Origin of the sequence: Natribacillus halophilus (genome assembly GCF_900100185.1) — a bacterium.
Classification (GTDB): domain Bacteria; phylum Bacillota; class Bacilli; order Bacillales; family Marinococcaceae; genus Natribacillus; species Natribacillus halophilus.
In genome coordinates this window covers 57,672-173,014 of the sequence record NZ_FNEN01000001.1, presented here as the reverse complement: position 1 = coordinate 173,014, position 115,343 = coordinate 57,672, and the positions used below count along the sequence as shown (strand labels likewise).

The 115,343-nt window shown below is 49.2% G+C and carries 106 protein-coding genes, 2 pseudogenes and 1 riboswitch (2 of these 109 cut by a window edge); of the genes and pseudogenes, 87 read left to right on the top strand and 21 right to left on the bottom strand.

What is annotated here, in order from left to right; translation table 11 throughout:
- The 9 genes from spoIVA to hepT all read left to right on the top strand — a co-directional run.
- Positions 1–664 carry the 3' portion of a stage IV sporulation protein A gene (gene spoIVA, locus BLS58_RS00800; protein ID WP_090395652.1) on the top strand. It extends 818 nt beyond the left edge of the window, so 664 of the gene's 1,482 nt are visible here — the last part of the coding sequence; its start codon lies beyond the left edge, outside the window; it ends in the stop codon at positions 662–664.
- Between the two features lie 153 nt (positions 665–817).
- Positions 818–1,381 (top strand): GTP cyclohydrolase I FolE, encoded by a 564-nt coding sequence (folE, locus tag BLS58_RS00795; protein ID WP_090395651.1) that lies wholly within the window; start codon positions 818–820, stop codon positions 1,379–1,381.
- A gap of 78 nt (positions 1,382–1,459) precedes the next feature.
- A complete protein-coding gene (gene mtrB, locus BLS58_RS00790; protein WP_090395650.1) occupies positions 1,460–1,681 on the top strand; it encodes a trp RNA-binding attenuation protein MtrB in 222 nt (73 codons plus the stop codon).
- 33 nt (positions 1,682–1,714) lie between these two features.
- Positions 1,715–2,503 (top strand): heptaprenyl diphosphate synthase component 1, encoded by a 789-nt coding sequence (locus BLS58_RS00785; protein WP_143018847.1) that lies wholly within the window; start codon positions 1,715–1,717, stop codon positions 2,501–2,503.
- A gap of 30 nt (positions 2,504–2,533) precedes the next feature.
- On the top strand, positions 2,534–3,256 hold the full coding sequence (locus BLS58_RS00780) for a demethylmenaquinone methyltransferase (RefSeq protein ID WP_090395649.1): 723 nt from the start codon (positions 2,534–2,536) through the stop codon (positions 3,254–3,256).
- 1 nt (position 3,257) lies between these two features.
- The gene (locus tag BLS58_RS00775; protein ID WP_090395648.1) at positions 3,258–4,121 is read left to right on the top strand and encodes a UbiA-like polyprenyltransferase; all 864 of its coding nucleotides are present in this window, start codon (positions 3,258–3,260) and stop codon (positions 4,119–4,121) included.
- On the top strand, positions 4,118–4,714 hold the full coding sequence (locus BLS58_RS00770; protein WP_090395647.1) for a UbiX family flavin prenyltransferase: 597 nt from the start codon (positions 4,118–4,120) through the stop codon (positions 4,712–4,714). The genes BLS58_RS00775 and BLS58_RS00770 overlap by 4 nt, the downstream gene beginning before the upstream one ends.
- The gene (locus tag BLS58_RS00765; RefSeq protein WP_090395646.1) at positions 4,715–5,572 is read left to right on the top strand and encodes a menaquinone biosynthesis protein; all 858 of its coding nucleotides are present in this window, start codon (positions 4,715–4,717) and stop codon (positions 5,570–5,572) included.
- Between the two features lie 14 nt (positions 5,573–5,586).
- On the top strand, positions 5,587–6,558 hold the full coding sequence (gene hepT, locus BLS58_RS00760; protein WP_090395645.1) for a heptaprenyl diphosphate synthase component II: 972 nt from the start codon (positions 5,587–5,589) through the stop codon (positions 6,556–6,558).
- A 376-nt stretch (positions 6,559–6,934) separates the two neighbouring features.
- Here the strand turns inward: hepT and BLS58_RS00755 are convergent, their stop codons facing one another.
- Complete coding sequence (locus BLS58_RS00755) at positions 6,935–7,420, bottom strand: hypothetical protein (RefSeq protein WP_143018846.1); 486 nt, start codon at positions 7,418–7,420, stop codon at positions 6,935–6,937.
- Positions 7,421–7,641: 221 nt separating this feature from the next.
- Between BLS58_RS00755 and ndk the strand changes: the two genes are divergently transcribed.
- The 22 genes from ndk (at position 7,642) to BLS58_RS00645 (ending at position 28,318) form a co-directional block, all read left to right on the top strand.
- Positions 7,642–8,037, top strand: coding sequence for a nucleoside-diphosphate kinase (gene ndk / locus BLS58_RS00750; RefSeq protein ID WP_090395643.1), 396 nt, complete (start codon positions 7,642–7,644; stop codon positions 8,035–8,037).
- A 15-nt stretch (positions 8,038–8,052) separates the two neighbouring features.
- Positions 8,053–8,850, top strand: a complete 798-nt coding sequence (locus BLS58_RS00745; protein ID WP_090395642.1) for a CheR family methyltransferase — start codon at positions 8,053–8,055, stop codon at positions 8,848–8,850.
- Positions 8,851–9,110: 260 nt separating this feature from the next.
- Positions 9,111–10,283 carry a chorismate synthase gene (gene aroC, locus BLS58_RS00740; RefSeq protein ID WP_090395641.1) on the top strand — a complete coding sequence of 391 codons (1,173 nt, stop codon included), beginning with the start codon at positions 9,111–9,113 and terminating at the stop codon, positions 10,281–10,283.
- The gene (gene aroB, locus BLS58_RS00735; RefSeq protein WP_090395640.1) at positions 10,283–11,362 is read left to right on the top strand and encodes a 3-dehydroquinate synthase; all 1,080 of its coding nucleotides are present in this window, start codon (positions 10,283–10,285) and stop codon (positions 11,360–11,362) included. Before aroC ends, aroB begins: the two co-directional genes overlap by 1 nt.
- Positions 11,359–11,739, top strand: coding sequence for a chorismate mutase (gene aroH, locus BLS58_RS00730; protein ID WP_090395639.1), 381 nt, complete (start codon positions 11,359–11,361; stop codon positions 11,737–11,739). The genes aroB and aroH overlap by 4 nt, the downstream gene beginning before the upstream one ends.
- A 203-nt stretch (positions 11,740–11,942) precedes the next feature.
- Positions 11,943–13,445, top strand: coding sequence for an anthranilate synthase component I (gene trpE, locus BLS58_RS00725; protein ID WP_090395638.1), 1,503 nt, complete (start codon positions 11,943–11,945; stop codon positions 13,443–13,445).
- Entirely contained in the window at positions 13,442–14,467 is a 1,026-nt protein-coding gene (trpD, locus tag BLS58_RS00720) for an anthranilate phosphoribosyltransferase (protein ID WP_090395637.1), read from the top strand. Before trpE ends, trpD begins: the two co-directional genes overlap by 4 nt.
- The gene (gene trpC, locus BLS58_RS00715) at positions 14,460–15,224 is read left to right on the top strand and encodes an indole-3-glycerol phosphate synthase TrpC (protein WP_090395636.1); all 765 of its coding nucleotides are present in this window, start codon (positions 14,460–14,462) and stop codon (positions 15,222–15,224) included. Before trpD ends, trpC begins: the two co-directional genes overlap by 8 nt.
- A gap of 1 nt (position 15,225) precedes the next feature.
- Positions 15,226–15,876, top strand: coding sequence for a phosphoribosylanthranilate isomerase (locus BLS58_RS00710; protein ID WP_176764529.1), 651 nt, complete (start codon positions 15,226–15,228; stop codon positions 15,874–15,876).
- A complete protein-coding gene (gene trpB, locus BLS58_RS00705; RefSeq protein ID WP_090395634.1) occupies positions 15,857–17,059 on the top strand; it encodes a tryptophan synthase subunit beta in 1,203 nt (400 codons plus the stop codon). Before BLS58_RS00710 ends, trpB begins: the two co-directional genes overlap by 20 nt.
- Positions 17,046–17,846: a tryptophan synthase subunit alpha gene (gene trpA / locus BLS58_RS00700; RefSeq protein WP_090395633.1), complete on the top strand. Its 801-nt coding sequence runs from the start codon at positions 17,046–17,048 to the stop codon at positions 17,844–17,846. The genes trpB and trpA overlap by 14 nt, the downstream gene beginning before the upstream one ends.
- A gap of 40 nt (positions 17,847–17,886) precedes the next feature.
- Positions 17,887–18,984, top strand: a complete 1,098-nt coding sequence (gene hisC / locus BLS58_RS00695; RefSeq protein WP_090395916.1) for a histidinol-phosphate transaminase — start codon at positions 17,887–17,889, stop codon at positions 18,982–18,984.
- Between the two features lie 10 nt (positions 18,985–18,994).
- Positions 18,995–20,128, top strand: coding sequence for a prephenate dehydrogenase (locus BLS58_RS00690; RefSeq protein WP_090395632.1), 1,134 nt, complete (start codon positions 18,995–18,997; stop codon positions 20,126–20,128).
- Positions 20,129–20,141: 13 nt separating this feature from the next.
- Positions 20,142–21,440 (top strand): 3-phosphoshikimate 1-carboxyvinyltransferase, encoded by a 1,299-nt coding sequence (gene aroA / locus BLS58_RS00685; protein WP_425433655.1) that lies wholly within the window; start codon positions 20,142–20,144, stop codon positions 21,438–21,440.
- A 264-nt stretch (positions 21,441–21,704) separates the two neighbouring features.
- Positions 21,705–22,973: a tetratricopeptide repeat protein gene (locus BLS58_RS00680; protein ID WP_176764528.1), complete on the top strand. Its 1,269-nt coding sequence runs from the start codon at positions 21,705–21,707 to the stop codon at positions 22,971–22,973.
- 86 nt (positions 22,974–23,059) lie between these two features.
- Positions 23,060–23,530 (top strand): YpiF family protein, encoded by a 471-nt coding sequence (locus BLS58_RS00675; protein ID WP_090395630.1) that lies wholly within the window; start codon positions 23,060–23,062, stop codon positions 23,528–23,530.
- Between the two features lie 214 nt (positions 23,531–23,744).
- Entirely contained in the window at positions 23,745–24,245 is a 501-nt protein-coding gene (locus BLS58_RS00670) for a Rieske (2Fe-2S) protein (RefSeq protein ID WP_245723008.1), read from the top strand.
- Positions 24,246–24,259: 14 nt separating this feature from the next.
- Positions 24,260–24,931: a menaquinol-cytochrome c reductase cytochrome b subunit gene (qcrB, locus tag BLS58_RS00665; RefSeq protein WP_090395629.1), complete on the top strand. Its 672-nt coding sequence runs from the start codon at positions 24,260–24,262 to the stop codon at positions 24,929–24,931.
- A 91-nt stretch (positions 24,932–25,022) separates the two neighbouring features.
- On the top strand, positions 25,023–25,910 hold the full coding sequence (locus BLS58_RS00660; protein WP_090395628.1) for a menaquinol-cytochrome c reductase cytochrome b/c subunit: 888 nt from the start codon (positions 25,023–25,025) through the stop codon (positions 25,908–25,910).
- A 154-nt stretch (positions 25,911–26,064) separates the two neighbouring features.
- The gene (locus BLS58_RS00655) at positions 26,065–26,664 is read left to right on the top strand and encodes a DUF1405 domain-containing protein (RefSeq protein WP_342705317.1); all 600 of its coding nucleotides are present in this window, start codon (positions 26,065–26,067) and stop codon (positions 26,662–26,664) included.
- Positions 26,665–26,799: 135 nt separating this feature from the next.
- The gene (locus BLS58_RS00650) at positions 26,800–27,579 is read left to right on the top strand and encodes a sporulation protein YpjB (protein ID WP_090395627.1); all 780 of its coding nucleotides are present in this window, start codon (positions 26,800–26,802) and stop codon (positions 27,577–27,579) included.
- A gap of 64 nt (positions 27,580–27,643) precedes the next feature.
- Positions 27,644–28,318 carry a zinc metallopeptidase gene (locus tag BLS58_RS00645; RefSeq protein ID WP_090395912.1) on the top strand — a complete coding sequence of 225 codons (675 nt, stop codon included), beginning with the start codon at positions 27,644–27,646 and terminating at the stop codon, positions 28,316–28,318.
- Positions 28,319–28,475: 157 nt separating this feature from the next.
- Here BLS58_RS00645 and BLS58_RS00640 read toward each other — a convergent pair whose 3' ends face one another.
- Entirely contained in the window at positions 28,476–29,348 is an 873-nt protein-coding gene (locus tag BLS58_RS00640) for a YitT family protein (protein WP_281240982.1), read from the bottom strand.
- Between the two features lie 88 nt (positions 29,349–29,436).
- Here BLS58_RS00640 and BLS58_RS00635 point away from each other — a divergent pair, with 88 nt between their 5' ends.
- From BLS58_RS00635 to BLS58_RS00565, 15 genes are all read left to right on the top strand, one after another.
- Positions 29,437–29,790 carry a nucleotide pyrophosphohydrolase gene (locus BLS58_RS00635; RefSeq protein ID WP_090395625.1) on the top strand — a complete coding sequence of 118 codons (354 nt, stop codon included), beginning with the start codon at positions 29,437–29,439 and terminating at the stop codon, positions 29,788–29,790.
- Positions 29,783–30,574 (top strand): 4-hydroxy-tetrahydrodipicolinate reductase, encoded by a 792-nt coding sequence (gene dapB, locus BLS58_RS00630; RefSeq protein ID WP_245723007.1) that lies wholly within the window; start codon positions 29,783–29,785, stop codon positions 30,572–30,574. Before BLS58_RS00635 ends, dapB begins: the two co-directional genes overlap by 8 nt.
- Positions 30,575–30,578: 4 nt before the next feature.
- Positions 30,579–30,998 (top strand): methylglyoxal synthase, encoded by a 420-nt coding sequence (locus BLS58_RS00625; protein ID WP_090395623.1) that lies wholly within the window; start codon positions 30,579–30,581, stop codon positions 30,996–30,998.
- Between the two features lie 36 nt (positions 30,999–31,034).
- Positions 31,035–32,177, top strand: a complete 1,143-nt coding sequence (gene bshA / locus BLS58_RS00620) for an N-acetyl-alpha-D-glucosaminyl L-malate synthase BshA (RefSeq protein WP_090395622.1) — start codon at positions 31,035–31,037, stop codon at positions 32,175–32,177.
- Positions 32,155–33,291 (top strand): tRNA nucleotidyltransferase/poly(A) polymerase-related protein, encoded by a 1,137-nt coding sequence (locus BLS58_RS00615; RefSeq protein WP_090395621.1) that lies wholly within the window; start codon positions 32,155–32,157, stop codon positions 33,289–33,291. The genes bshA and BLS58_RS00615 overlap by 23 nt, the downstream gene beginning before the upstream one ends.
- Positions 33,288–34,253, top strand: coding sequence for a biotin--[acetyl-CoA-carboxylase] ligase (locus BLS58_RS00610; RefSeq protein ID WP_090395620.1), 966 nt, complete (start codon positions 33,288–33,290; stop codon positions 34,251–34,253). Before BLS58_RS00615 ends, BLS58_RS00610 begins: the two co-directional genes overlap by 4 nt.
- 18 nt (positions 34,254–34,271) lie before the next feature.
- Complete coding sequence (gene panC / locus BLS58_RS00605) at positions 34,272–35,123, top strand: pantoate--beta-alanine ligase (RefSeq protein WP_090395619.1); 852 nt, start codon at positions 34,272–34,274, stop codon at positions 35,121–35,123.
- A gap of 65 nt (positions 35,124–35,188) precedes the next feature.
- Positions 35,189–37,987 (top strand): ATP-dependent DNA helicase DinG, encoded by a 2,799-nt coding sequence (dinG, locus tag BLS58_RS00600; RefSeq protein ID WP_090395618.1) that lies wholly within the window; start codon positions 35,189–35,191, stop codon positions 37,985–37,987.
- Positions 37,984–39,285: an amidohydrolase gene (locus tag BLS58_RS00595; RefSeq protein ID WP_090395617.1), complete on the top strand. Its 1,302-nt coding sequence runs from the start codon at positions 37,984–37,986 to the stop codon at positions 39,283–39,285. Before dinG ends, BLS58_RS00595 begins: the two co-directional genes overlap by 4 nt.
- A 141-nt stretch (positions 39,286–39,426) precedes the next feature.
- The gene (locus BLS58_RS00590; protein WP_090395616.1) at positions 39,427–39,909 is read left to right on the top strand and encodes a hypothetical protein; all 483 of its coding nucleotides are present in this window, start codon (positions 39,427–39,429) and stop codon (positions 39,907–39,909) included.
- Between the two features lie 281 nt (positions 39,910–40,190).
- Positions 40,191–41,393 carry a pyridoxal phosphate-dependent aminotransferase gene (locus BLS58_RS00585; protein WP_090395615.1) on the top strand — a complete coding sequence of 401 codons (1,203 nt, stop codon included), beginning with the start codon at positions 40,191–40,193 and terminating at the stop codon, positions 41,391–41,393.
- A 1-nt stretch (position 41,394) separates the two neighbouring features.
- Positions 41,395–42,684, top strand: a complete 1,290-nt coding sequence (gene asnS / locus BLS58_RS00580) for an asparagine--tRNA ligase (protein ID WP_090395614.1) — start codon at positions 41,395–41,397, stop codon at positions 42,682–42,684.
- A gap of 40 nt (positions 42,685–42,724) precedes the next feature.
- Positions 42,725–43,429 carry a DnaD domain-containing protein gene (locus BLS58_RS00575; protein ID WP_090395613.1) on the top strand — a complete coding sequence of 235 codons (705 nt, stop codon included), beginning with the start codon at positions 42,725–42,727 and terminating at the stop codon, positions 43,427–43,429.
- 22 nt (positions 43,430–43,451) lie between these two features.
- Entirely contained in the window at positions 43,452–44,114 is a 663-nt protein-coding gene (gene nth, locus BLS58_RS00570) for an endonuclease III (protein WP_090395612.1), read from the top strand.
- Between the two features lie 31 nt (positions 44,115–44,145).
- Positions 44,146–47,508, top strand: coding sequence for a dynamin family protein (locus BLS58_RS00565; protein WP_090395611.1), 3,363 nt, complete (start codon positions 44,146–44,148; stop codon positions 47,506–47,508).
- A gap of 41 nt (positions 47,509–47,549) precedes the next feature.
- Here BLS58_RS00565 and BLS58_RS00560 read toward each other — a convergent pair whose 3' ends face one another.
- Positions 47,550–50,210, bottom strand: coding sequence for a transglycosylase domain-containing protein (locus BLS58_RS00560; RefSeq protein WP_176764525.1), 2,661 nt, complete (start codon positions 50,208–50,210; stop codon positions 47,550–47,552).
- Positions 50,211–50,278: 68 nt separating this feature from the next.
- Entirely contained in the window at positions 50,279–50,866 is a 588-nt protein-coding gene (gene recU / locus BLS58_RS00555; RefSeq protein ID WP_090395609.1) for a Holliday junction resolvase RecU, read from the bottom strand.
- 142 nt (positions 50,867–51,008) lie between these two features.
- Here recU and BLS58_RS00550 point away from each other — a divergent pair, with 142 nt between their 5' ends.
- The 3 genes from BLS58_RS00550 (at position 51,009) to BLS58_RS00540 (ending at position 52,251) form a co-directional block, all read left to right on the top strand.
- Positions 51,009–51,260, top strand: a complete 252-nt coding sequence (locus BLS58_RS00550) for a DUF370 domain-containing protein (protein ID WP_090395608.1) — start codon at positions 51,009–51,011, stop codon at positions 51,258–51,260.
- A gap of 115 nt (positions 51,261–51,375) precedes the next feature.
- Positions 51,376–51,864: a MerR family transcriptional regulator gene (locus tag BLS58_RS00545; protein ID WP_090395607.1), complete on the top strand. Its 489-nt coding sequence runs from the start codon at positions 51,376–51,378 to the stop codon at positions 51,862–51,864.
- Positions 51,865–51,894: 30 nt separating this feature from the next.
- The gene (locus tag BLS58_RS00540; protein WP_176764524.1) at positions 51,895–52,251 is read left to right on the top strand and encodes a DUF1798 family protein; all 357 of its coding nucleotides are present in this window, start codon (positions 51,895–51,897) and stop codon (positions 52,249–52,251) included.
- 32 nt (positions 52,252–52,283) lie between these two features.
- Here the strand turns inward: BLS58_RS00540 and BLS58_RS00535 are convergent, their stop codons facing one another.
- The 3 genes from BLS58_RS00535 to BLS58_RS17335 are packed head-to-tail and all read right to left on the bottom strand — an operon-like array spanning position 52,284 to position 54,477.
- Positions 52,284–53,954: an ABC1 kinase family protein gene (locus BLS58_RS00535; protein WP_090395605.1), complete on the bottom strand. Its 1,671-nt coding sequence runs from the start codon at positions 53,952–53,954 to the stop codon at positions 52,284–52,286.
- A 45-nt stretch (positions 53,955–53,999) separates the two neighbouring features.
- Positions 54,000–54,317: a phasin family protein gene (locus BLS58_RS00530; protein ID WP_090395604.1), complete on the bottom strand. Its 318-nt coding sequence runs from the start codon at positions 54,315–54,317 to the stop codon at positions 54,000–54,002.
- A gap of 16 nt (positions 54,318–54,333) precedes the next feature.
- Positions 54,334–54,477 carry a hypothetical protein gene (locus BLS58_RS17335; protein WP_176764523.1) on the bottom strand — a complete coding sequence of 48 codons (144 nt, stop codon included), beginning with the start codon at positions 54,475–54,477 and terminating at the stop codon, positions 54,334–54,336.
- A 357-nt stretch (positions 54,478–54,834) separates the two neighbouring features.
- On the opposite strand from BLS58_RS17335, the gene ilvA reads away from it, so the two are divergent.
- The 9 genes and pseudogenes from ilvA (at position 54,835) to BLS58_RS00485 (ending at position 62,876) form a co-directional block, all read left to right on the top strand.
- On the top strand, positions 54,835–56,082 hold the full coding sequence (gene ilvA / locus BLS58_RS00525) for a threonine ammonia-lyase IlvA (RefSeq protein WP_143018850.1): 1,248 nt from the start codon (positions 54,835–54,837) through the stop codon (positions 56,080–56,082).
- 12 nt (positions 56,083–56,094) lie between these two features.
- On the top strand, positions 56,095–56,850 hold the full coding sequence (locus BLS58_RS00520) for a DUF3891 family protein (RefSeq protein WP_090395602.1): 756 nt from the start codon (positions 56,095–56,097) through the stop codon (positions 56,848–56,850).
- A 515-nt stretch (positions 56,851–57,365) separates the two neighbouring features.
- On the top strand, positions 57,366–58,484 hold the full coding sequence (locus BLS58_RS00515; RefSeq protein ID WP_090395601.1) for an RNA-guided endonuclease InsQ/TnpB family protein: 1,119 nt from the start codon (positions 57,366–57,368) through the stop codon (positions 58,482–58,484).
- 208 nt (positions 58,485–58,692) lie between these two features.
- The gene (locus tag BLS58_RS00510; RefSeq protein ID WP_090395600.1) at positions 58,693–59,007 is read left to right on the top strand and encodes a thioredoxin family protein; all 315 of its coding nucleotides are present in this window, start codon (positions 58,693–58,695) and stop codon (positions 59,005–59,007) included.
- A 9-nt stretch (positions 59,008–59,016) separates the two neighbouring features.
- Positions 59,017–59,442 (top strand): TlpA family protein disulfide reductase, encoded by a 426-nt coding sequence (locus tag BLS58_RS00505; protein ID WP_090395599.1) that lies wholly within the window; start codon positions 59,017–59,019, stop codon positions 59,440–59,442.
- Between the two features lie 19 nt (positions 59,443–59,461).
- Positions 59,462–60,600: pseudogene (locus tag BLS58_RS00500) on the top strand (conserved virulence factor C family protein).
- Between the two features lie 2 nt (positions 60,601–60,602).
- Positions 60,603–60,812, top strand: coding sequence for a hypothetical protein (locus tag BLS58_RS00495; RefSeq protein WP_090395598.1), 210 nt, complete (start codon positions 60,603–60,605; stop codon positions 60,810–60,812).
- A gap of 62 nt (positions 60,813–60,874) precedes the next feature.
- The gene (locus BLS58_RS00490) at positions 60,875–61,354 is read left to right on the top strand and encodes a PH domain-containing protein (RefSeq protein WP_090395597.1); all 480 of its coding nucleotides are present in this window, start codon (positions 60,875–60,877) and stop codon (positions 61,352–61,354) included.
- Positions 61,347–62,876 carry a PH domain-containing protein gene (locus BLS58_RS00485; RefSeq protein WP_176764522.1) on the top strand — a complete coding sequence of 510 codons (1,530 nt, stop codon included), beginning with the start codon at positions 61,347–61,349 and terminating at the stop codon, positions 62,874–62,876. The genes BLS58_RS00490 and BLS58_RS00485 overlap by 8 nt, the downstream gene beginning before the upstream one ends.
- 16 nt (positions 62,877–62,892) lie before the next feature.
- On the opposite strand, the gene BLS58_RS00480 is transcribed toward BLS58_RS00485, so the two are convergent.
- The 4 genes from BLS58_RS00480 to BLS58_RS00465 form a co-directional block, all read right to left on the bottom strand.
- The gene (locus BLS58_RS00480) at positions 62,893–63,852 is read right to left on the bottom strand and encodes a DUF2777 family protein (RefSeq protein ID WP_090395595.1); all 960 of its coding nucleotides are present in this window, start codon (positions 63,850–63,852) and stop codon (positions 62,893–62,895) included.
- A 77-nt stretch (positions 63,853–63,929) separates the two neighbouring features.
- Positions 63,930–64,865 carry an MBL fold metallo-hydrolase gene (locus tag BLS58_RS00475; protein ID WP_245723006.1) on the bottom strand — a complete coding sequence of 312 codons (936 nt, stop codon included), beginning with the start codon at positions 64,863–64,865 and terminating at the stop codon, positions 63,930–63,932.
- 28 nt (positions 64,866–64,893) lie between these two features.
- Positions 64,894–65,799 carry a hypothetical protein gene (locus tag BLS58_RS00470; RefSeq protein ID WP_143018845.1) on the bottom strand — a complete coding sequence of 302 codons (906 nt, stop codon included), beginning with the start codon at positions 65,797–65,799 and terminating at the stop codon, positions 64,894–64,896.
- 20 nt (positions 65,800–65,819) lie between these two features.
- Entirely contained in the window at positions 65,820–66,884 is a 1,065-nt protein-coding gene (locus BLS58_RS00465) for a toxic anion resistance protein (protein WP_090395593.1), read from the bottom strand.
- A 238-nt stretch (positions 66,885–67,122) separates the two neighbouring features.
- On the opposite strand from BLS58_RS00465, the gene gltB reads away from it, so the two are divergent.
- The 3 genes and pseudogenes from gltB to BLS58_RS00450 form a co-directional block, all read left to right on the top strand.
- Positions 67,123–71,697 carry a glutamate synthase large subunit gene (gltB, locus tag BLS58_RS00460; RefSeq protein ID WP_090395592.1) on the top strand — a complete coding sequence of 1,525 codons (4,575 nt, stop codon included), beginning with the start codon at positions 67,123–67,125 and terminating at the stop codon, positions 71,695–71,697.
- Between the two features lie 27 nt (positions 71,698–71,724).
- Positions 71,725–73,212 carry a glutamate synthase subunit beta gene (locus BLS58_RS00455; protein WP_090395591.1) on the top strand — a complete coding sequence of 496 codons (1,488 nt, stop codon included), beginning with the start codon at positions 71,725–71,727 and terminating at the stop codon, positions 73,210–73,212.
- A 262-nt stretch (positions 73,213–73,474) separates the two neighbouring features.
- Positions 73,475–73,876 (top strand): annotated as a pseudogene (locus tag BLS58_RS00450) (DUF421 domain-containing protein); the annotation flags it as partial.
- Here BLS58_RS00450 and BLS58_RS00445 read toward each other — a convergent pair.
- Both BLS58_RS00445 and BLS58_RS00440 read right to left on the bottom strand, forming a co-directional pair.
- Entirely contained in the window at positions 73,873–74,544 is a 672-nt protein-coding gene (locus BLS58_RS00445) for a DUF421 domain-containing protein (RefSeq protein ID WP_090395589.1), read from the bottom strand. The pseudogene BLS58_RS00450 and the gene BLS58_RS00445 overlap by 4 nt on opposite strands.
- A 314-nt stretch (positions 74,545–74,858) precedes the next feature.
- Complete coding sequence (locus tag BLS58_RS00440) at positions 74,859–75,827, bottom strand: FUSC family protein (protein ID WP_176764521.1); 969 nt, start codon at positions 75,825–75,827, stop codon at positions 74,859–74,861.
- Between the two features lie 161 nt (positions 75,828–75,988).
- On the opposite strand from BLS58_RS00440, the gene kapB reads away from it, so the two are divergent.
- From kapB to BLS58_RS00420, 4 genes are all read left to right on the top strand, one after another.
- Complete coding sequence (kapB, locus tag BLS58_RS00435; protein WP_245723004.1) at positions 75,989–76,351, top strand: kinase-associated lipoprotein KapB; 363 nt, start codon at positions 75,989–75,991, stop codon at positions 76,349–76,351.
- Between the two features lie 217 nt (positions 76,352–76,568).
- The gene (locus BLS58_RS00430; RefSeq protein ID WP_090395586.1) at positions 76,569–77,603 is read left to right on the top strand and encodes a homoserine dehydrogenase; all 1,035 of its coding nucleotides are present in this window, start codon (positions 76,569–76,571) and stop codon (positions 77,601–77,603) included.
- Between the two features lie 72 nt (positions 77,604–77,675).
- The gene (locus BLS58_RS00425) at positions 77,676–79,106 is read left to right on the top strand and encodes an aldehyde dehydrogenase family protein (protein ID WP_245723003.1); all 1,431 of its coding nucleotides are present in this window, start codon (positions 77,676–77,678) and stop codon (positions 79,104–79,106) included.
- A gap of 42 nt (positions 79,107–79,148) precedes the next feature.
- Positions 79,149–80,321, top strand: a complete 1,173-nt coding sequence (locus BLS58_RS00420) for a M24 family metallopeptidase (protein ID WP_245723002.1) — start codon at positions 79,149–79,151, stop codon at positions 80,319–80,321.
- Here the strand turns inward: BLS58_RS00420 and yidD are convergent.
- Together yidD and dapA are read right to left on the bottom strand one after the other, a co-directional pair.
- Entirely contained in the window at positions 80,318–80,548 is a 231-nt protein-coding gene (gene yidD / locus BLS58_RS00415; RefSeq protein ID WP_090395585.1) for a membrane protein insertion efficiency factor YidD, read from the bottom strand. The two genes, BLS58_RS00420 and yidD, sit on opposite strands and share 4 nt — an antisense overlap.
- 145 nt (positions 80,549–80,693) lie before the next feature.
- A complete protein-coding gene (dapA, locus tag BLS58_RS00410) occupies positions 80,694–81,581 on the bottom strand; it encodes a 4-hydroxy-tetrahydrodipicolinate synthase (protein WP_090395584.1) in 888 nt (295 codons plus the stop codon).
- Between the two features lie 173 nt (positions 81,582–81,754).
- Positions 81,755–81,935, bottom strand: a riboswitch (Lysine riboswitch).
- Between the two features lie 157 nt (positions 81,936–82,092).
- Here dapA and BLS58_RS00405 point away from each other — a divergent pair.
- Positions 82,093–82,764, top strand: coding sequence for a YhcN/YlaJ family sporulation lipoprotein (locus BLS58_RS00405; RefSeq protein ID WP_176764520.1), 672 nt, complete (start codon positions 82,093–82,095; stop codon positions 82,762–82,764).
- Between the two features lie 2 nt (positions 82,765–82,766).
- Here BLS58_RS00405 and BLS58_RS00400 read toward each other — a convergent pair whose 3' ends face one another.
- Positions 82,767–83,642 carry a diacylglycerol/lipid kinase family protein gene (locus BLS58_RS00400; RefSeq protein ID WP_090395582.1) on the bottom strand — a complete coding sequence of 292 codons (876 nt, stop codon included), beginning with the start codon at positions 83,640–83,642 and terminating at the stop codon, positions 82,767–82,769.
- Between the two features lie 18 nt (positions 83,643–83,660).
- Positions 83,661–84,269, bottom strand: coding sequence for a lysophospholipid acyltransferase family protein (locus tag BLS58_RS00395; protein ID WP_090395581.1), 609 nt, complete (start codon positions 84,267–84,269; stop codon positions 83,661–83,663).
- A gap of 151 nt (positions 84,270–84,420) precedes the next feature.
- On the opposite strand from BLS58_RS00395, the gene BLS58_RS00390 reads away from it, so the two are divergent.
- Entirely contained in the window at positions 84,421–85,512 is a 1,092-nt protein-coding gene (locus BLS58_RS00390; RefSeq protein ID WP_090395580.1) for a class II aldolase/adducin family protein, read from the top strand.
- A 59-nt stretch (positions 85,513–85,571) separates the two neighbouring features.
- Positions 85,572–86,378, top strand: a complete 807-nt coding sequence (lgt, locus tag BLS58_RS00385) for a prolipoprotein diacylglyceryl transferase (RefSeq protein ID WP_090395579.1) — start codon at positions 85,572–85,574, stop codon at positions 86,376–86,378.
- Here lgt and BLS58_RS00380 read toward each other — a convergent pair.
- A complete protein-coding gene (locus BLS58_RS00380) occupies positions 86,375–86,923 on the bottom strand; it encodes a hypothetical protein (protein WP_090395578.1) in 549 nt (182 codons plus the stop codon). The genes lgt and BLS58_RS00380 overlap by 4 nt on opposite strands.
- A 293-nt stretch (positions 86,924–87,216) precedes the next feature.
- Between BLS58_RS00380 and BLS58_RS00375 the strand changes: the two genes are divergently transcribed.
- From BLS58_RS00375 to BLS58_RS00360, 4 genes are all read left to right on the top strand, one after another.
- A complete protein-coding gene (locus BLS58_RS00375; RefSeq protein ID WP_090395577.1) occupies positions 87,217–87,480 on the top strand; it encodes a hypothetical protein in 264 nt (87 codons plus the stop codon).
- Positions 87,481–87,497: 17 nt separating this feature from the next.
- A complete protein-coding gene (locus BLS58_RS00370; protein WP_245723001.1) occupies positions 87,498–87,887 on the top strand; it encodes a type II toxin-antitoxin system PemK/MazF family toxin in 390 nt (129 codons plus the stop codon).
- Positions 87,888–88,124: 237 nt separating this feature from the next.
- Positions 88,125–89,330, top strand: coding sequence for an alpha/beta hydrolase (locus BLS58_RS00365; RefSeq protein ID WP_090395575.1), 1,206 nt, complete (start codon positions 88,125–88,127; stop codon positions 89,328–89,330).
- Between the two features lie 200 nt (positions 89,331–89,530).
- Positions 89,531–90,175 carry a hypothetical protein gene (locus BLS58_RS00360; protein ID WP_090395574.1) on the top strand — a complete coding sequence of 215 codons (645 nt, stop codon included), beginning with the start codon at positions 89,531–89,533 and terminating at the stop codon, positions 90,173–90,175.
- 30 nt (positions 90,176–90,205) lie between these two features.
- On the opposite strand, the gene BLS58_RS00355 is transcribed toward BLS58_RS00360, so the two are convergent.
- Both BLS58_RS00355 and BLS58_RS00350 read right to left on the bottom strand, forming a co-directional pair.
- Entirely contained in the window at positions 90,206–91,543 is a 1,338-nt protein-coding gene (locus tag BLS58_RS00355; RefSeq protein WP_245723000.1) for a YjiH family protein, read from the bottom strand.
- Between the two features lie 24 nt (positions 91,544–91,567).
- Positions 91,568–92,365, bottom strand: a complete 798-nt coding sequence (locus BLS58_RS00350; RefSeq protein WP_090395573.1) for an HAD family hydrolase — start codon at positions 92,363–92,365, stop codon at positions 91,568–91,570.
- 328 nt (positions 92,366–92,693) lie between these two features.
- On the opposite strand from BLS58_RS00350, the gene BLS58_RS00345 reads away from it, so the two are divergent.
- From BLS58_RS00345 to BLS58_RS18290, 15 genes are all read left to right on the top strand, one after another.
- On the top strand, positions 92,694–95,528 hold the full coding sequence (locus BLS58_RS00345; RefSeq protein ID WP_090395572.1) for a 2-oxoglutarate dehydrogenase E1 component: 2,835 nt from the start codon (positions 92,694–92,696) through the stop codon (positions 95,526–95,528).
- Between the two features lies 1 nt (position 95,529).
- The gene (gene odhB, locus BLS58_RS00340; protein ID WP_090395571.1) at positions 95,530–96,825 is read left to right on the top strand and encodes a 2-oxoglutarate dehydrogenase complex dihydrolipoyllysine-residue succinyltransferase; all 1,296 of its coding nucleotides are present in this window, start codon (positions 95,530–95,532) and stop codon (positions 96,823–96,825) included.
- A 352-nt stretch (positions 96,826–97,177) separates the two neighbouring features.
- Complete coding sequence (locus BLS58_RS00335) at positions 97,178–97,591, top strand: hypothetical protein (RefSeq protein WP_090395570.1); 414 nt, start codon at positions 97,178–97,180, stop codon at positions 97,589–97,591.
- Between the two features lie 354 nt (positions 97,592–97,945).
- Positions 97,946–98,434: a hypothetical protein gene (locus tag BLS58_RS00330; RefSeq protein ID WP_090395569.1), complete on the top strand. Its 489-nt coding sequence runs from the start codon at positions 97,946–97,948 to the stop codon at positions 98,432–98,434.
- Positions 98,435–98,445: 11 nt separating this feature from the next.
- Positions 98,446–98,646: a DUF6501 family protein gene (locus BLS58_RS00325; protein ID WP_090395568.1), complete on the top strand. Its 201-nt coding sequence runs from the start codon at positions 98,446–98,448 to the stop codon at positions 98,644–98,646.
- 225 nt (positions 98,647–98,871) lie between these two features.
- Complete coding sequence (locus BLS58_RS00320) at positions 98,872–99,729, top strand: S1C family serine protease (protein ID WP_143018844.1); 858 nt, start codon at positions 98,872–98,874, stop codon at positions 99,727–99,729.
- Positions 99,730–99,841: 112 nt separating this feature from the next.
- Positions 99,842–103,315 carry a helicase-exonuclease AddAB subunit AddB gene (gene addB / locus BLS58_RS00315; RefSeq protein WP_090395566.1) on the top strand — a complete coding sequence of 1,158 codons (3,474 nt, stop codon included), beginning with the start codon at positions 99,842–99,844 and terminating at the stop codon, positions 103,313–103,315.
- Positions 103,312–107,082 carry a helicase-exonuclease AddAB subunit AddA gene (gene addA, locus BLS58_RS00310; RefSeq protein ID WP_245722999.1) on the top strand — a complete coding sequence of 1,257 codons (3,771 nt, stop codon included), beginning with the start codon at positions 103,312–103,314 and terminating at the stop codon, positions 107,080–107,082. The genes addB and addA overlap by 4 nt, the downstream gene beginning before the upstream one ends.
- Positions 107,083–107,104: 22 nt before the next feature.
- Entirely contained in the window at positions 107,105–108,304 is a 1,200-nt protein-coding gene (locus tag BLS58_RS00305) for an exonuclease SbcCD subunit D (RefSeq protein WP_090395565.1), read from the top strand.
- A complete protein-coding gene (locus BLS58_RS00300) occupies positions 108,301–111,705 on the top strand; it encodes an AAA family ATPase (protein ID WP_090395564.1) in 3,405 nt (1,134 codons plus the stop codon). The genes BLS58_RS00305 and BLS58_RS00300 overlap by 4 nt, the downstream gene beginning before the upstream one ends.
- 164 nt (positions 111,706–111,869) lie before the next feature.
- A complete protein-coding gene (locus tag BLS58_RS00295) occupies positions 111,870–112,325 on the top strand; it encodes an RNA polymerase sigma factor (RefSeq protein WP_090395563.1) in 456 nt (151 codons plus the stop codon).
- A gap of 14 nt (positions 112,326–112,339) precedes the next feature.
- Positions 112,340–113,533, top strand: coding sequence for a hypothetical protein (locus BLS58_RS00290; protein WP_090395562.1), 1,194 nt, complete (start codon positions 112,340–112,342; stop codon positions 113,531–113,533).
- Positions 113,534–113,552: 19 nt separating this feature from the next.
- Complete coding sequence (locus BLS58_RS18120) at positions 113,553–113,678, top strand: hypothetical protein (RefSeq protein WP_281240981.1); 126 nt, start codon at positions 113,553–113,555, stop codon at positions 113,676–113,678.
- Positions 113,679–114,066: 388 nt separating this feature from the next.
- Positions 114,067–114,249, top strand: a complete 183-nt coding sequence (locus tag BLS58_RS00285; RefSeq protein ID WP_090395561.1) for a hypothetical protein — start codon at positions 114,067–114,069, stop codon at positions 114,247–114,249.
- A gap of 1 nt (position 114,250) precedes the next feature.
- On the top strand, positions 114,251–114,484 hold the full coding sequence (locus BLS58_RS18290) for a type II toxin-antitoxin system RelE/ParE family toxin (RefSeq protein WP_090395560.1): 234 nt from the start codon (positions 114,251–114,253) through the stop codon (positions 114,482–114,484).
- 50 nt (positions 114,485–114,534) lie between these two features.
- Here the strand turns inward: BLS58_RS18290 and BLS58_RS00275 are convergent, their stop codons facing one another.
- A protein-coding gene (locus BLS58_RS00275; RefSeq protein WP_245722998.1) for an SDR family oxidoreductase crosses the window boundary here: on the bottom strand, positions 114,535–115,343 show its 3' portion. It continues 46 nt past the right edge of the window; only the last 809 of its 855 coding nucleotides appear in the window; the start codon falls outside the window, past its right edge; its stop codon occupies positions 114,535–114,537.

Here is a 115,343-nt window from a genome sequence, read left to right as displayed (position 1 = left end):
TAAAAGGCTTCGCGACGTTGATCGTGTCGTCGGCCACTTTAGCGAGGACTTCGAATTTATCGACTCCGCTTCCCTGGCCGGCATCGAAATGGGCTTAGGCGTCGCGGATATCGATCTGTACGCCCCCAATGATCTTTACGATCGCATTCTCAAAGAAGTCGTCGGTGTCGAGATCCGCGGAAAAGATCATCTTTTGCAGTTGATGCAGGAATTTTCCCATGCCAAAAGTGAATACGATCAAGTCTCCGATGCTTTAAAAATGGTGAAACAAACCGGATATGGCATCGCGGCGCCTGCTCTTCCCGATATGAGCCTGGATGAACCGGAAATCATCAAGCAAGGATCTCGCTTCGGCGTGCGCTTGCGGGCTGTGGCCCCTTCGATTCATATGATCAAAGTGGATGTGGAATCCGAATTCGCACCGATCATCGGTACGGAAAAGCAGAGCGAGGAACTCGTCCGCTACCTCATGCAAGACTTTGAAGATGATCCGCTTTCGATCTGGAATTCCGACATTTTTGGCAGGTCACTCAATTCCATCGTCAGAGAGGGCATCCAGGCAAAAATATCACTGATGCCGGAAAATGCCCGCTATAAATTAAAAGAAACGCTTGAACGTATTATAAATGAAGGGTCAGGCGGATTGATCGCGATTATCCTTTAGTGATGTACCTCCGTTCATCGGGGGTGCATTTTTTTTCTTTATCATCTTGCCCCTGTAAGTGTTATAATCAAGACAGTCGCAAGTGGATTGCTTTTACGCGGGGGCTGTGCTAAAATCTCTAGCGATTAAACATACATAATGGAGGACCCAACGTTGAATACATTTGACCATGATAAATTGGAAGCAGCGGTGCGGCAATTGTTGGAAGCAATCGGCGAGAATCCGGACCGCGAAGGCATTACAGAAACACCTGCGCGTGTGGCGCGTATGTATGAAGAAATTTTCAGCGGCCTGAATGACGAGCCGGAAGAACATTTGCGAACGATTTTCGGGGAGGAGCATGAAGAACTTGTCCTCGTAAAAGATATACCTTTTTACTCCATGTGTGAACATCACCTTTTACCTTTTTTTGGAAAGGCGCATATAGGCTATATCCCTAAAAACGGAAGGGTCACAGGGTTGAGCAAGCTTGCCCGTGCGGTGGAAACGGTGGCGCGCAGACCGCAACTGCAGGAAAGAATTACGTCTGAGGTCGCCAATGCCCTTGTGAAAACGCTCGAACCCCATGGGGTGATGGTGGTCGTGGAAGCTGAACATATGTGCATGACGATGCGCGGTATTAAAAAACCGGGAAGTACCACCGTGACTTCCGCGGTACGCGGCGCCCTGGAAAAGGATCCTGCTTCGCGTTCTGAAGTGTTGGCACTCATAAATTGAAGGATTTAGCTGAACAAAATAGGTCGGTCACCTTCCGGCCTCTGACATCTGATCTCCGGCAAAGGAGGTGTGTAACCCGTGCGGGAAAATGATTTTTTTGTTATCAAGGCACAGGAAGATGGCGTGAACGTTATCGGATTGACGAGAGGAAATACGACTCGTTTTCACCATACCGAAAAACTCGACAAAGGCGAAACGATGATCGCCCAGTTCACAGAACATACGTCTGCCGTCAAAGTGCGCGGCAAGGCGGTCATTCAAACAGCCCATGGTGAAATGAAAACGGAAGAAGAGTCCTGAATCTTGGCTCCAAAAGAACCTGGAGGAACAAATATGGAGAGTATGACGACAGAACAGCAACAGCTCAAATCGGTCATCTCTGAATTCAACGACCTTAGTCATCATTATTTTCTGAAGAGATATGGGATGAGTCCCCCGTGTGATGAAGACAAGACTTGTTTTTTATTGCACGCGATACAAACCGAAACGCTTGATGAACGAGCGAAACTGGAACGGGTGATATCCGCGATGCTCCTCGATGCCGCCCTTACCGTCCATCACCATATTTCCTTACATAGTGACCGGACGTCTGATGGCACATACGAACAATTAACGGTGCTCGCCGGCGATTTATACAGCAGTATGTACTATAAAAGACTGGCGGAACTGGCGGACATTCCCCTCATTCGTTTGTTCAGCGAGTCGACCCAGACGATGAACAACGCCAAGGTGCGTTTACATGCCGGTGACTGGCACACGGCTGCTGAATTGGAGCGATTAATCTCGGATATGGAGGCGACGTTGATCGCTGGTCTTGCCGATTTTTATCAGCAGCAGGCGATCCAGCAAATCGTTCCCTATTTTTTGGGGCTAAGGAAATTGAAGGAAATGTTACACTTACTGGAGCAAGGCACGGAAAGCTGGGGATCATCCCTGCTTGCGCCGCTCGTGTCGAGCAGGCCGACAGATAGATGCGCTGATGAAGAAAAGTATCTTTTAAAGAAACGTCTCCGGGAGACGGTTGTAAGCCAACAGACGAAACTGCGAGAAGCCTTGGCGAATTTCAACAGCACCATCCCCTCCTCCCTCGCGGACCGTGTTCAGACGGTTATCGACGCCTGAAAGGTGCGAAATATAAAAAGGTGAATCCAAATGAATAAAAGAAAAGAACAACACGTCCACGACGTATTTGAGTCGATTTCAGGCCGATATGATCGCATGAACGGTGTGATTAGCCTGAAGATGCACACCTTATGGAGAAAAGATATGATGAAACGCATCGATTTTCAGGCGAACGCAAATGTGCTCGACGTATGTGCGGGGACCGCTGACTGGACGATCGCGAGTGCCCAACATCTTCAAGGCGGAGAGGTGATCGGACTTGATTTCAGCGAGCGGATGCTGGAAGTAGGGCGGGAAAAAATCCGGAAGGCCGGCGTGAGCAATGCCCGTTTAATTCATGGAAATGCCGGCGAATTACCGTTTGCGGCCGAAACGTTTGATATCGTTACGATCGGGTTTGGCCTACGGAATGTCCCGGAGCCGCACTTGACGCTCAAAGAGATGAACCGTGTGCTTAAACCCGGGGGACAAGCCCTTTGTCTGGAGACGTCCCGACCTGATAACGTTTTCATCAAGCCTGTATACAGCGTCTATTTTCAACGCGTGATGCCCAAACTTGGGAAATGGTTCACGGGTACGGATAAATACGAATGGCTCAACGAATCGACTGTTCACTTTCCGAACAAGCAAAAGCTTGCCCGCTGGTTCGAGGATGCCGGATTTGAAGAGGTGAACTATTGCAGTTACGCTGCCGGGGCAGCGGCCGGGCATTGGGGATTTAAACCGATGCCCGTGAAAGAAGAGAGGGAATGATGTGATACGGAAAATCAGAATTATACTCGAAATGATCAAGTTTGAACATACGATTTTTGCGCTGCCGTTTGCCTTTTTAGGGATGATTCTCGGAAGCTTTGAAATCACGGGGCAATGGCCGACGTTTTCGCAATGGATCTGGGTGACGGTGGCCATGTTCGGGGCGAGAAGCGCGGCCATGAGCCTAAACCGTCTGATCGATGCAGAGATTGATAAACGTAATCCCCGCACCGCTGAGCGGGCGATACCGGCTGGACTTATTTCCTACCTTGAAATTATCCTCTTTATTTTCGTATCATTAGTGTTATTATTCACAGCCGCCTTTCAATTGAATATGCTTGCCGTTTATTTACTGCCGGTGGCGGTGTTCTTTCTCGTTATCTATTCCTATACGAAGAGGTTTACATGGCTGTGTCATTTCATTCTCGGGATGACGATTGCCATCGCGCCTATGGGAGGATGGGTCGCAGCAACGGGGGGCTTGCATCCGGAAGCCTTTTTGCTCTTTTTTGTCGTGATGTTCTGGACTGCAGGTTTTGATATTATTTACGCGAGCCAGGATGCCGATCATGATCAGGAAGTCGGCTTGTATTCCATACCTGCCCGTTTTGGTGTTAAACGCGCCCTGCAAGTAGCCAGAAGTAGTCATGTCGTGAGCATTGTCGCGCTTTTTTCGCTTTTTTTCGTATCCGAATTAGGCATCATTTATTTCATCGGAGCTTGTATATCAGCAGCGATCATGATCTATGAGCATTCACTCGTCTCCGCGAGTGATCTTTCGAATGTCAACGTTGCTTTTTTTACGATGAATGGGATTGTGAGCATGGTCATGCTCGCGTTCACGATTGGAGATTTTATGATATGACAGATAGACAGCTGATCTACACAGTGGCCATGACCGGAGCGAGTGGTGCGATTTACGGTGTTCGACTCGTGCAGGGCTTGTTAAAACGCGGGGTGAAAGTCCATTTCCTCATGTCCGGCGCTGCATGGCAAGTGTTTGAACAGGAGCTTGAGCTGGACACTTCGGACCAGGAGGCGTGTTTACACACCTTGTTTCCGGAAGGGGATTTGCATATTCATGGCTTGCAAAATTTTTCGGCTCCTGTCGCCAGCGGTTCTTACCGCACTGACGGGATGGTTGTTGTGCCTTGCTCCATGGGGACGTTATCAAAAATCGCAAACGGCAACTCCGGGAGTTTGCTGGAACGCAGCGCGGATGTAGCCCTCAAGGAAGGGCGACAACTGGTAATCGTTCCGCGTGAGACCCCGTTGCACAGCATTCACCTCCACAATATGAAAACGATGGCCGACGCGGGAGCCACAATTATACCGGCGATGCCCGGGTTTTATCATAGACCCGAAACCGTTGATGATCTCGTCGATTTTGTCGTGGGAAAAATTTTGGATCGCCTCGATGTCGATCATCAGCTCTTTACACGCTGGGGGGATGAGTAAATGGTACGTGTCGGCGAGATCCTGTATACGAATGTCCACCCTTTCTTTTTTTACATGGACCGGGAAGCATTAAGCGCCCACAGCCGTTTCATCCCCAGTATTCCCGCCCGGTTGAATGATGCGATGGCCAACGGGGAGATCGACGTCGGCGCGATTTCTTCGTTTGCTTACGGGAAACAATACGAGGATTTGATCCTGATGCCCAATTTGGCGGTTGCTTCCCATGGGCCGGTGGGGTCGATTTTCTTGTTTTCCAGGGCCCCCATCGAAGATTTGGATGGTAAAAGCATTGCACTTACGCATAGCTCAGCGACGTCCAGCCATCTTTTGAAGATTATCCTCAGGCGGTTTTACGGTCACAGAAACATCGATTATACCACGATGGCTCCCGTCTACCAGGATATGCTTGAGAACCATGATGCTTGCCTGTTGATCGGGGATGACGCGATCCAGGCGAATTGGCGCGAACATGAACAAATGTATGTTTATGATTTAGGAGAAAGATGGTATCATTTCACGAGGATGCCAATGACTTTCGCCGTATTCGCGATGAGAAAGCAATCCCTTGCCGAAGAACCTCAAGCTTTACAAGCGCTTCATGATGATTGGAAAAAGAGCGAGGAGCGCGCACGTGCGGACGGATATGAAGAGCTGGCCCACGCCGTTGTGGCTGATCACGGCGGAAACATTCCTTTTTGGCAAGACTATTTTAAGACATTGCAACATCAATTTACACGTGTTGAACAACGCGGCCTTCTTCATTTTTACCGATTGGCCCATGAAGAAGGGTACTTGCCGAATCATGTCGATCGTCTAAGTGTTTGGGATATTGGCATGGGCATTCACTCCATACATTGAAGGAGCCACCGGTCATGAAACTAATCGACCACTACATGTATTTACGCGGTGATATACATCGCATCGAAAAAGAGATGGAACAAGCGGTTTCCAAAGCCCATCCCGTTCTTCAGGAAGCGACGTTGCAGTTGCTTCAGGCAGGCGGAAAACGCATTCGGCCTGTTTTTACATTATTGAGTGCCAAATTCGGAAACTATGATACGCAAGCGCTTAAACACATCGGTGTGGCGCTGGAGTTCGTCCATATGGCATCCCTCGTTCATGACGATGTCATCGATAACTCGGATTTGCGTCGCGGCAAATTAACCGTTAAGGCAAAATGGGACAATCGCGTCGCCATGTACACGGGCGATTATATGTTCGGGAAAGCGATTGCCCGTGTCGCCAACTTTGAGGAAGTCGGCATTCACGAAACGATGGCGTGGGTGATGCATGAAATGGCCGTCGGTGAAATCGAACAAATTCGTTTACAATATGAATGGGAGCAGAACATCAGAACGTACTTGCGAAGAATCAGGCGTAAAACGGCGGTTTTAATCGCGGGCAGTTGTAAAATGGGCGCCCAGGTGGCCGGTGTATCCCCACAGGTGCAGAAGGGGCTTTATCAATTTGGCTATTACGTCGGACTGGCTTTTCAGATCACCGATGATATTCTGGATTTTACAAGCTCGGAAGAAGCGCTCGGAAAACCGGCCGGTGGCGATTTGTTACAGGGGAATATCACTCTCCCTGTCATTTATGCCATGGAAAAAGATTCCGCACTGAAAACGGAGCTGCTCCAGACCTTTGCCGAAAGTCTGCCCTCCCGGGAAAAAATGGCGCATTTACTGGAACAAATCAAGGAAAGCGGTGGAGTTGAATACGCCCGAGCGATTAATAATCGTTATTTAAACAAAGCGTATCAAACGCTGGAGACGTTACCGGATATTCCTGCGCGCCGCTCTCTATTTGAAATTGCCAACTATATTGGCGAACGCGACCATTAATGAGCATGAGGGAAACCCTTCATGCTCGATCTTTTTGTACTGGGGCAGAGCGGTGGGCAGGCTTTTTCGCCGTCACTGGATGATGGCGCCCTAACGTGGGATCGCGAAAGCGGTTAGGTCGTCAACGGAGAAGGATGGTACCCCTAACGTGGGATTGTGTAAGCGGTTAGGTCGTCAACGGAGTAGGACGGCGCCCTAACGTGGGATCGGCGGAAGCGGTTAGGTCGTCAACGGAGTATGATGGTGCCCTAACGTGGGAATGCGGAAGCGGTTAGGTCGTCAACGGAGTATGATGGTGCCCTAACGTGGGAATGCGAAAGCGGTTAGGTCGCCAACCTCGACTTAATATCCCAAATGCGTGGCCGTGCTAGTCTTTTTATAACGGCCACCAGATGGACCTAGAAGCGTTGCCACCGCCGGAACGAAAAGAGGCAGTAAAACGAACGAGTAAAAGAGTAAGCCGAGGACGACAAGCGTACTGATCTGTAGAAGGGTGAGCACGCCCGAGGCACCCGATTAAATTCGTGAAGATCAACTCGTTAAGCGCAGCGGTTCCAAAGTAGGTGGCTACCAGTGAAAACAAGACATAAAGCGGCATGATAAGCGAACGAAAGAGCACGCACAACGCGATAAGATCTTCCTGCAGCGATGACAACTGCCGTTCGATTTCATTCGCCTGTTGCCGGGAAACGCCTTCTTCGTCGTAGTAGGCGATGATCACTTCTTCACCGACAAAACCGTCATGCTCGCCGATCAATTGTTCAAATTGTTCCGTTGGGTAATCCGGAGGGACTTCAACCTGGCCTTCTTCACTGACCAATTGATCCATGTCCGGAGACAGTATGAATAGGATGATCGTCAAAAAAGCCCAAATGAGCGGATATAAAATTAGCTGCCTTACTCGTTAAACGGCTGCTCATGTTGTCACCTCGCTGGCATTTTCCATCCTCTGCCACCATATCATAGATGTCCGTGCCCACGCTTACTTGAGAACAGTCCCGGCGGGTATTTTCACAAACAGAGAAAGAGATGGTATACTAAGCTCGTGGACAGCTACAACTGACGAAAGAGGAGTGGAACAGGATGGAACAAACATTTGTCATGGTTAAGCCGGATGGTGTCAGGAAACAGTTAATCGGAGACATCGTTTCCCGGTTTGAAAGACGCGGGTATACATTGCGGGATGCAAAAGTGATGACCATTCCCCGTGACTTGGCGGAAGAACACTATGGTGAACATCGCGATAAACCTTTTTTCGGAGACCTCGTTCAATTTATTACGTCCGGACAAGTCTTCGCCATGGTTTGGGAAGGCGAAAATGTGGTTGAAAATGCCCGTACCATGATGGGGCCAACGAATCCAAAAGAGGCCGCCCCGGGCTCGATCCGCGGTGACTATGCGACGGATGTCGGCGAAAATATCATCCACGGATCTGACTCTCCGGAAAGCGCCGAACGGGAAATCGCTTTATTCTTCTAGAGCAGGGTGGTGCTCATGCAGGATGATTACAGTTTTTTCAAAACCGCGATCTTGCGACAAACAGGCATTGATTTATCCGCTTATAAAGAGCGGCAAATGAAGCGACGACTGGAAACGCTCTATAAACAGCACCATTTTTATTCTTTTCGCTCCTTTTTTCAAAGGGGCTTGCAAAACGATCCCGCCCTCTGGCAAGCGTTTTTTGATAAAATGACGATCAACGTTTCGGAGTTTTATCGAAACAAAAAGCGGTGGGAACGCTTCGAATTTGACATCCTTCCGCAGTTATTGGAAACGCGGGGAAAGCTGCAATTGTGGTCCGCCGCTTGTTCATCGGGTGAAGAAGCGTACACGGCTGCGATGATCACGAGTAAATATCGAGCGCTTACGGACGTCTCCATTTTGGCGACAGATATTGATAGAGAAGCTTTGCAGAGGGCGAAAGCCGGTCGCTATCAAGAGAAATCGGTACGCGAAGTCGTTCCTGCCGAGCGCAAACGCTGTTTCGACGAAGAAGGGAATCACTATCGGGTCAAACCGATGTTCAGGGATACGATCCGCTTCAAACGACATAATTTGTTGGCGGATCCTTACCCTCGTGAGCAAGATCTGATCATTTGCCGAAACGCCCTGATTTATTTTACCAATGCGGCGAAGGAACAGATTTATCATCGTTTAAACCAGTCGCTTAAGAGCGGCGGTTTTTTATTCGTCGGCAGCACGGAGCAACTTTTTTCGCCGGAAACCTACGGATTTGAACATGTCGGCAACTTTTTTTATCGTAAAAGGCATTCATCTTCACGATTGTGGTGACTTATGATAAAATTTACTGCATAAAAGCACTAAAGAAAACTTGGCTTATCGCCAAGCCTGGCGAAAGCCTTAGTTGCACTTATGCATGATAAGAAACCATCATGGCGGCTGAGCATACCGCCACCATCTATCATGAAAACAACTGATTTAGCGCAAAAAGTATAATCGTGACATATGTTGGTTATACTGATTGGTTTGCGCTGCTCCAATAATGGTTGTTTTCATACAAAAGTAACGCGCCTATAGACAGGGGGAACAACATGCGCTTTCTAACAGCTGGTGAATCTCATGGTCCCGGGCTAACGACGATTATCGAAGGGGTGCCCGCCCATCTTACGCTGTCACAAACGGATATCAATGATGAATTAAAACGTCGGCAAGGCGGATATGGCCGCGGCCGACGCATGAAAATCGAGAAAGATCTCGTCGAGATTATGAGCGGCGTTCGCCACGGAAAAACGACGGGGGCGCCCATTGCGCTCACGGTGACGAATGATGATTTTGTGCACTGGGCAAAGGTGATGGGCATCGATGCCCTCCACGCCGAAGATGAAAAACAAGTCCGAAACAAGACCATCTCCCGCCCGCGTCCCGGGCACGCCGATTTGAACGGTGCGATCAAGTACAATCATCGCGACATGCGCAATGTGCTCGAACGGTCGTCGGCCCGGGAGACGACGATGCGGGTAGCGGCCGGGAGCGTGGCAAAAAAACTGTTAAAATCGCTCGACATTACCGTCGGTGTTCACGTGCTCAATATCGGCGGGGTAGAAGCGGAAGCCGACTACGAAAATGTGCACGATTTAATCGAACGGGCGGAGGCCTCCGATGTCCGTTGTGTGGATTCGGCGGCCGGCGAAAAGATGAAAGTAGCCATCGATGAAGCGAAAAAGAACGGCGATTCCATCGGCGGCATCGTGCAGGTCGTCGTCGAAGGGGTTCCGATCGGTCTCGGCAGTCATGTTCATTATGATCGCAAGCTGGATGGAAAGCTGGCGGGAGCGGTGATGAGCATCAATGCCTTTAAAGGGGTCGAGGTGGGCATCGGCTTTGAGGCTGCGAACCTTCCCGGCAGCCAGGTTCATGATGAAATCGCCTGGGATGAAGAACAGGGATACCACCGGAAAAGCAATCGTCTCGGCGGCTTTGAAGGCGGGATGACCAACGGTATGCCTCTCAAGATCAACGGGGTTATGAAGCCGATTCCCACCCTGTATAAACCGCTGCAAAGCGTGGATATTGAGTCGAAAGAGGCGTTCTCCGCTTCCATCGAGCGTTCAGACAGTTGTGCGGTTCCGGCGGCCGCCGTCGTCTGTGAAAATGTGATCGCGTTTGAACTTGCGGACGCCATCGTGGATATGTTCGGCCATGACCGTTTCGATCGTATTCAGGAAGCGATTGCGCACCATCGTGCGGAAGCGAGGAACTTTTAATGCAAACCGTTGACGTAACGGCCCCTTCCCGTTCTTACACCATTACCATCGGGAGCCGTCTGCGGAAGAAGCCGTACGCTTATTTACCGACAGACTGGGCCCGGGGCAGCAATCGTCTGTTGATCCTAACCGATGAGCGTGTGGCTTCTTTGTATTTAGACGAAGTATACGCGGCCTACGCCGAGCAGTTGCCGGTCGATACGTATGTCCTACCCGCCGGCGAAGGCTCAAAATCGTTTTCGGGATATGAACAGGCTACGAGCGCCTGTCTTCGTGCCGGTCTTGATCGTGACAGCGCCATCGTAGCCCTTGGAGGTGGCGTGATGGGTGATTTGGCCGGATTCGCGGCGGCCACATATATGCGCGGTATTTCCTTTATTCAAATGCCGACAACCTTGCTCGCCCATGACAGCAGCGTCGGAGGGAAAACGGGGATTAACCATCCGGACGGCAAGAATATGATCGGGGCCTTTCACCAACCCGACGCCGTCCTTTACGATGTTGATATGCTTGACAGTTTACCTGCGGAGGAATGGTTGTGCGGGTTTGGGGAGGTGATCAAGCACGGGTATATCGCCGATTCCCGTGTGCTTGAAGAGGTCAGGCAAACCGGTCCTTTTACGATCAGCGACCAACTCCTCGCCGCTTCGATCGAGGTTAAAAAAGACATCGTCAACGAGGATGAACGCGAGCACGGCATCCGCGCCCATTTGAATTTTGGCCATACACTCGCGCACGCATTGGAAAAGACAGCCGGTTACGGCGTGCTGACACATGGGGAAGCAGTCGTCAACGGCATGGTGTTTGCCATGTACGTCGGCCGCCAACTTGGTTACGCCGGACCTGAACCACTGGAAGAATTGCAGTGGCTGCGTACATTCGGATATTCTTTTAAGCCGCTACGGCAAATGGACCCGACCCGCATCTTGCAGGGAATGAAAAAAGACAAGAAAACACGGTCCGGGACGATCCGTTATGTCATACTTGCCGAGGCTCAACAACCGATCATCGTTACGATATCCGATGAAGAATTATTATCGTTGCTGGAATCGTTCAAGAAGGAGATGGAGTTCACATGAGAGGCATTCGCGGAGCGACGACCGTTGATCGCAATGAAGCCGAACATATACGGGAGCGGACGAAAGAATTATTGACGGAAATGACTGAAAAAAACGAGGTTGACCCCGCTCAGGTCGTCCATATTTGGTTTACCGTGACCGACGATATCGATGCCGCCTTTCCCGCGAAAGCGACGCGCATGTTGCCGGGGGATTGGACGTATGTCCCGGTTATGTGCGCCCGGGAGATTCCGGTGCCGGACAGTTTGCCGCGCTGCATCCGCATCATGATGACCGTAAATACCGAGGCACGCCCCGAGACGATTCGGCATATTTTCAGGGAAGACGCGGTACAGCTTCGCACAGATTTAAGTGCTGTTGACAAAACAAGCCGGTGAGGCTTATGCTTAGAAGTAATTGAATATAAGCGTTTCATGAATTGAGTATAGTTGAGTTGAGTGGAGAAGAGTAAGGAGAGAAGAGCCGAGGCTACGTATGTATGTGACCTATCCACTCATCCCGATTTTGGGATGAGTTTTTATATGACGGGTCTTCCCGCTTATTCCCCACGCTTCTCATCAAGATGAGAGGTGAGCAAAGTATGATCACATCCTTTGATTTTTTTCGAAAAGAGGCGGAGCAGTATCGTCTCGTGCCGATTGTAAAGCGCATGTTCGCGGATACAACCACACCGATTGAGATTTTCAGGCAATTACAGACGGAGGCGGTTTGTTTGCTCGAGAGCAATGATACCTCTTCTCAGTGGTCGCGTTTTTCATTCATCGGCTTAAATGCGCCTTACCGGTTAAAAGAAACAGAGTCAGGCTTTGAGTTGGTGACATCCGCGGGAGAATCTCTTGTCAGCGCCTCTGATTTGCCTACCGTTTTCCAGGAAGCCTTTCAGGTGTTAAACCCTTCTCCGGCTTCTGAAAGTGGTGTTCCCTTTCCCGGCGGAGCGGTTGGCGTCCTTCCTTATGACGCGATTCGTCATCAGGAACAGCGGATCAACAAACCGAAAGAAGAGACGCTTGAACCGGTACATTTTCTGTTTTGTGAGACGATCATCGCTTTTGATCATGAACAGGCGACACTGACGGTCGTTCATTATAAGGATTGCGACGAGCAGGTGGTGGCGGACGCTTATCGTGAAGGGGTTGCGGATGTGGAAGCGCTCGTTGCCCGCATGCAAAAGAAGCGGGAGAATGACGCTTTTTCCGGCGAAATGTCGGAAAAAAAGGCGCCCTCTTTTAAAAACGTGACTTCCAATTACAGCCGTGAGCAGTTTCTTGCCGCTGTTGAGAAGATCAAAGCCTATATTGAGCAAGGGGATGTTTTTCAAGCCGTCCTTTCCCAGCGCTTCGAATGTGAGGTTCGGACATCGGCCTTTATGATCTATCGCGTCTTACGTCGTTTAAATCCATCTCCCTATATGTTTTTTCTTAGACTTGACGGAAAAGAGATTGTGGGGAGTTCGCCGGAACGTCTTGTGGAAGTGAAAGAAGGCCGAGTGGAGATTCATCCGATTGCCGGCACGAGAAAACGGAGTCAGGACCCTCATGAAGATGATAAGATCGCCGAAGAAATGCTCTCTTCTCCGAAGGAGCGGGCCGAACACCAAATGCTCGTGGATCTGGCGCGAAACGATGTCGGCCGAGTCGCGCGCTACGGGACAGTGCGAACGCCGGTTTTTATGGACGTCGGGAAATTTTCGCATGTGATGCATATCGTTTCCAAAGTTGCCGGCGAATTAACACCGGACATTCATCCGTGGGCGGCTTTACTGGCCGGGTTTCCGGCGGGTACGTTATCAGGAGCACCGAAAGTGCGGGCAATGGAGATTCTTCAGGAACTGGAGCCGACGAACCGGGGCATTTACGCGGGCGGGATCGGCTATATCGCCTATAACGGCCATATTGATTCTTGCATCGCGATTCGCACGATGGTCGTGGAGGATACAAAAGTCCGCGTCCAGGCCGGAGCCGGAATCGTCGCGGATTCCGTCCCGGAAGAGGAATATGAAGAGACGATCAATAAGGCATCCGCCCTTTTTAGCGCGATCGAAACTGCAGAAGAGATGAGCAAAGAGGAGATGAGTCAGAAATGATCAAAGACGTATTACAATCGCTTATTGAGGGGCACACCCTCTCGGAAGAAACCGCGGAAGCGGTGATGCATGAGCTTATGAACGGAGAAGCAGAGGAAAGCCAAATCGGCAGCTTGTTAACGCTCCTTCGCTATCGCGGAGAAACGGTCGCGGAATTAACGGGATTCGTGCGTGCGATGCGAGCGCATACCACGCCCGTCCCTCGCCCATCCCACCGAACATTGCTTGATACGTGCGGAACCGGCGGCGATCAGCTTTCCACTTTTAATATTTCAACAGCGGCGGCGATTGGTGTGAGTGCCTGCGGCATTGCCGTAGCCAAACATGGCAACCGCTTTGTTTCTTCGAACAGTGGCAGTGCTGATGTATTGGAACAATTGAACCTTCCCATTGACAAGAACCCGGCGGATTTAGATACGACGATTGCTGAACAGGGCCTGTTTTTTCTGTTCGCGCCGGTGTACAATAGCGCGATGAAACATGTGGCGAAAGCCCGCAAGGCATTAGGCTTTCGGTCGATATTCAACCTCCTCGGCCCATTGACGAACCCGGCACGCGCGGATGTTCAGGTTGTAGGAGTGTTCGATCGAAACTATGGAAAAATGATGGCCGAGGTACTACGACGCCTGGGCACGAAGCGAGCGCTGTTCGTTACCGGGGAAGAAGGCATTGACGAAATGACGATCACCGGGAAAACATATGTGACCGAGTTGGATGGGGACAGAATAAGTTCGTATACGATCGAACCGGAAATGTTCGGCATTCAGAGAGGATCGCTCCCGGACATACAAGCGACTTCAGTTGCCGAAAGCGCGACGATGATCCATAATATATTCTATAACCATGCCTCTGAAAGTGCGAAGCAAGTCTTTTTACTCAACATAGCGGCAGGTTTATATGTGAGCGATGAAGAAAAAAGCTGGACTGACGCTTATGAACGCGCGTACCATGCGTTGAAGGATGGTACGATTCTCGCGCATTTTCAACAACTGCAAAGAAAGGCCGGAAAAATTCATGCTTAGAGAGATCGTCGATCGCAAACAGGAAGACTTGAAATTTTTCCGACTCCCTCGTCGGGAAGAAATGGAACATCATTCATTGGAAAAAGCGCTTGCCTTCGCGGCGAATCATGACGGGATCGGTTTAATCGCGGAAGTTAAACGGGCGTCTCCGTCAAAAGGCCCGTTGGCTGAAAATCTCGATGTTGTCGCGAGGGCGAAAGCTTATGAGGCCGGTGGCGCCGATGCGATATCGGTGCTGACCGACGGTCCTTATTTTCAGGGGTCGATAACGGATTTGATCAACGTCAAACAAGCGGTAAACGTACCCGTCTTGCGAAAAGATTTTATCATTGATGATCGGCAAATCGAAGAGAGTGCACGCATCGGTGCCGATGCGGTATTGTTAATCGCGTCCATTCTCGATCCCGATCACCTGAAAGATATGGCGAAAATGGCACATGCGCTTGGATTGGAAACGCTCGTGGAAGTGCATACAGAAGAGGAAACTAATGCGTTGCTTGAAGTATATGAGCCTCCGTTGGTCGGGATAAATAACCGTGACTTGCAGACTTTTGCGACAGATATCAATCAGACGGTGACCATCTCCGAAACGATTCCGACCCAAAGTCTGATCGTGAGCGAGAGCGGGATCCACAGCGCCGATGATGTCGGCGTGATCGCCCGTGCAGGTGCCAAAGCGATGTTAATCGGGGAAAGACTTGTCGCAGACGAGGACCCTGAAACGACGATCCCGGATCTTAAGAAAGGAGCACGCTAGAGTGACAGACATAAAATTTTGCGGATTACAATCGGAAGAAGATGTGCAAAACGCCGTTGCGGCAGGCGCGAGCGCGCTCGGTTTCGTGTTTGCGGACAGCAAGCGCCAGGTAGCTCCTGAGGCTGTGAATGCGTGGCTCGAGAGCGTTTCGCTGCATGACCAGCAAACGGTAGCTGTATGCGTGAACCCGGACCACGCCGATGTAGCTGCCATCATCGACATCGCTCCATTGGATACGTTGCAATTTCACGGGGATGAACCCCCCCAGTTTTTAAAGGAAGTGAAAGCAAAGACAGGTAAAAGAGTCATTAAAGCTTTTCGGCATCAAAAAGGGACATTGGATCAGCTTTCCGCGTTTGCACCTGTCGTTGACGGCTTTCTCCTAGACGCGGGGACGAAAGCGCAAAGGGGAGGAACCGGCAGACGTTTTGACTGGAAGGCCGTTCCCATCTATGTGCATTTTGCGAGGCAACTGAACCGACCGCTTTGGATCGCGGGCGGTATCTCGCCGGACAATATAGCAGGGCTGCTCGCTCATCATCCTGACGGGATTGATATTGCCAGCGGAATCGAAAAGGAAAAACGAAAAGACGTGAACAAAATGGAAGCGATCGTAAAGCAGGTGAGTGCAGATGACCGTGTCTTATCCTGATGCCCGCGGCCGTTATGGGAAGTTCGGCGGGAAATATGTCCCCGAGACGGTCATGGCCGCCCTCGAAGAGTTGGAAGCCGGTTTTCAGGAGGCTATCGCCGATCCTGCTTTTATGACCTCTTTCCGAGACGTCCTCCGCGATTACGCGGGCAGACAAACGCCACTTACGTATGCAGAACGTCTCTCGCAGCATACGGGCGGTGCGAGCATCTATTTAAAAAGGGAAGACCTCTTGCATACCGGAGCGCATAAAATCAATAATGCCATCGGCCAGGCGCTCCTTGCCGTTCGGATGGGCAAGAAAAAAATTGTCGCGGAGACGGGCGCAGGCCAGCACGGTGTCGCCGCGGCCACCGCTGCTGCCAAATATGGGCTCGAATGCAAAATTTTTATGGGCGCCAAGGACATGGAAAGACAACGTCTGAATGTGTTTCGGATGGAACTGTTAGGCGCGGAGGTGATCCCCGCGGAAAGCGGGAGCCAGACGCTTAAGGACGCGACGAATGAAGCGATTCGCTACTGGGTGGCGAATGTCGAAGATACCGTCTATTTGATCGGTTCCGTCGTTGGTCCCCATCCCTATCCGCAGATGGTGCGGGAATTTCAGCGCGTCATCGGCGAAGAGGCGAAAGCGCAGATAGAAGAGTCACCTGCCGCTGTCGTCGCCTGTGTGGGCGGCGGGAGTAACGCGATCGGTATGTTCAGTGCGTTTCTTGAAGATGAAAACGTAAGCTTATACGGGGCAGAAGCAGCCGGGCGCGGACTGGATACGGAGGAACATGCCGCGAGTCTCACGAAAGGGATCCCCGGGGTGATTCACGGGGCCTTTACGTCTTTGCTCCAGGATGAGGCCGGGCAAATCACCGAACCTTATTCGATTTCGGCCGGACTGGATTATCCCGGCATCGGCCCGGAACATGCCCATTTGTCCGAAACCAAGCGCGTGACATACGAAGCGATTAGCGATGAAGAAGCGCTGCAGGCCCTCTCACTGCTAACAAAAACGGAAGGTATCCTCCCTGCGCTTGAAAGCGCGCACGCCCTTGCACTGGCGCTGCGTAAAGCCAAATGGATGTCCCCGGCAGATAAATTGCTCGTCTGTTTGTCAGGACGCGGCGATAAGGATGTAGAAACGATAAGACATGAATGGGACGGAGAGGGGAACGACGATGAACAGCGTTGAACAAGCCGCACGTGCCGCCGAAGATCAGTTGTTTATTCCCTATATGATGGCTGGAGACCCTTCATTCGACGCTTCTGTCGAAATTGCTCTGCAGCTTGAAGCAGCCGGTGCTCATATTCTGGAGCTGGGCGTTCCTTATACCGATCCTTTAGCTGACGGGCCGGTGATTCAGGAAGCGAGCCACCGGGCCCTGGACGAAGGCATGACCCTCACACAAACATTTTCACTCGTCGTCGCCATGCGCGAACGCGGCGTCACCATCCCGATCGTTCTTTTCTGCTATGTGAACCCGTTGCTTCGTTTCGGCATCGACGCCGGCGCTGAAGCTGCTGCCCGGGCCGGGGCAGACGGTTGGTTGATTCCGGATCTTCCGTTTGAAGAAAATGAAGACGTGCGCGCAAGTTGTCGCCGAAATGATCTGGCTTTGGTTTCCCTCGTCGCCCCCACATCCGAAAAACGGATTCAAAGCATTGCGAGCCAGGCGGAAGGTTTCCTCTATTGTGTTTCAAGCCTGGGCGTCACCGGTGTGAGGAATGCGTTTGCCGAAGGGATTGATTCCTTTTTGCAGGAAGCGAGGGCTTATAGTCAAGTGCCGCTCGCCATCGGCTTTGGCGTTTCCAGCAGCCAACAAGTAGAGGCGATACAAGCGCGAGGGTATGGAGCGATTGTGGGCAGTGCCATCGTGCGGGAAATCGGTAAGCGAAAAGAGGCCCTGCGCCATGAGCATTCACGGCCGCAAGCACTCGAGGACATCAAATCCTTTGTGGAAACGCTCGTTTCGTCATAAAATTGGGGGAGAAAGAAAAGGAGATTCGCGTTTTATGAAAATGAAAATGAAACCTGTCGTTAACCAACTCCGTCCGTATGAACCGGGAAAACCGATCGAAGATGTCAAAGCGGAGTACGGGCTGGATAAAGTGATAAAACTGGCTTCCAATGAAAATCCATATGGTTCTTCTCAAGCCGTGCAAAAACGGCTGACAGAGGCGAGTACGCCACAACTCTACCCGGATGGACACGCGAGCGTCTTGCGTCGGGCGGTCGCCAATCACCTGCAGGTGGAAGAGGGACAGCTGCTCTTCGGAGCCGGCTCTGACGAAGTGATTTTACTCCTCTGCCGGGCGATGCTGACGGAGGATACGAACACCGTGATGGCGACACCGACGTTTTCCCAGTATAAGCATAATGCCCTCATCGAAGGGGCTGAGATTATTGAAGTCCCGCTTAAAGACGGCTTTCATGACCTGCCGGCCATGGCCGAGGCTATCGATGAGAAAACGCGTATCGTCTGGGTGTGCAATCCCAATAATCCTTCCGGCACCTATAACAATGCCGACGATTTTTCCGCGTTTATGGAACGGGTACCAAGTGATGTCCTCGTCGTGAGCGATGAAGCCTATGCGGAATATGTAGAGGCGGACGATTATCCCGACACGCTCTCGCTGCTTAAGTCTTATGATAATTTATTTATTTTACGTACGTTTTCCAAAATGTATGGCCTTGCCGGTTTAAGGATTGGATACGGCGTCGGCGTAAAGGATTTCGTCTCCAAAGTCGAACCGCTCAGACCGCCGTTTAACACGACAACGCTCGCGCAAACAGCGGCTATCACCGCTCTTGAGACGCAAACATTCGTCGCTGATTGCCATCGCAACAATCTCCATGAAAAGAAGAAGCTCGAGAGTTTTTTTCGAGATCAGGACTGCTACTGTTATCCGAGCGAGACGAATTTTATCCTCGTGGATGTAGGCGTAAGCGGCGATGATGTTTTTCAGGCGCTCATTCGCCGGGGCATTATCGTTCGTTCCGGAGAAGCGCTCGGCTTTCCTCACTGTATTCGCATCTCGATTGGAACAGAAAACGAAAACGAACAACTCATGACCGCTTTTGCCGAGTGGAATGCGCATGGCAAAATGAAAGTATAGGTGAAACGATATGACGAAGCGCGCCTCCTCACATTCGCACGATCCTCCCAAAGTTATCATTATTGGCCTGGGCCTCATCGGCGGCTCAGTGGCCCTTGCCATTCGTGCTTCCCATCATGTACATATCATCGGCATCGATATACATGAGCCATCGTTACAGATGGCCAAATCGCTGGACATCATCGACGAGGGACATACATCGATATCAACGACCGTTCAGGACGCGGATCTCATCGTGATCGCCACCCCTGTCTCCAAAACGATGGAGCTGCTGGCGTCACTGGCGCGTCACCCGCTAAAAGTCGGCATGATGATTACGGATGTCGGAAGCACGAAGGAAACGGTTGTGACCGAAAGTGAGCGCTTGTTCAACGAGCACGAGGTCACATTTATCGGCGGGCACCCTATGGCGGGGTCGCACAAAAGCGGCGTACAGGGTTCGCGGCCCGATCTATTCGAAAATGCTTTCTATATTTTAACGCCGGGAAAAAATGTGGATACGTTTGCCGTGGAACGTTTGAAACGCTGGTTGATCGGCACGAATGCCCGTTTTATTGAATTGGAGGCCGAGCAGCATGATTTGCTTGCGGGTAGTGTCAGCCATCTTCCGCACATCGTGGCGGCGTCACTCGTGCACCAGTTAATCGATTTAAAGCAGCATCACCCTGTTCTAAGCGATCTGGCTGCCGGTGGATTCCGGGATATTACCCGCATCGCTTCAGCCAATCCCATCATGTGGCGTGACATTTTAGTGCACAACAAACATGTACTCATCCCGATGATGGAGCGTTGGCAAGCGGATATGCAAACGGTGCAAAACTTGATCGAAGAAGGCGACGATGACCGTTTGCAACAGTTTTTTTCGGAAGCCAAACGGCATCGGGATGAATTGCCGGCGAAAAAGAAAGGGGCGATTCCCGCTTTTTATGATTTATTCGTCGATGTCCCTGACCATCCGGGTGTGATTTCGGAAGTGACGGGTATTCTCGCCGACCATGACATCAGCATTACGAACATCCGCATTATGGAAACGCGCGAGGACATCATGGGCGTGCTCCGCTTGAGCTTTCGTAAGGAAGCGGACCGTCAACGGGGGCTCGATTGTCTGGAAGCCGAACAATTTAACACCTATATCAGTGAATAAGGGGAAGATTTGCATGGATACAGAAACGATGATTCCCTCGGAACCGTTGCGTGGAAATATAACCGTACCCGGAGATAAATCCATTTCCCATCGCGCGGTTATGTTCGGGGCGATGGCCCATGGCCGGACGACGGTGGACGGTTTTTTGGACGGAGAAGACTGTAGGCAAACGATCAAATGTTTTCAAAACATGGGTGTCCACATTCAGCATGACCGGGAACAGGGGAAGGTCACGATCGAAAGCAGAGGACTGGAAGGGCTTCATGTCCCGTCACAATGGTTGGATGTTGGTAATTCCGGAACGACGATACGTCTTATGTTGGGGATTTTGGCAGGGCGCCCGTTCTTTTCGGTCATCGGGGGTGACGAATCCATTGCGAAACGTCCGATGGCGAGAATTACAGATCCGTTAAAAAAAATGGGTGCGGCTATTTATGGTCGAGATGATGCCACATACACACCGATAGCGGTCAATGGGGGTACAAAACTCAACGGTATCGATTATGAGCTGCCAGTCGCGAGTGCTCAGGTGAAAAGCGCGCTTCTCCTTGCCGGTTTGCAGGCAGAGGGAACGACGACGGTACGGGAAGAAACGCGTTCGCGGGATCACACCGAACGAATGCTGCAGGCTTTTGGCGTTGATGTAAACATCGACGGTCACGCTGTCTCCATCACCGGGGGACCGTCTTTACAGGGCAGGCACGTCGATATCCCGGGAGATATCTCGTCGGCCGCTTTCCTGCTCGCTGCTGCTGCGATCGTGAAAAACAGTCATCTGCGCGTCAGTAACATTGGTGTCAATCCGACGCGCGCAGGCGTCCTCGATGCGCTTGTGGCGATGGGGGCCGATATAACGTTGGAAAATGAACGTCTCGTAAGCGGTGAGCCGGTGGCTGACATTGTCATCAGCGAAAAGCCGTTGCGTGGCACGACGATTTCCGGAGCATTGATTCCGCGTCTTATCGACGAGCTTCCCGTCCTCGCGGTCGTCGCGACCCAGGCCGAGGGACAAACGGTAATTACAGATGCTACCGAACTCAAATATAAGGAAACGAACCGGATTGAAACGACCGTAGAGCAATTACGGCGGTTGGGAGCGAATGTAGAAGCCACCGAAGACGGTATGGTGATCGAGGGTCCGACGCCACTTTCCGGTGCTGAAGTCCATAGTTTTAACGATCATCGGATCGGCATGGCATTTACGATCGCGGGATTAATCGCAAAAGGAAGCACGACCATACATGGATCGCAAGCAAACGAGATTTCCTTTCCGGGCTTTTATGAAGCCGTCCGTGCTTTAAGCACCCCATAAAAAGGATGTGGAGAAAACCGGTTATTGGCGATAAGCCAAATTTTCTAGTGAAAAATCATTGACAATCCGATGAATTCATTTATAATAAGAATCAGCGTATGGTTTCTCTCCACTCCTATCCATAATCTAAGGGCATATTTTTGCTCAACCTGAAATGTAAGCGTTTTCTCGCGATGCATTCAGGTTTTTTTTATGTCTGTTATTTGCTATACTAAAGAAGGCTTAGCCCCGCAAAGAGCCTATTTAAAAGAGAGGAAGATGTTTGTGCGCACGGATGTTGAACAAGCCATTGATCTGATCGAGCGTGGAGACGTGCAAAGCGGTCTGCAAAGGCTGAATACGATCGAGACGAACGCCGACGACGAGCAATTATTTGAACTGGCGACCGCTTATCAATCGCTTGGCCATCCACAGGAAGTACTGCGCCTCGTCGATCAGCTGCTGGCGACGTATCCGCTTGAAGGGAGTCTGTTGACATTGAAAGCGGAGGCGGCCATTGACCTGGACCGGGAAGAAGATGCCATCGATGTGTTGGAGACAATCGCCGTTAATGATGAAGCATTCCTGGAAGCGCAGATGTTACTGGCTGATCTTTATCATATCCAGGGTTTGGAAGAAGTCGCGGAAAGAAAGTTGTTTCTCGCCCTCGAACAGGCACCGGACGAGCCGGTTTTACTGGCGGGAATCGGAAGTTACTACGTGGAGCAGGGCAATTACCAGAGCGCGATCCCTTACTTAAAACAAGCGCTTCAACAAGGTTTTGCTGCTGAAGATACGAATCTTTCCCTGCTTCTGGCCGAGGCATACAGCAACACAGGCGCTTTTGAAACGGCGGTTTCTTATTATGAGGAAGCCCTTGCCGAGCAAGAAGAACCGCGCGCCCTGTTTGGATACGGTTTTACGGCCTTGCAACTCGGCGATATGAAAACAGCGACGGAGCAGCTGGAAAGTTTGCAAGCGATGGATCCTGAATACACGAGCCTCTATGCCCCGTTAATCGAAGCGTATGAGGCGGATCACCAATATGAGAATGCCCTGAAAACGGCGAAAGCCGGGTTGAGCGTCGACGCCCACAACGAGCATCTATATGCTGAAGCGGGACGTCTGCAACAAACCCTCGGTCAACGGGAGGAGGCAGAGCAATCCTTTGCACAAGCCCTCGCCTATCATCCCGGCAACATGGCGGCCAGCGCCGGACTTCTACGCATGTATGCCGAAGATGAACGCGTCGAGGATTTACAAACGCTCATCGGGCAACTGCGCGAGACGGGTGAAGAAGACCCTTTACTCACTTATTATGAAGGGAAAGCTTATTATCTTAATGATGAAGTAGAGGAAGCATTACCAATTTATGAGCGTATCACTGCATATCTGGAAACAGATGGGGAAGCCTTGGAAGAGTATGGCCAATTACTTTTGGAAAACGGACGCCGTGAGGATGCGCTTGCCATTTTGACCCGCGCCATGCAACTGCAGCCGGACAACCATGAGCTGGCTATGTTCGTCGAAGAGTTACAATCTCGTGAACAATAGAATGTTTTCCTGTTTCGGACTGGCATTTTTTAAAGGGATTCCTTTATAATGAGAGGCAGGCGATTTTCGATAAGGGAGTTTCCATAATGCAATGGCAAACAGCAGATATTGATACGTATCAACAATCCCAATCGTATGTCGATACGGCCCTCATCCCGCTTTTATCCGTTTCACTCGGAGAGGAGATGAAGAGTGCCGTAGCGATGGGGGAGTACATATCACTCATTTCGATGGAAATGGAAAAGCAGTTTCGCGGCAGAGTGTTACAGTTGCCACCGCTCGTTTATCCGCAGAATGAGTCGCAGGAGACGCTTCTGCAGCATGTGGATGCCTGGGCGGATGAACTAAAATCGAACGGCAAAAACCACATCATTTGGGTAACGGCCGACCCGTCATGGAAAAAAGTTGAAAATGACCTTCCCGGCCTTTTGTTATGGCTTCCTCACTTACCCATCGAACACATGGACAAGAAATTACAACAAAAAACCTTAAATGATCAGATGAAAGAGATCCTGCCTCAGGTTATGAAAGAATGGCAACAGGAAAAAGGGTTATGAAACACATGCAAAAGAGCCATTTAAAGATTGACATGCCTTGAATCGCTGGGCTATGATGAGGATGTCTTTGTCAAACGGCTTTAGCGTAAAGAAAACTTGGCTTATCGCCAAGCATGGCGAAAGCCTTAGTTGCACTTATGCAAGCTAAGAAAGTTTATACTTTCTTAGCTGCAAAAATAGGGAAAGGTTTCAAGCACGTAGGGGGGAGTATTCCGTGGAGAAGGACCACAATGTATCAAGACGACAGTTTTTAACATACGCATTACTGGGCACCGGCGGTTTTATGGCCGCAGGTGTGATTATGCCGATGGTTCGTTTCGGCGTTGATCCCATATTGCAAGCCGATGCCGAAGATGACATGGTCGATGTCGCGGCGGTCGATGATTTAACCGATGTACCGCAGGCTTTCGATATGGAATATGAACAGGATCATGGCTGGCATGTAGAACAAGTGACGGAAACGGTGTGGATTCATATGGAGGGGGATGAGGTCGTCGCTTTGTCTCCGACCTGTACGCACTTAGGGTGCACGGTAAATTGGGGAACGGACCCGGATAATCCGGAACAATTTTTTTGCCCTTGCCACTTTGGCAGATTTGAAAGGGACGGTACGAATGTTCAAGGCACACCACCGACGGAACCGCTTCATCGTTATGAGCATGAAGTCCGGGATGGCAGGGTCTTTCTAGGGACGAACCCATCACCACAAATCTAGGAGGGGCATTTAGAATGTTACAACGTATCTACGACTGGATCGACGATCGTGTAGATGTCACCCCATTATGGCGGGATGTAGCTGATCACGAGGTGCCTGAACACGTGAATCCCGGGCACCATTTCTCGGCCTTTGTATACTGCTTTGGGGGCTTGACGTTTTTCACCGTCGTCATTCAAATATTATCCGGCATGTTTTTGACGATGTATTATGTACCTGATATCGTGAATGCCCACGCGTCCGTGGAGTATTTACAAAGTGATGTCGCTTTTGGAATGATCGTGCGCGGGATGCACCATTGGGGCGCGAGTGTCGTAATCGTCATGGTGTTTTTACATACATTACGTGTATTTTTTACCGGCTCATATAAAAAACCCCGTGAAATTAACTGGGTCGTCGGCGTCCTGCTATTTTTCATTATTTTAGGCCTTGGGTTTACCGGCTATCTTCTCCCGTGGGACATGAAAGCGTATTTTGCCACGCAAGTCGGACTGGAAATCGCCGAAACCGTGCCCGTTGTCGGAGACCTGCTCAGCAATTTGCTGGCTGGGGGAGAATTTATTGGTGCGCAGACGCTCACCCGTTTCTTCGCCATCCACGTATTCTTTTTGCCGGGAGCATTGCTCGGTCTGATTGCGATTCACTTTATTATGATTCGTAGACAAGGTATCTCCGGTCCGCTCTAGGAGATGGCCTGAGATGATAGTATTAGCATTGAAAGAAAATGATGGCCATAGTGAAGGCCGGTTTTTTCCAAACGCTTGAGGAGGGGAACCGATGCATCGAGGAAAAGGAATGAGGTTCGTTACTGATTCCAGAATTAAGGAACGCGAACATCGAATGGAAAATATACCTAAAGATTACTCGGAATACCCCGGCAAGACAGAAGCTTTTTTCCCGAACTATTTGCTGAAAGAATGGGTTGTCGGTGCCGTATTTCTAATCGGCTTTCTCTGTTTAACGGTCGCTCACCCGGCACCGCTTGAACGGGAAGCTGACCCTATGGACTCGAGTTATATTCCGTTGCCTGACTGGTTTTTCCTGTTTTTGTATCAGCTCCTGAAATACCAATTTGCCGCGGGGGATTACGTTGTCATCGGGACGGTCGTGTTACCCGGCCTTGCCTTTGGCGCGTTAATGTTGGCCCCGTGGTTGGATAAAGGCCCGGAACGAAACCTATCCAAACGGCCGATCGCGACGTCGATGATGATCCTTGCCGTCATGTCTGTCGTTTATCTGACGTGGGAATCCGCCGACCAACATGACTGGGAAGCCGATGCAGAACAAGCCGCGATGGGCGAAGAGGATATTTTAGAAGTCGAAGAAGATATCGAGGGTTATGAAATATACCAGGCCCAGGGCTGTATTTCCTGTCACGGCGATAATATGGAAGGAAACCCGGGCGTGCGGGGACCTGATCTTTATGAACTCCCTTACGACGCTGAAGGCGTCGCGGAAATTTCCGTAGATGGAATCGGAGAAATGCCGCCGGATATGTTTGACGGCTCGGAAGAAGAATTACAGATCCTCTCCGAGTATGTTGCTGACGGCGGGGGCGTAAACGAAGAGTTGGAGTACCTGGATGAAGATGAGGTTGACGCTGATGACGCCTCGGATTTGGGAGAAGAAGATGATGAAGATGACGCGGAAGAAGAAGCACAATAGCGGTTGAAAAAAGCTGACATCGGTCAGCTTTTTTCAGCAGGTAAGAAAGTATAAACCACTTTCTTATCCTGCATAAGTGCAACTAAGGCTTTCGCCAGTCTTGGCGAAAAGCCAAGTTTTCTAACACCTGGTTAGCGGATGAGGAGTGGCTGGTTTGCGAATACTTATTGGTTTTTTGGCCCGTCCACCGATGTTGTGGGTATTGCTGTTGATTAACGGGGGCGGGACACTATATGGATTTTACTGGTATGAAGACCAACTTGCGCAAACGCCTGTTATCTTTGTTCCCTTTGTGCCCGATAGCCCTACAGCCAGTCTGTTTTTCACCGGGGTGCTGGCTGCGTTTCTTTTGCGGAAACATATCGGGTTACTGGAAGCGTTCGCGGCGGTCACACTCATCAAGTACGGGATCTGGGCTGTTGTCATGAACCTGGGTGCCGATATAATGGGCGGGCCGGTGAACTGGCAAAATTACATGCTGGTCGCTTCTCATTTCGGCATGGCACTGCAAGCGGTGTTATTCTTGCCTTATTACCGTATAAAACCGTGGCACCTCGTCGTCGTAGGTATCTGGACGGTACATAACGATATCATCGATTACGTTTTCGGGATGCATCCATGGGTGAGTCCGGCCATGTTGCCCTATATCGACCATATCGGCTACTTTACCTTTTGGCTCGGCCTTGTAGCGATTGCCATCGTGTACTTTTTCAATATCCGGCATGACCGCTATCGTCTAACTTTGCCGCGCTGAGTCGTTAAGTCGGTGCTTTCTCCTTTCAAAGCGGAGATTCACCGGCTTTCTTTTGCCTGTGGAACGTCATCGGTGGTCTACTCTTGGCCTTGTCCTCATACGATTTGGTAAGAGGACAAGGGAGGGGGGTCTCCGGTGCGTGGCTGGTTAGTATTAATCATGGCTGGAATTTTTTTATTCGGATTCGCTGCCGAACAAGGTGAACAGCGGGAAGAATGGGAAGATATCAGTGCCGAGACTGAAGAAATCGTGTCACTTGTACAAGCCGAAAATTACGAAGAGGGGCGAACCCTTTTAAATGAACTCGCCGATGACCTGACAGGTGCGGACTATGAAGCCATGGGATTGGATGTCCATGACATGGGCACGATTATAATGAGTTATGAACGCTTGCAGGGAGCGCTAACAGATGTATCTCTTGCCGATGCTGAACGTCTTAACGCTGCCTATCGTTTTCACTATGTCATCGATGCGGTCGTTCACCCGGAAGAACCAAAATGGAAAGAGACGGAAAATGAGGTCAAGGAGCAGGTGCAACATTTGCGAACCTCTGCCTCTGCAGGCGGCCAGACGTTTGAGCAGGCCTGGAATGATTGGAAACGTACGTTTGAAACCATTCATCCCGCAGCGACTTTGCGCATGTCCCCATCTGAACGGGAAGAGCTTCGCTCGCTCATGACTTTTATGGAAGAACATCGGCAGCGTTTAAAAGATGAAGAAGATGCCCGCCCGTTTTTCAATGCCCTGGAATATCAAATCGATCGCTTATATAATGAAGACATCGAAGCGGATGATCCATCCTTACTTATCGTGATCTTTACGGTTGGCGGCACGATTGTACTCGCTTTATCCTATGCCGGGTGGAAAAAATACAGAGGAGAACAAAGGCGGGAACGCCGAAGGCGTGATCGTTGACGGATACTCATATATTCAATAAAATAATGATAGGAGAGGTTTTGGAGGTGAAATCATGGATTTAATGACACTATTGATTTATTTTGCCCTGATCATGATCATTCCCATTTACGCGCAGATGCGTGTGAAATCGACCTACAACAAGTATTCACAAATAAGTAACAGTACGGGAATGACCGGGGCGCAAGTAGCGACGAAGATCATGCAGGATAACGGGATTTATGATGTAAACGTGGAGCCCGTAAAGGGTCAGCTTACCGATCATTACGACCCGCGTTCCAAAACGGTGCGCTTATCCGAGGATAACTATTATGGCACATCTGTGGCCGGCACATCGGTCGCCGCCCACGAAGTGGGTCACGTTATCCAGGATGCGGAAGATTACAGCTTTATGCGCCTTCGATCCTCCCTCGTGCCTGTCGCGAGCTTCGGATCGAACGCGGCGATCTTTCTGATCATCGGCGGGATGCTGCTGCAATTTAGCGGATTGATGCTCGTCGGCATTTTCGCGATGGCTGCTGCCGTGTTGTTCCAACTCGTCACCTTGCCGGTGGAGTTTAACGCCAGCAACCGCGCGATGACGCAACTCGTCTCCAGCGGTGTCATTCGCAACGATGAGGAGAAAGAATCGAAAAAAGTATTGAACGCCGCGGCACTCACGTATGTGGCAGGCGCGCTCGTAGCTGTGCTCGAACTCGTCCGTTTTATCCTGATGTACGTGATGATGAACAACGACTAATCATTTTCAGGCAAGTGCCTGGGTATGCTATTCCGGAAGTCAGACATCGGAAGCCGGAAGTCAGAAGGTCATTCTCTGCTTCCTGAAAAGGCATTTTCCGACCTCTGGCTTCCGTTTTCTGTCGTCTGAATTCTGGCCTCTGCAATCTGACTTCCGGTTATTGCAGCGGTTTTTGTTCGTTATCGAAAGTGAATCCTTCTCCGGCTACGTCCTGGACGTTGGAAATGGATATAAACGCGAGGGGGTCGACCTTTTCAATAATGCCCTTTAAACGATTGATTTCGTGTCGGCTGACGACACAATAAAGAATTTCCTTATCCGAGCCGGTAAAAGACCCGCGCCCGCTCAATAAGGTGGCCCCCCGATCCATTTCCAGCAGGACGGCATCTGCAATCGCCCCGCTGTTTTCTGATACAATGAAGGCAGCTTTCCCGGAATAGGCGCCCTGCTGGATAAAGTCGACAACCCGCGAGGCGACGAAGACGGCGACGAGCGTATACATCGCTTCCCGATAATTTAAATAGACGAGCGAAGAGGTGATGACAATGGCGTCGATAACAAAAAGCGAGCGGCCGATGGTCACACCGAAATACTTGAACATAAGTTTAGCGATGATGTCGGCGCCGCCGGTCGTACCGCCGAACCGAAAGACCATCCCCAAACCCGCTCCGATAAAAACGCCCGCGAACAGCGCGGCCAGGGTCAAATCATCCTGAAGGGGTACATCGATCATGCGATAGGCTTGAAAAAACCAAAGAAACAGGGAAAGCCCGAACGTTCCGATTAATGTATAAATGAAAAGCGTTCGCCCCAGAATCCGGTAGCCGATGAAAAACATGGGAATATTGAGGACAATATTGGAAAGGGCAGGGTCAATCGAGAAAATGAAAAATAGAATAAGAGTAATTCCGGTAAATCCTCCGTCGGCAAGATTGTTTTCCATGTTAAAATAGACGATACCGAACGACATAAGTGCGCACCCTAACAGCACAAAGAAAACACGTTTGGCGTGTTGCAGAACATGTACCAAGATCATACCTCCTCTATCATGGCGTACATATTATAGCTAAACATGGAGGAGTGCGCAAATGTTTACTTGAAAAGTGGAGGGAGAGCCCATGACGAAAGAGCTAACGCTTAAAACCGCGCAAAGAGAAGTCGATGACTATATCAGCCAGTTCAGGGAAGGCTACTTTTCTCCGCTATCCATGCTCGCGCGCATGTCGGAGGAAGTCGGGGAACTGGCGAGAGAAGTCAATCACACTTACGGCGAGAAACCGAAAAAAAGCACGGAGAATGAGAAAAACATAGAAGAAGAACTGGGAGACGTGTTATTCGTTCTCATCTGCTTCGCCAATGCCCAGGGTATTGATTTAAACGAGAGTTTTGACACGGTTATGAATAAGTTTAACGATAGAGACCGGGACCGGTGGACACCGATCCGGGAAGGAAAGGAAGATGACGATGGCTAATCGTGATATTCGAATTATTTTGGCGGGGCCCCGCGGGAAAATGGGAACGGCGGCCCGTGACCTCATTGCCCACACCGCGCATTTTCAGCTCGTTGCTTACCTTGACAGCAAGACGACAGACGAGACGGGATTTACGGATGAAGAACGTCCGGTTTACACGGATGCCGCCCGGTGCTTTTCCGAAGTAGAGACGGATGTATTCCTTGATTTAACGACCCCGGAGGCAGCAAAAATAAATCTGGAAACCGCACTTGATCACCATGTTCGGCCGGTGATCGGCACGACGGGTTTTACGGATGAAGAGATTGCTCGTCTTCGTGACAAGACCGAGGAGAAGGGTTTGGGGACCATGATTGTCCCGAACTTTGCCATCGGCGCTGTCTTGATGATGAAATTCTCGCAAATGGCAGCGCGTTATTTCGATGATGTGGAAATTATCGAACGTCATCATGACAATAAGCTCGACGCCCCTTCGGGAACGGCTTTAAAAACCGCGGATCTCATATCTGAAGAGCGCGTGGCAAAAAACCAGGGCCATCCCAACGAAGCGGAAACCCTCGATGGTGCAAGAGGAGGGCAGGTGGACGGTATGCCGATTCATAGCGTCCGTTTACCCGGCCTCGTCGCTCATCAGGAAGTTATCTTCGGCGGCAGTGGACAGACGTTAACGATTCGTCACGATTCCATCGACCGAGGGTCTTTTATGCCAGGTGTGAAGCTGGCGGTGGAGACGGTGATGTCAGTCAAAACGCTCGTTTACGGGCTCGAGCAGATCGTGGAGTAAGCACATGAATATTGCGCTTATCGCCCACGACCGCAAGAAAGATGAACTCGTCGATTTTGTGCTCGCCTATCAGGACACCATCGCTCGCCACGCTCTCTTCGCCACCGGAACGACCGGCGCGCGTATTTCTGAAGCGACGGGATTAACGGTAACCCGTTTTTTATCCGGCCCCCTCGGAGGTGATCAACAACTGGGGGCACGTGTGGCCACGGGGGAACTCGACCTCGTGTTGTTTTTCCGGGATCCCTTGCAGGCGCAACCCCATGAACCGGATATCAGTGCGCTCATTCGCCTTTGTGACGTGCACAATGTGCCGATCGCCACGAATATGGGGACGGCGGAAGTCCTGTTGGCCGGTTTGCATGCGGGGGCGTTCGAGTTTCGTCATGTCGCGAAAGCGTCGGACAATGAGGGTAACGAGTGAAGATCGAATACAGGAAAGAAAGGAAGTAAAGGGTGAATGTCCTTAAAGATTGGAATCACGTGCTATCCAACCGTTGGCGGTTCCGGCATCGTAGCCACGGAGCTTGGTAAGCGACTGGCGGAAAAGGGACATGAGATCCATTTTATAACGTCGAGCTTGCCTTTTCGATTACAGCGCGTCTATCCGAATATTCGCTTCCATGAAGTGAAAGTGAACCAATACCAGGTTTTTCAATATCCGCCGTATGATCTGACGCTGGCAAGCAAAATGGCCGATGTAGTCAACATGTATGACCTGGACATTTTACATGTCCATTATGCGATTCCCCACGCCGTGTCCGCTGCTTTGGCCAAGGATATGAGCGGCGGGCGGGTCAAAGTGATGACCACCTTGCACGGCACAGATATTACCGTGCTCGCCTACGACCCTTCCTTGCAGAACATCATTCGTTACGGGATTGATCGCTCCGATAAGGTCACGGGCGTTTCCCATTTTCTCATCGAACAGACGCGGGAACAACTTGGCATCTCCCGACCCATGGAGCCGATTCATAATTTTGTACCTCCAAACGTGACATTGGCGCATGACCAACAGGCACTGCGACAAGGATACGGAATCGATAACGATGAAGATGTGATCGTACATATGTCGAACTTCCGTCCCGTAAAAAGGGTTGAAGATGTCATTCGCGCTTTCAAACTTATCCGAAGAGAACGCAAAAGCAAGCTGCTTTTGATCGGAGATGGGCCGGAACGTCATTCGTTGGAAAAACTCGTCCATGAATGTAGCCTCGAACAGGACGTTTTATTTCTCGGGAGCCAGAACCAAATCTATGAATTGCTCGCTCTTGCGGACTTGATGCTTTTGCTGTCGGAAAAGGAAAGTTTCGGCCTTACCGCCCTGGAAGCCATGGCCGTCGGTGTGCCGGTCGTCGGCACCGATGTCGGCGGCATTCCCGAGGTGATTAACGACCGGGAAACGGGCCTGATCTGTCCGGTGTACGACTATGAAGCAGCGGCGCTGGCTGCTTTGGCCATTCTCAGGGATGAAGCGATGCACCAGCGAATGGCAAGCGCGGCGAAAGCACGTGCGTTCTCGAAGTTTAACAGTGACACGATCGTCGCTGAATACGAACAGCTTTATGCGGAGATGCTGAATGGTTATGAAAACAACAGATGAGTGGCGGGTGGCATCCTCGCTGTTAAACGTATTGAATGACTATAATCACGAAGCTTATATCGTCGGTGGGGCTGTCCGCAATTGGCTTTTGCAAAAACCGGCCGAGGATCTAGATATCGTGACTTCGGCCCCATTGGCTGAAATAGCGGATATTCTCCCGGAAGCGACCGTGATTGAAACGAGCGTTCCGCTTTTGACCATGAAGAAAGAGAGTGTGCGCGTGGATATCAGCGCATTAAAGGGTGAGTCCCTCGAGGAAAATTTAGCAGCAAGAGATTTTACCGTGAACGCGATTGCCGTAAACGCAAAAGGAGCAGTCATCGACCCTTTTCATGGGCAAAAAGATGTGCATGCGCGTGTGCTTCGCTTGCTCCACGATGAAGCGATAGCTGTGGACCCGTTGCGTATCTTACGCGCGGCACGGCTCATGGCGAATGATCAGTTCCTGGTCGATGAGGCGACTGTGAATGCCTGTAAAACCTATCGTTATCGTCTGACCAGGGTGCCCGGGGAAAGAGTCGGCGACGAATTAAACCGTCTGCTTTATACCGAGCATGCGTCTAAAGGGTTTCAATGGTTGGCGGAACAAGACATTATCGCGGTCTTATCCCCGGGAACCCCGGATACATCCTTTACGTTTTCTGCCCTGGACATGGTGGACACCTTGACGGAAAAATGGGTCGTTTTTTTCTTTCAGCTTGGAGAGGAACACATACGCACCAGCTTGCGAAAATGGCGGCGCTCGGAAAGGTTGATCAAGAACGTGGAGCGCTTGTTTTTTTACACGAGGAAACGACTGAAATCAGGCTGGAGCCGCCAGAGGCTGTATGAAGCAGGACAAGCCCTGGCGGTGGCCGCGGAAAAAACGGCTCATGCCCTTTCCGGCAATGTACCTGGAGGACGGATCGATGTTTGTCGGCAGATCGCAGCATTGCCTATTTCAAGTCGTCAGGACTTGGCTGTACATCCCCTTGAGATCAGTACGTATATCGATCGCGAGCCGGACGCGTGGCTCGGAGAAGTTCTGCAAGAGCTGGAGAAGGCGGTTGTTGACGGAGAGGTCAGCAATGAGCGTGCGGCAATACTCGCTTGGGTGGAGGAGGTGATTTCTTGAAACATGAATTATTGCGTATATTGATCGAAATGAAGGATACTTACGTTTCCGGCCAACAGTTAAGCGAACGGCTGGGGGTAAGCCGAACGGCTGTATGGAAACACATGGAAGATTTGCGCCGGGAAGGCTATGTGATCGATGCCGTTCCCCGCAAAGGCTATCAGCTTAAAGAACGGCCGAACACATTAAGTGAAGCGGAAATAAAGGCCGGTCTTCCCACGAAGAGCATCGGTCAGACAACGATCTATAAACCGACGGTTACCTCAACGCAAAGCGTTGCCAAAGAAGCTTATCGGGCAGGAACGCCGCACGGAACCGCCGTCGTAGCCAGTGAACAGTCGGGAGGCCGCGGCCGGATGGAACGATTGTGGCAATCTCCCGATCATACGAGTATCAGCGTTTCGATCATTGTCAAACCGGATATTTCGATATCAGAGGCCCCGCAGTTAACCTTAGTGGCTGCGGTGGCGGTGGCGGAAGCCTTGGCGGAGGTGACCGAACTTTCTGCCCAGATTAAGTGGCCCAATGATATTTATATCAACGACCGCAAAGTGGCGGGCGTTTTAACGGAGATGCAAGCCGAATCCGACAGGATGCAGATGATGATCGTCGGTATCGGTTTAAATATTAATCAAAGGAAAGATCATTTCCCCGGCGATTTGCAGGAAAAAGCAACGTCGTTGCGTATGGAAAGCGGCAGAGAATGGTCGCGGGCAAACATCTTGCAGGCCCTGTTTGTTTCTTTTGAAAAGTGGTACGGGCGCTGGCTGGCGAACGGTTTTAAGGATATTCGCACAGCCTGGGATGCGTATGCTTTACTTTATAAGAAGCCGATCAAGGTCGTGCAGGGAAATAAGTCCATTCACGGTCACATGTTAGGCATCGATAACGAAGGCATTTTGCAACTGCAGGATCAAGACGGAGAAGTCCACGCTATTTACAGCGGAGATCTGGAATCGTGACGAGAGGGGGGCGGCAGCATGCGTATATGTCGAACGAAAAAAGAATTCGAGGACTGCCGGACACAAATGGATTCGGACGGCTCGATCGCTCTCGTGCCGACGATGGGGGCCTTGCATCAAGGACATTTGCAGCTGGCGGAGCAGGCGAGAAACGAGTATGAACAAGTGGTAATGACGATTTTTGTTAATCCTTTACAATTCGGGGAAGGGGAGGATTACGAAAGCTATCCGCGCGCAGAAGAAGCGGATATCGAGAAGGCGCGCGCAGCAGGGGTTGATGTACTGTGGATACCGGGTGTTGAGGATATCTACCCGCGCGAACCGGAAGTGACACTGCAGGTTGGAAACATGAGTGATCGGCTCTGCGGGAGACATCGTCCCGGCCATTTCGACGGCGTCGCCACCGTTGTCATGAAATTTTTGCAGCTTGTGCGTCCGGATGCTGCTTATTTTGGCAGAAAAGACGGGCAACAGCTCGCGATCTTAACGCGTATGTGTGAAGATTTGCATATGAACGTAACGGTTGTCGGCGGAGAAACGGTCCGCGAGGAAGATGGCCTTGCTCTCTCATCGCGAAACGTATTTTTGAGCGAAAAAGAACGCGCGGAAGCCCCGAAGATATATGAAGGTTTAAAAATGGGAGTCGAACAATGTCGTTTGCAAGAGGCAGACGCCCGGGACGTGGAACACGATGTAACCACATGGCTGTCCGAACAGTTAAGCGCATCAATCGAGTACGTGGAACTTGTAACCTATCCGAGCCTGGAGCCCGTAGCAACCAATGATACCGATGATCAACTGATTCTCGCTGTCGCTGTTCGTTATCCAAAAGCGCGGTTGATCGATAATATTATTTTTGCGCGGTCATGACGCTTGAGGCGGATTATGCTAAAATGAAAAGGTCAGAGTGAACAGACCAAAAAGAAGTGATCAGCATGAACCGATTCGTCGTTGTCGATGTGGAAACGACCGGAAATCGTCCGCGCCACCATGATCGTGTCATAGAGATCGGGGTGGCGATCGTAGAGGATATGCAAGTCACAAAAACGCGTTCCTCTTTAGTGCAATACGAACAGGAAATTCCCGCATTTATTGCCCGCCTTACCGGGATCACGGAAAAAGAACTCAGCGAAGCTCCCACATTTGAGGACCTTGCTCCTGAGCTTTTGCACGATTTGGATGGCGCGTTTTTGGTGGCTCATAATATCGATTTTGATTTACAATTTTTAAACAATGAGTTTGACCGCGCGGGTTACGGGGCATTTCAAGGCCCTGTTTTGGATACAGTCGAAATGGCGCGGATGCTCCTTCCTACCCTCGCCGATTATCGTCTGCCATCGTTGGCCGAACATTTTAATATCTCCCACGCGCAGGCGCATCGCGCCGGCAGCGATGCCGAAGCTACCGCCCGCTTGATGATCCGCATGATGGAAAAGATCCAGGCATTACCTGCTATAACACTGGAACAACTCGAACCGTACACCGCTTATATGCGCGAGGGATTGCATTTTTATGTGTATGAAACGATGAAAGCGAAAAGGCAGCGCCATCAAAAAAACGATGACGATTATGATATTTATCGCGGACTTGCCCTGAAAAAACAAAAAGAGCAACCGCCGCCGCCAGCCCGGGAAGGTATCTCGCTGACCACGGAGGAATTTTTCGGTAGCGACGGGGCGTTGGCAAATGCCTCACCTTCTTTTGAAGAGCGCACCAGCCAGGTGGAAATGGCTCAGAAAGTCGGGGAGGTTTTTGCCGAGGAAAAATACCTTTTGGTAGAGGCGGCCACCGGTACCGGCAAAACCCTGGCTTATTTATTTCCGGCTGTAGCCAAGAGCCGGAAAACCCGGCGCCCGGTCGTGATTGCCACCGAGACGATTGCCTTGCAGCAACAAATTAAAGCGCGGGATGTTCCCTTGCTGGAAAAGGCACTCGACACGGTCATTGAAGCGACCGTCCTCAAAGGACGTCGTCATTATTTATGTTTGCACAAGTTCAAACATTTTATGGAAAAGCAATTACCTGCTTCCTACGATGAGCAATTAACGGCCGCCCAGATTCTCGTGTGGTTGACGGATACGGAAACCGGGGATGTAGAAGAGCTTAATCTCCCTAACGGCGGTTACAAGCTGTGGGAGGATTTAAAAAGCGATCCCGAATCCTGTACACAGGGGAATTGTTCGTTTTTCCCCCACTGTTTTTATCCTCGTGCGAAAGCAAACGCGCGAGGGGCGGACATGATTATTACGAATCACGCCCAGCTGTTCACCGATCATTTCCAGGACACCCGGATCCTTCCGGCCTATGACTATGTAATCGCCGATGAAGCCCATCATCTCGAAGAAGCCGCGGGACGTCACCTGGGCACGAGCAGTAGTTACCAACATTTCATGCGTTTGTACAATCGTTTTGGCGTTCAGGAAAGCGCAGGGTTATTTTCCAATCTTGAAGTGTTCATCGAAACGCATGCGGACGCGTTTTCGACGGAATGGTTGCGCGAGCGAAAAGGAGAGTTGCAGTCGTTACAACAGGAGTGGCAGCAGTTGTTTAACGCTTTGCAAACGGCCCTCGTTAAAAAATCAAACCAACGGAAAAGTTATATGTACCATCCTAAAGATATTCTCGACGACCTTATCCACGAGCAGTGGAAACGGGTTGAAATGGGTGGCAAGGAGTTGGTGCGCGCCTGGCGTAACTTTGTAGATGTCGCAAGAAAAGAAGGGTTCGGTACCCATGAGGAACCGTTATTGCAGAAAGTGAAAACCCTTTGTAACGACATGGAAGAGGCGCATAATGCTCTTGCGTCCCTTCTTGTCGAACAGGAAGACGCGCAGCAAGTGTATTGGGCCGAGAGTGATGCCGAGCAACGCCCCGATCGCCTGCGACTTTACCGGCGACCGCTGAATATACGGGAGCAGCTCGCTGACGATTTTTTCCCGACAGCCAAAAGCATTGTCTTCACTTCGGCCACGTTAACCGTCAAAGGCTCTTTTCACTATCTGCTGGAGCAACTGGGCCTCGGTGATGAAGAGACGGACTGTTTACAATTGGCGTCTCCTTTTCAACACGAGAAACAAGCGCAATTGCTCGTCCCGAAAGATTTCCCGGAAGTCCGTGCGGATGGCGAAGAGCGTTTTACAGAGGAAGCGACGCGTTTCATCGCTCAGCTGAGCCCGATTGTCAGCGGTCGCATCCTCGTCTTGTTTACGTCTTACCAAATGTTAAAAAATGCCTATCGAATGTTAAAACCGTACATGGACGCTCTGGATTACACCCTCCTGGCACAAGGGGTGAGCGGCGACAATCGCGCTAAACTCATGAAACAGTTTCGAAGCCTTGAACGTTCCATATTGCTGGGAACGAATACTTTCTGGGAAGGGGTCGATCTGCCCGGAGATGACGTTCGCGCGCTCGTTATCGTGCGCTTGCCCTTTACGCCACCGGATGACCCTGTCTATACAGCGAAAGCCGAAGAGATCGAAGCAAACGGCGGGAGCGCTTTTAGCCAATTGGCCTTACCCCAGGCAGTTCTTCGCTTTAAACAAGGATTCGGACGCCTCATTCGCACGAAAAATGACCGCGGGCTGATTTTCGTATTGGACAAGCGCTTGATCAAGGCGCGTTACGGAAAGGTGTTTTTGCGTTCTTTGCCGGAGGTGCCTACGTTTTATGCTGACGGCCACGAATTGCTCGCTCGAGCTGCAGACTTTTACGAGCGAGGTGAAGGCGAATGACTCAGCGATCTATCGTGGAAAATGTGACCGTCATGGACGCGACGCGCATTTTTTCCGACGCCGCTGTTAAGGTGAAGGGCAAAAAAATCGTTGCGGTTGCCAGGAGCGGGGAATTGGAGACAGATGGCTATGAGCGCATCGACGGACGAGGGAAAATCCTCATGCCCGGGCTTGTCAACACACATGGCCATACGCCCATGACATTGCTCAGGGGCATCAGTGACGATTTGCCGCTTGATCGTTGGTTGCGGGAAAAAATTTGGCCGGCAGAGGCGACATTGGATGAAGAGAGCGCTGCCGCCGGCACAGCTCTTGCCATCGTGGAGATGTTGCGCTCGGGTACGACTTGTTTTGCGGATATGTATCACCTCAACCGGGAAGGTGCTGCGCGTATCACGGAGGAGACGGGATTAAAGGCTTCACTCGCACGGGGGATGATCGTGCTGGGGTCGACGAAAACGGAGCAAAAAGAAAAACTAAACGCCGCAGTGGCCTATGCAAATGCGTGTGAAAACGCACCGAGCGGACGCCTGCGAGGTGCTATCTTTCCGCACGCGCCTTATACGTGTCCGCCGGATTTTTTACACGCAGCTAAAACCGCTGCAGATGACGCTTCACTTCCTTTGCATATTCATATTGCGGAAACGCGCCAGGAGGTAAGGAAACATGAAGCGACATACGGACAAACGCCCGTCACTCATCTACTGGAAGCGGGCATTCTAGCTGAGGGGTCGCTGGCTGTTCATGCCGTTCATGTGAATGAAACGGATATTACCGGGATGAAAGAAAAGGGCGTTCACGTCTCCCATAATCCGCAAAGCAACTTAAAACTGGGCTCGGGAATCGCCCCGCTTCCGCGCCTGTTAAACGAACACATTCCCGTTTCCCTTGGCACAGACAGTGCCGCCTCAAACAACACGCTCGATCTTTTCGATGAAATGCGGCAGGCGGCGATGATTCATAAAGGAACGGAACAAGCGGCTGAGGTGACGAGCGCGCAGTCGGTAGTGGAAATGGCGACCGTTAATGGTGCGCGAACGCTTGGTTTTCCCGGGACCGGCTTGATTGAGGAAGGATATGACGCTGATTTTATTTTAATCGATACAGGGAAGCCGCACTTAATTCCGCGTGTAAACGATTATGGCAGCCTTGTTTATGCGGCTTCGGGACAGGATGTCACAGATGTTTTTGTCGAAGGGCGTGCGTTGATGCGTCGCGGAGAACTCCTTACGATCGATGAGGAAAAAGTATGTCATGAAGCGATAAACGCTCAGAAAAAATGGAAGGCTGATCGGTAACAGCCTTCCATGTGCGGGCGTGTATTGATTATCTCCCTGGCAGAGAGTAATTTTATTATGTCCGCTTTAAGCTTTCGGTTTACGTAGAAAATCTCGGCAATCGAGACAGTGTGCCGGGAGTGGGGTATGAGGAGGAACGTTATGCGCAGTTGGCTCATTTTAGGCATTGTAATAGCGGTTATTGTGTTGGCCCTCGGTGGTTATGTTTTTTTCCAGGCGGTCGAAGCGCCGAAAGAAGACGAAGCAGAAGCGGTGGCCTCCCTTGTTTTGGCGGAAGACGATGTGGCGTCTATGGATGACTTTCAGTTATTCTTCGGCATGGAAACCATATATGTCGCCACCGTTACACACGATGACGGGGAGCAATATTATTGGCTTTACGACGATGATTATGAACGGATCGGAAACGCTGCCTTTGCCGATCTGGAAAACGAGGAAACCATCGTTGACGAGGTCCGTTCCGAGCAGGGGGATATCGCGATTCGTGACGTGCGTGTCGGGTACGAAGAGGACACCCTCGTTTATGAATTGGTTTACACAGACCCGGAAGACAATCTTTATTATGATTATTATACAGCCGCGGACGGTGAATCCCTGAAGCAATACCGTATAACGGCATCATAGCGGGCCGGGTGGCGCTGTGCGCCGCCCTTCATAGGAACGTGAGTCGCGGTGTGAGGCCGGAAAAAGTATTCCAATCGCGCCCGTTGGAGCGTGAGTCGTGGTGCGAGGCCAAAAAAAGTGTTCCAACCGGGCGCTTTTCTTACCTCCACCTCTCACTTCTCACCTCTAGTATAACCCTTGCAGTTCATCTTTTGATTGTCGTACACTTAAATGACAGGAAGTTGGCCAAATGGCGTTTCACTTACTCTCACTCCCACTCCCACTTCCAGAAAGGAGAACATATGCAACTGTCGAAACGAGTGCAAAACATTACCCCATCATCGACATTGGCCATTACCGCGAAGGCAAAAGCGTTAAAAGCGGCTGGCCATGATGTCATCGGTTTGGGCGCCGGGGAACCGGACTTTAATACCCCGGAGCACATCATTGAAGCGGCCACGCTTTCCATGAAAGAAGGAGAGACGAAATATACCCCCTCCGGCGGTTTGACGACGCTCAAGGATGCGATTATCGACAAGTTCAAACAAGATCAGCAGCTTACATACATTCAAGAGGAAATCATGGTCGCTTCAGGTGCGAAACACGCCTTGTACACCATTTTTCAGGCTCTTTTGGATGAAGGGGATGAAGTGATCGTCCCTGCCCCTTATTGGGTGAGTTATCCGGAACAGATCAAACTCGCGGGTGGTGAACCCATCTTTTTACAGGCGAAAGAAGCAGATGACTTTAAAATCAGTAAAGACGCATTATCAGCCGCTATAACCTCCAAAACGAAGGCCTTTATTGTTAATTCTCCGAGCAATCCCACGGGAGGTTTGTATACGAAAGAAGAACTGCAGGCGCTCGGAGAAGTGGCGACGGAACATGATGTCATGATCATCTCCGATGAAATATACGAAAAACTGATCTACGGTGATGTCGAGCATCATTCCATCGCGAGCCTTTCCGATGAGCTCAAAAAGCGTACGGTTATTGTGAACGGTGTATCGAAGGCTTATTCCATGACCGGCTGGCGTATAGGTTACGCAGCTGGTGATAAAGCGCTGATTAAAGCGATGACCGACCTGGCGAGTCATTCGACATCGAACCCGACAACGCCCGCGCAATACGGTGCCATCGCCGCTTATCAATCGGATCAGGCCATGGTTGAAGAGATGCGACAAGCCTTCGAATCACGTTTAGAGAAGGCGTATGAGCAACTCATTCAATTACCGGGTGTCAGTTGCGTCAAACCTAAAGGGGCCTTTTATTTGTTTCCGAACGTTAAAGAAGCTGCAGAGGCCGGCGGTTTTGCGACTGTGGACGAATGGGCCGGCGCTTTACTGGATGAGGAAAAAGTAGCGGTCGTCCCCGGTGCCGGGTTTGGCGCGCCGGATAATATCCGGCTGTCATACGCGACCTCCCTTTCGCTCCTGGAGGAAGCGCTGCAAAGGATCGGTCACTTTATCAAGCGGACGAGTGCTGCCAGGAAAGGAGTCCAGTGAGTTGCGGGCAACGATAAACACGATTGGACAGTATGAAGGACAAACGGTAACACTCGGCTGTTGGCTTGCGAATAAACGCTCGAGCGGAAAAATTGCTTTTTTGCAATTGCGGGATGGTACCGGCTATATCCAGGGGGTTGTCGCTAAAGATGAAATCGGGGAAAGCGATTTTCAACAGGCCAAGGATATGGGCCAGGAAAGCTCGTTGTATGTAACCGGTGAAGTGCGTGCCGATGATCGCGCTCCCTCCGGTTATGAACTTACCGTTCATGATGTGGAGATCATTCAGGATACACAGGACTATCCGATTACACCGAAAGAACATGGCACGGAGTTTCTCATGGATCATCGCCATCTCTGGATACGTTCCAGCCGCCAGCACGCGATTTTAAAGATCCGCGATGTGATTATCCAGGCCACGTATCGGTTTTTTAAGGAAAACGGGTTTACGAAGATTGATCCCCCGATTCTAACGGCCAATTCCGCAGAAGGGACGACGAATCTTTTTCATACGAAGTACTTTGATGAAGATGCCTTTTTATCCCAGTCCGGTCAATTGTATCTGGAAGCCGCCGCGCTCGCCTTTAAACGGGTGTTTTCCTTCGGGCCTACCTTTCGTGCGGAGAAGTCAAAGACCCGACGTCACTTGATCGAGTTTTGGATGATTGAACCGGAAATGGCCTTTTGTGATCATGAAGAAAGCCTGGACATTCAGGAGGCCTACGTCGTGGCGATCACGCAGGCGGTACTGGAAGAAGCGAAAGCGGAGTTGCAAACGCTCGGAAGGGACTTGGCCCCGCTGGAAAACATACAGGCGCCATTTCCGCGCATTCGTTATGATGAAGCGATCGAGCGCTTGCAAAAGAAAGGGTTTGACATCTCCTGGGGCGAGGATCTGGGCGCGCCTCATGAGACGGAAATCGCCAGCCAGTTCGAGAAACCGGTGTTTATCACCCATTACCCGCAAGCGATCAAGGCTTTTTACATGAAACCGGAACCGGGTAACCCGGATGTGGCCCTTTGCGCCGATCTGATTGCCCCGGAAGGATACGGAGAAATTATCGGCGGCAGTGAACGAATCGACGATTATGAATTACTGGCGGAGCGATTTAAGGAACATCAGTTATCGGAAGAAGCCTATCAATGGTATTTGGAGTTAAGACAATATGGCAGTGTTCCTCACTCAGGTTTTGGATTGGGTCTGGAACGCACGGTTGCCTGGCTGAGCGGTACGGAACACGTACGGGAGACGATTCCGTTTCCGCGGCTCTTAAACCGCTTATATCCATGACTGTCAGCAGTATTTGTTGGCAGAAGGAAGGAGAATACGCATGGAACGGGACGTGGTTATCCATCTATTGGAAAAAGGTTATGTATCGATTCCTGTCGTATTCCTTGACTATTACGATGCGTTTGGCCTTGATGAAAAAGATATGATGCTGTTGCTTCACCTCCATCGCTACATTCAGCAAGGCCATACTTTTCCGACCCCCGAACAACTGGCGCAAAAAATGACGCTCACCGTCAACAGTTGTCAACAGGCGATCGGCCGGTTGCTGAAGCGAGGTGTTCTCAGGCTTGAACAAAATGAAGATGATAACGGCATTATGTTTGAAACGTATAGTTTAAAGCCTTTTTATGAAAAGATCGTGACGCATCTCGAAGCTGAGTATGCACCGCAAGACGATACGAGGGACCAGGATGCCGGCGAACTTTACCGTTTATTCGAGAATGAATTCGGCCGTCCGCTATCGCCGATGGAGGGAGAGACCCTCGCCATGTGGGTGGATCAGGATAAATATACGTATACATTGATAAAAGCGGCTTTGCGGGAAGCCGTTATTTCCGGAAAATTGAACTTGCGCTATATTGATGCCATCCTGTTTGAATGGCAAAAAAATGGCATCAAAACGCCGGAAGAAGCCAATGCCTACAGTGAAAAATTCCGGCAAAAGCAAAAAAAGGGAAAAGACAAAGAGACCTCAAAACAGTCAGCCCCTCCGTATCCCAACTACAATTGGCTGGAGTCTGATTAGGAAAAAGGTGGCACGATGGGCCATGTTATCAAAACGAGATACCGTTAACGCGATCGAGACGATGGAAGAGATGTTTCCCGAAGCCAAATGCGAACTTTGGCACAGGAACGCTTTTGAATTGCTCGTGGCCGTTATTCTTTCTGCCCAAAGTACAGACGCTCTTATCAATAAAGTGACCCCGGGTTTATTCGAAAAATACATGGGGCCTGAAGATATTGTTGCCGTCGAACAGGAAGAGCTGGAACAGGATATACGCACGATCGGGCTTTTCAGAAGCAAAGCAAAAAATTTACAAAAAATGAGCCATTCCCTCATTACCCAATACGACGGGGAAGTACCTGCAGACCGCGATGAATTGATGACACTCGCCGGTGTCGGCCGTAAAACCGCAAATGTGGTCTCATCCGTCGCCTTCGATTTTCCGGCGATCGCGGTGGATACCCACGTAGAAAGAGTGTCAAAACGACTCGGCATTTGTCGCTGGAAGGATAGTGTCCTGGAAGTAGAGAAAACGCTCATGGACAAACTACCGGAGGAAAAATGGTCAAAGAGTCATCATCTGCTCATTTTTTTTGGTCGTTACCACTGTAAATCCCGAAATCCGCAGTGCCCGGAGTGCCCATTGTTGTCAAAATGCCGGGAAGGGCAAAAACGAATGAAAAATCGGGAGATGGACACAGGATGAGTTTGCTGGTTTGTAAAGGAAGGAGCAAGGCATGCCGATAGAAACTCTCAACCCCGTTAAGGAACTGAAACGACAGCTTCCTTTTGGCGAAGCAGAACGCGCAAGGCTGGAAAAGCTTGAGGCAAAGATCGCCCATGACTCTCCCTATTCGGTGATCGTAGGCGGGCATTTTTCCGCGGGAAAATCAACGCTCTTAAACGAGCTCTTAGGAGCTGAGCTGTTGCCTGCAAGCCCGATTCCGACCACGGCCAATATCATGACGGTCGTGAGCGGAGCGCCCGGCCTAACGGCATTTACGAATGATGGAGAAGAGCGTTCGTTCAGCGGCCATATTCCCTGGGACGAGTTACAAAGTTTTGCCCTTGACGGCAAGGGCATTCATGAGATTAAATTGTCCCTTCCCCTCCCGTTCCTCCCGGCCGGCGTCACTCTCGCGGATACGCCCGGGGTGGATTCAACGGATGAGACCCATGGAAAGTATACGGGAGCCGAACTGCTAACGACCGATGCGGTGATCTATGTCACCGATTACAATCACGTGCGTTCCGAAACGAACCTCCGTTTTTTAAGGCAAATGCAACGGGAAAACAAACCTGTCGTCCTCGTCGTGAACCAAATCGACAAACACGATGAGGAAGAATTGCCCTTTTCTATATTTGCCCATGGGCTGCGGGATATGCTGTATCGGTTTGGTATCGAGCCGGCTGGCCTTTATTTTACGTCTTGCCATAAGCTCGATCATCCTTACAACGAGCTCACGAACTGGATCAGCGATATGCGTTCCTGGCTTTATCATGGTGAAACTCTCCGGGACCATTCTGAGGCGAGGATGGTGCACAGCGCCGCAACCGCCTTACGGGAACGATTGTACATCGACCGTGAACAGGGAGAAAAAGCGCTGGAGGAAACGTTACATGCGCGCGGCTACAGCAAGGCCGATCATCAGCAGTTACTGCAAACCCGGGAACGCCTGCGGCGGTTGGATACTGAAAAATGGGAAGCAGAAGAAAACCTGCGAAATCGTTTACATGAATTTTTTAAACAGACGTATCTGTTTCCCCATGAGCTGACGGAGCTCGCAAAAACGTGGGTGGAATCCCTGAAACCGTCCTTTAAAATCGGGATGTTTACCTCCGCAAAGAAAAAAGAAAAAGAACAGGAAAGACGGGAAACAGCTCTCATTGAAGCATTGAAAAAACGCTGGGAGACGGAAGTCTGCTTATATTTACGGGAACAATTAAAAAAACAACCCCTGTCTGCAACGCTTAACCGGCAAGTACAAACAGCTATCCAGGAGATGCCGTTTCCCGCTGCGGAACCCGGCTGGCTGCGCTCGTTTATTACCGACGGGGAGAAAAATAACCAGTACATTTATCAATTGACGTCACAATGGAATCATGCCCTTCTCCAGTCTGTAAAGAAAACGATGGAGCCATTGCAGGCCGACATTCTCGCCGATTTCGAACAACAAACCGAACGTGAGCGTGCTGAACTTGCGGAAAGGGTCAACCATTTGTCGGAAATTGCCGATATTGAAGCTGACAACGAGTCAGCGCTGTACACTCTCGATGAGGAGATCGACCGGGTCAACGCCTATTTAGAGACAACCGGCGGGGACCGTCGTCTGGAAGAGATGATGGCTGACTGTATGACGCATTCACCCCGATTGGCCGGTGTAGAGATCGATATTGAGGTAAGTGAACGGGAGGAGTCAATGCCGACACAGCCGGAGATGCCTCCCCTGCCTGCACAGCCGGTGCTTGAGGCGTCGGATAGAATCGATCGGCAAGCATTGGAAGAGACGCTACGTGCCTACACAGATCAACCCTATGCCGAAACCAGGCGACAACAGTTGCTGGCGGCGATTGAAAAAAGAAAACATGATGCTTATACACTCGTCATGGCCGGTGCCTTCAGTTCCGGTAAATCAACGTTTATAAACGCGCTCATTGAGGCGGAGATCATGCCTGTCTCCCCACATCCGCTGACTGCTTCATTCACAATCGTCCGCGCTCCGGAAGGCCGCCATCGTCACGGGGATGTATCAATACGCTTAAAATCCGCGGCCGTGTTGGATGCGGAAATCCAGGCGGTGGCATATGAATGCGGATACGCTTTTGATCTCTCACGACTGAAAAGGGCAGAAGGCCTCTCGCTTATGAAAACCGATACGCTGAAGGAAAAGCAGCATCTCGAATATTTACGTGCCTTACAGACAGCTGTAAAGAAAGAGCAATATTCGTATGGAAAAACGTATGATATGACGCTCGAGCAGTGGCAAACCATTGCGGCCAAAGAAGACCATGCCTGTCTTATCGAAACGTCTACCGTCTATTTTCAATCGGAGATGACCGGTATGGGCTGGTCTTTTGTGGATACACCCGGCGTTCAATCGGTAAATGAACGCCACACGAGAATGGCGATGGAAAAGATAGCGCAAGCGGATGCCTTTATTTATTTAACGTATTATCACCACGCTTTTTCATACGCTGATCAGGCGTTTATCAGGCAAGTCACCAACGTCCGGGAACCGGAGTATATGGTCATCAATGCCGCCGATCTCGCGAAAGATGAACGGGAGGCAGCACATGTATCGAATTATGTGGATACACAGGTTAAACAAGCCGGTTGTAAGGAAACGCAAACGATGACGCTCTCAAGTAAACGGGCCCTGTCCTCAGACGGTGACCAGGGATTTTCAGATCTGCTTTATCTTTTGCAGAACGTCACCGTACCGTCACTGCAGGTGAAAACGTCCCGGGATATCGAGACACGCACGGAGCAGCTTATTGCCGAACTCACAACGGCAACGGATTCGCCGCCGGAACAGGAAAAAGAGAGCGTCACACAGATGGACACCCTCACAGTGGATGATTCAGACGTAGAAGTTTGGGAAGCCTATGCCGGGCGCAGAATGTTACTGGCGTTGGACGACGCTTTTACAGCGACCGTTCATGTGGGAGCTGTGAACGGCAAGGATAAAGCCGAACGGCACAAGCAGTTGAAAGACGCTTTGACGGAATTCCTGTATCAATGTGAAGAACAATGGCAAAAAGAGATGGATGCCTTTACCCGGCACATACGGGAATCGCTCCGGGAGCAAGCAGGAAGCGAGAGCTTTCATGACATGAATCCAGACGTCGCATTTAACTTGTCGCTATCATCTCTGGAACCGTTGGTGAAAATAAAGAAGTTGGATGCCTTCAAGGCAGAAGTATTTTCATTATTGGACGATCATGTACAAAAGAGGATTGCGGCCGCAGGCAACGAAATGCGAAAAATCAAGGAAGAGCGCCTCGAACTGATTCGCGAGAGAAAAGAAGCGCGTGCTGTACAGCCAGATATTGCGGTGATCAAAAAAGAAATCGAGGCGTTAAAAACCGCTGATAAATGAAAAAGCGGCGCATCACTTTAATAGTGGTGCGCCGCTTGTCGTTAATTGTTTTCGTCCTCATCATCGCCGTTGTCATCCTCATCCTCGTCCTCGTCCTCGTCCTCGTCCTCGTCCTCGTCGTCTTCTTCGTCGTCGTCTTCACCTTCATCTTCATCCTCGTCCTCTTCATCATCATCGCCATTATCTTCATCTTCATCTTCGTCGTCATTGCTGTCCTCATCGTCCTCGTCCTCATCTTCGTCTTCTTCCCGACCGTCCTCGTCCTCGTCTTCGTCGTCTTCCTCCTCTTCCTCCTCATCGTCTTCTTCGACCCCATCCGGGACCTCGACGCTCGTTTTTGCCGTGTCTACGCCACTTCCGTCGTAGATGGCTTCAACTTCAAACGTGTGATCACCCGGCTCCGGATCGGAAAGGGTATATGCTTGCTCCGAACTTTCGGCCACTTCACTCATGCCGTCTCCACTCCCGTGACTGACCGAGAACGTGACATCGTCCAGGCTTTCTTCAGAGAAATCCCAGTTCACCACAATTTGTTCATCATCTTCATCATAGCTGGCATCGAGACCTGAAATGGAAAGATCGTCTTCGTCCAGCTCGTATTCATCAGATACTTGCTGCGGTTCGTTGCCACAGACGAATAACTCTGTCGTGATTTCACTCCCGGGTGTAAATTCACTCGGTAGCTGTCCGCTGCCTTCTTCCATTTCACTTTCACAAACGGATTCAGGACGGGTGAAGTCCGCGGTTTCTTCCCCTTCATGGACGTCTGACATAATGATCCTGAAAATATCCTGGGCCATCTGTTGTTCTTCACCGGCAGCCAAATAACCGTCTCCGCGATTGCTGTGCCCGGTCCAGACAGCGGCGGTATAGTCGGAAGTGTAACCGTTAAACCAAACGTCGGGAACGGCCCCATCAGGGACATTTTGTCGTTCTTCCGCGGAGAAGTTCGATGTTCCGGTTTTACCCGCGAGCGGTAATCCTTCGACGTTGGCTCGCTGTCCGGTGCCCGACGAATCGCTCACCACACCTTTAAGCACATCCGAAATCATATAAGCCGTGTAGTCGTTCATCGCGCGTTCGGATTCAGGGGAGAATTCTATCTCGCGTCCGTCCCGGAACTCAATCTTGCGGACAGCGTGCGGTTCATTGTAGACGCCGTCATTGCCGAAGGCCGCATAAGCGCCGGCCATATCCAAACTGTTGACTTCTTCGCCGGTCCCTCCCAAAGCGTAAGATTCGAAAACTTCATCGAATTCGAGCCCAAGGCCCTCCGCGAATCCTTGCGCGTTGTCGGTGCCGACTTCCTGAATCGCCTTTACGGCCGGAATATTCAGGGAGCGCACGAGGGCTTCCCGCATCGTCACTTCTCCGCTGTAGCCTCCGCCGTAATTCGTAAGCTCGGCGGAATCATCATCGGTATATTCGTGAGGTTCATCAACGAGAGGTTCTCCCGTGGACCATTGCTGATAGTCTATGGCCGGACCGTAATCAAGGATAGGTTTAATCGTTGATCCGGGTTGGCCGCCGCCTCTTGCCGCGTGATTCCAGCCTCTTTGCTCATCGGTTTCCTGACGGTTTCCGACCATGGCGCGCAAGGCTCCGGTTTCGGTATCCAGCAAAGTAAAGCCAACCTGAAAGTCTTCATTATCCGGGTAGTGGGCAATGTAATCATCCGTTCGAATCACATCTTCCGCGTATTCCTGGGCATCCGCATCCAATGTGGTATAAATATCAAAGCCGGCTGCATACAAATCCGCGCTTTCAATGCCTTCGATATTTTCCACTTCATTCATGACTTGACTAACAAACGATTCATACATTCCCTCGTCTTCGGCAGGTGTGTAATCGAGTTGCTCTTCTATATCAACCGCCCGTGCTTCAGCGGCTTCATCACTCGTAATCAACTCTTGCTCTTCCATCAGGGAAATGACCAGGTTTCGTCGTTCTTCGGCGTTTTCAGGGTTATCGTGCGGGTTATAGTACGACGGGCGGCGCGGTATCGCCGCTAATACAGCGCCGTCGGCAATCGTAAGTTCGCTCAAGTCTTCTTTGTCGAAATAACGTATGGCCGCTTCCCCGACGCCCCAGGCGCTTTCATCAAAGTAATTAATGTTTAAATACATTTCCAGAATATCATCCTTGGAGTATTCCTGTTCCATGCGCAGGGCGAGCCACTGTTCCTGTACCTTTCTTTCAATCGTTGTATCCGCGGATAAAAAGGCTTGTTTGACGAGTTGCTGCGTAATCGTACTCGCACCTTCGGCGCCGAAACCATCGGTAATATTTGCAGCGATGGCACCGCCGATGCGACGGATATCAATACCCGAATGATCATAAAAACGGTAATCTTCAACAGCGATAAAGGCATTTTTCAGATCCTCGGGCATTTCGGAAACATCACGATAAGTGCGATTTTCCGTGCCTTGTAATTGCATGATCTCATTATCGTTCTGATCATAGATCGTCGACCCTTCAGCAAACACCAGCTCATCAGGATCAAGCGGCGGGGCATTTGAAATCATTGAAACCGCTGTCGCCGTCCCGGCAATGGCGGTGACCAGCAAGACGACAGCCACGCTCACCATCACCTTTTTAAACTTGGATCCTTTCTTGTTGCCGTTCTTTTTGGACGTTTGCTTTTTCTGGCGCGCAGCTTCTTCAGCGCGCCGTTTTTCCGTTCGTGATCGGTATTCAGCCATTAACGGCTCCCTCATTTCTCCTTAAGTAACTAGTCTTTAGACGTGATGTGAGGATTTTCGTTACAAAATTATCGAAAGAATAACCGTTCGACAGCCGGTAAAAAATCGATCGGTGGAAATGCACGGCTCTGAACGGGGATACTATTTTCGGAAATCACATCTTTTGGAAGGGATTTGCGCGTGCTCTCAGCCTTTAATTGCATAAAAACCGTGGCTTTCATAACGAAGATTTCACCTGAGGCAACGAACCGAAAAATCAAAAACGCGCACCCCTGTTGCCTGGCAACATCTGACAAATGTTGCAGTTGATGGTCATGAAAATTTTTAAAGGGAAAGGATTGTTTTTGTCTCGTTTCCTTGGCTTCAAAATCGAGATAATGCCCGTGGTAAACGCCGTTATAGTCGGTGGTGGACGCTTGCCGGAAGTAAGCTTCAGTAATTTTTGCCCGACTTCTTGCCGGATAATCCACGTTGACGATTTGAACGGGCGTCGGTTTCTTATGAATAAGGGCGATATTTTCCCTGCGGTAATAGGCAATGGATTCATTGATGTCATCTTCAAGACGCATGCCGCGGTTGCCACTACCTGTCGGTATCGGGGATCTCGGCTGTTCGTTTGTCGTATATAATTTACCGTCGGGGTAGCGAAAGCTCAACAGCAGTCCCCATCCTTTCTTTAATACTACTAATCAACTCTAAATAATATCATAAATAGAAGACTGAGAGAAGCACCCTTTCGCCTCATTCGGCAAAATGTTAGAATCTATATGTGAGTACTCTACAGAAATGAGGCATAGTATGAAGCCAAAGCCCTTGAATATCGGTTTTGGAAATATTGTACCATCCAATCGTATTGTTTCCATTGTTCAAGCCGATTCAGCGCCGACGAAAAGAATGATCCAGGAAGCGCGGGAGCGGCAAATGCTCGTCGACGCTACCAACGGTCGCAAAACGAGAAGCATCATACTCGTCGACAGTGATCATATCATTCTCTCTGCCATTCATCCTGACACCGTTGCCCAAAGATTGGATTCGAAAGATAAGGACTAATATTAACGAAAATATTTGGAACCTTTGCCGAATGAACACCTCTTTTGTCAGGCTTGCAGGTTTCTTTTAACAAAAAGAGAAACCTTTAGGACAAGCGATAAAAGGAGGCGTTTACATGGCTAGTTTAGTGAAAACGAGAAACGTCGCTGAGACTTTACAGGTGGCTCCGAAGACTGTTCAGACATGGGTGAGAAAGCATAATATCCCGGTGAAAACGAACGATCGCGGCCATTATTTATACGACAGGAATGCCATTGAACGATTGCGAACGGTAAAATCTACACAAATGCCGGATGACGCTGAGCAATATTATGAAACCCATAACCAGGTAACGAGAGCTGAAGCCGAAAATAGAATGGACGAAATCCTGCGCAGGCTCGATCATCTGGAAAAAACGATCGAGAAGAAGGCCGACGAGGTCGTCAGCTTTCAGCTTCTTAAACATCGGGAAGAACTCGATGATGTTCAACACTCACTCACAGAGGTACAAAGACACGTGGATGCTTTGCAGGCTGATACAGGCGAAGCAAAGCTCGCGGTGGAAGCGCCGAAGAAAGAGCGGGGAAAATTCGCCAGCATGTTTTTGGCAGACAAGAAAGCATAAAACATATTCACGTTGAATGAAGGGATGGTCATGGAACAAGACATTAGCGCGCTCAGTGAGCGATTAAGAAAGGATATGGAAAAAGCAAACCAATATCGCGAGGCGGTCGATCGTGGCGAGAAATTTTCTTTTCATGAAGAGATTGTTCCGTTCGTGGACGATGTTCAGGGACGCGCGGAAGTGTGGCGCTCGAATGTGCAAACGTTTCTTTCCGAGCATACCCTCGTCGTCCTGCATCCGAATCAGGTGGAACATACGTATGAAAATATGTACGTTTTAGCAACGGATTCGTTTCACCCTCATGTCCAGGAGCAACGCTATCAGGAACGTATGCAGGCGGTCGAATACATTTTGAATATCGTGCTCGAAGAAATCGACACACAGTAAGCGGGTCCCATTGAAAAGGGACCCGCTCCTTTTTAAAATCGACCGGAACGTAAAATCGAGTAGATCAGGAGCAAGAACATGAAAAAAGAAATGATGAAACTGATTTCAATGACGGGCAGTTGCACGAGAAAGGATGAGGAGTCGCCAAACGTCGCGCCTACGATTAAACCGACCATAATAATCGAAAAAGCGAGCAGGGTCAAACTGAAAGAAATCCGATTGCTGATTCGGTCAAGCTTATTCAGGAAAATATTGATCTTGGGCATTCGCACATTAAAAGAAAGCTCGTCGTCGTTGATTTTGTCCAGAGCCCCTCTTAAGGAGTGGGGCAAAACCAGCAGGGTGTCCCGTTGCCGTTTGGCCTCTTTGAGCCATTTTGTTGACCACGTTTTCGGATGCAGGCGTTCGCGGGCGAGTAACCGTCCGTAAGGTTCGGCAATTTCAACGATGCTCAAATCCGGGTCGAGCTGGGAAATGATGCTCTCAATGATAATGACTGCTTTGGCGAGCAGTGTGTATTCCTTGTAGATACGGATGTTAAACCGTTGCGAAGCGGAAAAAATATCGTTAATCGCTTCCCCGATCTGCACTTCTTCGAAAGGGCGCTGGTAATACTTATCCAGTAAAAATTCCACTTCTTCTTCGAATTCCTCGGCATCGACTGATTGGGGCACATCTGCCATGTTATAAACCATGCGGGCCACTTCTTCAGGTTCCCGTTTGGTCATCGCGATGACATAATTGATAAAATCATTTCGCATCGAGCGGTTTAAACGGCCGACTTGCCCGAAATCAAGCAAGCAAAGGCGATCTTCACCGGTAAGAAGCAAATTCCCGGGGTGAGGATCACTATGGAAAAAGCCGTCAATAAGCACCTGGTGCAAAAAAGCATCCGCGAGTTCGCGCGCGAATTTTGGGTGGTAACTTCCGTTCATGTCTTTCCATTCGGAGAATTTCTGGCCGTCAACGAATGACATGGTGATCATTTTTCGCGATGAATAGCGGGGGAAGACTTCGGGTATTTCAATGCGCGTGAATTTTTTCATATTCTCATGCATTTTTTCCGTATTCCGTAATTCCAACGTATAATCCGCTTCGTTACGGATCGCTTCCGCGAATTCATCGGCGACTTCTTCAAGGCGGTAATACTGGGCCCAATGAAAACGTTGACTCAATAAGCGGGTTAGGTCATGAAGGATATCCAGGTCTTTTTCGATCGTTTCCTTAATGTGGGGTCTCGCTATTTTTACCGCGACACTTGTACCATCGGGAAGTTCGGCCTGATGGACCTGGCCGATGGAAGCGGCTGCCAACGGTTCTTGCCGAAAGGTGGTGAACGCTTCGCTTATAGGAACCTGTAATTCCTGTTCGACGATCCCTTCAACCTGAGCATAGTCAAAAGGGGGAACATCGTCCTGTAATTTGACCATTTCGTCCACGATGTAATCGGGAAATAAATCCTTCCGTGTACTGATCATTTGCCCCAATTTAATAAACGTCGGGCCGAGTTCTTCCATCGCGTTGCGGATACGTTCACCGATCAAGCGGTAATTGGGGTCTTTAGGGTTTGTCGATAACCGTTTGGGCAAAGAGAGCACGTGAAAGAGACCGACTTCGTTTAGAATATAACCAAAGCCGTGCCTCGCCAGGACGGTGACAATCTTGCGATAACGATTGGCATGTTTTAATCCGGTAGAGAGCAATGGACATCTTCCTTTTTGGGCACCTCTTTTAAGTGGCTCAAAATGCTAGGCGTTGTTATTATCAGCGTTTTGCTCAAGCATTTTCTCCAGATGGTTAATTTTCGCTTCGAGATTTTCGATGTCGTCACTGGTGGCAAGCCCCATATCATGAAACATACCTTGGACGCGCTCCTTGGACGCCTGGGACCATTCGTCTTCTTTTGTTTCACCTTTTTGAATGAGGTTTTCAGCGAACTCTTCAGCTTCTTTCGGTGTAATACGGCCCTTGGAGACAAGATCATCCAGATACGTCTGCACTTTTTCCTTGCCTGCCACAGCTGCCCCCAAACCGAGAAAAAAACCGTTTTTAAGCCATTCGTTCATGAAAATCGCTCCTAACTTAGTTATTGTCTTTAAACATCGAGAAGATAAAGTAGACGATCGTGACAACCGACAGTACCGTAAGGGATGTAACCAAAAATGGATCGCCTTCGTGAGGGGTCGTGGCAATATTGCCCATAACAGTCGTAAGTAGCGTGGTCATTTAAGATCCTCCTTTTTGGCAGATAAGTACAACCAAGGCTTTCGCCTATCATATCAATTATAGAAGGTGAGCGCAGGTTTTTCAATTCCTGGCAGCACGAACACATATAAATAATGTGACACTCAAGAGCGTCTTTCATTCAGCAGATAAGAAAGTATCTAACTTTCTTATTCATGCATAAGTGCAACTAAGGTTTTCGCCAGGCTTGGCGATAAGCCAAGTTTTCTTTACGAATTATAGGGGAGCCTTAAAAATCTTCTTGCTCAGCGTGGTATAATAGGCGTTGGATATGTTACGTTATAAGAATCATGAAAAAAATGAGGGCGGTCTGGATCTATGATGCGAAAAGAAACAACGATGGATACATTGCAAATTGAAGATATCATTATTGCTTATCAGACATTAAAGGATGTAGTAAAACACACGCCGTTGCAAAAAGACGAAGTTCTATCCGAACGGTATAATGCGAATGTTTATTTAAAACGGGAAGATTTGCAACTCGTTCGCTCGTTTAAACTGCGCGGCGCCTATTATTTGATGAAGACATTATCAAGTGAACAGATGGAAAATGGCGTCGTTTGCGCGAGTGCCGGCAATCACGCACAAGGCGTCGCTTATGCCTGTAAGGCTCTCAAGGTACCGGGCAGAATTTTTATGCCGACCACTACGCCACGCCAAAAAAGGGACCAGGTTAAACAATTCGGCAAAGACTATATTGAAGTTGTCATTACCGGTGACACGTTCGATGATTCTTACGCGGAGGCGATTCGCTACCAGGAAGCGCATGACATGGCGTTCGTCCATCCTTTTAACAACGAAAAAACGATCGCCGGTCAAGGGACGGTGGGAATGGAGATTATGAACGATATCGATGAAAATATCGATTATCTATTCAGCTCGATCGGCGGGGGCGGTTTGATTTCCGGATTGAGTACGTACGTTAAGTCCATTAGTCCCGATACGAATATTATCGGCGTTGAACCGGCAGGCGCCCCCTCCATGAAAACCTCTCTGGCCAACAACGAAGTCACGGAGTTACAGGAAATGGACAAGTTTGTGGATGGTGCTTCGGTTAAGCGCGTGGGGGATCTTTCCTACAATATTAGCCGGCATCTCATCGATGACATCGTCCTCGCGCCGGAAGGGAAGATTTGTACAACGATACTGGAACTGTACAATCAACACGCGATTGTCGCTGAACCGGCCGGAGCGATGCCGATCACTGCCCTTGATTTTTACAAGGATGAAATCGAAGGCAAAACCGTGGTCTGTGTCGTCAGCGGTGGGAACAATGACATCGGGCGCATGGCCGAAATGCGCGAACGCTCCATGGTATATGAAGGTCTGCAACATTACTTCATCATCAACTTCCCGCAACGGGCCGGCGCCTTGCGAGAATTTCTCAATGATGTGTTGGGCCCCAATGATGACATTACCCGGTTTGACTATACGAAGAAAAATAACAAATCGATCGCGCCGGCACTCGTAGGCATAGAGTTGAATTCTGCCAGTGATTATCCGGTATTGATCGAGCGCATGAAAGCGGAAGGCTTTATCGTCGATGAAATCTCCGCGGAAGATAACATGTTCAATTTTGTGCTATAGGGGAGTGGTTGCATGATTATAAGGAACGAAGAGAAGCACTGGGTATGCATCCACCAGGATGAACACGCGCGTTTAAGTGCCGAGCTTTATAATAACTGGGGAGATGCCCGGATCCGGGATAAGGCATGGGCGCAAACGCTGCACACCGCCATCGCGGAACACGACCGGGCCTGGATCCCGCTTGATACCCATCCGTTATGGAATGAAAGCGACGGGCGCCCCTTTGATTTCACGAATTACCCTGAAGCTGAAAAGATTGAAGCTTATCGCACCGGTATCGAGGAGACGGAGTTAATCAACGAAAAGGCAGGCTTACTCGTCAGCCGTCATTTGCATTCTTTTTTTGATTCGATCGCGACAGCGGCGGCCGAAAAGTTTCAAAAGAGCGAGGAAAAACGTTGGGATCGCTTGCGAGGTAGGGGGGAGACCGCCTATGAACAAGAGGCGCTTCCGATTCTGAAAATGTGCGATGAACTATCTTTATTTGCCTGCATGAACCGACCGGGTGCTGTCAAGGAAGATGAAGTGCCCTGGTTTCGCGACGGTTTCTCGCTGTCTTTTGCTTTTTTGGATCATCGCACCGTCGTTCCTGCCTGGAAAAATGATCGGGAGATTGACTTAACCCCGTCACCCCTCTCTGCCGAGGTACGTTTTCCACTGAAACAACGTCTCGTCCTTAAAGAGACAGTGCAGGAAAAGGGCTGGTTACAAGCCTATCTTGAGACGCCTGTAACGACGCAGATCGTCGTTTTTAGAAGTGAGAGGTGAGAAAAAAGCCGCGCCGTTGGTGCACTTTTTCGGTCATCTCCTTGCGATAGACGCTCCAACGATCACGGTTGGAGCATTTTTTAAGTCATCTCATCGCGATACGCGTTTCAGCACACTTCACCCGCGGGTAGTGAAGCCATAAACCAGCCGATCCTGGCAGCCGATGGCGCCACTCGTAGATAGTGAAGCCATAATAAAGCAGAACCAATTTGATTATGGCGTCACCCGCGGATAGTGAAGCCATAAACCGTCCGATCCTAGGAGCCAATGGCGTCACCACCAAAAGATATCTCCACGCACGGACATCCGTGACTAATATTTGGACTTTGACGAAACCGTGTGAATGGACCGGTTCCGTCGTTTTCGGTAAGGATACCCCCACCTCTTAGCGTAGTGTAGGTGGGGGAGGCATTGCCGTTGGCGAAAGCCAACCTTGCCTTCCTCCTTCCGTTCTGATTGTCCTCATTCTACTGATTATCGTGTATAATAATAGTAGTGAAAGGTGGTGATAACCTATGAAACTGACGTTGACCGCGAAAATTAAAATCAATCCAACGGACGAACAGGAACAATTACTAGCAAAAACCGTTCGTGCCTATCGAGAAGCCTGCAACGTGGTATCTAGTGTCATCTTTGAGTCTAAGCTGCTCGTACAGGCAACTCTCCACAAGATGACATATCGGGACCTTCGTTCCAATCTCGGTTTGAAATCACAAATGGCACAGTCTGTTTTAAAAACTGTGATTGCCAAATACAAGACGAATCATAGCAACGGTCACGAATGGACGAAAGTACGGTTCAAGAAACCCCAGTACGATTTAGTATTCAACCGTGACTACGCCCTAAAAGAAGGGTGGTTTTCCGTCAATACGCTTGCTGGACGAATCAAAGTGACGTTTGAAACTAAAGGACTTGAACAGTATTTTGACGGGACCTGGACATTCGGTACAGCTAAACTCGTCAACAAATACGGCAAATGGTTTCTGCACATTCCCGTCACAAAAGAAGTTGAGGAAGCTGATCTGGCAAATATCCATCAAGTTGTTGCTATTGATATGGGGATTAACTTTGTCGCAACCTCCTATGATTCAAATAGTGACACCACTTTTTTCAAAGGTCGGCCCATCAAGCATAAACGTGCGAAATACAAGCAACTCCGAAAGGAACTCCAACAAAAGCAAACGCCTTCTGCCCGCCGAAAACTAAAACAAATCGGGCAACGAGAAAACCGTTGGATGCAGGACGTCAATCACTGCATCAGTAAGGCACTCGTTCAAACGTACGGGCAAGATACGCTTTTTGTTGTTGAGGACTTAACCGGTGTGCGAGCCGCAACGGAAAAGGTGCGTGTCAAAGACCGTTATCAAACGGTGTCGTGGTCATTCTATGACCTAAGGCAAAAGATTGAATATAAAGCCTTGAAAGCACAAGCGAAAATGATCGCTGTCGATCCGGCATACACCTCACAAACGTGTCCGAAATGCGGTCACACAGAGAAAGCGAATCGCCATAAAAAGACCCATACGTTCTGCTGTAAGACGTGTCGGTACATATCGAATGATGACCGTATCGGTGCGATGAACCTTCAACGAAAAGGAATAGAGTACATCGTTGAAGAAACGGCCCGAACATGATTCGGGTGGTTGGGTAGCTGTCAACCTGCCCCGATGTGACATCATGCTAAGATAGGAGATCGCAAGATCGCTCGCACTATTGGGTCGTCACAAGCCCCCCCTCTTCAGAACCCGTTAGGGTTTAAGTGGCGGGTAGTTGACTTGTGGCCCTTCGGCTCATCATGTAAAATGAAAGTGGCATGCTTGTGAGGAAAGGTGTGACATTTTTTTGTTAGCGGAAATAAGCGCACGCGATTGGTATAAAATTGAGCCGCTTGAATACACGGCTTTATTGATCACCTCGCCCTTTTGCCAAACGTGCACGCTTGCCGAGAAAATGGTCGAAGAGGCGAAAAACATCGAAGGGCGGACGAACATCTATAAACTCAACTTGCAATTGGCACCGGACTTCGCGTATGAATACAAGATTCAATCCGTGCCGATGCTGTTGCTTTTTCACCGTCAAACCCTTGTGGCTCGCTTATCGCCGATCAAACATACAGGGAACATTTTACATTTTCTTACCAATAACCGCGAGGAGTAAATAGTTAATATGAAACAAGCACCGGCTTTTTCTCTATATAATCCTTATAAAGAACGGGAAGTGACGAACGAAGACTTTGCCGGGACGCCGCTGTTATTAACGTTCTGGACGTCCTGGTGCCCGGATTCCCAACGTGATCTGCAAAAGAAGGAAGCCTTGTATCCCAAAATCGATAAGAGCGCGTTGGCGATGCTGAACGTTAATGTGCCGGGCAGGGAGCGCGCGCCTCAAGCCGGACAGAAGTACGTGGAGTCCCACGAACTGCTGATCCCAATGGTAGAAGACGCAGGCACGGATGCCTATGAACGCTACCAGTGCCAAGGGGTTCCCACTACGGTTTTAATCACGGCAGATGGAAAGGTTGCCAGACAATTTGGCGACAAAACCCCTTTTGAAGATATTATGTACCACATGGCCAAACTCGTAGATATCTAAACGAAGGGAGGTAACAATGATGAAAATTACCGGGATCGAACCGACGCCGAGCCCGCATACGATGAAGCTGACGCTGGATGAGCAGTTGCCGGGTGGAAAAAGCGGCAATTACACACACGATAACAAGGACGATGCCCCTCGGCAAATTCAGCAATTGTTTGACATTGACGGCATCAAGGGCGTGTACCACGTCGCCGATTTTCTCGCATTGGAACGGAAACCGAAAGCGAATTGGGAAGAGGTACTGGCTGAAGCAAGAAAAGTTTTTGGACAACAAGCGGAGAAGGCTTCCGGCCCATCTTCTGCGGGGACCGATCATTTCGGCGAGATTCAAGTGCAGGTACAAGTGTATAAGTATATCCCGATGCAAATTAAATTACTTACGGGGGATGAGGAAAAACGCGTAGGCTTACCCGAGCGTTTTACCGAAGCAGCATTTGCGGCCGCCGGAGAACAGGGAAATATCGTTTTCGAACGAAAATGGGAAGAACGAAGCGCGCGTTTTGGCCATGATTTGGAAGCCATCGGAACCGAGGTTGCTGAAGAAATCGCCGCCGCTTATAGCCAGGAGAGGCTCGATCAACTCGTGCAGTGGGGAGACCCCAGTCAAACCGACCCCGGACATCGCCCCCAACCGCTCACAGTAACAAAGGAAATGATACAGGACCCTGATTGGCGCAACCGCTACGCTTCCCTGGATCAAATGGACCCCGGGGAAGAAGATCTGCCGGTGCTGGATATGGCCCTGGATGATGAAAAACAATCGGTTCGGAGACTGGCAACGACGTTAATCGGAATGATTGAAACGAAAGTGACGTTACCTTACCTCTATAAGGCGCTTAAAGACCGGGCGGTCACGGTTCGACGCACAGCCGGGGACGCCCTTTCGGACCTGGGTGAGCCCGAAGCGATGGAAGCATGATTGAAAGCCTGCAGGATAAAAGTAAACTCGTGCGTTGGCGAGCCGCGATGTTTTTGTATGAAGTGGGTGACGAACGAGCGATTGAACCGTTAAAAGCTGCGATCGGTGACCCTGAATTTGAAGTCGATATGCAGATGCAAATCGCCCTTGAACGTATAGAAGGCGGGGAAGAAGCGAAAGGTTCGGTATGGAAACAAATGACCGAATCCGTTCGGGCTGACCGAAAGGATGGATAAAGATGAACAAGGATGAACTCATCAAAGAATTGGAATCCAGGGGCTTGGATGAAGCCCTGGAATTAATCGCGGAAGCTGACCGGGGCGAGATGGATGAGCTCGAGCTTCTTCCTTCGCTGGGCTTGCTCGAGGATCAACGCTTAAATGATGCCGTGTTGCAATATCTCGAATCACAAGAGGTCGTAATAGTCTATACTGATGAAAATGAGTAGTAAAGAAAACTTGGCTTATCGCCAAGCCTGGCGAAAGCCTGCCTGAAAAAGGAGATAGCATGATGAGGGAAGCACCGGCAAAGCGCCTTTCCAAAAAGGCGCTCCCCGTCTGGCGAATCACGGGATTTCTGGAAAGTTTATTTTATTTAATTTTCCCGGTTGGGTACGGGATCACCATGGTTCTGTTTGACTGGCCGTTATGGATTTTATACCTTTTAATTCTGCTGTGGATCATTGTGGCTTTGTTGCAGAGCTTTATCGTACCGGCCATTCGTTGGCGAAGGTGGCGGTATGAAGTTTATGAAGAGGAAATCGACTTACAATACGGGGTGTTCATTATTCGAAGGACGTTGATTCCCATGATTCGGGTTCAGCATGTAGATACGGAACATGGCCCTATTTACCGCCATTACAACCTCGCTGCAGTGTCTATTTCCACCGCAGCTACCGTCCATCAAATACCGGCGCTCTCGGAAGACATAGCTTCCGATCTTCGTGACCAGATTGCCGTTTTCGCGCAAACGGCTGATGACGATGAGTAACGGAAAGCGCCTGCACGGCGCTACAGTTGTCATTATGCTGCTCAACCGCCTTCGGGATTTTATCATTCCGATCATCGTTGTCTTTTTTGTAGGTGCGACCGGCGGAGGGATCGGACTGTTTGCCATGGTTGCCCTGCCGCTATTGTTCATTTTTTTCGCTGTCTACAGCTTTTTATATTGGTTGACCTATTGGTATCGCGCAGAAGAACAGGAGTTGCACGTTAAGCAAGGGATCATCGTCAAAAAGCATCGCTATATCCAGCGACATCGTGTGCAAAGTTTTGATATGTCCGCGGGGATCCTGCAGCGCATGTTTGGCCTGGTGAAAGTTCAAATTGAAACCGCGGGTGGCGGAAGTGAACCGGATGTGCATCTGATCGCTCTCGACCGTGAGGAAGCTAAACGCTTAAGGCGAAAGCTATTGGCAAAGCCGCAAGAGGTTGAAAGGGCAGAAGAGGATGACGGTGAACCGGTTGAAACGGACGATGATGAAAGGGGAGAAGAAGGGCTCATCGACCCTGAAGAAGAGGTCGAGGCTTCCTGGGCACTGGGGTTTAAGCGTTTGCTGTTTGCCGGCATGACGTCAGGCGGTGTAGGGCTTGTGCTCTCCGCTGTGCTGGCCCTCTTTTCCCAGGTTGACGTCCTGTTGCCCGAGCAGTTTTATGAATCGACCATCGGCTTGGTGCTATCGGCGACGATCCCGCTTTTGCTGCTCGCTGTCTTTCTGATTGCTCTGTTCGCGTGGTTGATTTCCATCGTGATCACCATCGTTAAATACGGACAGTTTACCGTCGTCAAACGCGGGAATGATCTTGTGATTTCACGAGGGTTGCTGGAGAGAAAACAATTAACGTTGAAAGTTCACCGCATCACAACTGTTCGCTATGTTACCGGCATTTTGCGTCAACCGTTCGGATTTACAACCATCTATGTGGAAAGCAAGGGCGGCGGAAGCGCGGATGAACAGCAATCCACGATTCTCGTGCCGCTTATCAGCCGACGAGACGCTCATGAAGTGCTGGAAAAATTTTTGCCGGCCTTCGTTGTCGCTGACCGAGTTGAGCTCAAACCTTTGCCGAGACGGGCTTTGATCCGCTATATCATACGCGCGGTTATTCCGATTCTGATCATCATTGTCCCCTTAAGTATATTCGTCCCGTTTGGCGTGTATGGCTTGCCGCTGCTTCTCCTCGGTCTTTATCTCGGCTGGTTGCGACACCGTGCGGGGGGCGTCAATATTAGCGACGATTATTTAATGCTGCAATGGCGTTTGTTTAATTTGAATCGGGCGATTATCCCTCACCACCGCATTCAGGCGGCGGATATGGTGCAGTCTCCATTGCAAAGGTGGCGCCGGTTGTCCACCTATTCTGTCTCGATTTTATCGAGTATGTCTGGGAAAAGCTTCGAAATTCAGGATATCGAAGCCAGCCGGGGAGAAGATTTGCTCGCCTGGTATTCCCGGGAAGTGGAAACCCCTGATTTTACACGTGAAGAAAGAAAAGAAAAATCCCCGATATAAGGGGATTTTTCTATGGTTATTGCGATGTTTGCATGTTTGTATACGTGATCACTTGCCGTTCATTGAGGTCAGAAGTGCATTCAAAACGGTCATAGACATAATCATCCCGATCACTATGGAGCTTACGTTCATAGCGATGTTGAATCATGAGAAATGACTCGTTTTTTTGGCAGATGATGAAATTCACACCGCTGAATTGACGGTCTTCTTCGGCTTCCAGCAGTTGTCTTAACAGCGTATTGTGACATTGTACCATGTGTTTGCGCTGAAACCCATAGTAATGCATCAACCGCGCCAACGATTGCTTGGAAGGGGATTCCAGTTCATTGAGGAGGATTTGAAAAGGCTCAAACTGTTCTTTATGAATGCGAATGGTATCTTTAGGCTGCAAGCGAATACGTTTGCCTGTTGCCGTTTTAAATACCCACTGATTTTCATGCATCACCTTCGTCCAGCGATTGGCCTTGGTGTCGAACCAGTCCATTTCAAATGGACAGCCTTCCAAAGACATCTTTTCGTCATACGATTGTTCCTGTAAAATAATTTCCTTGTATTCTTCCGTTAAATGAAAATACAGGAAAGGATCTTCCGCTTTTCCGCGTTTATTGCCAAGATCCACGCGCAGTTCCTGTAATTGTTGTTTTTCTTCTTCCAGTTCCTTGATCGATCCGTTCGTTTCTTTTTCCAGGACCTGAATGGCGTTTAGAAGGGAAGCGCGGTATGAATGCGTGGTTTTTCCTGTGAACGGCCGTATTTTTGTGCCTGATACTGTAACTTCTTCCCCTTCCTGGTAGGGAGGATGAGAAGCTATACGCGCCGTGTTTACAGTGTGGATGCCATTGATTTTAACCGTTCCCTGCCAAATTTTATTTTCCGGTGTATCGATATCCGTTAATACTCCGTAACAGACACAGTCGGGATGGCTGTCGACCAATACGGTGTGCCCTTTATTTTCGATTGCTTCTTTGCGGTTCATGGAGGACCCTCACTTTGTCAATAACCTGTCTCTATTATAAAAGGAATCATCGTTATCAGCAATCAATGATGGTTCTCTCAAAGTCTACCTTTTTCATGAGCCTGGTATAATCCGAGTGCCGAGACGTGGCAATCCATTTTCAGCGCTTTCCAGGCCGGACTATCATCGGCCTTTTCGCCGTGAATATCGATAACGGACTGCAATAGTCGTTCGCTTAATAGGCCACTCGAACCCTGTTCATCTGCTACTTCCCGTGTAATTTTTATCCATCTCTCTAACCACGTGGCCGTCGATTGAAAAATGTTGGAAATTTGGTCACTGGCGCCAAAATGGCCAAAGTAAATGACGTTCGGTTTTAACGCTTCGATCCGTTTGTGGGACGTCTTCATGCTCGCGGTGTCATATTGGGAGGGCGAGGTCGATGGCAACACGAGCGGGGCAGTGGAATGAATCCCCCGGTAAAAAATGCCGACCGTATCCCCCGTAAATACTCCCTGCGTATGATCATCAAAAATTGACATATGATGAACCGCGTGCCCGGGCGTATCATAAAACGTGAGCGTGCGGTTTTTTCCAACGGGGAGGCGGTCACCATCTTCGCACACGTTTATCCGCTCTTCGGGAACGGGAAAAACGGGATCGAACAAATCGGAAAAGTTGGAGCCATACACAGCTTTCGCGCCTTTCACCAGCTTTTCGGGCTCAACGAGATGTTTTTTGCCCCGGGGATGAACATGAACGGATGCCTCAGGGGTGTCCTTGACGAGCTGCCCGCAGCCGCCGGCGTGATCGAGGTGAATATGGGTAACGATAATGTGCTGGATATCGGCCAGTGACTTGCCCAATTGCTCCAATCCGTTTTTAATTTGCGGGTAAGAAGGGCTGGGGCCGGTTTCAATGATCGTTAATTCTTCTTCATCGAGAACGTAAATCCCCGTTCGTTCCGGTAAGTTCAGGTCATAGCCGTCAATCACATACGTTCTGGAAGCGAGCTTTTCAATCTTTGCCTGCACTTAAGCGTCCACCTTTCCTGAACGAACATTAATCTTTATTCGGATAGCGTTTTTCATTTAATTTCAGCAAGTATTCAAAGCGATCGGTTTTGACCCGGTTTTCCTGTTCCTGTACATGTTGTAAGTTGAGTTCCATTTTCGTTAAGGCTTCATAAACGCGCGACATTTGTTCCGTTTGATCGTCTTCATCCAAGTCCCGGTAGGCGTCCAAAAGATCAGGGATATCTTCATCGATCATACGTTTCACCTGGTGCCGGTCCTCGATAGCCAAAAGATGCAGCGAGGGCGTAAGGGCATTTATTTCTTCCAAAAGTTTGTGTAAACGATTGGAGAGCGCTTGCGGGAGGTCAGCATCTTGCCGGTAAAGGTTTCTGACTGCTGTATCATACCGGGATTGTTCTTGCTGTTCGTCTTCGCTCGGTGACAAGTCTTCCGTTGTCGAGGCTGTTCCCGTAGCCGTCGCGGGGGCGTGTCCATCCAGCGCCCCGTCCAATTGGATGAGTTTTTCAATGACGCCGTGAAAAAATGGTGATTTTTGAATGTTGCGTACATGTGATTTTCCATTTTTCATGTAATAGACGAGGCCTTCTTTCAGCAGCTTTTTCGTCGGTTTCTGGGTTTGTTGACGGGCGAACGTGATCACGATGCGCTTCTTTATGGCAGAAGGAGAAAGATGGGTATCAAAACTCATCAACTTTAAGCGTTTTTGGCTGACTTTCAGACGCAACTTGAACGTTCGCCCATTTTTTTTATAGACTTGTGTCCCTTTCACCGGCCCTTTTTCTAGGACGTGGGTGATGATTTTATCAATCACGGCTTCACTTTCCTTAATGAGCGAAAGGCCGTTGGGATCCGAAAAGATATGATCATCAACCGCCCTGATACGTTCCGGTAAAAAAAATTCATGAAAGGAAGTTCCCAACCAATCTTTCACCGCCATCAACACCTTTTTGCTTATTCCGGTAATTTCGCCCGCACGTCCTGGTTCAATCTGTCCAGTTCGGCAATGAAATTTTTGCCTGATTTGACAATCCGTTCATTGGACTGTTCCGTAATATCAATCGCGGCCTGTACATCTTCATAAGCCTGACGAAATGACTCGATAGCGACGGCGGGTTCTTCCAAAGTTTTTAACGTCTCTTCCGTATTGCTGCGCAGTGTTTTTGCGTTGCTTAGAATCATGTCCTCGGTCGCCTGGTTGACATTCTGCACCGCGTCAATGACATTTTTCTGGTTTCCGAGGGCAAGTTGAATGGAGGCGGTCACCGTGATGACGTTTTTCGTCATCGTGATCGCGTTAAAAATCGCTTCCTCCAGTTTTTCATTATTATCCTTGATAAGGTCGACGGAAGCGAGGGATTGTTGCAGCACCATAACCGCTTGCGACATGTTCTGGATGCGGGTGACGACTTTCTGTTGCCCCTTTTGTAAGGGGGCCGGGTTATCGCGCCACTCTTCGGCGGTCATTTCCGCTTCCAGCATGTCGTTTAACTGTTTACCGGTCTCTATTTGTTGTTCCAGATTTTGAATGCGGGCGTTGGCCGTCTCCCGCAATTGATCAAGCATGAGATTATCGGCTTGCAGTTTATCTTTGCCGGCCAGCAGTGATTCGATAATGTTTTCTACCTGGCCTTCCACGGTTTTGTATTTCTTCGCGTATTGCTCCACCGGATTGCGGCCGATCAATTTATTGAGCGCTTTTTGCAGGCGCCCTTCTTTTAAATGTTCGGGTTCAAGGCTGGCGACTTTTTCGCGCAGGTCATATAAACGATCCGGGAGTTCATTATTTTCCTGCTCCAACATCTCGCCGACGGGCCGTTTCAGTGCTTCCAGCGATTCGCCGGCTTGTTTTTGTTCGTGTTCACCCAAGTCTCCCAGTTCATTAACCAATGTTGTCGCGTCATCGCTTTCGCGAAATTTCTCCATATAGCTTTTCGCAGCTTCACCTGCTCGCTCCTTGTCTTCTTCAGGGAGCTGGGTCTGGATATCTTGGTTTTCACTGTTTTGCTTCTCAGCCATGTCGTAACTTCTCCCCTTTCACGTACCATAAGCTATATCCATTATATCATTTTAATAACTATTCGTCGTCATCAGCGAATGAGTGCTCGTTTAGACAAAAAATATTTATATCGGAGATTCCTCATACCCCGCACCATAAAGCGCTTTCAACAGTTCTGAGGAAAAAAATAAAAGATTGCCGAAGGTTCAGATAAGTGATAAAATCAGTTTCACCACAAATGGGAAGAGGTGAAAACACATGCTGAATCAAGATGGAAAGAACGCCGGTCTCTATCGGGCGAATTTCGAACATGACAATTGCGGCATCGGATTTCTAGCGAATATGAAAGGGGTGCCTTCCTATACGATTGTGAGAAGTGCCCTGGATTTGCTGTGCAACCTGGAGCACCGGGGCGGGGCAGGCGCGGAAGCCAATTCCGGTGATGGGGCCGGCATCCTTTTGCAAATTCCCCATGAATTTTTTGCGGAGGAGGCGCAAAAACAAGGGTTTTCACTTCCTGCTGCAGGTGAATACGGCGTCGGCATGTTGTTTTTACCTATGGACGAGGACGAGCGGATCGCTTGTAAAGCGGAGATTTCGAATATTTGCGCGGAAGAAGGCGCGCAAACGATCGGATTCAGAAGTGTTCCCGTAAAAGAAGAGGGCATCGGTGCGATTGCTCTCGGGGCCAAGCCGTATATTGAACAGGTGTTCATTCAAGCGGGCGAAAAGCGCGATAGGGAACTGGAAAGAAAATTATATGTGATTCGAAAACGCGCGGAAAAAGAAGTGCGTACGTGGCTTGATGAGGCACAGCCGTTTTATTTTGCGAGCTTGTCAACGCAAACCATCGTATATAAAGGGATGCTGACGACGGAACAGCTCGGCCAGTTTTACGTCGATTTGCAAGATAAACAATTCAAGAGCACGATCGCTCTCGTTCATTCCCGATTCAGCACGAATACGTTCCCGAGTTGGGAACGGGCGCATCCGAACCGTTATTTGATGCACAACGGGGAGATCAACACGATTAAGGGAAATGTGAACTGGATGCATGCCCGGGAGTCTGTGTTCCGTTCACGGGCCTTCGGGGATGATTTGGAAAAGGTAAAGCCGATTATTGACGGCAACGGCAGTGATTCCGCTATCTTTGATAATGCGTTTGAATTCCTGACGTTATCGGGGCGTTCCATGGCGCATGCAGCGATGATGATGATCCCCGAACCGTGGCAAAATGCTCATAACATGGATGAGGTCAAACGGTCTTTTTATCAGTTTCATAGTTGTTTGATGGAGCCGTGGGACGGGCCGACAGCGATCGTCTTTACCGATGGCAATCAGGTAGGGGCCAGTTTGGACCGGAATGGCTTGCGCCCTTCGCGATATATCGTGACCGAAGATGACATTGTCGTCATGTCGTCGGAAGTCGGTGTTTTACCGGTGGCGCCCGAAAAAATCGTGCAAAAAAGCCGTTTGCAGCCCGGACAGATGTTACTGGTTGACCCTGAAGAAGGGCGTATCCTTCCGGACGAGGAAGTAAAAGCGGACATTGTCCATGAGGAGCCTTACGAGCAATGGGTCAATGAGCAAATGCTCACGCTTGAGGATATTCGGGAAAATCCTGACGCTCCCGGTGTTGAAGACGGGGAGCCCATCAGACTGCAGCAGTCTGTGTACGGCTATACCATCGAAGAAATTGCAAAACAAATATTGCCGATGGTTGAAGAGGGTACCGATCCGGTGGGATCGATGGGTTATGACAATCCTTTAGCTGTACTCGCTGAAAAACCGCAGCTTTTGTATAACTATTTTAAACAGCAATTTGCCCAGGTGACGAATCCGCCGGTCGATGTTATCCGTGAAGAAACGGTGACGGCTGTCGGTACGACCATTGGACGCGAAGGAGACCTCCTGCACCCTGGACCGGAAAATGCCCGCCATATTTATTTGCAGACACCGATTTTAAACAATGAGGAAATGGCAAAACTGCGCATTTGTGATGCGGACGGCCTTCATGCTTCGATATTACCGATGGTATTTCCCGTTGCCGATGGCGCGGCAGGGATAGACGCCGCCCTGGAAACGCTATTCGCCAAGGCCGACGAAGCGATTGCCGACGGTTCGACGCTACTGGTGCTCAGTGACCGTGATGTTTCTTCCGCTTGGGCACCGCTGCCCACCTTGTTGGCGGTGTCAAGTTTGCATCACCATTTGATCCGCAAGGGCACCCGCACGCGCGTCAGCCTACTCGTGGAATCCGGGGAACCGCGGGAAGTCCATCATCTGGCTTTATTGCTCGGGTACGGGGCGGAAGCGATTAATCCTTATCTCGTGTTTGCCACCTTTGCCGATCTGATTAAAAACGGGGAGCTCTCGTCCTATTCCTATGTGGAGGCGGTTGAGCGCTATATTAAAACGGCCACCAAGGGCATAATGAAAGTTCTCTCCAAAATGGGCATTTCCACGATTCAAAGTTACCGGGGCGCACAAATTTTTGAAGCGGTCGGTATCGATGAAAATGTTATCGATCGCCATTTCACCTGGACAGAATCCCGCATCGGCGGTATTGGTTTAGAGATGATCGCCCGTGAATCGCTCGAGCGCCATCAAAAAGCGTATGAGCTGCTCTACTATGATGAACTGTCGCTTGAGGCGGGAGACGACCAGCAATGGCGACGCGGTGGGGAAGAACATCAATATAACCCCCATACGATTCATATGTTGCAGCAAGCCTGCCGAACGAATGATAAAGACATGTTCAAACATTACAGCCGCGCCATCGATGAGCAAAATGACCGGCAAACGACGTTGCGAGGGCTACTTACTCTGAAGAAAGACCGCCCATCCGTCCCTCTTGAAGACGTCGAATCGGTCGAAGAGATTTTTAAACGGTTTAAGACAGGCGCCATGTCTTTTGGCTCCATCTCCAAAGAAGCCCATGAAGCGTTAGCGATCGCCATGAACCGGATTGGCGGACGATCCAACACAGGCGAGGGCGGGGAAGACCCCGACCGTTTTACGCGAGATGAGAATGGCGATTTGCGCCGCAGCGCCATTAAACAAGTGGCTTCGGGGAGGTTTGGCGTCACGAGTCATTATCTCGTGAATGCCGATGAAATCCAGATCAAGATTGCCCAGGGGGCTAAGCCCGGGGAAGGCGGACAACTCCCGGGCGGGAAAGTCTACCCGTGGATCGCGAGTGTGCGTGGCACAACCGCAGGCGTCGGTTTAATTTCTCCACCCCCTCATCATGATATTTATTCCATTGAGGATTTGGCGCAGCTCATTCACGATTTAAAACACGCGAATCCGGATGCGGCGATTAGCGTCAAACTCGTATCGGGCACAGGTGTCGGCACGATTGCCGCGGGGGTTGCCAAAGGGCGTGCCGACGGCATCGTCATCAGCGGCTATGACGGTGGCACCGGGGCAGCCGCCCGCACCTCGATCAAGCATACCGGCTTACCGTGGGAGATCGGGCTTGCCGATACCCACCAAACGCTGGTCATGAATGGCTTAAGAGAGCGGATCCGGCTGGAAACCGATGGCAAATTAATGACGGGTAAGGATGTCATCTTTGCGACGCTATTCGGAGCCGAAGAATATGCGTTTTCAACGGCGCCTCTCGTCGTCATCGGCTGTGTCATGATGCGCGTGTGTCACATGGACACGTGCCCGGTCGGCATCGCAACGCAAAACCCGGAACTGAGAAAGAAATTTCCCGGGTCTGCGGAGCAGGTCGTCCGCTTTATGACCTTTATCGCGGAAGAAATGCGCGAGCTTATGGCAGAGCTCGGGTTTAAAAGAATCGACGATATGATCGGGCGTACGGATCTGTTGCAGCAGAAAGCAGACATTAAAAATCCGAAAGCCAGACAAGTGAATGTAGAGCCGCTTCTATATCGGCCGAACGCTGACGAGCAAACCGCTCACGTCGGAGGCGGTCAGCAACAACATTTGGTTGCTGAGTCCCTGGACGTTGAAGTATTGCTGGACGAATGCCGACCAGCCATTGACAAACGACGGCCTGTACGGGAATCCTTCAAGGTTTGGAGTATCAACCGCGCCGTTGGTACCGTGGTGGGAAGTACGATTTCCAAAAAATGCGGACCGGACGGGTTGCCCGAAGACATGATTGACCTCACGTTTACCGGCTCGGCGGGCCAAAGCTTTGGCGCTTTTATCCCGAACGGGATGACGCTGCGCTTAATTGGGGATGCCAATGATTATATCGGAAAAGGGCTTTCCGGCGGTAAAATCATCGCAGCGCCTCACCCTGACACTCCGCTCGCTGCCGAGGATAATATCATCGTCGGGAACACGGCCTTTTACGGGGCCACCTCCGGTGAGGCCTATATTTCCGGCATCGCCGGCGAACGTTTTGGCGTGCGAAACAGTGGCGCGAATGTCGTTGTCGAAGGAGTGGGCGATCATGCCCTTGAATATATGACCGGCGGCCGTGTCGTTGTCCTGGGCACGACCGGCAAGAACTTTGCCGCGGGAATGTCGGGTGGCATCGCCTATGTTTATAATCCGAACCATACCTTTGAGCACCATTGCAATCAGGCATTGGTCGAGATTGATAAGCTCAGTGACGAAGATGCCAAAGAGCTACAAACGCTCATCGAACAACATGTCGAATATACCAATAGTTCACTGGGGACCCGGATATTGGCCGACTGGCCAACGGCTGTCACCCAATTCGTCAAAGTCATTCCGACGGACTACCGGAAAATGTTACAGGCGATTGAGGCATCGATGGCAGAAGGGCTTCCTGAGGACGAAGCAGTGATGGCTGCGTTTGAAAAAGGTAAGCAAAAAGAACCCGTCTAAACTGGCGAGTAAAAAGGAGGGAAACCGATGGGTCATCCAACCGGGTTTATGGACATTGCACGTAAAAATCCTCCCAAAAGAGATCCTGAGGAAAGAGTGAAAGATTGGGGTGAATATCAACTAACCCCTCCCGAGGAAGAGGTTGAGGAACAGGCAGCGCGCTGTATGGATTGTGGCATTCCTTTTTGCCAGGCAGGAACGAACATGCCCGGCTCGGATGAGATCGGCTGTCCGGTTTATAACCTCATTCCGGAATGGAACGACCTCGTTTATCGAGGCCAATGGAAAGAAGCCCTGCAGCGGTTGCACAAAACGAATAACTTTCCTGAATTCACCGGAAGAGTCTGCCCCGCGCCCTGTGAAGGATCGTGCACAGTCGCCATTGACGCTGAACCGGTGACGATTAAATCGATTGAACTGCAAATCGTTGAAAAAGGCTTTCGTGAAGGCTGGATCACTGCCAAACAACCTCTTCACCGTACCGGAAAAAAGGTGGCGGTCATCGGTTCGGGCCCGGCCGGTTTAGCTGCCGCTGCCCAGTTAAACCGAGCGGGTCACGAGGTCATTGTGTACGAAAAAGAAGACCGCGTCGGGGGGTTACTCACGTATGGCATTCCTGACGTGAAATTGCCTTATGAGACGGTGCTGCGGCGGGTTCGTCTGCTGGAAGAAGAAGGGGTTACATTTAAAACGGGCGTTGAGATCGGGACGACGATGACGTGGGACGAATTGCGGACACACGTTGACGGCGTTGTGCTTTGTACGGGCGCCCAGGTCCCGAGAGACGTGGAAGACGTTCCCGGTCATAACCTAAGCGGGATCGAATATGCCATGAACTTTTTGACGCAGAATACGAAAGCGTTGCTCAATCATAACCTCCGTAACGATGACTACATTTCTGCCGAAGGGAAACACGTTGTCGTGATCGGAGGCGGAGACACAGGCGTTGACTGCATTACGACGTCTGTCCGCCACGGGGCGAAATCGATCACGCAATTCGACATTAATACCGAAAAAGGGGAGGAACGCACGGAGGACAATCCGTGGCCGTTATTTCCCATGACTTATAAACAGGAAGAGGGGCAAAAGGAAGCTGAAGCCGTTTACGGTGAAGACCCGCGTGCTTATCAATGGCTGACGACCGAATTTATCAGCGATGGGGCGGGAAATCTCACGGGCATAAAAGCCATGCAGGCAGATACGGTTTATGAAGATGGCAAAAAGGTGAGAAAACCAATTCCGGAAACCGAGCGCGTTTGGGAAGCCGACCTCGTTTTACTCGCCATCGGTTTCACCGGACCGGAAAGAGATTTGCTTGAACAAATGGGCCTTACAACGACGAAACACGGAACGGTATCCGCTGAGTATGGGGACTATGCGACAAGCCGGGAAGGCGTCTTTGCGGCCGGGGATAACCGTAGAGGGCAAAGCCTCGTCGTTTGGGCGATCCATGAAGGACGAGAAGCGGCAAGGGAATGTGACCGTTATTTAACAGGTTCCACGATTTTGCCTTAAGGTCAGGAGCCTTTTTCAGCAGGTAAGAAAGTATAGACCACTTTCTTATCCTGCATAAGTGCAACTAAGGCTTATCGCCTTAAAGGCTTGGCGATAAGCCAAGTTTTCTTTACAGCGAGGAGCAGGAAGGTTCCCTCTTCCTGCTCTTTTTGGGGTACAAGAACATTTTCATACAGGGGTCAAAAAATTGTAGATAGTTTCAACTTCTACAACGAGGTAACTTTTTTGAGTATTTCTTCCTTCTTTAGATCAATCTAAAAAAGGAAAACCCTCTATCCTTATTCGCAATGGTCAAATTGAGAGACAAGAAATGAAAAAGAATAAAATTGATATGAATCAAATGCTACAATCACTACGAAAAGAAAAGGTATTTTCCGTAAGAGAAGTGGCCTATGCGATTCTTGAAGCCGATGGTACAATGAGCGTTCTGAAAAAAGCAAAATATGAATCGCCTACAACTTCAGACATGAATTTGCCTTTAAAGCCTGCATATCTACCTGTTACATTAATCAATGACGGAAAAGTCGACTGGGAGAATCTATCCAAGTCCGGCCTCAATAAAGAGTGGCTGCTCAATCACCTTCATAAACATAATATCAATCATTACAAAGATGTATTCTATCTTGAATGGAAAGAAGATGAAGGTGTATTGCAGCGCAATTAAGTGTTGTTTCCGCTTCCGTCATCAACCATCAATTGATGATTTTTATCCCAAACGGTTGCAATAAAAACATCTTCCAGTTTTTTATACCCTTTTTCTTTAAGTTGGGATCTTAGCCATCGTTCATCACGATGAAGGAGCTTTAAATTTTCATATTGAATGATCCCTTCCACCACTACAGTGATAGGAACTCCAGTTTTTTCCACATCCAAATTTAAATCTTTTCTTGTAATGGGGTGTGCATCTTCCCTAAGCACAACACTAAGCTCCCCAAAAGGCTCAAGAATGGCATATTGAATGTTTTTTATGTCTAGATATCCCTTGCTTCTCAGACTTGAAAGCAACTCAATTAAGGAATAACGGGTTTTTTTCAAATTTGATTTGATGATTTTTCCATGCTTGATTAAGATCACAGGTTCCCCTACTACCAAGTGGTGAAATCTCCGTAAAAGGCTCAGTCTTGCCAAAGAATAGTGCAAACCCCCTACGGCGATAATCCCCAAGATTGCCTGACTAAGGGTATTTATTTCAATGGGGGATGTAGCAATAATAACCAAAAAAAAGACAGCCACTAAATCATGAGGCGTGATTTGCGAAAAGGCGGAATGCCCAAACATCCGAATGATGAATAGGGTTAGAAGGAATAGCAGAATAATTTCAACGATAAACAATGGAGCCACCTCAAACGCGACATGCGATTCGTCTACCTACACATATCGTATGTACATATAACCATTTCATACAGGGCTAAAGGGAGCATCCATCGATTTTGCCGCCATTTCCCCCTAACCGTTGGTTTGACAGTTGAGGGTGTTATCATTAGTGATCAAATAAAAAATTTAGATTGGAAAAAAAAGAAATGCACGCATTGCAGGAAAGGCACCTAACGACCTTGTTAATAAGGTTGTTCAGGTGATACATACCTATTTGTACGAAGAAAATCATGGATAAACAGCTTTAGAAGTCCTCCGATTTCATCCCAAGGTCAGGACCCCTTCTCCCATCGGGACCACTTTTCACTCGGAGCAGGTAGGGGAACGCTTTCCTGTTCATTTTCCTGTAACGTTTCTATGCAGGCGCTAATCACTTCTTGAAGCTGAGGGTGCTTATTTTGCTGTCGGATTTTCTCAAGCCATAATAGTAGCTGCGTGGGTTCCAGTTCTCTCTCGGGAAAATGGGCTAATATGCCTTTAAACGCAAGAGTCGGCAATGATTTTGACGTGCGTAGGATATGTACATGCTCAAGAAGGCGTAACAGCGTGTCAATGCGTCTTTCCGTCAGGTGTAATGCTTGCTGATCCACGGGGGAAGCAGGATGCAATCGCCATTGAGTCCGTTGTTTGTGCAAACGTTTTTTCATACGGTGGAGTTTTGCATGGAGCACGTCCCTTTGCGCCCAAAGACGAGAATGTTCATGGCCCTCCTCCTCATTTTCAATAATGGAAGCAATCATATGTAATCCCTGGCGCCAACTTTTCTCGCTGTTTTTCTCCAGTGAAGCCGTGTAAGTAGGTGTATAGACGAGCAGATTAATGATGGAAGCGATCATAATGCCAATTAATGTACTCATGACACGGGCGAGGAATTCGGCGAGTTGGTGCCCGGCCATCGTCGGTATGATGGCAACAGCTGTCACAGAAGCGATAGCGGTAAATTTTCCGATGTTAAAATAATGAAGAGCCGCGAGTACGACAACGGTTATAAAGGCATACACAATCGGGTGCGCGCCGAGGGTATAAAAGAAAACCAAGGCATATAAGGCGCCTGTAGAAGCGGCAATGACGCGCGTTGCCCCGTTACGGACGGCATCGATACCGGTAGGGTCCCACGCGAGCATAACCGCCACGAGCGCAAATGTTGGCGATATGTGCAAATGCAAACAAAGGGCAATGCTTAGACAAATACTCAAACTCGTTTTGAGAAGTCTTCCGCCACTCCATTGAAGCCAGAACAAGGTTGTCACCACCAAAATTTCACGTACCGAAATTTTATTCTTTCAATAATAATATGCCATATACCAAAGCATTTTATGCACCGGGATGAAATTGTTGAAGAAGACTGGCACATTCACGTATGATACAAATAAGAGATGATACACAGAAAAGAGGTGCGAATATGATCGTACAAGGAAAATATAAAACAGGGGTTTACGTGGGGGAAGAACTGGAACGTAAAGATGACCGAACATTAATTAAAGTTTTGGCGGTCCTCAAACACCCTCTACAGGGAGACCTACACCAAGGCTTTGAAACAGAAGTCCCCCTGTTTCATGAAAGAAACGCCCTCTCCTATTATGAAAAAACATGGGTGCCAACGGTTACCGTTCAGCCTTATGAAGAAGACATCCCCGATTATAAAACAAGCTTGCGTACTGCACTGGACAACGAAAAAGAGAAAATGAAGGCCAGAGAAGATGAATTTGGAGAGAAAGCCTTAAATAGCCTGGAAAGCCTTGAAACAAGATATAAATTTGATTAGCCATTCGTATAATCGTACAGCAGCAATTGTTTTAACACCGTAAGACCGTAGAAGAAGAGGGTAGACATCGTCTAATCCTCTTTTCTTAGCAGGTAAGAAAGTATAAACCACTTTCTTATCCTGCATAAGTGCAACTAAGGCTTATCGCCTTAAAGGCTTGGCGATAAGCCAAGTTTTCTTTACGGTCGAAGATACCTATAAAGAGGGGGGATAACCGATGAAACATAAAGTAGCCATTATCGGGTTTGGAGGTGTCGGGCAGGGATTTTTACAAATCATAGGAAATAAAAACGAAGCCTTACAAGCCCAACACGGCCAGCCCATCGACATCGTATCCATCGCTGATTTATCCAAAGGAGCCTTGCACAACGATAACGGATTGGATCTTGCCAAGATTGATGCCAGCCTCGAAAAAGATGGAACGTTACACCATTATGAAGACGAACCCGGTTTGGAAACCGGATGGGATGTCCATACCACTATCACCAAAAGCAATGCCGACGTCGTCGTAGAACTCACATATACCGATGTTGAAACCGGGCAACCTGCCCTTGATCATTGTAAAGCGGCTCTTTCTGTCGGCAAGCACGTGGTCACGACCAATAAAGGACCGATTGTCAATGCTTACAAAGAACTGCAGCAGCTCGCTGCAAACAACGGTGTAAGCTTTTTATTCGAAGGCACGGTTATGAGTGGCACACCGGCGTTAAGGATGCCGGCGCAAACTTTAATGGGCAACGACATTCGGCACATACGCGGCATTTTAAATGGGACAACGAACAGTATGCTCACGGAAATGGCCAGTGGCATGAGTTATGAAGATGCCCTTGTCTCTGCTCAAGCCAAAGGCTATGCGGAAGCTGATCCGACGAACGATGTTGAAGGCTATGACGTGCAGGGGAAAGTTGTGATTCTGGCCAACGTTTTACTGGAAGCAAACTTAACGAGAAATGATGTTCCTTGCCAGGGCATCTCGCATTTAACGACCACCGATATCGCCGACGCCGACGCTGAAGGCAAAGTTTGGAAACTCCTCGGTGTAATCGAAAAAGACGGCCAACAAACGCGTGGATACGTGCGCCCGGAAAAACTGGATAAAACAGATACCCTGGCACAAATCTCGGGACCGACCAATGCCGTCGCTTATGAGTGTGATCTTTCCGGAGAAATTACGCTGACAGGAGCCGGAGCCGGAATAACGGAAACCGGTTATGCCGTTCTCATTGATATTCTCACACTAGGCCGTGATTAACTGTGTGTAAAAATGAGTAACAAAGGGTATAGATCTTTGGCATTCACTCTCCAGAAAAGGACTGATGTTCAAATGATGAAAAAACAGATGTTTATAGCAGGAGAATGGAAACATAAAGATCAAGTGATTGAAGTCGACGATCCGGGTACAGAAGAAATCATTGGAACAGTCCCCAAAGGTACAGCCGAAGATATGGAAAAAGCATTAAAAAGTGCCAACAAAGGCCGCCAGATCGCAGCTGCGCTTACGACAAGACAACGCATGGATATCCTTACAAAAGCAGCAGAACTGGTGGATGACAATCTGGAAAAAGCCGCGCAACTCATTGCCACAGAGGGTATAAAAACGATAAACGAGGCACGCTCCGAAGCCGGTCGAACCGCTGAAACCTTGCGTTTATCAGCAGAAGAAGCACGGCAGTTAAGCGGAGAAACGATAAATTTTGATCAGGCTTCCGGCAATTCCGATCGCCACGGGTATTTCTTTCGCTTCCCCGTAGGCATTATCGGTGCGATTACACCGTTTAATGATCCTTTAAATCTCGTCGCCCACAAGATCGGGCCCGCGCTCGCGAGCGGAAACGCAGTGATTCTGAAACCGGCAACGCAAACGCCGTTATCCGCTTTGTGGCTCACGGAAAAACTTCTCGAGGCCGGTTTGCCGCCAGAAATCATAAATACAATTACAGGCAGCGGAAGTGAAGTCACCCCGCCATTGCTGGAAAGTCCGGATGTCCGCATGATCACTTTTACCGGCGGGGTAGAAGCAGGGGAAAAAATCGCGAAAACGGCCGGTTTGAAAAAAACAAGCATGGAACTCGGTTCCAACTCGCCCTTTCTCGTCTTTAAGGATGCCGACCTGGATGATGCTGCGGAAGCTGCTGTCGGCGGTGCTTACGGGGCAGGTGGGCAAAACTGCCTCAGTGTCCAACGGATATATGTCCACAAGGACATCGAACAAACCTTTACGGAAAAATTCATTCAAAAAGCAAAACAACTGAGCACCGGTGACAAGAAGAATGAACAGACGGATATGGGACCGGTGATTTCCGAACAAGAAACAAATAATATTATGACAAATATAGAAAACGCCAAGGAACAAGGAGCAGAAGTGCTTTGTGGCGGTACGCGTAAAAATCGCTTCGTGCAACCGACGTTGCTAAGCCGTGTTCCTAAAACGACAACCCTTTACAAAGATGAAATCTTTGGTCCGGTGGCTTCCCTGCACACGTTCTCGGATTATGACGAAGCCATAAGCGCGGCCAATGAAGTCGATTTCGGTCTTCAAGCCGGGGTTTTTACGAATGATTTACACATCGCCCATCGAGCGGTTCACGATCTGCATGTCGGGGGCGTCATTATCAATGATAGCAGTGATTTTCGTGTTGACGCCATGCCGTTTGGCGGTGTCAAAAGTTCCGGTATCGGCCGGGAAGGGGTTCACACGGCTATGATGGATATGACAGAACCAAGGGTTGTGAGCTTTAAAATCAAAGACTTATAATATCGGCCTGGTGGCGGTATAAAGAGAAGAGGGGGGAGACATTTGTTCTCGATTGAAGAATATGAAATGAGGATGAATAAAACAAAACAAAAAATGCTTGAATACGGGGTAGAAGTACTGGTGCTTTCCAACCCGTCCAATATGTGTTACCTCACAGGTTATGATGCCTGGAGCTTCTACGTTCATCAAGTCGTTGTCGTTTTCATCGATGAAGAAGAACCCCTCTGGATCGGAAGGGAAATGGACGCAAAAGGGGCAAAAACGACGACGTGGCTGAGTGACTCTCATATTATCTCTTATCCTGATGAATTCGTGCAGTCATCGATCAAGCATCCGATGGATTTTGTTGCCCATGTGCTCAACGATCTCGGGCAAGCTTCGAGAAAGATCGGCGTGGAAATGGATGCCTTTTATTATACGGCTATGTGTCACGACCGTCTTCAAGTCGGCTTGCCGGATGCCGAATTTAAAAACGCCAGTGCCCTCGTTAATTGGGTAAGAGTGATCAAAAGCGAAACGGAAATCGATTATATGCGCAAGGCTGCGTATATCGTGGAGAATGCCATGCAAGCGGCTTATGACAAAGTCAACATCGGGGTAAGGGAAAATGAGGTTGCGGCGGCCATTTATCATGCACAGATCTATGGCAGTGATGATTTCGGCGGTGATTATACATCGATCGTGCCGATGCTTCCATCGGGAAAATATACAGCAAGCCCCCACTTAACATGGACGGATAAAAAATATCGCGAAGGTGATTTTTTAACCCTGGAAATTGCCGGTTGCTATTCGCGCTATCACACGCCCATGGCCCGAACGATGGCACTCGGAAACGCTCCCGATTATGTGCTTGACGTCGGGAAGGTTGTCAACGAGGGAATCAGCGAGACGCTTCAACACATGAAACCCGGGATGACAGCTGAAGAAGTGGAAGAGATATGGAGTCGCTCCATCGCGAAGCATGGATACGTGAAAGCGTCTCGGCTCGGTTATTCGATCGGATTGAGTTACCCGCCGGATTGGGGTGAGCATACGATCAGTTTTCGAAAAGGGGATCGTTCCATACTGGAACCGAATATGGCTTTTCATCTGATGCCGGGTATTTGGTTTGACGATTTCGGGATCGAGATAACAGAATCCGTCCTTGTAACCGACGATGGCATAGAAACGTTAACGTCTTTCGATCGCGATATTTATGAAAAACCGACCCCTTAATCTTTCTCTTTTTTCTCCGGAACCGGGTCAAAGCCACCTCGATGAAAAGGGTGACACTTACTCAACCGAATGAGGGCAAGTATTAATCCTTTGCCTGCCCCATGTTTTTCAATGGCTTCGGTTGCGTATTGTGAGCAAGTGGGATAAAACCGGCAAGACGGCGGGGTGTAAGGGGAAATGTAGCGACGATACAAACGAATAGGAAAGATGAATATACGGCGTATCATATGAGCACCTCGAATGAAGAAGAGCGACCACCTTTTTTGGTCGCTCTTTTCTCTGCTTGGCAGATAAGAAAGTATAACTTTCTTATCATGCATAAGTGCAACTAAGGCTTTCGCCAGGCTTGGCGATAAGCCAAGTTTTCTTTAATTAGCTAACGAAGAAGGTCGCCTTGGGCTGCAATGTTTGATACAAAAGCTGATGTTCTTCCTCCGTTAAAGGAATCATCGGTAAGCGCAGATTTCCGGAAATAATGCCTTGCATTTCCAGTGCCGCTTTTACCGGAGCGGGGCTTGGAGCCATAAACATCGCGTTCATCACCGGCAACAATTCCCGATGTTGCTTGGCGGCCAATTGGACATGGCCCTGGGTGAAACTCTGTATCATTTGCAGCATATTCTTGCCGATAATATGTGAAGCTACAGATACGATGCCAGTACTGCCAATCGACATAAGCGGCAATGTTAGGCTGTCGTCTCCCCCGTATAACTTAAAGCCGTCCTGCGCGTTTTCAATGATGAAGGAAGCCGCATCAGCATCGCCGCTCGCTTCTTTCACGGCCTCGATATTCGGGATGTTCGATAAACGGATAATCGTCTCGGGGGTTAAACTTACAGCGGTCCGCCCCGGGACATTATACAGCATGATCGGCAAATCCGTGCATTCTGAGATGGTTTTAAAGTGTTGATACATTCCTTCCTGCGAAGGCTTACTATAGTAAGGGGTGACGAGCATGATGCCGTCGGCGCCTGCTTCTTCCGCCGCCCGCGTCAGAGACATGGACGCGCGCGTATCACTGGTGCCGGTTCCCGCAACCACCGGAATTCTTCCGTTAACCACCTTGACCGTATGCTTGAATAAGGCGACTTTTTCCTCTTTTGACAACGTCGGTGATTCACCTGTCGTTCCGGAAACGACGATGGATTCCGTGCCATTTGCAATCAGATGGTTAATCAACTTTGTCAGATCCTGAAAGTCGATCTCGCCTTTGTCGTCAAAGGGCGTTACCATCGCTGTAACTAATCGTCCTAAATTCATGTTTACCACCCTCGTGTTTGATATTTTGATTATGAGGGGCTCATTACACGAGTTAGTTTATGTGCCGTCGGGTAAGAAAGTGTAGGCAAATCACTATGAACGACCGCCTAAAAAACAGCAATGAGCGCTCTCATTGCTGCATGAACACTTCTTTATAACCAGAAGCACTTCATGCGTGAGATAGCCCTCCATATAGCCTCGAGCTATATGACAGCCCTGCATTTCTTCAATGCACGACCAGCCGTGAATGCGTGAGCCATTCCTAGCTTCGGCAAATTCCCCTTTCCGTAAACGCGTCGGATCTCACCGTCCATACGGATACGTACTGATGGTTTTTGCTCCTCTACTCCCACTTCAGAAGAAGCTGGATGTATTTATAAATGTATTGTACCAAATGTTTATGCCTTCTGCAACAGCAAAAATGCAAGAAATGGACGGCGTATCTATAATTTCCGGATGTTAAATGAGCTAAAACGGTTATCCTAAAGGATAAGAAAGGAGGATGATCCACATGAGAATACATGTCCCTCTGTTGGCGGCGATCGCTCTTCTGGTCATAGCAACGGGTTGTGTCCAGGATACCCCCGAAATGGGCCATACCAGAGAGCATTATGATCCCGAGCTTGAAACGGGTATTAATCTGCAGGATCATCTCGGTCCCGCTTCCGACCTCATGGTACCGGATAACAGCCCGGGAAATCTAACAAAGGGGGGAACGCAGGACATCGATAGCCAACGGGATTACGGCTGGCATAAGAATCGAATCAATTCCGTTGAAACAGGGCGCGTGAAAAATCATCCACGCTTACGTGACGATCCTGAAGCGCTTCAACAACAAGTCGATGACATCAATCAACAATACGGGGATGAAGCAGACCCTGCCACGATTAAGGAAAAAATTGAAGCGCTGGACGCCGTTTCCCATGCTCATGTCGTCTCGCACGATAACCTTTTATATATCGGTATTGAAGGGAGTTCCATGAACGATGGACGCTTACAAGAAACGATCACATCCCTTGTCGGCGAAGATGAAGACTTCGTCTGGCATACGGATCGCAGAGCCGTACATCGCATTCGTGCTGCGGAAAAAACGATGGCTCCCGATCATGAATTCGGTGCTCATGAATGGCTTGAAGATGCGGAATATGAATTACAAAAAATTGGAGATGACTGGAGTCACTGATGCTAAATAACATTGAGAGCTTCTTTTTCAACATCGATTTTTATCGGTGTTTGGCCGATGATTTCACCATCTCCGTGTACGATCATGGCAGTTGAAGAAGAAATTTCAATTTGTTTTCCCGTGAGCATTTTTACTGCCGGATGGCTGACATGTTTTCCCTTAAATACGCCGGGAAATGCTCGCACAAACTGGAGCCTGGACATGCCATGAACAACGCAGAGCTCCAGGAAACCATCATTGCCTTTTGCGTTTGGGCAAATGGCCATTCCACCGGCGTAATAGGGGAAATTGGCAACCGCAATCAGCCACACGTTCGTGATATCTTCTTTGTGCCCGTCAACGGTGATGGTGATATCCACCGGTTTGTAACTGAGTAACACTTTAAAAACGCTGATAACGTAAGAAAGCTTCCCAAAACGAATGACATTCAGCCACCTTTTTGATTTGGAAGCATTGACGGTTTGCGCCACTTTTCCATCAAAACCAACCCCTATCACCGTCACACAACACTTGCCGTTGATCCGTCCAATATCCACGGCCTGCTGCTTCCCATGCAAAATACGATCAAGCGCTTCCCTGGCGTTTGTGGGGATGTCCAGAGCTTTTGCAAAATCATTGCCGGATCCGGCCGGTATAATGCCGACGGGGGTTTTTGCCCCGATTAATCCATTGATGACTTCATGGATCGTCCCGTCGCCTCCGATCACAATGATCACTCCGCCATTGATCTCCCTGACGATAGCGGTGGCATGGTTGGATCGTTTGGTGAAATAAACCTGGTAGTCAATTTCCTTGGTCTGAAGTGCTTTTTTTACCTGTTTCCAAATCAATGCACCTTTCCCGTTACCGGAGCATTTATTGACGATGATGCTGTACAATGCCCAGCCCTCCTTTTGTCAATTTTCCGATGGTTTTCCAAGCCACTCCAGCTCTTCGTCTTCGGAACGTTCTCTAATTTGCGCCATGACATATCGGGACATCCATTCATCATCGGCACTCGGAAAATCACCTGGCGCGATGGCTTCCCCGATGACGACCTTGACAGGCCTCCGCCATAACACTTTTTTTCCTTTGATAATGGTTACCGGGACTATAGGCACTTCGGTTTTCCTCCCCAAAAACGCTACCCCTTTTTTTGGTCTGACCGTCTCGCCTGGCTTACACCTCGTTCCTTCGGGAAAAATTCCAAATAGTTCCCCCTGCTCAATCGTATTCAGCGCCTGTCGCACCGGACGAATCACGATGCCACTCTTACGATCGACGGGTATAGCGTGAAGTTGCCGCAAAAACCAGCTCCCGAAGCGATGGCTAAACAATTCGGTTTTTGCCATAAAATGGATCGGCTTTTTGAACACACCGGAAAGAATAATCGGGTCAAAGTAACTGTCATGATTGGCTGCGATAATGACCGAACCATGTGGAACCCGGTCCTGCCCGCTCACCCTGATTTTAAACAAAGAGAACATGATCATGATTCCGACAGGTTTTAACAACCAGTATAGCATGCTATCAAGCCCGCCTCCGTTTATTTGCTTATCCTTATTATACCTTGAAATCCCTTAAAAATACCTGCGGGGACGTATATCCCGTCATTTTGCGGTTAAAATATAACTGGTATATTTTTCAATGCGATTTTGGCAAGGAGGATTTAGCGAAATGAAAAACTTCACGGTTGCAGGAAACGTCGAAAGCCCTTTTTTGTCCTGGTTAACCGCTGGTATGATCCAGGAATTCCAGACGGCCGGATATCAATACGATGATGAGCCCGCGAATCATATCAATTTGGTCTTTAATATGATTGAGCCTGATCGTCCTCGGCATTTTCGCAGAAACTCACAATCGACGTTTGTCGTTACCGTCGTCGAAAATGATCACATACCCGAGGATGTGTTTAAAACCGCGTACCCATACTTAATTCGGTCATTGGCTAACCATTTGCTCTTTATTTCCCATAGAGATGACCGCACGGAGCTTTACTTTCTGACACCGGAGCAAGGATTCTATAACATTACCTATCAGGCGGCAGATGATGAAAGCCTTTTTTTTAAAAAGATATACGAAAGGCTCGAACCTTTGGCTTCTTCGCAGTTGGTGATTGACAACGATTTCTATGAAGACCTTTACGGGCAGCTATCCAACGGCAATGACGTGACAAAAAGATTGTCCCTGTATGGCAAAGAATTGGACAAAATGGATCTATTACCGGCTCCGTTTCCGATAGAGGAATATTTATCACCGCGGGATCTGCGCCATTTAAAAAAATTGTACGGCATCGGCGGCTTGAGTTATGGAAATCTGAGCAGTCGCGAGAATGCCAACCATTTCTGGATGAGCGCGAGCGGGATTGATAAGTCAAACATGAAAGAAATCGGCAGGGATATTCTTTACATCACCGGTTATGATGACGATAACAACGCCATGAAAATCAGTATTCCGCCGAACACGGACCCGAAGAGAGCTTCTGTGGACGCGATTGAACATTGGATGATTTACAGGGAGCATCCTGAGGTGGGAGCGATCGTACACATCCATGCCTGGATGGATGGGGTTGAGGCGACACCTATAAATTATCCGTGTGGGACGATTGAACTTGCTGAATCCGTGGCCGAGCGGGTACATCAAGCCGAGGATCCGTCCCGGGCCATCGTAGGACTTAAAAATCACGGTTTGACGATTACGGGAACTGATTTGGATGACATCTTCCGCCGTATTGAAGGACGGGTGATCCCCCAGGTGCCGATGGGATAGCCGGAAATCAGGGGTCAGGGGTCAGAGGCCAGAAGTCAGAAGTTGAAGGAGTGGGTAATATGGATAGGATCGATCCGGTGGCTATTGAATTGGGGCCGATTCAGATATACTGGTACGGGCTTATTATTGTCGCGAGCGCCCTTATTGGGTTGTGGATTGCGGTGCGGGAGAGTGAACGTCGCGGCCTTCCCAGGGATACATTTGTGGATCTCCTTTTTATCGGTTTTCCGGTGTCCGTTGTGTTTGCCCGTCTCTATTATGTCCTTTTCAATTGGGAAACGTATGCGGAAAACCCTCTGCGGGTTTTTGCCGTTTGGGAAGGCGGCCTGGCCATGCACGGCGTGTTAATCGGGGCCGCTCTCACCCTGATCGTTTTCGCGAGAGTGAAAAACATTTCTTTTTGGCAACTCGCGGACATTATGGCTCCGAGTTTGCTGTTGGCCCAGGCGATCGGACGCTGGGGCAACTTCATCAACCAGGAAGCTCATGGCGGTCCGGTTTCCCGCGAATTTCTTGAAGGCTTATATTTGCCCGATTTTATTATCGAGCAAATGTTCATTAACGGAACTTATTACCATCCGACATTTTTATATGAGTCCATCTGGAATTTCGCCGGGTTTATCGGACTTATGCTGTTGCGGAGAGTCAACGTACGGCGCGGCGAACTGTTTTTGACCTACCTTCTTTATTATTCGCTCGGGCGTTTCTTTATTGAAGGACTGAGAACCGATAGTTTGCTGCTTACTGACAATTTGCCGGCGGCCCAGGTCGCATCTTTGCTGCTCATGGTTTTTGCCGTCGTGATGATCGCATACCGCCGGAAAAAAGGATATGCCGACGTCCGCTATCTGGATGAGGGTGTTTAATCTACGAGCCCGAACTCGGCTATCTTTTGGTCATAAGTGTATTCCATCGTACGTAAATATTCAGTAAGATTTTCCGTATAACTGCGTGTGAGATCACAAGCGGCAGCGTCCCCGTCTGCACAATCACTGACATTCATCGCGATGGCATCCATTTCCAGGAGTGAACCTAACGTAACATCCCTGAGATCATGAAATTCAGGAGGGGTCGGTCGATCGGTAATGTCTTCCACCAGTGCCGACAAACGTTCCACCGACGCTTTTGTTTCTGCTTCGTCATCGTCATCCACATGGTCATAAAGAACTTCCAGTTCATCATGGTAATGTTCTAAAAAAGTGCTGTAATAATCGCTGTAATCCTTGAGATCATCATAATTGCCTTCGGCCTGTTGATGTCTTACATATAGTTCATTCGGTTCTATGCCCGGGCCCTCTTCATATTCCATCCTCTCCAGGTCGGCGCCCAGATCTTCGGCATTCTCGCTTCCACAACCGACCAGGACAAGAATGAGCGAGAGCATGACAAGCAATCCCTTAATGAAACGCATGGGCTTTAAAACTCCTTTTTTGGCAGATAAGAAAGTATAACTTTCTTATCATGCATAAGTGCAACTAAGGCTTTCGCCAGGCTTGGCGATAAGCCAAGTTTTCTTTATCTCATTTTTTTCGTTACCGCTAGTATGGGATAGTGTAAAGGCATCTATGCATGAAAGCTCAAGGATCGGGCTATCCTGATGGGTAAGGAGATGTTTTCCCAAAAACTTATAGTGAAAAATCTTTAAACCAATGAGGTTTTCGCTTATAATAGATGGGGAATACAAATCTGGGGGGCCCATGGACCATGCATTCAGAAAAGATCTCCGTACCGCTTACAGATGAGTTATTCAGTGAGATCAAGCACTTAAATGAACAGAACCGTTTTTTTTATCAGTTGCTTCATCGCTACATGGAGCGGAAGAAGCGGGAGTCCCTCCGCGCTGAATTGGAGCAAGGATATATGGAGATGGCACAATTAAACCTGTCGATTGCCGAAAGCTTTGCTTATTCAGAATGGGAGGCCTTTCATCATGCAGAATCGCGTCAGCATGTCATCCACTATGAATAAGGAGGTGAATGGATGACGTGAATCATTCGGACCAATCCCAACATACAACGGGAAAACAAAACGTCAAACGCGGCGATGTTTTCTTTGCGGACTTATCTCCGGTGGTCGGCTCCGAACAAGGCGGAGTCCGCCCGGTCCTCATTATTCAAAACGACATTGGCAACCGCTTTAGCCCAACGGTCATCGTGGCAGCGATTACTGCGCAAATTAAAAAAGCAAAGTTGCCGACACACGTAGAAATCGACGCTGACGAACATCAATTCGACCGTGACAGCGTCGTGCTCCTTGAACAAATCCGTACGATTGACAAACAACGACTGACAGATAAAATTACACATTTGGATGATGACATGATGAAAAAAGTCAAAAACGCTTTAGAGATTAGCATCGGTCTCAGTGATCTGTAGTTACATAATGAACGAAACGCCAGCTCCCCCCAGGGCTGGCGTTTGTTATTGCGGAGATCAGATTCAGGGGATAATACTGGACAATCATGGATACCTTATCCATGAGCTGTTTACTAACCGTTAATTGTGTGATAATGTGTGAAAAAGTAAAATAAAATCGCACAAAACGCAATATAATATGGTATAATGTAAAAACAGATAAATTAAAGGGGGGAATGGCGAAGAACGCTGTCCGTTATGATTAAAAGAAAAGCGCTTTCAATTTCTTTGAAAATCGCCATCGGTTTCTTGATCATCCTATCGAGTTTCGTCAGTGGCTGGTCAACAACGTCAGAAGGGGATCTGCCTTCCAAAACAGCAGTGATTCTTCATGCCATTAACAACCAATTGGTCGTTCCCGATGAACAGCTGACCCCGCCCTCGTTTTTAACCGGCAGCAACAGTGCCGGAGGCGTTGCTTTTGAACAGGAATCACTGCAAATTCCCGTGAGTGACGGCTCGGTTTTACCAGGGCGCATGCATAAACCGGTCGATGCCCAGGACGCGCCGGTGATTGTCTATTATCATGGTGGTGCTTTTATGGAGGGATATGGCAATATCGATACCCATGATAACATCGCCCGTGCCATTGCCTATCGTTCGAATGCCATCGTCATCAGTGTCGGGTACCGGCTCGCCCCGGAGCATATTTTCCCGAAAGCCGTCGACGATTCTTATGATGCGTTGATATGGGCTTATGAACAGGCAGAAGAGTTCGGCGGTTCCCAGGAGAAAATGATCGTAGCCGGCGACAGCGCCGGAGGGAACCTTGCCACCGTAACCGCCATGAAAGCGCGAAATGAAGGCGGGCCGGAATTACAAGCCCAACTTCTTTATTACCCTTTGACCACCTTTCATGACCGACCATTGGATACGCGCGATAAATATGCCGAAGGCGGCTATTTACTTTCCAGAACGGTGATGGAGAAGGCCAGGGATTCCTATACGCCCGGGGAAGAAATGTGGGAGAATCCGTATGTATCCCCCCTTGATGAAGGTGTGGCCGAAGACCTGCCACCCGCATTTATCGCCACCGCCGAATTTGATCCTCTCCGGGATGAAGGAGAGCTATACGCACACAAACTCAATGAAGAAGAAGTCCCCGTGGAAGCGATTCGCTATGAAGGGGTGATGCACGGATTTTTATCCTTTTATGAAGTTTTGGCCACCGGCCGACACGCGTTGGATGACAGTGTAGAGTTTCTCGATCGCACTTTGAATGACGAGCAAATGATGGCGACAGGCTTTCGGATTATTGAACGGGCGCAACCATCGGGAATGGAAAGAATAAGGGAAGAAACGGAAGCTCACATGGCCGCTGTCTATTTGCTTGGATTGCATGTCCAGCGACAATTCCAGCAATGGGTCGAAACGTCAATGCTTGCAGAATCGGAAGATGAATGACATCCCCCTGGTCACTGCTAAGTGACCAGGGGATTTTTAGCGTTTAAAGAGTATATATCCATTCACAATCGGTGAGTGTTTATTTTGTTCATTTTTTGTCCAAATTCTTTTATATCCTCTGTTTTATTATCACTAAAGCTATGATATAATCCTTAAGGATTGCTCACCAAGAGAACGACATTTCTAAAGGGGGTTCCCAGATGTTAGCGGGACGAAAACAACGATTACAGACATTCGCCAGGCGACGCCGTCAGATGGATGTTCATGAACGCATACAGGAAAATGAAATGATGTCCATCCTCGAACAGGAGATGCCGCGATTTATTAAAATGACAAAACCTGTGTTTTTATTGCGTCCGGAAATGGAAAGACAACTGCATCATTTTTTGCAGACACAAAATCGCCAACACGGATATTCAATGTCATTTTTTAGTAAAAACACTCGGGATCAGGCCCATTTCTATAAAAAAGAGCTGTCCGTCTTTATTAAGTATTTGCAGAACAAAGACTTCCAGCTAAAAGGAAACGAAGCATTGTTTGCTCAAGTGCTGCTCAACCATTTGGCTATCATCAACTTCCAGCAAAAACAAAAACGCTACGGAACATTGGCATGGCAGACGGATCGCCTTATAGATGTCTTCGATCGTTATCTAGCTTTGGTGAACGAAAAAGATTACTATCAGATTGATCACCTCGAGTTCCTGCGCCAAAACCTGATCAGCAAACGGTTAGTACCGGTAACGATGAGTCAGAATAGACTTAAACGCCAACTCAGGCAACACGAGAAAACCAATGACGTTCATCGACTTAACAAAATGGCGAAACGCCTACAGGAAACTCAATAGAAGAGGCTTTCCGCTCAAACGGAAAGCCTCTTAAAAAATAATATGCGCGCATAAAACGATAATCGGTAAGGTAATGAGTGTTCTCAATAGGAAGATCATGGCGAGTTCCATAAAGGTGATCGGTATCTTTGACCCGAGGATCATGCCACCGACTTCGGACATATAAATCAGTTGCGTGATGGATACAGCACCGATGATAAAACGGGTCATTTCGCTTTGAATATCAGCCCCGATCAAGGCCGGGAGCAGCATGTCCGCAAACCCGATCAACATCGTTTCCGAGGCCGCCTGCGCTTCGGGCACTTGCATGAGTTCAAGGAGCGGGATGAAAGGAAGGCCCAGCCATTGAAAGAGCGGGGTATGTTCGGCGATGATAATCATCACCGTACCGATCGCCATCACGATCGGTATAACAGCCAACCACATTTCCAAAACGTTTCTTAAACCGCTGCGAGCTGCTTCTCCGGCACCGGCATCGTCCGCCCGGATTAGTGCGCCTCGCCACGCGCGCTGAATCGCCGGTTCATCGACGTTTTCAGCACGCTTTTTCGGTTCTGCACCCGGGTAAAGTTCCTCGCTTTTTCTTGAAAGCGGCGGAATGCGCGGCATAATCATGGCCGCTACGATGCCTGCAATCGCAATCGTTACATAATAAGGAAGAAACATGTGCGTAAGCTCAAGATAACCGAGCACGACAATCGTAAACGTAATCGAGACGATGTTGAACGTCGTTCCCAACACCGCCGCTTCCCGTTTTGTATAAAAACCTTGTTCATATTGTTGGTTCGTGAGCAACACCCCGATCGCGGCATCCCCGAGCCAGGAAGCCAAACTGTCGATGGAAGAACGGCCGGGCATTGTGAACAGCGGGCGCATAATGACGTGCAGCAAAGCACCCGCGAACTCCAAAAGGCCAAAATTCATCAACAGGGGTAAAAATATACCCGCGAACAAAAAGATCGTAAGCAAGAAGGAGGCCAATCCGAGAATTTCCCCGCCTGTCGCTTCTCCCCACAGCCATTCCGGTCCCCACTCAAAAAGAATCGCCGCGGCCAATATAAGCCCGATGATCCTTATCACGAACCACGTCGGGGTGACGGAAAAAAGGGCGACAAACAAGGGGCGTCGCATCCACTGGGGAGAAAGATATCGATAGATCGTCGTTCCGACCACTGAAATGGCAACAAGGATGAGAATGAGTTCTCCGAGAATAGGTTCGAGTACAGCATCGAGCGCCTCTGCCAACCAGGCGATGGGAATGGTAATCTCACCATCCACGGTTATCGGCGTAATAAATATAAAGATTCCGATCAACGAGGGCAGGATGAATTTGAACATTTGACTGGCATTATATTGTTTCTGTGACAAGGGATCACTCCCAAACTTTCGAAATTAAAAACCGTCGATACGACCGATAGCATCTTCCAGTTCCCGCAACGTGGTGATCTCAACTTCCGGTATGATGTCTGTATTATTTTCCGCCTGCTCGCGATTCACCCATATCGTCTTGATGCCTGCCTGGTTTCCGCCCACGATATCCGTGTGCAAGTTATCACCGATCATAACGGTTTGCTCTTTTTCAGCACCAAGCTGGGTGAGGGTATGTCTAAAAATGGAGGAATCAGGCTTTCCAACCCCGAAGGCCCCCGAGATAATGATACGGTCAAAAAATGGAACCAGCGCTTTTGTCATTTGCAGTTTTTTCAGCTGCAAACTGGGCGCACCATTGGTAACGAGCGCGAGTTGATAAGGAATATCCATTTTCGTTAAAACCTCAAACGTTTCTTCGTAAACATAAGGCAACGTTTCCCGATATTCGATGAATCGTCTGGAGAGTTCCCGGGCCAATGATAAATCGTCTACCTCGACTTTTTTTAACGCTTCCGTCCAGACTTCGAATTGATACATCCCAATGTTTGCCCCCATCTCCCTGAGGCGGGCATCGTGTATGTCATCAAACATCCCCCACAGCCCCTCGAAGGGGTTGATGCCGAGGGCGGTCGTTAATGGATAAAACGATTGCTCTTCATAGAGAGTCGGAGCCACTGTTTTAACGGCTTCCATAAGCTCACCACTATCAATGCCCGTCTGCCGAGCGGCGTCGTTGGATGTGGCCAGCAACGACTCGGAGATGCTCTTTTTGTCCCATATCAATGTGTCATCAAGATCAAAAAGAAGTGTATGTATCATTTTTCCCATCCTTTCCTATTCGATTCTGCCATATATTGTAGCACAGGGGAGAACGTTCCTAACAGCATGACGCTACAGGCACCATCGCCCAGTCCGCTTTCTTTTGTATCCTCTTACAGACCATGTTAGAATAAAAAATGTGAATACATGATGACTTTTAGGTAAGGTCACTGATCAAGACACTATATAAGCGGGGGTAGCAACTCGCGATTCCCCTAAGGAAAATTTAGGAGAGTGATGATACCGGAATCCGGTTATACTGACCACGCCTCAAAAACTGACAACCTATCCATTAAAAGCAAACACGTGTACCTGGAGGTAGTAGCAGATGGACAGAAACGTTTCCAAGCCGGAAAAGTCTTGGGAAACATTTCACGGACCAAACCTTGGTTACGTGATCGACATGTACGAAAAATATAAGCACGACCCGGACGATGTAGACCATGATTTGAAAGAATGGTTTCAAGCCAACGGAGCGCCGTCCGCCGCTCAGCCATTGAATGGTCATGCGGAGGTGGAATCACCGGAATTGACCCATTCCACCATGCACAAGATTGCCAAAGCCATGAAACTAGTCGATAATATTCGGATATTCGGCCACATTCTGGCAGACGTGAACCCACTTGACACCCCCGGAGAAGAATCTCCTCTCTTACAGCCCGAGGAAAATGGCCTGGACGAAGAAGACTTGAGAGCCATGCCTGCAGATATGTTATGTAAAGATGCGCCCAGTCACGTACAAGATGGGTATGAGGCCATTGTTCATCTCAAACAGATGTATACGAAGTCCATCGCGTTTGAATTCGATCATGTCTACGACCTTGAAGAACGAGGCTGGTTAAATCGAATGGTCGAGTCCGGTGATATTTTTGAAAATTTATCACATGAAAAGCGACAGAGTCTCCTGGAAAGATTAACCGCCACCGAAAAATTTGAACAGTTCCTACACCAAAATTTCTTCGGACAAAAACGCTTTTCTGTTGAGGGTATTGACACGATGATTCCCATGCTTGAAGAAATGGTTCAGCATTTCATGCAGGAAGGTGCGAATAATGTTTTGCTCGGGATGGCCCATCGCGGGAGATTAAGCACCCTCGCGCACGTCCTGGGAAAACCCTATAACTTTATTTTTTCGGAATTCATGAATGCTCCGAGTCAGGAAACAACCCCTTCGGAAGGGTCCTCCACATTAAATTACGGCTGGACGGGTGATGTGAAGTATCATTTAGGCGCTAACCGGGAATTTAATCAATCATCGACCCATACGACGGTGGATGTCGCCAACAACCCGAGTCACCTGGAATTTGTCAATCCCGTCGTCGCCGGATCGACACGTGCAGCCCAGGAAGACCGTAATAAAATCGGATTCCCGGATGTTGAAACCAACAGGTCGGGTGCCATTCTCGTGCACGGAGACGCGTCGTTCCCCGGTGAGGGCATCGTTGCCGAGACACTTAATTTAAGTCGGCTCAAAGGCTATCAAATCGGGGGAACCCTCCATATCATCGCGAATAATCAGCTCGGCTTCACGACGGAAACCCACGATTCAAGATCAACGACCTACGCCAGTGATCTGGCTAAAGGATTCGAGATCCCCATTATCCATGTGAATGCCGATGATCCCGACGCCTGTATCGCAGCCGTACGCCTGGCTTGCGAATATCGCAGTCGTTTTCATAAAGATTTCTTGATCGATTTAGTCGGTTATCGTCGTTTTGGCCACAATGAAGGGGATGAACCCGCGGCGACCCAGCCAAAACTCTACGAAATGATTCGTGCTCATGATACCGCCAGAACGATATACGCCGATAAGTTGCAACAGGAAGGGGTTATTGAAGAGGGACAGGCCAAGTCGATGCAGGAAGAGATGCAGGAAAAGCTGGAAAAAGAATATGAAAAGGTGTCCGGACAGAGCCCCACTCCGGGAGAAGCAGAACCGCCCGAAGTCATTGAAAAAGGTTTGCCCGATATTGAAACCGGCGTCGATTATGACAGCCTGAAGCAATTAAACGAAGAGTTACTCGAGCATCCGGAAGGATTTACGGTATTCCGTAATGTAAGACGTATCCTTAATCGCAGGGAAAAAGCATTTACGGAAGGCAACATCGACTGGGCACACGCGGAAGCGCTCGCCCTCGCTTCGATTATTTCTGATGGTACGCCGATCAGAATGACAGGTCAGGATTCGGAACGTGGCACATTTAACCAGCGCCACCTCATCCTGCACGATGCCGAGACCGGAGAAAACTATTCTCCCATGCACACGCTTTCGACGGCCAAAGCTTCGTTTGCTCTTCATAACAGTCCTTTGTCAGAAGCCGCCGTCGTTGGATTCGAGTATGGCTATAACGTTCAGGCGCCTGATACATTGGTCCTCTGGGAAGCGCAATATGGGGATTTCAACAATGCCGCCCAGGTCATCTTCGATCAATTCATATCAGCCGGGAGAGCGAAGTGGGGTCAACGCTCAGGTATCGTCCTGCTATTGCCCCATGGCTATGAAGGTGCAGGACCCGAACATTCCAGCGCCCGTTTGGAACGCTTCCTGTCTCTCGCAGCCGAGAACAACTGGAACGTTGTCAACGCGACGAACACTTCCCAATACTTCCATTTGTTACGGCGTCAGGCAGCTACCCTGGAGATGGATGAAGTCAGGCCGCTCGTCTTGATGACCCCGAAAAGCCTCCTGAGGAATCAAACGATTGCCGACAGTTATGAGGCGTTTACGGACGGGAAGTTTTCAGCAACCCTCGAAGATCCGAAAACGAGCGGGCAGGAAGATGAAGTGGAGACACTCATTTTCTGCAGCGGAAAAATATCCATCGATCTAAACGAAAATATCGATGACGACGTAGATACGAGCCGTTTTCACATCGTGAGAGTCGAAGAATTGTATCCGTATCCAAAAGAAGATATTGAAGCTGTGCTTTCACGATATAACAATGTTAAACACGTCAAATGGGTCCAGGAAGAGCCGAAAAACATGGGTGCCTGGGGTTACATTGAACCGTACCTTCGCGAAACATTACCGTCAGACATCGATATTGAATATATCGGCCGCAGACGCCGTTCCAGCCCATCAGAAGGCGATCCGAATGTGCATAAAAGAGAACAGCAAAGAATTATCAATGATGCGTTGGGCCTAAAAGAAGGGAGAAGCTAGAATGGCAGAAATCAAAGTACCAGAACTCGCAGAATCAGTGACCGAAGGCACGATTGCCGAATGGATGAAAGAACCGGGCGACTTCGTGGAGAAAGGCGAAGCCGTGGCCGAGCTTGAAACCGATAAGGTCAATATCGAACTCACCGCAGAACAGTCAGGCGTCTTGCAAAAATTGTTGAGCGACGTCGGTGACGACGTATCCGTCGGTGACGCCGTAGCCACCCTCGACGAAAACGCGACGGAAGGCAGCAGCGAAAGTTCTGGCGAAGAGACCACTGAAAGCAAACAAGAAGAAAAAGAACCAGAGAAAACGACACAACCTGAAAAGACAGAAGCCGAGCCGGAAGAAAAAAGTACCGAAGAGGATAGCGGGGATGACTCGTCGGATCATGTCGTCGCCTCTCCGGCTGCCCGCAAACTCGCGAGAGAAAAAGGGATCAATCTCGATGATGTCCCGGTGCGCGATCCTCTCGGGCGCGTACGAAAAGAAGACATTGAATCCTACGAGTCGAACAAGGAAGCGCAAAAACAGCAAGCATCAGCACAAAAAAGTGCCCCTGAAAAGCAGGAACCCGAAGATGAGTTTGGCGGAAAACCGATCGAGCGCGAGCGCATGTCGAGACGCCGTCAAACGATCGCGAATCGCCTCGTAGACGTCCAGCAATCCACCGCCATGTTAACCACGTTTAATGAAGTGGACATGTCCGCGATTATGGACTTACGCAAACGTAAAAAAGAATCGTTCCAGGAGAAGCACGACGGGACAAAACTGGGTATCATGTCCTTTTTCACTAAAGGTGTGATTGGCGCCCTTAAACACTATCCGCTCCTCAACGCGGAAATCCAGGGAACAGAGGTTGTTAAAAAGCAGTTTTATGATATCGGTATGGCTGTATCCACAGATCAAGGACTTGTCGTGCCGGTCGTACGCGATGCCGATCGCTTAAGCTTTGCCGGGATTGAGGATGAGATCGGCCGTCTCTCGGAAAAGGCCCGCGACAACAAACTAGGCCTGGATGATCTGTCCGGCGGAACATTTACGATCACTAACGGTGGCGTGTTCGGCTCGTTATTATCCACGCCTATCCTGAATTCACCACAGGTCGGCATCCTCGGCATGCATACGATCCAATATCGCCCGGTAGCTATTGATAAGGAGCGAATGGAGAACCGGCCAATGATGTATACCGCTTTATCTTATGATCACCGTATCGTCGACGGAAAAGAAGCTGTAAGCTTTCTCGTCACATTGAAGCAGTTGCTCGAAGAGCCGGAAGATCTATTGTTGGAAGGCTAAAGGCAAACTTTCCACGTCTCATGGGCGCCCTTTTTCGGGCGCTTTTTTTACGGCCAATTGCCATTCATCCCCTTATTTGAATAAGGGGATGAATGGCAAGGTCTTTCGGATGCTCGGTATTTTAATACCGAGAGGATGTCACTGGATTCCCGCCTTTTGCAGAGGAAATTTAAAAAAACTTAAAAAATGTGGTTTCAAAATTGGTGAATTGTGTTATTATAATTCTACCTGCAATGCATCCCACCAGGAGATATGTATTGTAGACTTTATTTTCTAAAGTCTCACATTTTAGTCGCATTATTACGATGCACACGTCAATGGCAACTGCCTAAATTTTTAAGGAGGGATTGACATGCGTGTACAATCAAAGGCAATGGAACTATGTGCGGCTATTCAAATGCGAGGCTGGTCTAACACTCGGCTTTCCCAGGATCAACATGAAGGGATTGTGCTGAATAGCCGAACAGGATGCCGTTCCTGGAAAGGAACGAAGTGGGGGCTTATTTCCGAAAATACACCGGAACACCTCACCATTAATGTCGATATGCCCAAGGGCCAATTCCAGCTCGAGGCTATTGCCGAAAAACTGGAAATGGACATTATTTCGGATGATGATTCCGACGTCACCGGTGTCTACCTGGAACAGAAACCTGACCGTGACACCTTGCACATTTATCTGTGCAAAGAAGAACTGAGCAACACCCACTTCAACGACTCCGCGCTCGTTGATATGATAGGTGACATTCGGCGCTTAAACTGTTTGTAAAAGCATTGATTTCACGATAAGGTGGCGTTTTGTACTAACGCCGGCATGGGAACTCCCTATCGGGAGTTCTCGTTTTTTGGCAGGTAAGAAAGTATAAACCACTTTCTTATCCTGCATAAGTGCAACTAAGGCTTATCGCCTTAAAGGCTTGGCGGTAAGCCAAGTTTTCTTTAATGGCTAAACTATTTTTTTCTGCTCCTTCTCATGGTATAATAACGATAATCAATATCATTCTGGAAAAACATTATTCGTGTGACTTTCTTATCCTGCATAAGTGCAACTAAGGCTTATCGCCTTAAAGGCTTGGCGATAAGCCAAGTTTTCTTTACCGATCATTCGTTGGGAGGGAGCACCATGAATAGTACCCCTAAACGCTATTTCTATCTTCGTTCACTCAATCACAGCATGGAACCGATGACCTGGCCGCGAATCAAGGAAGCCGGGTTTGATTTAAACATAAAGCGTGAAGATCTTCCATTCTTTATTACCTTTTTTCGGGAGCTTACACAGTTTTATGATAATAAGGCCGCCCGTGTCACTGAATCACACCGCAGTTATATCGAGGAAGTGGCTTCTTTCTTCCGGGAACAGGCGCGGGAAATGTCCCAGTGTACGTCGTTGCAAAATGAAACGTCTTTTTATGTCATTCCGTTTAGTGACTTTGTGGCGGCGTTTATGTTGGCAGATGAAGCCTTCGAACGCATATTTCATGACAATAAACAGATGGCGCATCATTTTGATAAAGTGCTAACCTATTACAAACGCTTTAATTTAAAAGCAGATCCTGTAAAGGCTCAGTTTATATTGGAGCACTTACCGGAGCTTAGTTATCATTATGAGTAGGGGCGACGTATATGCAGCATCTCGTATGGCAAAATAAAGAACCGATTAAAACGATTACGTGTGTTCATGCCAACGCGGCGAAATACAAAGTTGACCGGGTGCTCACGCCCGGAAAGACGTATGATGTGAAAAATGAAACGCAGGAATTCTATTTCATCGTCGATGACACGGGAATCATCGGCGGTTTTAAAAAGGACTATTTTCGCGAGTGAGGGGAACGGCTGCTTAAACGGCAGCCGTTTTTTCGGCATATAAGAAAGTTCTACTTTCTTATCTTGCATAAGTACAACTAAGGCTTTCGCCATAAATTGGCGATAAGCCAAGTTTTCTTTAACGAGTCCGGCAAATCGTTGGCATAGTTTTTATCATTATGTTATGATAATAAGAAACATATGTTCTTCATCCGTGCGCACAACGCCAAGGGAGATCGTTTAAATATGGATCGAGACAATCATCGCGATAACGACAGACATGATGAAGACGAATTCCTGTGGGAGGAAGAGGAAGGCGAGGACAGCGAAGACGATGATATCCCGCCGGAAGAGCCCCCGCTGGAAGCCTTTCTGCGTGAGGAAGTGGATGATGAAATAACGATGAAGAAAAAGAGAGGCAAAAAGCGCTGGATGAAACTCGGGATCATCTTTGCTTCTTTTTTGCTTATCTTTCAGGGGGTTAGCACGCTCGTTCAATTCATTCAGCCTGACGTCGTCGACTTTTTAACGACCTCCTATGAATTATCCCAGGATGAAGATGTCGCCGAATGGCGGGAGTCGGTCGTGACGCTGCAAGTGGAGCAACCGGGTGCTTCAGCCCGAGGTACCGGCTTTTTCATTGACGATGACGGCCTTATTGCTACGAACCGTCATGTGGTGGAAGATGCATTTCAGATCGGGGTATCCTTACATGACGGTTCTGCATATGAAGCGAGTATCGTAAGTCAGTCCGAAGATGTGGATCTGGCTTTGATCGAAATCGAAGAGGATATTGCTGTCGATCCCCTCCAGCTTCAGCCTGAAGGAGCTGAGACCGAAGAAGGAACGAACATTACGATTATCGGAAACCCCCTTAATTTTACAGGTATTGCCAATGAGGGAGAGATTTTGGACACCGGGAACCCAACGACCATTTCCGCACCGACGTATCGGGGTAACAGCGGAAGTCCGGCCATCAATGACGACGGCGAGGTCGTCGGCGTCATTTATGCAACGAGACAGCCACCCCCGGGCCAGGGGGGAAGGGTGGGATTGATGGTTCCCACCGATGAAGTGTGGCAACTCCAGAGGTCAGATTTCTGAGGCCGGAGGCCGGAAAAAGTAAACGTGGCGTCATCTTCTGGCTTCCGGCTGCCGATGTCTGTTCTCAGGCATCCGGCATCTGATATCTGATATTCGGAAAGGAAAGGTGAATATGGAACCGCGTTTTTATCTAGGCAGAAGCGGCAGCGGGAAAACGACGACACTTCTGAATGAAGTGGAGCAGAAGTTATCTGACGAGGCGGTCGATGGTCCTCCGATTCTTTATCTCGTTCCGGAACAAATGACCTTTCAAGTCGAGTATCAACTGACGATCCGGACCGGGGGGCTCTCACGGGCTCACGTCATGAGTTTCTCCCGCCTTGCTTTACGCGTCCTGCAGGAAACAGGAGGAAGTACGAGAGAACATTTACAGCGGGCAGGCATTCACATGCTTTTACGCAAAATTGTAGAAGAAGTTAAACAAGACTTCCGTGTGTTCAGAAAAGCGGCCGACACGGATGGTTTTATACAGGAAATGGAGAAAATGGTAACGGAGTTGAGACGTCAGGCGATAACCCCCGAACTCATTACGGAAAAGCTCGAGCATTGGGAACAGGTAAAGCAAACGGGAAGCTTACAGGATAAGCTTCACGATATTGCGCTCGTCTACGAACGCTTTGAGGAAACCTTTCACGGTACATATATGAACACAGAAGAAGCTTTAAAGCAGCTCATCCACCAGTTGCCGGACTCAGAATGGTTGCAGGGTGCCAGCGTTTATATTGATGGATTTTATGATTTCAGCCCCCAGGAATTGCTCGTCGTCGAATCGCTATTCACAAAGGCCGATGAACTGACCGTCGCCCTTCCCCTGGATCACGTGCCCAGTCAAGAAATAAGTCCGAATGAGCTTAGTCGTTTTTACTTACCCGCGAAAACCTATACAAAAATCACCTCCCTGGCTCAGAAGCACGGCTATAGCTGGAAAGTGTTCACACGTTTTGCCACTAAACGCTTCCGGGAAAAGAGACTCGCGCAGTTGGAACAGGCCGGTCAAACGTCTGATACAGGCAGTAACGCGCTGCACATTTATGAAGCGGTGAACCGCCGCGCAGAAGTGGAAGGCGTCGCCCGTAAAATTATCGAGCTCGTCCGGGATCATGGCTACCACTATCGGGATATCGCGATTCTCATACGCGACGGGAGACCGTATGAGGAATGGCTAAAACGCGTATTTTCCCGTTTGGACATTCCGATGTTTCTGGATGAAAAAAGGTCGATGATGCATCATCCTGTCGTGGAACTCATCCGTTCAACGCTGGAAATCATCGAGAAAAACTGGCCCTTTGAGGCCGTATTTCGCGCGTTAAAAACCGATCTGCTTTTTCCTGTTCACAGCAACTGGGACACTTGGCGCGAGCGCGTGGATGAACTGGAAAACTACGCGCTCGCGCACGGCATTTACGGTAACAAATGGAAGGAAACACAACGCTGGCCTTACCGGCGACACCGTAATGTCCTGGAAGCCCGTGAACAGACGGATATGGAAAAAAAGATTGAAGACCGCATAAACGATACCCGTCATGCATTAATAACTCCGTTATTAAACCTTGAAGAGCGTATAAAGAGTGCCCGCAGTGTTCGCGATCGCTGCGAAGCTTTGTATCTTTTTTTCGAAGACCTGCAGTTACCGGAAAAGATTGAAGACATACGCCATCAAGCGGTTGCCGATGGCGCGTTGGAGATTGCCGCTGAGCATGACCAGGTATGGGAAAATGTGATGGATCTTCTCGACCAGTTCGTCGATGCCGCCGGAAATGACAAGCTTTCTCTCTTTTATTTTAATCGCATGATGGATGCCGGCCTGGAAAGCATGCAATTCGCGCTGGTCCCCCCGGCGATCGATCAAGTCACCGTGGCCGACATGGAACGCTCGCGCTTGCCCGATGTTCACGTGACTTTTATTATCGGCGCCAATGAAGGAATCCTGCCGGCAAAACCGGAAGAAGAGGGGCTCATTCGTGATCGTGAACGCGCGCAGCTTGAAGATACCGGCATTTCCATCGGGCCTTCGGCGAACGAACGCCTTTGGGATGAACCGTTTTATTTATATATGGCCGAGGCAAGTCCTTCCGATTTGCTCATTTACACGTATGCGCTCGCGGATGAGGATGGAAAAACACTGCTCCCGTCCCCGGTTATTGGACGGTTGCAGGAACAATTCCCCGACATCGAAATATCGCTCATGCAAGCGGAAGCCCTTAGTGAGACCGAAAAGAAGCAGCTTTCGTTTATCAATCATCCCGAACAGGCGATGGAAGAATTGGCCATGCAGTTGCAACAGTGGCAAAGCGGCGAAGATATCCCCACTGTATGGTGGGACGTGTACCATTGGTTCATAGAAAAACCCGAGTGGCATGATCGTTTGCGCACGGCGCTCGGAAGTCTTTTTTACAGGAACCGGGCTGCACCATTGGAAAAAGAAACGACGAGCTCTCTTTATGGAGACGAGATCCAGACGAGCGTCAGCCGGATGGAGTTGTTTCAGCAATGTGCGTTTCGGCATTTCAGCACGTATGGATTAGGGCTGAAGGAGCGCGATGTCTACAAATTGGAAGCGCCTGATATCGGAGAATTGTTTCATGCTGCCTTAAAAGATGTCGCCGAGGTCGTCCGGGAGAATGAGCTCGCCTGGTCGGATCTTTCGGATGACGATTGTCGGCAGATTGCTCGGGATACCGTGGGAAACATTCTTCCGCATATTCAGCGAAATATTTTGTTCAGCTCCAACCGCCACGCTTACTTAAGCAAAAAGCTGGAAGATGTCATCGTGCACACGACGAAAACGATGCGCACACAGGCACGTGCGTCAAGCTTTGAGCCGATCGGTCTGGAAGTCACGTTTGGCGAGCAAACGGGAGACATTCCAACGTATTCGTTCCGTTTAAACAATGGTATCCATATGTCCCTGCGTGGGCGCATTGATCGCGTGGATCGAGCCGACGACAACTTCTTGCGCATTATCGACTATAAATCGAGCGCGCAAAAGCTGCGCTTTTCCGATGTATATCATGGACTTTCGCTGCAAATGCCCGTTTATCTTGATGTGATTCTGAACAGTGCCGAAGAGTGGTTGGGGCAGGATGCCAATATTGGCGGGATGTTTTATTTTCACGTGCACAATCCCGTCATTGAAGCCGATGAAGGCATGTCGAATGAACAAATCGCCGAGGAGTGGTTTAAAAAGTTTAAAATGCAGGGATGGCTTCCGGAAGATAAAAGAATTGCTGCATTAATGGATCAAACGATTGAAAATGGGGGGAGATCGGCGATTATCCCGGCCTATATTAAAAAGGACGGAGAATTTTCCAAATCGTCTTCGTCAGTGCTGCAAAAAGAAGATTTTGCATCGCTACGATCATATCTTCACACTAAGTTAAAAGACATTGGCGAAACGATGACCGGGGGAGCCGTCGAGGTCGACCCGTACCGCACCGATAAAAACGAAATCGCCTGTACCTATTGCCCATTCGCATCGGTTTGCCAATTTGACCCGACACTTCCGAGCAATGATTATCGTTTTTTACCCACCTTAACGCCTGAAGAAACGATCGAACGAATGAAACGGGAGGGGGAACAATCGTGAATACACATATAGACGAGCCCATGTGGAAGCTGGATGCGAAACCGGTCCATGTTCACTGGACTGATACACAATGGCAGGCGATTTCCCTGCGGGGTGGGAATATTCTCGTGTCAGCAGCCGCCGGCAGCGGGAAGACCGCTGTGCTCGTTGAACGCATCGCGCGCCGAGTGATCGACCCCGACGACCCGGCTGACATCGACCGTTTACTCGTCGTCACATTCACAAACGCGGCAGCGGCGGAAATGAACGCGCGTATCGGTCAAAGAATTGATGAAGCCTTAAAAGAGCAACCGGGATCCTTGCACCTGCAGCGGCAAAGGCATTTGCTTAATCGCGCTCATATCTCCACGCTCCATTCATTCTGTAATGACGTGATACGCCATTATTATTACGAAGCCAATATCGATCCGAACGTGCGCATCGCCAATGACACCGAACGGGAAATCATCAAGGATGAAGTGTTGGACGAGCTGTTGGAAGACTACTATGGGTCCCGGGATTCCCTGTTTTTCGAAGTCGTAGATGCCTATAGCGGGGATCGCGGTGACGATGGCTTGCGTAAATGGTTGTTGACATTATTTACCCGCTCGCGGGCACAACCCGATCCGGAGAGCTGGCTTGAAGCGATGGCGGGCATGTATGAAAATCATTATGAAAACGTTGAAGAAACACCTTGGGGAGCCTCCATCCAGACATACGCGCGCGAGCAAATGCTCGTCGCCGCTGAATCATTGCAAAAAGCATTGTCCCTGGCTGAATCTCCGGAAGGACCGGACAAATATGTGGATGTACTGACAAGTGAAAAACAAATGCTGGAAACATTAATCGCAAATGATTCCTGGGAGCACTGGCATCAGACATTAAAAAATTTTACATTTGCAAGGCTCCCGGCAAAGGGCAAAGACGTCGATGAAGCAATCGCCGCGCAAAGTAAAAGTTATCGCGATGAAGCCAAAGAGATGATCCAGGACATCGCCACGATTTTTTCTGCTGATCCGACGAGGCATTTGCAAAAAATCCGCGATATGAAAGGACACGTGCGGTTGCTTGTCACCCTCGTCCAACAATTCAGCACGCGCTACGCCGAGGCCAAACGGGAAAAAGCCATCATCGACTATGAAGACCTGGAACATTTAACCCTGTATATCCTGAGCGAGGGGACGACGGATACACCATCGACGGTTGCCCGGTCCTATCAGGATTATTTTGCGGAAATTCTCACCGATGAATACCAGGATACCAACCGTGTTCAGGAAGCGATTTTGCGCTTGCTCTCGAACGGACATAACCGGTTTATGGTCGGGGATGTAAAACAAAGCATTTACGGCTTCCGTCTCGCCGAGCCTTCCCTGTTTTTGGAGAAACAAAAGCAATATGATGCATTGACCGAGACAACCCTTCGCTCCGACAATACCGAGGGCATTCGCATTGATCTCTCCGAAAATTTTCGCAGTCGGAAACAAGTGCTCGACGGGGTCAATTATGTCTTTCGGCAAACGATGAATGAAAGCCTCGGTGCTGTGCCATATGATGAGAGCCAGGCCCTTAGTTACGGCAATGTTGACTATGAACAGAAGGCCTCGGGATATGAAAATGAAGTCATCCTTTTAGACCGTACGATGCAGACCTCGGATGACGAGGAAGAAGATCTGCAAGTGGCGGAAAAAGAAGGGCAGTGGATAGCGGAAAAAATTCAAACGCTCATTGAAAACCGCTACCCGGTATACGATAAAAAACTCGGTGACACGCGCCCGATTGAATACCGGGATATCACCATTCTTATGCGTTCCATGCCGGCCGCCTCAACATTTATGGATATATTCAAGCAAGCGGGCGTCCCGGCGTACGCCGAACAATCGGGCGGCTACTTTCGACGGGTGGAAGTACAAGTCATGATGGCGCTCCTGCGTGTCATTGACAACCCTTATCAAGACATCCCGTTAGCCAGTGTTCTGCGTTCACCCATCGTCGGTTTACGTGAAAATGAATTGGCAGAAATCCGATTAAAGGGAAAGGGCGAGCCGTTTTACGAGGCGATGAAAAAAATCGTCGCGGAACAACCCGTGCTTTCCCCTGCTGCCAACCTTTCATTTATAGAAGAAAAACAAAGACAAGGGGGCGAATGGCGCGATCGGGTGGCCGCTTTCTATAACCATCTGCAGAAATGGCGCTCCCAGGCACGACACCATTCCTTATCGCAATTGATCTGGGATTTATTCCGGGAAACGGGTTATGATACTTTCGTGGGCGGATTGCCCGGCGGCAAGGAAAGACAGGCCAATCTTCACGCTCTTTATGACCGGGCGCGAACATATGAACAAACAGCTTTTCGCGGCTTGTTCCGCTTCCTTCGTTTCGTCGATCGCATGGAAGAGCGCGGGGACGATTTGGAAGTGGCTCGCGCGCTCGGTGAACAGGAGAACGTCGTCAAAATCATGTCCATTCATAAAAGCAAAGGTCTGGAATATCCCGTTCTGTTCGTCGCCGGCATGATGAAAACGTTTAATTTCAAGGATGTTCAAGCGCCGGTACAAATCCATCAATCCCTCGGGTTTGGTTCCAAATATATGGATATGGCCAAACGCGCGACGTATCAAACCCTTCCGGAAATAGCGATTAAACAGGAAGCCAAAAAAGAGCAATTATCCGAAGAGTTGCGAATCCTTTATGTCGCCATCACCCGGGCGAAAGAAAAAGCGATCCTCGTCGGAACGGCCAAAGACAGGGAGAAAACGATCGATCGCTGGATCAAGCGGGCGCAGACAGATACCGAGTTATTGCCCTTGCAAACGCGAACACGCGCCCAATCATTCTTCGACTGGATCGGCCCTGCCGTCATCCGGCATCACGCCGCTAAAGCCTTTCGCGAAGAAGCGGGGGCTCCGGCGCATTTAGCGCTTCCGGATCACTCGGAGTGGCAACTGGAACTTGCTGAGGTTCACGGGTTCGCTGCGAACGAAACAGAACCCGTCGAAGTGGAAACGACGTTGGCCAACGTGCAAAAATTGCAGCCCGTTCATCATTCCGGTGAAAATGAAGAGCTCGTGCAAAAAAGACTCGACTGGACGTATTCACACCTGCGGGCGACGACGCATTTTGCCAAACAAAGCGTGAGCGAACTTAAACGACGAAATGACAGCGATGACCCGTATGCCGCAAAATCGACTCGACAGCACGCTTTTCAATCCGCCCATGCCAATCGTCCCCGCTTTATGCAAAAAGGGGAAGGATCACTCAGCCGTGCAGAAATCGGAACGGCGATGCATGCGGTCATGCAGCGCCTTCCTCTCCAAGACAGTACAACGACGGCCATCGAGGGAACCGTCACGGAAATGATGGAAAATGAACAACTGACCGAATCGCAGGCACAAGCGATTGATGTCCCGGCGATTGTGCGTTTTTTACAATCCGATCTCGGTCGGCGTCTCCGACAATCACCCCGTGTTTATCGGGAGGTGCCTTTTACGTTTGTTAAACCCGCTGATCAAGTCTATGGGAATTGGAGTGATGAAGAAGGCGAACCCATTCTTATCCAGGGTGTCGTGGATTGTTTATTCCGCGACGAGCACGAAAATCTCGTCCTCATTGATTATAAAACCGATCAAATCAGCGGCAGAGAATCCGCAGAAGATATGGAACGATTATTGCGAACGCGTTACGAGGAGCAGATCCGGCTTTATTCTGAAGCCATCGAACGGATATGGCAAAGGAGCATTCAGGAACGCTATTTGTATTTCTTTGCCGGCGGCTATACGATTTCAATCTAGGAAGATATGGAGGGTTTTTTTGATGCGGATTTTACACACCGCCGACTGGCATTTGGGCAGAACCTTGGAAGGCAGGGATCGCCTGCCCGAGCATGAAGCCTTTATGGACGAGCTCGTTACGATTATAGATGAGTACGCGATTGATGCTGTCCTGATGGCCGGTGATGTTTTTGACAGCAGCAACCCACCCGCGAGTGCGGAACGTTTTTTCTATGAAAGTATGAGTAGACTGTCCGATAAAGGGAAACGGCCGATCATCGTCATTGCCGGCAATCATGATCAGCCGGAACGATTGGCGGCCGCGATGCCGCTTCTGCAGGAGCAATCGATTCACATCGTTGGCTGGCCGCGAACCACGGCTGTCAAAGTCCCGATCGCCTCCGCGAAAACCCATTTACACGTAGCCGCGCTTCCTTATCCGTCCGAAGCCAGGTTAAATGAAAGTTTCTCGGATGCCGGGGTATTTGCAGGTGATGACGAGGCGTACAGAATGGCTTATGACGCTCGCATTTCCCGTTTATTTCAACAATTAAGCGCCGGTTTTACGAATGATAACGTCAATATGGTGATGAGTCACTTGTTTATGGCCGGAGGGGCCGGTTCCGACTCTGAACGTCCGATTGAAGTAGGGGGAGCATATACGGTCCGCCCCGGGAGCTTGCCGGACAACATCGCTTACACGGCACTCGGTCATTTGCATCGCCCCCAGTGGGTGAGAGAAGCAACGTCCCCCACCCGTTATGCCGGGTCTCCCCTCGCCTTTTCTTTCAATGAAACAGGCGTTGCCAAATCGGTATCGATCATTGAAGCACACCCGGGGGAACCGGCTGAGGTCACCGAAATTCCCCTTTCCAGCGGAAAAGCGCTTACACGCTGGAAGGCTACGGAAGGGCTTTCCCAGGTGGACCGCTGGCTGGACGAAGGCCGGGGGAGAAACGATTGGATCGAACTGTCCATTCATAGCGAGTATACGCTTAAGCCTGATGAAATCCAGGCGATTCGCCGTGCGCACCCGGGCATTGTAACCATTCGCATGATTTTGCCCGAAGAGACGTTTCATATGTATGAAACACGCAGGGATTTACCCATCGAAGAACTGTTCCGGCAATTTTATGAGAAAAAGACCGGCGGGGCGGTGCCGGAACCTGCACTCACCCAATTGTTTCTAGAGCTGTTGGAGGAAGATAAAGACGACACGCGTCAGGAGGTGAATGTCCGATGAGACCGCTACAACTAAATGTCCGCGGCCTTCATAGTTTCCGTGAAGAGCAAACGATCGATTTCAACCATCTCTGTGCCGGGGGTGTCTTTGGCATATTCGGGCCTACGGGCAGCGGAAAATCCACGATTCTCGACGCGATGACCTTTGCGCTCTATGGAAAAATAAGCCGTTCAGGCGCTGCCGGCGCAAGTATGATTAACCAGTCGGAAAGTGAAGTGGCCGTCTCTTTTTCTTTTCGTCTCGGCGAGCGTATGTTTACCGCCGAAAGACGGGCCAAACGCAACGACTCGCAACTAAAAACGACGCGTTCCCGCTTGATTGAAACCACCTCTGACGCCTCGGTCGTACTGGCAGATAAGACCGGCGCCATGAATCGTGAGGTGGAAAACATTATCGGGCTGAAAATTGACGATTTCACGCGCGCGGTCGTTCTCCCACAAAATAAGTTTTCCGAATTTCTGAGCCTGAAAGGAGCGGAGCGCGGTGAAGTGCTGCAGCGTCTCTTCGATTTACATAAATACGGGGACGAACTCAATGAAAAAGTTAAAAACCATCTGGCGGAGTCAGAAACACAACGAAGGACGATTGAAGGGGAACAGAACGGCCTCGGAGATGCTTCCAAGGTAGCTTTGGCCCAGGCAAGGCAAGCCGTCGTGCAGGTGGAAAATGAGCTAAAGCAAGCAGCAAGCGAAAAAGATGAGTTGGAAACAAAATGGAAAAAGGCAAGGGATATTCGCGAACAACAAAACATTCGCGAAGAACTCTTAAGCGAACGCGAAACGTTGTCCCAGGAACAACCGCAGCACGAACGACGCCTGCAGGCTTTGCGACTCAGCGCGATCGCTCATCACCTCCTTCCGTATATCGAAGATAAAGAGCGAAGCGAACAAGCGCGAGATGAGGCCGAAGAAGCTTTAAGGATAAGCCAGGCAGAATCCGAAAAACTTGAGAAAGATGAAAAGGAAGCAGAAAACATTTACCGGACAGCCAGGGAAAAACGACAAGCAGAAGAGCCCGACCTTACCGTCAAAATCTCTCAACTTGAAGAAGCCGAAACGCTGGAAACACAACTGCAGGACTCTGCCGAAAAAATTGAAGAAACCCGCACCGAAGAAACGAGATTGCAAAAAGAACAAATGACGGCCCAACGCGAATGGGAACAAGCAACAGAGGAGGACACACAAGCAAAGGAGGCTCTGCAAGAAAAAGAAAGTGAACTTACAACGCTCGAAGACAATGAGCCTAAACGAGAACAGATCCGACGCGCCCAAGAGAAGGGGGATGCTTTAAAACAGCAAGCCCAGCGGTTGGAAGAAGAGAAAGAAGCCGAACAACAAGCCATCGAAATAGTCCGCCAGCAAGCAGCCGAGCTGAATGACGAAAAAGCGCAAAGAGAGCGGGCTGCCGAGCAACTGGCCGTCAGCCAATCCAATCTTTCGCAGTGGTATATCGATTTACATGAAGCGAAGAGAGAGCAAGAGACCTGGGTCGAAGCCATAAAAGAGGCGCAAACGAAAACCATCAACCACAACCAAGCGGAAACCATCCGCACGCTCGTCGCCCATTTAGAAGAAGGAAAAGCCTGCCCGGTCTGCGGTTCTGAGCATCATCCCTCTCCGGGTCATCCTGTAGGCCAGGTAAACCACCATTATGATGCGCTTGAGGAAGCGCGAGAACGTTTGCAAGCAGACTTTCAGATTGACAGGTATCTCTTGCAGCTCGACCACTATTCAGAACAGATCGCTACAATGATCGAATTGTCTGCCTTACAGCCACCGACCAGCGGAGACGAAAGGCCTGCTCATCCTGAACACATGGATGAAGACGCGGAACATTTACCAACAAAAGCCCAACAATTTTTGCATAAGCTGGAAGCAAAATTACGATCGTTGGACAAGCTTCTGAAAAACACCAGGCAACAGATAGAAGAAGTGCAGCAATACGACGCCAACCTTAGAGAAATAGAAACGCTCTACAGACAGGCAACAACAAATCAAAAAGAAGCGACAACGAAAAAGCAAAAACAAGCGGACATCTACCAAAAACAGAATGACGAATGGCTTGAATCCTTCCCCGAACACTCATTATCGACGATCGATGACGCGTGGGAGGCGGCCAAAGAAGAACAGGAACGGCAACTAAAGCTGCGAGAAGAAGTACGAGAACTCCAACAAAACCGTGAACAATTACGTGACCATCTGAAAAAGGCGGAAACCCGACAGACTAACATGCAAATGTCACTCTTGCAACGACAAACGGAACTCGAGCAACTGAAAAATACGTATCAGCAAGAACAGGCAAGACTTCAGCAATGGCTCGGCGAAAACACGTCGGCAAGCGCGGCCTTAACAGAAGCAAAGGACAGACGGCAGTTCTTGCAAAGTGAAGAGAAAACGGCAGAAGAAACGTTTCAAAAAGCGACCCGTAAACACCAGGAAGCCCAGCAGCAACAAGCGGCCGCCGCTAAACAACGAACAGCGGCCATCGAACAATACCATCTAGCCGAGGAGCGCTGGCAACAACAACTAAACACAAGTGAAGGCCGGGAAGCCGAAAAACACTTTGCTCATCATGAAGAGCTAACCAGTGCAGCGATCCAGGACTACTGTCTAACAAATAATGACAGAAAAAAATATGAAGAGGACACCCGAAACTTTGAAACACGACTTTCCCATACGAACCAACGTTTATCTGAAGTAGAAAAAACATTGGACGGACAAAGAGTGACCGACGAAGAATGGGAAGTGTTGGATAATACCCTCCAGCAAAAAGAAGCACACGTCGAGAAACTACTGGGAGACCAAAGTGTCGCCCGCTCAAAATGGGAAGACCTCCAGGACAAACACCACCGTTATCAGGAACTTGAAGAAGAACGACAACAACTGGTGACAAAAATCGGTCATTACCGGGAACTGGCCAACGTTTTCCGGGGGAAAGCGTTCGTCGATTTCATCGCCGAGGAACAACTTATGCAGGTCACCCGCCATGCGTCCGAGCGTCTGCATGCCCTCACCCAGGGAAGATACGCCCTTACGCTCGATTCAAACGGTGGATTTTTGATCGCCGATTATTTTAACGGTGGACAAAAAAGGCCTACATCGACACTTTCGGGTGGGGAAACCTTTTTAACATCATTGGCGTTGGCTCTTTCCCTTTCCGTTTCCATTCAGTTGCGAGGCCAACATCCGCTGGAATTTTTCTTCCTTGATGAAGGTTTCGGTACACTGGACGCAGAACTGCTCGACACCGTAGTAAACGCCCTGGAACAATTGCAAACCGAGCAGCTCGCCGTCGGCGTCATCAGCCACGTCCCGGAACTGCAGGAACGCCTGCACAAACGCTTGCTCGTGGAAGCACCCAAACCCGGGGGAGAGGGTAGCCGGCTGACGATTACGAGCTGACATTTACCGCCCGCGTGGGCGGTTTTATTTTTTTCGCGGATAAGTGCAACTAAGGCTTTCGCCAGGTTTGGCGAAAAGCCAAGTTTTCTAATTAAAAAATCTCAACAGTTGGCCGATCTGAAACGTTATCTCTGTGAACCAGCTGAAGTGGGAAGAGGGGGATTATGGAACACGAACAGTACGAAAAATTGTTTCCCCATCTATGGCGTTTTGCCTTAAGTATTGCCAGACATGAACAAGAAGCCAATGACCTTGTACAGGAAGCGTGGCTGCGCGCGTTAAATAACGAGAACGTTTGGACTTTAGCGCATCATCAGCAAAAAGCGTGGTTTTTTAAAACGATGAAACGTCTATTGATTGATGAACGCCGAAAACGCAAGCGGGACACACCTTACGAACCAACGCAACACGAAACGTTTTTTCCAAGTTTTAACCCTTTTGACAATATGGAAATGATGGAACTTCTGGGATCATTGCCGGAAGTTCAACAGACGATTGTTTTTCAAAAATTCTGGCTTGGGTTCTCGAGCGAAGAAATTGGCCGTCAGTTGTCATTGCCCGCTTCCACGGTTCGCTCAAAATTACGAACCGCCCTCGCAAAATTGCGAAAACAAATGTAAAGGAGAATATATGTATGACACGAACAATTGGAAATATCGGTATCCTCAATATGCTGCACACGAAAGAAGAAAATCTGGAAAACATTGAAAGGATTGGGAACGTAGGGATAGCCATCATTCGAAAAGGCAACGGGCACCTTCTGCAAAAACTGAACGTCGGCAATATTGGTGTCGTGAAAGAAGTCGAAGAGAATTATAAGGTTATTCAAGGAGGTTTAACGATCAATGAGTCCTACCTGGAACAGCTCGTTGAACCGCTGCGAGCTTTTGTGCAAGGTGCACTTATCGTCGAAAAGGATGTAAAAGCCGAGACGTTCCGGGAGCGTGTGGATGACATTCAATTGCAGGGAGGAGCGATTGTCCCGAATGAAATCCGTGGGGCGATCGAGTCAAAACTCGGGGACATCAAGGGTTCGGTGATTGGTTATGAGCAAATGCCGGAAATGTTTATCGGTGAGCACACTGTGACGAAACAGATGCTCATGCATTACGATCAGCCGATCACCCTGATCAGCACAGGGATGTTAACATTTGCCGATGACGTTGATCCGAAAGACATCGACGATCATATTGAGACACTCTATATAACTGGTGTCGTTGAACTACGCGAGCGCCTGGAGCCTGTCGTGCGCGCCAAAATGGCAACCGGTGGTGCCGCTGGAGATTTTGAAGTCATTCCCGATGGGTACTATCATGTCAGGGAAAAATGGAAATTGAATCAAAAAACGCTTAAACGTCTCCCGCACAATAAGTTATTCAGTCATGATCCCATCATTTTTTCCGCTGACATCAGCCGGGAGCAATTAGCCGAAAAAATCAGCAACATTCATTCCCATTCCTATATCATTGTCCCCGAGCATCTTGAAGATTTGCTCATTGAACGCTGTGACCGCCTGGAGACGGATATCATTTCCTATGAAAAAGAATACTTGCACGTGGAAGAAGTGGAAACGTGGAACAATGAAGCGCTTCTTAACCTGGACGAAACGGTCAGCATGATCGTGGACGGAACACTCACATTTGCTGCTGATGTTACAAAGGAAGCATTGCAAAACGTGGTCAGTAGCATCGGCAATTTCGGAAAAATCATTGTCACCGACCAACAACTGCTGCATGTCAAGCGATTAGTGGAAGATGGCGACGGGAAGGTCACCACGGAAAGCAGCGAAGAAGAAGGCATGGGAAACATCGGAACACTCACATTATAAGCGAATGGAGACATGTAAAATGGAACCTGAATTTCGAGCGAGAATACGACACATCCTGAACGAATCACCGGAAGAACAACGGCGCCGCTACCATTATGCCGAATTCAAGCGCAGACGGAAAATGCGGAAAAGAAAGTGGCGGTAGGCTTCCCACCATACCATCAATGGCTTCCCGGCATACAATAATGAAAAATGAAAATAATGAGGGACGAAGATGTCATTTGATGCGCGTATACATTTGGGAGAGAAGCGTTATCTTCCCCAAAAAGACAGAGCATTGTGCCGCAATCCTAAACCTTCTTGCCCAAAGTTTTGTATGGTGTGTTATTTCCTGCAAAACTGCGGATAAAAGATCAGCAAGAGATGGCCATGAAGTGCAGCGCTTCCTGGCCATATTTTGTATCAAACTCATAAAGCGTCTATAACGTCTCAACGAGTAGATATTCATGAAGTGGAAGCTAAATTGAAGGAAGCCTAGTGGGTACATTAAATGAGAATGTTGTGGTAAAATGCAGAAAAGGATGTGATCTGAAATGCACAAGGAACAAGTAAAAGACATAATTGATAACATGCCTGAAAACAGCTCTTTTGAAGATCTTCAATATACCATCTTTGTACAGAGTAAAATTCAAGGTGGTCTTCAAGCTGTTGAAAATGGTGATATCGTATCCCAAGATGAAGTGGAGAAACGGATAGAAAAATGGCTAAAAGAGTAATATGGTCAAAAATGATGACTCCCCAGCTTACGCGATTGCTTTTTATAACAAAGTCAAAGAGCGTTCCAGATCCTTAAGTGAATTCACCGAGCGGGGAAGAATAGTTCCTGAACACGACGATAAGCGAGTGAGGGAAATATTCATTCATCGTTACCGCTTAATTTATGAAGTTTTTGATCGAGAAATTGTGATACTCACCTTTATTCATGGTGCTCAACAATATACGAAAAGCTAAACAGACTCAAGTGCGTACTTCTTTTGCTCTCAAGAATGAAATCCATCCCACTAAAACCCCCGCTGCCGGATTTCTTTCTCGCCCCATTCCCATAGCTCTTTGGCCAGGTCGGCATCCAATGCTTTTCCCTTCAGCTCCTGACGTTTGCCACCTTCATAATAATACCCGCCATTGATAAGTTCGCGGGTTGATGCCAAGTGAATGGTCGTCGCCGCCCCTTCGCGCGAGCTTTTCAAAATCGGACGAAGCACAGTATGAACTTTTTTTCCAAAGCCGGTTTCACGATCCACGCCGATCTCTGTGCTTGCCGCGCCCGGATGTACACTCACGGCGTTGACAAAGCTTGTCTTCAAGCGCCTGGCCAGTTCCACGGTGAACAGCACATTTGCCAGTTTCGAGCGGGCATATCCTTTCCAGATGCCGAATGTTCTATCCAAGTGCGGATCGGCAAAATCAATATCTCCCCATTTATAAGCGCCTGACGAGAGCGTAATCACGCGGGCATTATCCTCGCGCATAAGCAGCGGTAAAAGCTGTGTCGTCAAATAAAAATGACCGATATGATTGACGCCGAGCATCTTTTCAAACCCATCCTCGGTCATCTCGCGCCGAGTGGTGACGACCCCGGCATTGTTGATCAACGCGTATAACTTATTGTTTCTTTCCTGATATGCCGCAGCAAACGCTGCCACGCTTGCAAGTGAGGACAAATCACATTGCCCGACTTCCAGTTGCGCATACGGAATGCGCTTGAGAATATCCGCCTTTGCCTCCTCCCCGCGATCGACACTCCTGCTTGCCATCGTCACATGGGCGCCTCGTGCCGCCAGAACTTCCGCGGTTTCTTTTCCGATTCCTG

Excerpts from the sequence above, each read along its gene's own strand:
- BLS58_RS00785 (WP_143018847.1), top strand. The coding sequence starts at position 1,715 with ATGGAGAGTATGACGACAGAACAGCAACAGCTCAAATCGGTCATCTCT.
- BLS58_RS00780 (WP_090395649.1), top strand. The coding sequence starts at position 2,534 with ATGAATAAAAGAAAAGAACAACACGTCCACGACGTATTTGAGTCGATT.
- BLS58_RS00770 (WP_090395647.1), top strand. The coding sequence starts at position 4,118 with ATGACAGATAGACAGCTGATCTACACAGTGGCCATGACCGGAGCGAGT.
- BLS58_RS00765 (WP_090395646.1), top strand. The coding sequence starts at position 4,715 with ATGGTACGTGTCGGCGAGATCCTGTATACGAATGTCCACCCTTTCTTT.
- hepT (WP_090395645.1), top strand. The coding sequence starts at position 5,587 with ATGAAACTAATCGACCACTACATGTATTTACGCGGTGATATACATCGC.
- ndk (WP_090395643.1), top strand. The coding sequence starts at position 7,642 with ATGGAACAAACATTTGTCATGGTTAAGCCGGATGGTGTCAGGAAACAG.
- BLS58_RS00745 (WP_090395642.1), top strand. The coding sequence starts at position 8,053 with ATGCAGGATGATTACAGTTTTTTCAAAACCGCGATCTTGCGACAAACA.
- aroC (WP_090395641.1), top strand. The coding sequence starts at position 9,111 with ATGCGCTTTCTAACAGCTGGTGAATCTCATGGTCCCGGGCTAACGACG.
- aroB (WP_090395640.1), top strand. The coding sequence starts at position 10,283 with ATGCAAACCGTTGACGTAACGGCCCCTTCCCGTTCTTACACCATTACC.
- aroH (WP_090395639.1), top strand. The coding sequence starts at position 11,359 with ATGAGAGGCATTCGCGGAGCGACGACCGTTGATCGCAATGAAGCCGAA.
- trpE (WP_090395638.1), top strand. The coding sequence starts at position 11,943 with ATGATCACATCCTTTGATTTTTTTCGAAAAGAGGCGGAGCAGTATCGT.
- trpD (WP_090395637.1), top strand. The coding sequence starts at position 13,442 with ATGATCAAAGACGTATTACAATCGCTTATTGAGGGGCACACCCTCTCG.
- trpC (WP_090395636.1), top strand. The coding sequence starts at position 14,460 with ATGCTTAGAGAGATCGTCGATCGCAAACAGGAAGACTTGAAATTTTTC.
- trpB (WP_090395634.1), top strand. The coding sequence starts at position 15,857 with ATGACCGTGTCTTATCCTGATGCCCGCGGCCGTTATGGGAAGTTCGGC.
- trpA (WP_090395633.1), top strand. The coding sequence starts at position 17,046 with ATGAACAGCGTTGAACAAGCCGCACGTGCCGCCGAAGATCAGTTGTTT.
- hisC (WP_090395916.1), top strand. The coding sequence starts at position 17,887 with ATGAAAATGAAACCTGTCGTTAACCAACTCCGTCCGTATGAACCGGGA.
- BLS58_RS00690 (WP_090395632.1), top strand. The coding sequence starts at position 18,995 with ATGACGAAGCGCGCCTCCTCACATTCGCACGATCCTCCCAAAGTTATC.
- aroA (WP_425433655.1), top strand. The coding sequence starts at position 20,142 with ATGGATACAGAAACGATGATTCCCTCGGAACCGTTGCGTGGAAATATA.
- BLS58_RS00675 (WP_090395630.1), top strand. The coding sequence starts at position 23,060 with ATGCAATGGCAAACAGCAGATATTGATACGTATCAACAATCCCAATCG.
- qcrB (WP_090395629.1), top strand. The coding sequence starts at position 24,260 with ATGTTACAACGTATCTACGACTGGATCGACGATCGTGTAGATGTCACC.
- BLS58_RS00660 (WP_090395628.1), top strand. The coding sequence starts at position 25,023 with ATGCATCGAGGAAAAGGAATGAGGTTCGTTACTGATTCCAGAATTAAG.
- BLS58_RS00645 (WP_090395912.1), top strand. The coding sequence starts at position 27,644 with ATGACACTATTGATTTATTTTGCCCTGATCATGATCATTCCCATTTAC.
- BLS58_RS00635 (WP_090395625.1), top strand. The coding sequence starts at position 29,437 with ATGACGAAAGAGCTAACGCTTAAAACCGCGCAAAGAGAAGTCGATGAC.
- dapB (WP_245723007.1), top strand. The coding sequence starts at position 29,783 with ATGGCTAATCGTGATATTCGAATTATTTTGGCGGGGCCCCGCGGGAAA.
- BLS58_RS00625 (WP_090395623.1), top strand. The coding sequence starts at position 30,579 with ATGAATATTGCGCTTATCGCCCACGACCGCAAGAAAGATGAACTCGTC.
- bshA (WP_090395622.1), top strand. The coding sequence starts at position 31,035 with ATGTCCTTAAAGATTGGAATCACGTGCTATCCAACCGTTGGCGGTTCC.
- BLS58_RS00615 (WP_090395621.1), top strand. The coding sequence starts at position 32,155 with ATGGTTATGAAAACAACAGATGAGTGGCGGGTGGCATCCTCGCTGTTA.
- panC (WP_090395619.1), top strand. The coding sequence starts at position 34,272 with ATGCGTATATGTCGAACGAAAAAAGAATTCGAGGACTGCCGGACACAA.
- dinG (WP_090395618.1), top strand. The coding sequence starts at position 35,189 with ATGAACCGATTCGTCGTTGTCGATGTGGAAACGACCGGAAATCGTCCG.
- BLS58_RS00595 (WP_090395617.1), top strand. The coding sequence starts at position 37,984 with ATGACTCAGCGATCTATCGTGGAAAATGTGACCGTCATGGACGCGACG.
- BLS58_RS00590 (WP_090395616.1), top strand. The coding sequence starts at position 39,427 with ATGCGCAGTTGGCTCATTTTAGGCATTGTAATAGCGGTTATTGTGTTG.
- BLS58_RS00585 (WP_090395615.1), top strand. The coding sequence starts at position 40,191 with ATGCAACTGTCGAAACGAGTGCAAAACATTACCCCATCATCGACATTG.
- BLS58_RS00575 (WP_090395613.1), top strand. The coding sequence starts at position 42,725 with ATGGAACGGGACGTGGTTATCCATCTATTGGAAAAAGGTTATGTATCG.
- nth (WP_090395612.1), top strand. The coding sequence starts at position 43,452 with ATGTTATCAAAACGAGATACCGTTAACGCGATCGAGACGATGGAAGAG.
- BLS58_RS00565 (WP_090395611.1), top strand. The coding sequence starts at position 44,146 with ATGCCGATAGAAACTCTCAACCCCGTTAAGGAACTGAAACGACAGCTT.
- BLS58_RS00560 (WP_176764525.1), bottom strand. The coding sequence starts at position 50,210 with ATGGCTGAATACCGATCACGAACGGAAAAACGGCGCGCTGAAGAAGCT.
- BLS58_RS00550 (WP_090395608.1), top strand. The coding sequence starts at position 51,009 with ATGAAGCCAAAGCCCTTGAATATCGGTTTTGGAAATATTGTACCATCC.
- BLS58_RS00545 (WP_090395607.1), top strand. The coding sequence starts at position 51,376 with ATGGCTAGTTTAGTGAAAACGAGAAACGTCGCTGAGACTTTACAGGTG.
- BLS58_RS00540 (WP_176764524.1), top strand. The coding sequence starts at position 51,895 with ATGGAACAAGACATTAGCGCGCTCAGTGAGCGATTAAGAAAGGATATG.
- BLS58_RS00530 (WP_090395604.1), bottom strand. The coding sequence starts at position 54,317 with ATGAACGAATGGCTTAAAAACGGTTTTTTTCTCGGTTTGGGGGCAGCT.
- BLS58_RS17335 (WP_176764523.1), bottom strand. The coding sequence starts at position 54,477 with ATGACCACGCTACTTACGACTGTTATGGGCAATATTGCCACGACCCCT.
- ilvA (WP_143018850.1), top strand. The coding sequence starts at position 54,835 with ATGGATACATTGCAAATTGAAGATATCATTATTGCTTATCAGACATTA.
- BLS58_RS00520 (WP_090395602.1), top strand. The coding sequence starts at position 56,095 with ATGATTATAAGGAACGAAGAGAAGCACTGGGTATGCATCCACCAGGAT.
- BLS58_RS00515 (WP_090395601.1), top strand. The coding sequence starts at position 57,366 with ATGAAACTGACGTTGACCGCGAAAATTAAAATCAATCCAACGGACGAA.
- BLS58_RS00505 (WP_090395599.1), top strand. The coding sequence starts at position 59,017 with ATGAAACAAGCACCGGCTTTTTCTCTATATAATCCTTATAAAGAACGG.
- BLS58_RS00495 (WP_090395598.1), top strand. The coding sequence starts at position 60,603 with ATGAACAAGGATGAACTCATCAAAGAATTGGAATCCAGGGGCTTGGAT.
- BLS58_RS00490 (WP_090395597.1), top strand. The coding sequence starts at position 60,875 with ATGAGGGAAGCACCGGCAAAGCGCCTTTCCAAAAAGGCGCTCCCCGTC.
- BLS58_RS00485 (WP_176764522.1), top strand. The coding sequence starts at position 61,347 with ATGAGTAACGGAAAGCGCCTGCACGGCGCTACAGTTGTCATTATGCTG.
- BLS58_RS00480 (WP_090395595.1), bottom strand. The coding sequence starts at position 63,852 with ATGAACCGCAAAGAAGCAATCGAAAATAAAGGGCACACCGTATTGGTC.
- BLS58_RS00465 (WP_090395593.1), bottom strand. The coding sequence starts at position 66,884 with ATGGCTGAGAAGCAAAACAGTGAAAACCAAGATATCCAGACCCAGCTC.
- gltB (WP_090395592.1), top strand. The coding sequence starts at position 67,123 with ATGCTGAATCAAGATGGAAAGAACGCCGGTCTCTATCGGGCGAATTTC.
- BLS58_RS00455 (WP_090395591.1), top strand. The coding sequence starts at position 71,725 with ATGGGTCATCCAACCGGGTTTATGGACATTGCACGTAAAAATCCTCCC.
- kapB (WP_245723004.1), top strand. The coding sequence starts at position 75,989 with ATGATCGTACAAGGAAAATATAAAACAGGGGTTTACGTGGGGGAAGAA.
- BLS58_RS00430 (WP_090395586.1), top strand. The coding sequence starts at position 76,569 with ATGAAACATAAAGTAGCCATTATCGGGTTTGGAGGTGTCGGGCAGGGA.
- BLS58_RS00425 (WP_245723003.1), top strand. The coding sequence starts at position 77,676 with ATGATGAAAAAACAGATGTTTATAGCAGGAGAATGGAAACATAAAGAT.
- yidD (WP_090395585.1), bottom strand. The coding sequence starts at position 80,548 with ATGATACGCCGTATATTCATCTTTCCTATTCGTTTGTATCGTCGCTAC.
- dapA (WP_090395584.1), bottom strand. The coding sequence starts at position 81,581 with ATGAATTTAGGACGATTAGTTACAGCGATGGTAACGCCCTTTGACGAC.
- BLS58_RS00405 (WP_176764520.1), top strand. The coding sequence starts at position 82,093 with ATGAGAATACATGTCCCTCTGTTGGCGGCGATCGCTCTTCTGGTCATA.
- BLS58_RS00395 (WP_090395581.1), bottom strand. The coding sequence starts at position 84,269 with ATGCTATACTGGTTGTTAAAACCTGTCGGAATCATGATCATGTTCTCT.
- BLS58_RS00390 (WP_090395580.1), top strand. The coding sequence starts at position 84,421 with ATGAAAAACTTCACGGTTGCAGGAAACGTCGAAAGCCCTTTTTTGTCC.
- lgt (WP_090395579.1), top strand. The coding sequence starts at position 85,572 with ATGGATAGGATCGATCCGGTGGCTATTGAATTGGGGCCGATTCAGATA.
- BLS58_RS00380 (WP_090395578.1), bottom strand. The coding sequence starts at position 86,923 with ATGCGTTTCATTAAGGGATTGCTTGTCATGCTCTCGCTCATTCTTGTC.
- BLS58_RS00375 (WP_090395577.1), top strand. The coding sequence starts at position 87,217 with ATGCATTCAGAAAAGATCTCCGTACCGCTTACAGATGAGTTATTCAGT.
- BLS58_RS00365 (WP_090395575.1), top strand. The coding sequence starts at position 88,125 with ATGATTAAAAGAAAAGCGCTTTCAATTTCTTTGAAAATCGCCATCGGT.
- BLS58_RS00360 (WP_090395574.1), top strand. The coding sequence starts at position 89,531 with ATGTTAGCGGGACGAAAACAACGATTACAGACATTCGCCAGGCGACGC.
- BLS58_RS00350 (WP_090395573.1), bottom strand. The coding sequence starts at position 92,365 with ATGATACATACACTTCTTTTTGATCTTGATGACACATTGATATGGGAC.
- BLS58_RS00345 (WP_090395572.1), top strand. The coding sequence starts at position 92,694 with ATGGACAGAAACGTTTCCAAGCCGGAAAAGTCTTGGGAAACATTTCAC.
- odhB (WP_090395571.1), top strand. The coding sequence starts at position 95,530 with ATGGCAGAAATCAAAGTACCAGAACTCGCAGAATCAGTGACCGAAGGC.
- BLS58_RS00335 (WP_090395570.1), top strand. The coding sequence starts at position 97,178 with ATGCGTGTACAATCAAAGGCAATGGAACTATGTGCGGCTATTCAAATG.
- BLS58_RS00330 (WP_090395569.1), top strand. The coding sequence starts at position 97,946 with ATGAATAGTACCCCTAAACGCTATTTCTATCTTCGTTCACTCAATCAC.
- BLS58_RS00325 (WP_090395568.1), top strand. The coding sequence starts at position 98,446 with ATGCAGCATCTCGTATGGCAAAATAAAGAACCGATTAAAACGATTACG.
- BLS58_RS00320 (WP_143018844.1), top strand. The coding sequence starts at position 98,872 with ATGGATCGAGACAATCATCGCGATAACGACAGACATGATGAAGACGAA.
- addB (WP_090395566.1), top strand. The coding sequence starts at position 99,842 with ATGGAACCGCGTTTTTATCTAGGCAGAAGCGGCAGCGGGAAAACGACG.
- BLS58_RS00305 (WP_090395565.1), top strand. The coding sequence starts at position 107,105 with ATGCGGATTTTACACACCGCCGACTGGCATTTGGGCAGAACCTTGGAA.
- BLS58_RS00300 (WP_090395564.1), top strand. The coding sequence starts at position 108,301 with ATGAGACCGCTACAACTAAATGTCCGCGGCCTTCATAGTTTCCGTGAA.
- BLS58_RS00295 (WP_090395563.1), top strand. The coding sequence starts at position 111,870 with ATGGAACACGAACAGTACGAAAAATTGTTTCCCCATCTATGGCGTTTT.
- BLS58_RS00290 (WP_090395562.1), top strand. The coding sequence starts at position 112,340 with ATGACACGAACAATTGGAAATATCGGTATCCTCAATATGCTGCACACG.
- BLS58_RS18120 (WP_281240981.1), top strand. The coding sequence starts at position 113,553 with ATGGAACCTGAATTTCGAGCGAGAATACGACACATCCTGAACGAATCA.
- BLS58_RS00285 (WP_090395561.1), top strand. The coding sequence starts at position 114,067 with ATGCACAAGGAACAAGTAAAAGACATAATTGATAACATGCCTGAAAAC.
- BLS58_RS18290 (WP_090395560.1), top strand. The coding sequence starts at position 114,251 with ATGGTCAAAAATGATGACTCCCCAGCTTACGCGATTGCTTTTTATAAC.